A 115,343-nucleotide genomic window follows, 5' to 3' on the forward strand; every position below is an offset into this window, starting at 1 on the left:
TAAAACCAGCCCCTGCGTGAAACCCCTAAAAGCTCGTTTTAGTGATCACCATTTGCAACGCTCCCTGCACATTGGCCTGCACCTGCACATTGTCTTTGTTGATGACCAGTCCGTTGAGGCGCAGGGATCGCGTACTGCCCTGCAGCGTGACCCCATCGGAAACATTGCGGTTCAGCTGGCTGTCGATGCGGGATTTGTTTTTATTATAGAGCTCCTGCACATTCACCTTTGCCTGTTCGCGCAGGTTCTGGAGGATCTGCCTGCTGAAAAATGTTTTGCCCAAAACCAGGACAAGGCTGGATGAGTTCAGGTCATATTCAAGGTCGGGCACTGAAATGGATTGGGTCACCGGATCCAGCACGGGTGTTCCGGTAAGGAATAGTGTGCCTTTTTTGGTGCCGGTAAACACGATTTTGAATTCTACCCGGTATTGATCGAGTCCCCGTACTTCGACCTGAACGATCCTGATCTTTTCACCTTTCACTTCAAACTCCCTGTTGCGCAGGGTACGGGTAAGCAGCGTATCGATTGTCGTATAATCGTAAACAGCATTGGCGGTCAGGTTGAAATCATTGCCTGCCGGCGCGTTACCCAATGGTGGCAGGAAACGGGTTACCGAATGATTGATGCTGTCAGAACTGATCTCGGGAAAACAATGGATGCCAGCTGTAAAGCGGAGGGTGTCGGATAGGTAATTGATCGCACCCATGTTGACGGCATTGGCATTTAGCTTAAGATAACCGTAGGTGCTCAGGGGGATTTTTTTACCAGCTTTTTCAGCTATGGGCTGAAGATATTTGTCAAAGTTCAGCTGACTGACCAGGTTGTCGATGGTCGTACCGTAGGCATTAACCGAAGATGCGATACTATCCAGAACCTGCCCGGTTACATCGTTTTTAAAAATGGTGACGGTGCACTTGTCGATGGCCTGGATCTTTTCCAGCTGTGTGCTTGTCTGCAGGTGGTAGTCGGGTAAAAATCGGAGATCGCTGTACAGGCTGAAGGATACGCGCCGCATGCTTTCCGGCGGAAAACCACAACTGCCGTTGATCCAGGGAGATACAGACTGGTTAAGGATGCATACTGTCTGGCTGCCGGCAATCTGGTAACTGCCCGTCATGGCAACCACGATGTGATTGTTCACGCAGGAAAACTGGAAACCGGATCGTACAAACCGGTACTTGTACCGAAAATCACAACCACTGTTCAGGTAGGCGGGCCACCCGTCACTGCGGATCTCTTTCGGCGCCATACTTTCTGCCTGTCTGAGCAGGGGCGCAATCGCCACTTTTACAGGGATATTCAATACCGATGGCGGCAGTGCAGGCAGGGCTTTCAATGGCTGTGGGGCAGTAACACCAGTTGCAGTAACACCAGTTACTGTGGCTGGGGCGGTTGAAACAGATTTCTTTCCGCCCGAACAGGCTGCAAGGCACCATAGGGCTATGAGCAGTAATAAAGCGACAAGGGGATGTATTTCAGGTAAGGATTTCCGCAACATGCAGCTTGATATTTTCAGTGATCTTTTCTGTGGGAACGTCATTCGGGTCACCACCAAACGGATCTTCAATTTCTTCAGCGATCAGTTCAAGGCTGGCCAGTACATAAAAGATGAACATCACTACCGGAATCACCAGGTAGCCCAGGCTGAATACGTAACCAACGGGCAGGGTAAACGTGTAAACGAAGATGAATTTCTTAATGAATACACTGTAGGAATAGGGGATTGGCGTGTTCTTGATCCGCTCGCAGGCGCCACAGATATCCGTAAAACTTTGCAATTCTGTATTGAGGTTGATCAGTTGCTCGCCGGTGATTGAACCGGCTTTGTAGAGTTGCTGAACCCGCGACTGCAATAGTACAGCAACCTGGTTGGGCACATGGCGGTTGTAATCCAGTTCGGGATGATCGGCTTCGTCAAGCGCAAGACGGGTGGATTCACGGTGCAGGTGGTTGTGGAGCACTGCAGCATAGAGATGAATGCATTTGCGGAAGAAATTGCGGTTTACCGTATCATCTGCGGGCAGCATCGCTGCAAGTTTGATCGCCAGGTTTCGGGAATTGTTGGTCAGTGCACCCCATTGTTTCCGGCCTTCCCACCAGCGGTCGTAGGCGGTATTCGTACGAAAAACCAGTAACATCGAGATGGCGAAGCCAAGGAGGCTGTGCATCAGGGAGATTTGCTTCAGCACACTGTTCTGCGAAAGCTTCAGTACTTCTACTTCAAGGAACGCGATACCGAAGGAGTATGCGCCCACCAGCAGCAGCAGCGGGAAGAGTTGCCGGATCGTATCCGCCCTGTGGAAATGGAACAAGACACTATACCAGTCTTTTGTATTATAGCTGATCATAATCTTTCATAATGTGTTAGGCTGTAAATCTGTATCCACGCAGAAAATCGGCAACCGGCATTCTTTTTTTACCCTGTAACTGGATTTCGTCCAGCATGAGATAGCCATCCTGCGCCGCGAATTTCAGATAAGTTTTCTGATCTGTCAACCAGCTGCCCGGGGAGCCGGTAGGTTGCTGATACTCCTTCCTGGCAGCGAAAATGCGCAGTGTTTTACCTTCCAGGGTTGTAAACGCTGCAGGGTAAGGCGACAGTCCACGGATCAGGTTATATACCTTATCCAGGGGTTGATCCCAGTTGATCTGGCAGGTTTCGGTAAAGATCTTGGGTGCATGTTTCAGGTCACTCGCAATCATCGACTCCTGGGGCCTGGGGGTAATGTTTCCTGATGCCAGTCCTTTGATGGTCTCGACCAGTGTTTCAGCTCCCAGAACCATCATCCGGTCGTGCACTGAACCTGCATTCTCGTCTGGTGCGACAGGCATTTTTGCCTGCAGCAACACGTTGCCGGTATCAATTTCGTGTTGCAGCCTGAACGTGGTGACGCCGGTTTCTTTTTCACCGTTGATCACAGCCCAGTTAATCGGTGCAGCGCCACGGTACTGTGGAAGCAATGAGCCGTGTACATTAATAGTACCCAAAGGAGGCATATTCCAAACCGATTCAGGTAACATCCGAAAAGCCACTACTACCTGCAGGTCGGCTTTCCAGGCAGCCAGCGACTCCTGGAATTGAGGGTCCCGGAGCTTTTCCGGCTGCAGTATTGGTAACTGGTGTTCAACGGCATACTGTTTGACGGCAGAGGCCTGGAGGGTCATACCCCGCCCGGCGGGCTTGTCCGCCGCTGTAACCACGCCCACTACCTGGCAGCCTGCACGCACCAGGGCGTCCAGTGAAGCAACAGCAAAAGGGGGTGTTCCCATAAAAACAATTCTTAACGCGCGATAATCCATAGCTTCAAATATAACCGCAAGTTTACCTTAGCTTTACCGCTTAAAACCTAATTAAACAATTTTTTTATGCAAAAAGTGCAAGCCGGCGATACGGTGCGGGTTCATTATCATGGTCGTCTTACGAACGGTACCACTTTCGACAGTTCAGAGGGTCGTGATCCGCTGGAGTTTCAGGTGGGCAGTGGGATGGTCATTGCCGGATTCGACAACGGTGTACTGGGGATGGAAAAAGGCGACAAGAAAACTGTGCAGATCCCTGTAGATGATGCATATGGTCCGAAAAATCCGGAAATGATCATAGAGTTCCCTAAAGACCAGGTTCCTGCCGAAATGGTACTGGAGCCGGGAATGCAGTTGAATCTCAATAACAGCCAGGGCCAGGTAGTGCCTGTGGTGGTGAAAGAAGTGGGTGAAGCAATAATCCTGCTGGATGCCAATCACCCCCTGGCAGGTGAAGACCTCGTTTTCGATATCGAACTGGTTGAGATCGTGGGAGCACCTTCCCGCATTATCATGCCCTGATCAGATACGGTATATCTTTTTAGCAGCCGCTCCCGTTCCGGGGCGGCTGTTGTCATTCTGATAGATAATATAGAGAACGATCAGTGCAACCAGTTCAAGGATTGTTGCCAGCAGCGATCCTTCCAATCCGAACGCGCCACCGGTAAGCAGCTGGTCATGCCCCATTGATGGGGACAGGATGGATTGCTGTTCCATCCCGCTCACTGCAAATCCCAATACCGGTCCCTGGAAAAAATTCCAGGCAAAATGAAGGCCGATTCCGAACCAGCAATTTTGGGTATACAGGAAGTTTATTCCCAGTAACAATCCCGCAATAAAGATGTTTACCAGGGGCAACCATCCGGCGTTTGGATTGCCTGCATGGAACAAGGCAAACAACAAAGCGCTAACCAATAGAGCGGCCGGTGCCGGTAAAGACAACATCAGGTTGCGCAGCACATAGCCGCGGAAGGCGAGTTCTTCCGTAATGGCAACCATGATCATCAGCCCCAGCGAAAGGAAAAATGAATCACCTGTCCATTCCGCGGCCATCCACTGCAGCTGACCGTTAGCCACCAGGAACAACGTTGCCGTTCCAAGCATTGAAATCGCGATGCAGCATCCGATTACCGGCTGTGCCTCATAACCGTTCCATTGCAGCCCGGCACCGGAGAGCGGCCTGCCATCCAGCCAGCGCGTAAAGGCAAACACCAGCGCCACGCCGGCCAGGCTGCCGATAGTATACAACAGGTAGAAATTTACAGGAAGCAGGGACAATGCCAGCCAAACCATCAGGTAGACCAGGAGGAACAACAGCGCCCTTATCCAACCGTACCGGATTGCCATCAAAAGAGTAATTTGGTCGAAATTATTGCATTCATGTCCATTTCGTACCGGTACACGGTGACAGAAAGATTTTTGCGGTATGTTCAGATCGATACCCAGAGCGATCCTTTCAGCACTACCTTTCCTTCCACAGAAAAGCAAAAGGACCTGGCCCGCCTGCTGGTCAGCGAATTGCAGGAAATGGGCTTGGAAGATGCGTACATGGACGACTACGGGTATGTGATGGCAACCATTCCCTCCAACCGCGATCAGGATCTTCCCGTGATCTGCCTGTGCGCACATATGGATACGGCGCCGGACTATAGCGGGACGGGGGTAAAACCGGTTGTGCATACGGCCTACGATGGTCGCGACATCATCCTGCCCGATGACCCGGCACAGGTCATCTCCGTAAGCAACCATCCATACTTGCGGGAGAAGATTGGTGACGATATCATTACCGCTTCCGGTAAAACTTTACTGGGCGCTGACGATAAAGCCGGAGTAGCCATTATCATGGATCTGGCCAATCGCCTGGTCGGCGATCCGGGAATACCGCACGGCACTATCCGCCTGTTGTTTACTCCCGACGAAGAGGTGGGAAGGGGAGTGGATAAACTTGACCTGGCAAAGCTTGGTGCCGATTTCGGCTATACCCTGGATGCCGGTGAAGCGGGTAGCATTGAATCGGAGAATTTTTCGGCAGACGGCATGACCATTGAATTTCACGGTGTCGCGGCACATCCGGGTGCTGCGAAAGGAAAAATGGTAAATGCACTTAAACTGCTCGGGGCTTTCCTGGAAAAACTGCCGAAAGATCATTTATCCCCCGAGACGACAGATGACCGCGCCGGATTTGTTCACCCGGTTCATTGCAGTGGAAATTCAGAAAAAGCGACAGTACAATTCATCCTCCGGGATTTTGATACAGCACGCCTTGGGGAATATGCCTATATGTTACAGCTGCTTGCCGATGAAGTGACGAATGCATTTCCCGGCAGCCGGTCTGCTTACCATGTGAAAGAGCAATATCGTAATATGCGCACCGTACTCGATCAGCATCCACGCCTGGTTGAACTTGCAGAGGAAGCTATCCGGCGGGTAGGGCTCCCGGTTAGGAAACTCCCCATCAGGGGCGGCACCGATGGAGCAAGATTATCTTTCATGGGACTACCCTGTCCCAACCTCTTTACCGGCGAAATGGCATTGCACAGTCCGCAGGAATATGTGTCGGTTCAGGATATGCAGAAAAGTGTCGATATGCTGGTGGAACTGGTGCAATTGTGGACTATATTGTAACCCAAAATCAACTCCATGGGTCAATTGATTGCTTCCAGCTGGTGGATCATCGTTATTCTGGTCATTGTATTGATGGGATTGAAAACCATCAACCAGGGAACTGTGGGTGTGGTGACCATGTTCGGCAAATACCGCCGCATCCTTCATCCGGGTCTTAACCTCATTATACCTTTTGTTGAGATCATCTCCAAAAGAGTATCTGTTCAGAACCGCTCCATTGAAATGGAGTTCCAGGCCGTTACCAACGACCAGGCGAATGTGTACTTCAAAAGCATGCTCCTGTTTGCCGTTCAGAATTCCGAAGAGGAGACCATCAAGAAAGTGGCATTTAAATTCATTTCCGAAAGGGAACTGATGCAGGCACTGAGCCGTACGATTGAAGGTACTATCCGTTCTTTTGTAGCGACCAAACGGCAGGCAGAAATCCTGGCTTTACGGAAAGAGATCGTGGAATATGTAAAAGACCAGATCGACCAGTTGCTGGAAGAATGGGGTTATCATCTCCTTGACCTCCAGATCAATGACATTACTTTTGACCAGGTGATCCTGGATTCGATGAGTCGCGTGGTAGCCTCCCATAACCTGAAGGCCGCGGCTGAAAACGAAGGTCAGGCCCTGTTGATCACAAAAACCAAAGCTGCTGAAGCCGAGGGAAATGCCATCAAGATCGCTGCTGAAGCAGAGCGGGAAGCCGCACGCCTCCGGGGCCAGGGTGTTGCCCTGTTCCGCGAGGAAGTGGCGAAAGGTATGACTGAAGCGGCCGACCGGATGCGGCAGGCCAACCTGGACACGAATGTAATTTTGTTCAGTATGTGGACAGAAGCGGTGAAGAACTTTGCGGAATATGGCAAAGGCAATGTGATCTTCCTCGACGGATCAGCTGAAGGCATGGAGAAGACCATGAAGCAGATCCAGGCCATGATGATCAAGCAAAGCGGCTCCTGATGCCGGCTCTATAAAAATTGTTAATAGCTTTGCGCAAAACCGGGAATTGGCAATTATTCCCTTTATTTTCACGTTCAACAATCCTAATTAAACAACCATTGATGAATTTTTTCTTTCTCCAGGCAGCAGATACGGCGAAGCGGTTGGTGGATAGTGCACAAGCTGCGCTGACCGCCGGAGCTGCAGCCAAAAAGCTTAACCTTATTGATCTGCTGATGCAGGGCGGCGTGCTGATGATCCCCCTGCTGCTGCTGCTGGTGCTGGCAGTTTATTTCTTTTTTGAGCGCTGGATCGCCATCAAGAAGGCGAGTCGAATCGACGCCAATTTCATGAATATCATCCGCGATCATATCCTCAATGGTAATGTTTCCGCCGCAAGATCACTGGCAAAGAATACTGACAATCCCGTTGCAAGAATGATTGACAAAGGCATTCAGCGCATTGGTAAACCCATTGATGCCATTGAAAAAAGTATGGAGAATGTGGGCAAGCTCGAAATGTACAAGATGGAGAGAAACCTTTCCGTGCTGTCGCTGATCTCCGGCATCGCACCGATGTTCGGCTTCCTCGGAACGATCGTCGGCATGGTGCAGTTGTTCTACGGCATCAGTTCAACCGGTGAATATACACTGAGCACCATTGCCAGCGGCATCTACGTGAAGATGATCACTTCTGCCACCGGCCTGATCATTGGCCTGTTGTCTTATGTAGGGCACAGCTTTCTCAATGCCCAGATCGATAAGACGGTAAATAAAATGGAAGCAGCCAGCGCAGATTTCATTGATACGCTTCAGGAACCCACACGCTGATCATGGATATAAAAAGAAGAATAAGGGGACACGCGGAAGTTCATACCGGCGCACTGAACGATATCCTGTTCATACTGCTGCTGTTCTTCCTGATCGTATCCACGCTGGCGAATCCCAACGTGATCAAATTGTCGCAGCCCAAAGCGAAAAGCGATACCAAGAGCAAGCAGACGGTGGTCGTTTCCATTGATGCCAGCAACCAGTTCTATGTGGGAACCACGAAAGTGAGCCTCGACGAACTGAAAGCAAAATTACAGCCCATCCTGGCCAAAGAGACCGATCAGCCCAGCGTCGTGATCAATGCCGATAAAGCTGTTCCGGTAGAAAATGTGGTTGCGGTAATGCGGGTAGCCAGGGAACTCGGAGCAAGATCAGTATTGGCCGTTGACAAGAGCGGGGCGCAGTGATCAGCGCGAAGCTTTGACCATGCGGTCTTTACCCTGCATATCAGTTCTCACCGTAATGTGTTTAAATCCGGCTGACGCAAAACAGCCTTTTACAGCTTCTCCGCTGCCTTCATGAATTTCAAGGTAAACCAGTTCAACCGCAGCTGACTGTTGCGCATAAAGGGCGATCTCTTTGTAAAACAGTAGGGGGTCTTCGTCAGGTACAAATAATGCCAGCGATGGCTCGTGTTCCGTCACATGCGGATCCATCAGTGGTTTGCCTGACAACGGGATATAGGGTGGATTACTGACAATTACTTTTGCTGCCGGCAATAGCTTTCGGGCAGCTGCATCCAGGAAATTTACCTGCAACCAGTTCACTCCCGGTGCAAAATCCGCTCCGTTGCGTGCCGCAACTGAAAGCGCAGCAGTGCTCACGTCAACACCGTAACAGGAAAATCTATTCAACCGGCGGGCGAGGCTGATGGGGATACAACCGCTTCCCGTTCCGATATCAACAATAATTCCGCCTGACACGTCAGCTTTCAGATCGTTGATGATCCACGCCACCAATTCTTCGGTTTCGGGACGGGGGATCAGCACCGATTCATTCACGTATAAAGGCATATCCTGGAACCAGGCTTCTTCCAGTACATATTGCACTGGCCTGCCGCGGAGCAGGTCGAATTTCCATAACTCCAGCTGTTGCAGCTGAGGCGGCGTCAGCGTCCTGTTTTTTTCAGATCGCAGTTGTGACGGGATGGAACCAGTGATTTTTTCAAGGCACATCCAGGCGATCAGCCCGGCCTCGCGGTCGCCGTAACGGGGTTGGAGCTGTGCCTGCAGCGCAAGTTGAACCTGATGTAAGTCTGTTGTTATCAAGGCGGCAAAGCTAAAAAGAAATGCTAATTTGTTTTCGAGATCAAATCTATGTATACCGGTAACCATTACAATATCAGGGTATTTCTTTTCTGGACGAGGAGAGATATTTACAAACTGCTGCTCATCGGGGCTATTCCTACGGTCCTGTATAAAATTTTTAACTGGAACTGGCTGACCGTACCCTGGGTACCCATCGCCCTGGTTGGTACAGCAGCTGCGTTCATCGTGGGATTCAAAAACACCCAGACCTACAACCGTCTGTGGGAAGCACGCCAGATCTGGGGCTCCATCGTGAACAGCAGCCGTACCTGGGGAATACAGGCAAGAGACCTGGGCAATGTGCCCGCGGATGACAGGAAGTGCATGATCTACCGCCATATCGCCTGGCTCACCGCATTGCGTTATCAGCTTCGGGAACCGCGGTCCTGGGAAAATACCTACAAGCCCTATAACATGGAATTCCGGGAGAAATATTACAAGATCCCCGAATGGGAAACAGACCTTGAAACGGCACTGAAACCCTACCTGACAGATACGGAATTCAGTTATGTGATGCAACGCAAGAACCGCGCAGCGCAAATCATTGCCATTCAGTCGGGTCATCTGAAAAACTGGCGGGAAAAGGGATGGATAGGAGAATTTACCGAAATCGAAATGCAGCGGCGGCTGGCAGATCTTTATGATCAGCAGGGAAGGTGTGAACGGATCAAGAACTTCCCCTACCCGCGGCAATTCGGCAGTATCAACCTTTATTTTATCTGGATCTTCGTGGTACTGCTGCCGTTCGGATTGCTCCATGAATTCAGCAAGCTCGGCAGCAATTTCATCTGGCTGACCATTCCCTTCAGTGTGCTGGTTTCGTGGGTATTTACTTCCATGGAAAAGGTTGGGGAGTCTACAGAAAATCCCTTTGAAGGCAGCGCCAATGATATCCCGATCGCAACGCTAAGCCGCACCATTGAAATCGATCTCCGCGATATGCTGGGTGAAAAAGACCTGCCTGCGCCGATCGTCGCTACCAACAAGATATTGTTATAGAACTGTCATTTTCCGCATTTCGTAACCCGTTTTTCCTGAATCCGTAAACAGATTTTCCTGACGCAAGCCAATTTTGCGACCAGAAAATCAAGATTATGGCCCGGAATTTATACTGCAGATTATTATTATCATTTTTCATATTGTGTATAGGACTGGAGACAAGAGCGGGAGAAAATGACCCCGTCGATGGACAGGGAAATATCAAAGGAACAGTTACCACTGCCGATGGCAAACCGGCAGCTGATGTTACGGTTTCCCTTCAGCCGGTGAACAGGAATACCACCACTTCTGACGACGGAACATTTATGCTCCGGAACGTTCCCGCTGGCGAGCATGAACTCAGCATTTCACTGATAGGGTATGAAACTGTCACCCAAAAAATCACGGTGCTGGAAGGGAAGACGCAGATTGTTACGATTAAACTGGAACTTTCTGAAAAACAACTCGAAGAAGTAGTAGTGAAAGCGGGGCGACACAATTACCGTCTCTCCAATGTGTCTACCGGCCTGCGTTTGCAGACACCCATTAAAGATCTTCCCCAGAACATCCAGGTGGTATCCGGAAAAGTAATCGCCGACCAGCAAATTTTTGATATGCTGGAGGGCGTTACCCGTAACGTGAGTGGTGCTACCAAAATGGAGCACTGGGACAATTATGCTTTGATCAACATGCGCGGTTCCCAAATCGCTGCGTTCCGGAATGGCATGAACGTACAGATGCCCTGGGGGCCACTGGCAGAAGATATGAGCATGGTGGAAAAGATTGAATTCGTAAAAGGACCTGCAGGATTTATGCTGGCGAACGGCGAGCCGAGCGGCTTCTACAATGTGGTAACCAAAAAGCCGACCGGTCAGACAAAGGGCGAGGTTACCCTGAGCCTGGGCAGTTTCGATACCTATCGTGGCACGCTGGATTTCGATGGCAAGCTCAGTAAAGACGGTAAATTGTTGTATCGCCTGAACGTGATGGGACAAATGAAAGGGTCTCACCGCGACAACGAATTCAACAATCGCTGGTCAGTTGTGCCGGTTTTGCAGTACAACTTCAACAATAAAACATCACTCACACTCGAGTATACGCATCAGTTCTCAGAAATGAGTACAATTGGTTCCAATTATGCCTTTTCCAAAAACAAACTGGGAGAGCTTCCCGTAAATTTCACCACACTGGAAAAGAACCTGGAACCTACGAAAATCAATGACCGCAGCATCCTGGCGATTTTTAAACACCAGGTCAATGACCGCTGGAACCTTACTGCCCAGATGGGTTACTACAATTACAAGCAGGTAGGTCAATCCCTCTGGCCGTGGACTGTTGAAGCCAATGGCAATATGCAGCGCGGCGTTTCCATCTGGGATGCGCTTGGAACCAACAAGATCGGGCAGTTCTTCCTGACAGGTAAAGAGCGCACGGGTTCGATCACCCACAAGATCCTTGCGGGCCTGGATGTAAATGATATGGACTACTGGGCGGACTTCAACCAGGGTGGCCCGCTGGGTTCACCAGATTTCAACATCTACGACCCCAAGTATGGCGTTCCTGCAAGTTCACTTCCAGTTTATGACCGTTCGCTTCCCATCAAAACAAGGGGCGTTCAGTACGGCAATCAGAATACCAGTGTGTATGTGCAGGATGAACTGGGCTTCTTCCGTGACCGGCTGCGTTTGACAGTCGCCGGCCGTTATACTACTGCCAAATCACAAAATCCCTATGAGCTTGACCCGGAGACTTCCGGAAACCGCATTACGCCACGGGTTGGCATCAGCTACTCAATAGATGAAAATACTTCTGCTTACGCTGTGTATGATCAGTCTTATGTACCGAACTATGGCACTGATATCAATCATAAGAGTTTTGACCCGATGATTGGAACCAATGTTGAAGCAGGTATTAAGCGTGACTGGTTCAATGGCCGCTGGAATACTACCCTGGGCGTGTTTCGGATCAACAAGCAAAATGCCCTGATAGCTGATGAAGTTGACAATGGCGTTTCATATAACCGTGCCATCGAACAGCAGGTTCAGGGGGTTGAATTTGATTTGCGTGGTATGGTGGTGAACAACCTGCAACTGGTGTTCAATTATGCCTTTAATGACGCCAAAATCACTAAAGATCCAAAAGATAAATCCAACGAAGGCGAGCAGGTTCCAGGAACTTCCAAACACATCAATAACGCCTGGCTCACCTATCGTGCACCCGCTGGTGTTTTTAAAGGATTCGGCGTTTCGCTGGGCTACCAGTGGCAGGTAGATCGCTCTCCCTGGTACGTATTTGACGGAAAGTCTCAATCTTTGCCTGATTATTTCCGGGTTGATGGTGGTCTTTCATGGGTGGGCAACCAATTGTCAGTATCAGTGAATGTGAATAATGTACTGAACCAGTATTTGTACTCAGGTGCTTATTATGAATGGGGCGGCGGCTACTACTACTGGCAGGCTGAAGCATTGCGGAATTTCCGTGCAACCATCGCGTATCGTTTTTAAGTATGACGTTTAAAAAAATCATTGGAAAGCTGCACCTGTGGCTGGGATTGGGGTCAGGACTTGTCGTCGTCTTCCTCGGCGTAACAGGTTGCATGCTGGCTTTTGAAAAAGAAATAGAATCATTACAATCGTTCCGGTATGTGGAGCGGCAGGAAAAACCTTTCCTGCCGCCTTCCGCATTATATGCGGTGGCCACAAAAGCCTTACCCGGAAAGAAGGCCCATGGCGTCACTTACCTCGGGCCCACGCAGGCTGTAATTGTTTCCTACTATGACCTGGACTATTATTATCTCGCTTTCATCAATCCCTATACCGGTGAACTCCAGAAACTGAAGAACATGGATCAGGATTTTTTCCGGATCGTGATCAACGGACATTTCTATCTCTGGTTGCCACCCACCATCGGGCAGCCAATAGTGGCCAGCGCCACACTGATCTTTTTCGTCATGATGGTCACGGGTATCATTCTCTGGTGGCCACGGAACAAGGCAGCAGCAAAGCAACGCTTCAGCATCAAATGGTCGGCTTCCTTCAAACGGAAAAATTACGATCTGCACAATGTGCTGGGCTTTTACATGAGCTGGATTACCATTTTCATTGCCATCACCGGACTGGTCTGGGGCTTCCAGTGGTTCGCAAGGTCACTGTATTTCGTTAGCTCCGGTGGTAAGCAGCTGGTTGAATTTTATGAATCACCTTCCGCGCAAGGAGGCAAACCTGCTGCAGGCACTGCACCTGCAATAGACCAGTTATGGGACCGGTTCCGCGGAGAACTGAAGCCGGGGGCTTATGTGGAAGTGCATTTCCCGGGTTCCGATACATCCTCTATTGAAGTTGCGATCAATCCCGATGCGAACACTTACTGGAAAACTGACTACCGTTATTTTGACCAGTATACCCTGCAGGAGATTAAAGTAAACCATCTGTTTGGACGCTATAAAGATGCCAGTGCTGCTGACAAGATCATCCGCATGAACTACGATGTGCATGTGGGACAGATTTTAGGGTTGCCCGGTAAAATTCTCGCTTTCTGTGGCAGCATGATTGCTGCAAGTCTCCCCATAACGGGTTTCCTGATCTGGCGCGGGCGCCGCCGCAAAAAGGCTGTCTCCTTACAAGGTTCCGCCACAGCATTGTCGCGCAATGCCGATGCGGTGCTGAAGACCTTGTAACCAATCCCGGATTGCTTTCATTTTCCCAGCATGTTTTTAAGCGTCGCAAAATCGACTGCTTTTTTTATGGCCTCGTAGTTGTCTGCAAAAACGGCGTCTCCTTTTGCTATTTTATAGACCACAGTAAAAAACTGGGGAGATGATTTGGGCAATTTTTTATGATAGTAGTCGAGATTGGGCTTAACCGCGAAGAATGAGCCACGGGTACCTTCTTCAACAAATTTCTCAAATCTTTCCTCTTCATTCCACATGCAAATTGCCGGAAGGGCCAATTCAGCATCCGGCTTTTTCAAATATTCATTCACATTGCGGAGATATTGTTCTGCGTATTCCTTTTCACTGGGAACCTCCTTAATTGATTTCTCCAGCCTTTTCTTTTGGATCAGTAAATATTCTTTGCGGCTTAGATAATAGAAGGGAAGAGTATCATTGTAAGTAATCAGCCAGCGATATTCTTTTATCTCGCCAGGTGTTCCATAATCCCCCACCACCTCTTCACCCATATACCAGACACCGTCTTTTTTCTCTGGCTTTTGTTTTAGTTTCAGGTAGCTTCTCGCTTCATCCGGCGCAACAGTTGCGGCATAAAGATTATTCAGGGAGAACACCACATTAGCAGTAATATTAACCGTAGTAGTAGTCGATATGTCAACGTAGTATTTTGATTTGTCGGCGCTGTTTCTATCACACAGAAACCGGAGAATAGACATGGTATAATGATAGGGGTCTGCCACCCAGGTCTGACCATCGGCGGCGTACTTGCCATAAACAGTACTAAAATCGATCTGACATCCGGTTGGGGCATATTTGGCAGTGATCATCTTATGAATACCCGCCAATACCGCTTTTTCTTTTGCCAGATCTGCCGCAGCTACATCGTGAATGGAGCCTTGTGGCCCTGCTTTCCAGGTACCCGGTTTCTGCCGGAGGGATTCTTTGTTACAATCCTGCGCGAAGGCAGTTAATGTCAGTAAGGATAGGAAGGTTGAAAAAATGTATTTCATCTGGGTTGTTTGAAATTTTACCATTTTGAAAGGGTGATGCCGTTCAATAAACCGGTTCCGCTAACCGATCCGCAACCGCTGATAAGACTCGTCCGGCTTTCTACGCCTATTTCCACCGATGTGTCCAATGCACCTATTCCTTTATTAACCTGCCCAATGCCCTGATTGATGGTTTTGTCCACCGCGGCCTTGCCATCGGATTTCGGCGCCTCAATGCCTGCTTCCAGTTTTGCTTTTGTCACGATGCTTACGTCCTGTACGCCGCTTTGGTCTATTTCCAGCTCGATGCCGGTTCCGATTGTGGCCTCGGCTTTTACGGGGCCTGCGCTACCACCTACCCCCATTTCAACACCTGCCTTTACTACGGCATCCCAATCACTGTTTCCCTCCTTGTCTGTATTAATGGTAATATCTGCACCTGCAGACACGTTCACGTTGACGGGCCCCTCCAGTACGGGTGTTCCTATCTTCGGACTCAATATCAATGTAGATCGCAAAAACTCATTCCCTACCTCCACGCGCGTGTATTTGATCATATTGGAATTGAACATAAAGGTCGTGTGGCTGCAGTTTGTTTCCATCGAGAGTATACCGACAATGCTCGCCTTGCTTTTGTATTGGCAGGCGATGTCATCAAATTCTGCCAGTTTTGTAGCTGCCGGGGCGTTTTCTTCATTATTCGGGCAAATCGATGATTTGCTTGTAAATCGTACTACCTGGCTTTTGATGATGTTCAGCCACTCTATTTTAGCCAGAATTTTTGTTACTTCAAAGTCCTCCGGCCAATTGGTGTACTGTGCATAGTAAACCTTATCGTTGAGTATATGGCGCATATTGTCTATTAAGCCTTTTTGCGCCATCTGAAGCTGCGTATTTGCCAACAGAAGGTATTCATTACGAACTTTATTTACCGCATCGCAGTATTCCTGAAGCGGGTTGGAGCGACCTTCTCCAATGTACGGCATGTATTTTTCATCTACCGCTTTCTCCGCAGCTGTTGCGGTATTTTTCCAATCCTCATCCTTGTCCAACACTTCGGTAACTGCATTTCTTGCTTTCAGCAGCCTGAATTGCAGACCATTGTCCTTGTCCTCAATCAGGTATTGCAGCTTTCGGGCCCCAGCCGCCGCATACCAGGGTAACAGACTGCTGATTTTACCCTTTCGTTGCGCTTCAAACATTGCTTTCATTCGTTGTTGACTGGCTTCTGCTGCTATTTGTTCTAATTGTGCCGCACGGCCGTTCAGCTCATTTAATTCCGTTTCACATTTCTCAATGAATTCCGCCCATTCTTTTGTCCGGATCTCATATTCATTTACGCTCACCGGGTAATCGGGCCATTGAAATCGTTCGAGTCCCATTGGGTCCTGTGGCATGGGGAATGGGAAATCCATATCCTTGCCGGGTTGAATTTTTCGCAGCTCCTGCAGTTTGCTGTCCTTGTCTGCGCTGTAAGCTTTTTTAAGGGATTTAGTCAACGCATCGGCCGCAGCCTTTGTATTGCCCTTGCTTTTTTCTATAACAGATTTGGTGTAATTGGCCTGTGAATGATAGGCGTAAATGCGAATAGTGCTGTCCAGGTATTTTTCTGCTTTGCCTATTTCTCCCAAACCAAACCATGCCTGTCCGAGGTTGTTGAGCAGGGTGCTGTTTTTGGGGAACTTTCCATTCAGATTGTTTAAAATGGGGATGGCCAGATGTTCGGCACCCATCATGCTCAGCATAGAAGCATAATTGTTTAGATTGTCTACACCAGGAGCGATACTGCAGATCTTTCCCATAAGATATATGGCGATTTTCGGACTGCCTGAAGCCCAGAGCCCTGCAGCGATATTGCCTGCGGCTGCAATTTTTATTCCCGTGGTTGCCAGGTATTCCTCAATTTTATCACCGGCGGTTACCACATCGGGGTCAAGAACGGGTACTATTTTTTTATGAATAGCGGCAACATAGGCAGGCATGCGGGCAACGGTTACACCATTGGGGATGGCTGCAATCTTTGCTGCATCCCGAATCGGAGTAACCCTGTTCCCGGTTTTTGCTGCTGTTTTGATCTGGGTGTCATTTAAGCCGGAAACAGTTTTCTGAATGCCTTTCATATCGGGCATTTTAAAGCCCATGCTGTCCATCATCTTTTTGTCCTCCGCGCTGATTTCACCTATAGATTTCTGCATTTCCTTCATCATTTCTGCCAATTCCTTTTGGGTTGGAATAGCCTCTTTCTGCGCAGGAGCAGCTTCTTTTTGTTTTGGCTTTGACTTGGTTTGCGCTATACCGGCTACCGACACGCCCATCAGCAATAGAAGGAGTAAATGCGTTTTCATCGTATTTGAGGGTGTATTTTCTTTCCTAAATTAGTCGGGCCGCGGCGAATTTGAAATCCCCTAAAAACAGGATATTTTGTAGAAGCAGAAAAATCCTGTTTTTAGGGGATAGAGGCAGCAAGGCTGATTTGCTTATTTTGTATCTGTTTGTAATCTCCCAGATGAAGAAAATCACAGCATTTGTTCTTTCCGTCTTTTTTTGTTTGCAGGCCATGTCGCAGACAGCGGATGTAATTGATAGTCTGAAGCGCAATATTGAAAGCCACAACGCTCCCGATAGTTTCAGGGCAAAGTCAATTTATCAGTACCTGAGAGCAACGCTGTACAATTCGTCCGGCAACGAGCCTTATATTAAGGAGATGCTGGCCATTAGCCGAAATATTGGTTTTTCCTACGGCATCCGCAAGGGACTATCCATGTATGTTAAATATTACGGAGACAGGGGCGATTTTCAACGGTCATTTGCCTATGCCGACTCCCTTATCGGTTTTTTGAAGAATGACACTTCTTATGCTGCGAAAAGGGAAATGGGCATTCTCTATTGGGATCTTGCCAATAATTATAACCGGATCGGGGACTACTATAAATCCATTGAATATTATTTGCTGGCCATTGATGTATTTGAAAAGGTTAAAGACAATAATTTCCTGTCTTCACTTTATGGGAATTTGTCCAGCATTTATACCCATACTGCAGATACCGGGAAATCAATGGTGTATATACAAAAGGCACTGAATCTGGCTGAAGCATCGTCTGATGATGATCTGAAGTGCAGAACCCTTATGAATTATGCGAATGAGCTGCTGAATAAAGGGCAGTTTGCCAAAGCGGAGGAAGTGGTGAACAGGGCGGAACCGCTGGTGTTGAAACTGGAGAACGCAGCGTATTCGCAGTACTATTTCTACATGAAGGGAGAACTCGCGCGGCGGCAGAAATCATTTCAATTGGCCATCACCTACCTGCAAAAGTCTCTCCGGCTGGCAAGAGTGGACAATGATGCACACCAGGTGACTGAGGTTATGAGCCTTCTATTCGATTGTTATAACGCCCTCAACAGGCTTTCTGAATCAAAAACACTGCTCGATTCAACACTTTTGCTTGCGGAGAAGGCGGGTTTGAAAATGCGCAGAAAGGAAGTGTATGACGGTTATGCCGTCTGGTTTGAAAAGAAAGGGGATTTTAGTACGTCGAACAGCTACCTTAAAAAATCAATAGCGCTAAAGGACAGTATACTTTCCGACGAAAATAACGAACGGATCGCTGCTTTGGAAATGCAGTATCAGGTTGCCGGTAAAGAAAATGAAATCGCTAACCTGAAAACAGAAGGGGAGCTGCAGCGGCTCTCCATCCGGCAAAAAGGCGCAATAAACAATAGTTTGACTGGTGCTGCATTTATTATCCTGATCCTTGCCTTGCTTTCCTACCGCAACTACAAACAGAAGCAGAAATTACAACAGCAGCGTATTGCTGAACTTGAAACGGAAAAACAATTAACCGCTACAGAAGCCGTGCTGAAGGGCGAAGAACAGGAACGTTCCCGGCTGGCAAAAGACCTGCACGATGGATTGGGTGGCATGCTCTCCGGAATCAAATTTTCTTTTAATACCATGAAAGAAAATATGGTGATGACACCAGATAATCGCCTGGCCTTTGAGCGCAGCATGGACATGCTCGACAGCTCCATAAAAGAGATGCGCAGGGTAGCGCACAACATGATGCCCGAGTCGTTGATGATGTTCGGATTGGAAGCTGCGCTGAAAGATTTTTGCAATGATATTACCAGAAGCGGCGCGTTGAACGTCAGCTACCAGTCTGTCGGATTCGACGGGGTGTTGCTTGAACAGACGACAGCTGTAACGGTATATCGCATTGTACAGGAATTGATTAACAATACGCTGAAACACGCGGCTGCCGGAACTGCCATTGTGCAATTAACCAAGACAGACAACCGGCTTTCCGTTACGGTGGAGGATGATGGAAAAGGATTTGATGCCTCGATGGTAAAAAGTTCAACAGGCATGGGCTGGCGAAATATCCGGCATCGTATCGATTTTCTGAAAGGCAAACTGGATGTAGATTCACAGCCCGATAAGGGAACTTCTGTTCATATTGAATTGGATATCTGATGGCGATAAAAATATTTATTACGGATGACCACTATATGATTGTGGAAGGTATCCGCTCCTTGCTTCAACAAGAAAAAGACGTTGAATGGATGGGGCATGCGATGAATGCGGCATCCTGTCTTGGCTTTCTGCAACAGCAACAGCCGGATGTAATTCTGATGGATATCAATCTACCCGACAAAAGCGGTATCGACCTTTGCCAGGAAGTAAAAGGTAAGTATCCCGACATACATATCCTGGGACTAAGCTCTTTTAATCAGCAAAGTTTTATTCAAAAGATGATGGAGCATGGTGCCAGTGGATATGTGTTAAAAAATGCCACCAGGGAAGAGCTGTTGGAGGCCATTGAAGCAGTGATGAAGGGACAGAAATTCCTAAGCCCGGAAGTGTCGGCAACTAATGGCAGGAATGAAGAGATAAGGATACCCGTGATTACGCGAAGGGAGAAAGAGGTGCTGGCGCTTATAGCGGAAGGATTGACGAATAGTGAAATCGCCGAAAAGTTGTTCGTCAGCACCACAACGGTTGATTCGCACAGAAAAAGCCTGCTGGCTAAATTCGAAGCAAAGAATACTGCGACCTTAATCAGAATGGCCGCTAAGTTTTCCTTCATATGATATTGTCTTCATGAATCATGTTGGGGCCAGCAACCCCACAAAATTCAATAAATGCAGCCGGATCACCGTCACGGAATGCCGGAAATGGGTTGTTTCCCGGGCAATCCAATACCAAACCTACAGCGGTCTGACATCCGTCCCCCAGCAAACCTACCCATTCGCTGGGGGACCGCTGTAGGGCGGCTGTAGGTCGGCAGGCAGACGGAGCTCCCCGGCACAAATGGTAGAATAACAAAAAAGTGGTTGCAACACTACAACTGCCACAGTCCAAACCGGAAGAGCGTGCTCACCGGCTTATTGTCCCAGAACAATTCGAAATCCGGCAATCCTGCAGCTTCGTAATGGGCCTGTACTTCCTGGCGGGTCCAGGTACGAGGCAGGTGCACCGATAGTTGTGGCAGGATTTCCATCAGCCATTTGCCCTCTTCCGGAGAAACCCGGATGGAAGCACTTTCCTGCCGGTTGCTGAACTGTAGTTCGGCCTGTTCCCATTGCTGGCCTTTTTTGGAGCGGGTAGTAATGGTAAGCAAGGGAATCGCGCTGCCTGCCCAGATGATCTTCTGGTTAGGTTTATGGCGGTCAGGTTCTTCAGCAAGCAGTGCCTGTTCTATGTAGTCGGGCGCGACTGTCGTGCGCGGGGTTTTGAAATCAAACCATTTGTGCAGGGGATGATCGAGGCAAGCGCCGTGCATGAAATTCAGGAGCGACTTTTTCAGTCCGTAGGCGAAAGCCGGATGATCCGCACCGGTCGGGTCAATATGATCTATATCGTTGTTGGCAAAAGTGGCTACTACCGGTTGCACATATCTTACCTGGTATTTCTCCGGCTCGAGTCCGACCGGGCTGTGTGCCGTCATGGTGAACTGGTGCCAGAAAGCGGATTGTAAAATGCCGGCCTGGAACATCTGTCGTACCATTTCGAGGGAGTCGATTGTCTCCTGTGCGGTTTGGGTGGGGAATCCATACATGAGATAGGCATGCACCATGATACCGGCTTCCGTGAAATGCTTGTTTACCCGCGCAACCTGTGACACGGTAATACCTTTCTGGATGAGGCCCAACAGCCGGTCAGAAGCCACTTCCAGTCCCCCGGAAACGCCAATGCACCCGCTTGCCCGCAGCAGCAGGCAGAGGTCACGGGTGAAGCTCTTTTCGAACCGGATATTGGTCCACCAGCTCACCACGAGTTTGCGGCGCAGGATCTCGATGGCCAGGGCGCGCATCAGTGCCGGCGGAGCAGCTTCATCCACGAAATGAAAACCGGTTTGTCCCGTTTGCGCCATAAGCGTTTCCATCCGATCGCAAAGCAGGGACGCTGTGACAGGTTCGTAGAGTCTTATATAGTCGAGGCTGATATCGCAGAAGGTACATTTCCCCCAGTAGCAACCGTGTGCCATGGTAAGCTTGTTCCAGCGGCCATCGCTCCAGAGGCTGTGCATCGGATTCATGATTTCGATGGCAGAGATGTATTGGTCGAGGTAAAAGTCGCTGTAATCGGGTGTTCCCACCTGTCCCTGTTTGTAATCAGTGCAGGAAGGATTATTGATAAAGGTTACTTTGTCATCTTCCAGGAGGAAAGTTCGTTTCAGGCTGCTGACAGGCGTTGCCTGTTCAATATGTGCTACCAGTTGTTCGATAGGTGATTCACCATCATCCAGTGTGATGAAATGAAAAAAATCGAAAACCCGTGGGTCGCTGATGCCGCGGAGTTCCGTATTGGGAAATCCACCACCCATCACGATGCGGGTTTCAGGATAGTGCCTACGGATATATTGTGCGGTACGGAAGGCCGCATACAGGTTGCCGGGGAATGGAACGGAAATAGCCACAAGTTGGGGTTGCAGCTGCTCCATTTTCTCCGCTACCAGGGCATTGAGCAGATGGTCAGTGTAGGTGTAGGGACCTTGCAGTGAATCATAAAGTTCATCAAAGCTATTGGCGGATCGACCCAGTTTTTCTGCATAGCGGCTGAAACCGAAATGCTCGTCGATGGTTTCTTTGATCAGATCGGAAAGATCCTCAAGATACATGGTACTGAGGTGTTTCGCTTTATCCTGCGTGCCCATATTGCCAAATGCCCAGTGGAGATCATCGAGTTGTTCAAAACGACTTGCTTCAGGAAGGAAGCCTCGTTTTGCGATGCGGTGTGCCAGCGTTGGATTTTTCCCTTTAAGAAAATCCATGACGGCATCAATGGTTTCGAGATAGTCATGCTGAAGGGCAATGATTCTCCTGATATTGGCAGTCAGTTCATTGGTGTCGGGGCCGGCCGGCGAAACTGCAGGATATTTGTCTGCGATGGCTGCAAAGAGGCTTACCAAACCATTTTTTGAAAATAAAAGGTTGGTGACTTCAATACCCAGGTCGCTCTGATAGGCGCTGATTCCTTTCGTATTAAGGAAACCTTTCAGGTAGGCAGTAGCCGGATAGGGTGTGTTCAACTGGGTGAAAGGAGGTGTCAGCAGGTATACAGAAACGGGCAAAATGGCGAATTTTCCTCAAAAGTACCGACCTATCAGCGGATGTTCAACTATTAATGTTTTCATAGCTGCGGCATCAATTGGTCCTTGTTTCGCATAAACAATCTTTCCGCCGGGTTCTACCAGAATCGTATAGGGGAGTGCGCCCTGCCAGTTCGGATCGATGGCTTCAATCAGCTGATATTTATCGTCGGTATTGAATAAGTAATTGGCGTTGGACGATTGCTGGGTTTTCAGGAATTCCAGCACTTTTTCTTTATTCGCCGGGTCGTCTGCACTGATGCTGATGAATTCTAAATTCCGGCTTTTGTACATCCTTTTTATAGTAATGAAATCGGGATATTCTTTCACGCAGGGGCCGCACCAGGTAGCCCAGACATTGATGAGCCGTAATTTTTTGGTGTCATTTTTCAACAGGTTTCTCAGTTCGGGTTCACTGATCATAGACAGGTTCACCGGCTCTTTGGCCCATTCCTCTTTAGCTTTATCAATCCAGTTTTCTTTGGAGGCCCACTTGATGGAGCAGCCAAAAACCTTGGTGGTGGGCACGGCCACAGCCTGCTGGCTGAGCAGGCTTTCAATCGCATTACGGGCGTCGCGGATAGTGGGAGTTTTGGAAGGCTTTTCCATATTGTCAATCCTGCCCTGGAAGCGAAGCATCCGTTCTTTATCAAAGATGAAAACATGTGGTGTGGCAACGGGGCCATAGGCGCGGGCAACTGTTTGGGCAGCACCGTCGTACAGGTATGGGAAATTGAAATGTTTGGTAGCGGCACGAAGTTTCATTTCTTCAAAGCTGTCGCTGAGGTCAGTATAGTCAAGTTCGCTGAGTGAAATAGCAGCCGGGTCGTTCGGGTTGATCGCCACAACAGCAACGCCCTTTCCGGCATAGTCTGCGGTTAATTGAATGAGGCGGTCTTCATATGCCTGTGCCGTGGGGCAATGATTGCAGGTAAAAACGATCACCAGCACTTTCGCATCACTGAAGTTTGCCAGGGTCCAGGTTTTTCCGTCAATTCCCGGCAGGCTGAATTCAGGCGCTTTGGATCCGATGGCAAGCGTAACCGGATCTCCGGCAAACACAGAAACTGAAACGAAAAACAATAGGGCAAGAAGCGTTTTCATCCAATATCATTTTAACAGAAGTTAACGGTTTTTTTAGCAAGAGGGCCGGGAAATTATTTTATCCCTACCTTCAAATGATGAACCGGAGAAAGGTATTAAAGTCGATGATTTGGATGGGGGCTACCGTAGCATTTTTGCCCTCCTGTGTTTACCGCCAGGACCAGGTCCACATGCAGTTGAAGCACCTGCAGATCAATCCTGACCAGGAGAAATTACTGGCTTCCCTCGCTGACGAAATCATCCCTGCAACGCAAACCCCCGGTGCAACCGATCTGGGGCTTCATTTTTTTGCTTTGAAAATGGTAGATGATTGTTACGACAGCGTGGGCCGGGATCAGTTCATGAGTGGTTTCAAAGCATTTGCTGAGAACCGGTCGGCAGATAACGCACTAACTCTTGAGAAAGCTGCTGCAGATCAGAAAATGGCAGGCTTCGTCAATGGCTACCGGTCACTCATTGTTCGTGGCTATAAACAATCCGAATATTACATGACTAAGGTCGTACCTTATAAACTCGTACCCGGCGGCTACAAGGGATGTATTCCTGTAACAGCGGCAGCAACAACTTAACCATATGGGCTATCTGAATACGAAGGGCGTGAAGGAAAGAACTTTTGATGCGATTGTTATCGGGTCGGGAATAAGTGGCGGCTGGGCTGCAAAAGAATTTACCGAAAAGGGATTGTCGACCCTGGTGCTCGAGCGGGGAAGGGAAGTAAAACACCTCAAAGACTATCCGACTACGAATATGATGCCCTGGGAATTTGAACACCGCGGGCAATTGACAGCTGACCTTGTCAAAGAAAATCCTGTTGTAAGCAAGTGTTATGCTTTTCGTGAAGACGCCCTGCATTTTTTTGTAAAAGACAAGGAGCATCCTTATGTGCAGGACAAGCCATTTGACTGGATCCGCGGTTACCAGGTTGGGGGTAAATCGTTGTTATGGGCAAGGCAAACGCAGCGGTGGAGTGACTTCGATTTCACCGGTCCCGCGCGTGATGGCTTTGTGGTTGACTGGCCTATCCGCTACAAGGATATTGCACCCTGGTACAGCTATGTGGAAAAATTCGCCGGTATCTCCGGAAACAAGGACGGGTTACCACAACTTCCCGACGGCGAATTCCTGCCACCGATGGAACTGAACTGCGTCGAAAAATATTTCAAAGACAAAATGGCCTCGGCTTACAAAGACCGGCCGGTGATCATTGGTCGTGCAGCGCACCTGACCGCGCCGCAGCAGGTTCATTTTGATCAGGGCAGGGCGCAATGCCAGCAGCGGGATCTTTGCCAGCGGGGTTGTCCGTTCGGTGGTTACTTCAGCAGCAATGCATCCACCATTCCCTGGGCCATGAAAACCGGAAAGCTGACCCTGCAACCCAACGCTGTGGTGCATTCCATCATATACGACGAAAAGCAGCAGAAGGCTACCGGTGTACGCGTGATCGACGCCATTACCAAAAAGGCGACTGAATATTTTGCGCCGGTGATCTTTGTGAACGCCGCCGCAATCAATACGAACCTCATCCTGCTGAATTCTGTCTCTGCAAGGTTCCCCGGCGGACTGGGCAACGACAATGGACTCCTGGGGAAGTATTTTGCATTTCACAATTATCGCGGCCGCATCAATGCACGTTATGAGGGTTATATGGACAGTACCACTGAAGGCAGAAGACCCAACAGCGGCTATATTCCCCGTTTCAGAAACCTGCATAAACAGGAAACCGATTTTCTCAGGGGATATGCCGCCGGATTTGGAGCAAGACGTACCAATCTTCCTTCAACAGGGTGGGGGGAGCAACTGAAGCAGCAACTTGATAAACCTACACCGGGTCTGTGGGCGGTTGGTTCTCACATGATGGGAGAGACCATCCCAAAAGAAAAAAGTCGGTTAACGCTTGATCCCTCACAGAAAGACGAATGGGGTGTGCCATTGCTGCATGTCGATATGGCCTATGACGATAACGATGAGAAGATGCTCAAAGATTATTTTGATCAGATGAAAGCGATGTTCGAAACTGCGGGATTCACCGATATTGAGATCGAAGATTCCAAACAGGCCCCTGGTCTTGACATTCATGAAATGGGTGGTGTACGCATGGGCCGTGACCCGAAGACTTCGCTCTTGAATGAATGGAACCAGTTACATGCCTGCAGGAATGTTTTTGTTACAGATGGAGCCTGTATGACTTCCACGTCAACACAGAATCCCTCCCTTACCTATATGGCGCTTACTGCACGCGCGGTCGACTATGCCGTTAAGGAAATGAAAAAAGGAAATATCTGATCCTATGAGCCTGTATGAACAGCGTGCCCGGATCGCCCTTCAGCGCTGGCAGTACAGGATGCAGCGGGAACCAGGTTTTTTCAGTGTGTTGTCGAAGCGGCTGCAACGGAAAGTGAATGCACTGATCCCCGAAAAAGTACACCAGGTGATCACTACCACATTACGGGAGTTGGTCAAAGCGGTACTTTTCGGTTCAAGATTTACTACCGGAAACCCGATGCAGACACCATCACTGATGGTGCGAGAAGCAGCGGTCAGGGAAAAGATCAGGTTTTACCGAAATACTGCGGCATTGGAAGGTGGCCTGACGGGAGCGGGTGGGTTTGTGGCTGGCCTCGCAGATTTTCCGCTGCTCCTGTCGATCAAGATCAAGTTGCTGTTTGAAATCGCCACCCTTTATGGTTTTGACGTGAATGATTACCGTGAACGGGTGTATATCCTGCATATTTTCGAACTTGCTTTTTCCAGTCCGCAACATCGGAAAAAAGTGTACCGCCATCTGGTCGACTGGGAGGAAAAAAGCAAAACGCTGCCGGAAGATATCAAAGCGTTTGACTGGCGGAATTTTCAGCAGGAATACCGCGACTACCTTGATATTGCCAAGATGGCCCAGCTCATCCCCGTAATTGGTGCACCTGTAGGCCTGGTGGTAAACTACCAGCTGTTGAGAAAACTGGGCGAAACTGCCATGAATGCTTACCGGATGCGATTGATCTGAACATTGGAAACCAGCCCTTCTTCCAGAACCTCGGGGTCATGGCTGCAGATGAACAATCCAGCCAGCACTTTTTTACCAAATCCCTTGATCGTATGACTGCCTACCAGTTTGAGCTGTTCACCTTCACCGGCAGCCCACATGGTAAACGTATCACCCTGTCTTTCCAGCTGGATGGCGCGGACATTTTTTTCCGGGTAAAATATTTCGTCTTCGGGGTCGCGCATGGCGGCTCCTGTATTTCCCCGCCATTGTAATACCGTGAGGCCGTCACCATGAACGGTAGCGCTGATATGCACTGCATTTTCCGCTTCTGATGCGCGGATCATCCAACCGATCTTCCGGTGCGGGTTGCTGCCGGATCCCGGGAACCTGACATCCGCTTTCAATACAAAATCATCCTCCCGGCGGTTGTAGACGTAAAAGAATTCATCCCTGTTAAACCAGATATTGTACCCGCCGCCTTTAAGGGTATACTGCTTTGAAGCTGGATTGTAATTTACGCTGCCCCTGATCTTTGGATTACCAATATCAGCCTGGTAGGCAAAGATGCCGGCTGAGGTCAGTTGGAATAGTAAAGCGAGCAAGGCAGTGATCATATCAGAGTTTTTTCAGGTAACGCAGGTTGTGCGCCAGCGCATCCATAGGTGTTTTTGAATATTCTTCCTGCTCAATGAAATAATACCGCATGCCGGAAGCCGATGTTTCTTTGAACAGGTTTTTGATCGGTAGTCCGCCTTTTCCGAATTCTGTGCTCTGCCTGGTTTGCAGGTTCATGTCTTTCAGGTGCCAGAGGGGAAACCTGCCGGGGAATCTTTTGAAATAATCAAGGGGGTCGAAACCGGAAGCGAGTACCCATCCCAGATCAAGTTCCATATGGACCAATGCGGGATCGGTTTCTTTGAGCAGGACCTCATACAACGGAATTCCATCCACTTTTTCAAATTCGTAGTCGTGGTTGTGGTATCCAAACTTGATGTTACGTTGCCTGGCTTCTTCGCCTGCTTTGTTGAAAGCTTCGGCGACTTTTTTGTAGTTGTCAACTGTCTGTCCGGACGAGGGCATGCTGGAGCAGATCAGGTATTCCTGTCCGCTTTCGGCGGCCTGATCCAGTGTCTGGGTCCATTTGGTATCCAGGCCTACATGCCCGCTGCGAAGTGTCATGCCAAGATCGGTACAGATGGCTTTTATTTCTTTCGGAGCGAGGCCGTAATAGAATCCTTTCTCACTGGCGGCAGATTCGATCTGCCTGATGCCCAGTTTCGCCAGTGCCTTAAGGGTTCCCGGAGCGTCGGCCAGCATTTCCTTTCTTACCGTATACAGCTGTACACCGGGATTGTCGATAGGTTTGCTGTCAGCCAGCAGAGAAGGCAAAAGGAAGGTTCCCATGCTAAGGCAGCTCGTCTCACGAATGAATTTTCTTCGGTTATACATGGTGGTGTTATTTTAAGAAGGACAGAAGGTAAGCTACAGGCAATTTAGCATTATTCGGGCGAGGGGCGGCAATTTCTGTGTTGATGAAATCTTAACAATACCTGGTATTGTTTTGCGGGTAGAAAAAGCAATAGCGGGATGTTGGTCCGGTATGGGTAAATTGTAGGCGACCCCACAAAAGCTGCCATGAAAAATTCTGTAATTATACTTGTCCTCTGGCTTATCTCCCCGGGATTACTGACTGCCCAGGCCGGCTTCCAGCTGATCGACAAAAAAGCCACGCCGGAGACCCGGATGGCGGCCACCCGGCTTAAGCAACTGTCCAATGGCCATATTCTTTTCGGGCACCAGCACGCCACCGAGTACGGCCATGGCTGGAGTGGGGATGCCGGTCGTTCTGATGTGAAATCCGTCACCGGATCTCATCCGGCCGTGATCGGAATGGACCTGATGGGGCTTTCCGGGCTACCGGACGTCCAGGTGCAAAAGAACTTCGACGGGCTGGTTACGCATATAACGGATACCTATAACCGGGGTGGCATTACCACCCTTTCCTGGCATTTTTCCAACCCGGCATCCGCTGGTGGTTTTTACTGGAAAGACAGTGTCTCTGCCGCCTCCGTAAAACTCATCATACCCGGAGGAAGTCACCATGACCAGTATAAAGAGATCCTGCAACGTATCGGCCGCCTTGCCCACGCAGTTAAAGGGAAAGACGGCAGCCTGGCACCCCTGATCTTCCGGCCGTATCATGAATTTGACGGAGACTGGTTCTGGTGGGGACGTTCCCATTGCACCACAGAAGATTTTAAAGCATTGTGGAAATTCACTGTAGGGTACCTGCGGGACAGTCTGCAGGTGCACAATTTCATTTATGCTTTTTCCCCTGATAATATATTCCTTTCTGAGGCCGTATACCTCGAACGGTATCCCGGTGATGAATGGGTGGATATGGTAGGTACCGATAATTACGGCGATTTTGGCCGCGATGGAAAGTACAACCTCGCCGACGGGCTGAAAAAACTCCGGATCGTATCAGACTATGCCAGAAAACACAACAAACTGGCAGCCTTCACTGAGACGGGACTTGAATCAATTCCCAATACAACATGGTGGACTGATATATTGCTGAAAACACTGAAGTCGCAAGGCCTCGAACTCAGTTATGTGCTGGTATGGCGCAACGACGAGAATAGTCCCACACATTATTATGCGCCGTTTCCGGGGCAGGTCAGTGCCCCTGATTTTATCAGATTTTACAATGACCCGTTCACCTTGTTTGAGGAAGACCTCAGGCGCTCCATGCAATTGTACAAGGCGCGGTAGTGGTGATAGGTGGCCTTCCACATATGTCCCTTCAGTGCAGTTTTGATGGAGGGACTTTTATCATATCCGGCAGCATACCAGTCGCCGTAAGTGTGGTCGATCATGTAGGTGTTGATATATTCCCAGATCTGCGTAAATCGCTGGTAGTAATGCTCCGGAGCATCGGGGTAGGCGTCGGCCATAAGCAGCAGTGTGTTCATTGCTTCCGCCTGTGCCCACCAGTTTTTGGTATCGGCAATGATGGTTAGGGTATCTGCACCTTTAAAGTAATATCCCTCGTCGAACAGTCCGCCGGTGGATTTATCCCAGCAGCCGGCGATGGCCTGGTTGGTCATCTTTCTTGCCGCTTTCCAGGTAACGGAATCATTGCGGATGCCAAGTGCATGGGAGGCTTCGAGCAGGAGGTAAGCCGTTTCAATATCGTGACCGGGAGAAACGTGATCGAGGAAATGATGTTTCATGATGGTGGCACGGGAGGAATCACGGTAACTAAGTGGGGTCCAGTCAGGATAAAAGAAAAGTACAAGATTGCCTTTTTCGTTGGTGATGCGGTCACGGATCAACACAAGGAGTTCGCGAAGTCTTTTTTCAAGCAGGGGATCTTTCCATAGGTGGTAGAGGTCGGTAAAAGCTTCCAGGAGGTGAATGGAGCTGTTCTGGTCCTTATAGCCAAGTTCGGAAGTGGAAGGCGTTTCAGCGGTTCTTATCATCGGGTTACCCTCGCGGTCGAGAAACTGGAAATATCCCAGGTATTTCGGATCATGGCTGTGTTGTTCCAGCCAGGTAAAGGTTTTTTTTGCAAGATCGAGCGCTTCAGGATCCCTGGTGAGTTCATAGTAGGCGGCGAGCGCATATATGGCAAAAGCATTGCCATAGGCTTCTTTTGGGGGGCGGTCGCCACTGATCGGTTGGCCCTGGCGGTTTACAAGGGAATAGAAGCCGCCATAGGTTTTATCCCACATCACATCCCGAAGGAAACGGAAGCCATGAACTGCCCCCTGCCGGTAAACCTTTTGCTGTGGATTATGCAGCGCTGCCTTTGCGTTTGTCCACATGTGGCGGGCTTGCGTCACGATGAATTTGTCCTGGGCACCGGTTGGTTTGAAATCAAAAGTATAGGTAGACAAATAGCCACCATACACGGTATCAAAATTCCGGGGGTACCATTTGTTCAGCAATTCGGTGTTGATGGAACGCTCCATCTGGTCAGCAATCTGATTCCTTGAGAATTGTGCGGAAACCGGAAAAAACAGGAAACAGGGGATGAGCCTGGTCAACAGTATGCCGGCTTTTATGGTAAAGTTCATGGTAGCGATGTATTTGGTTAACCGTCTGTGGGTTACACAATTTGCATCTTTTTGTTTATATCAGTGCAGGCGGTTGTTAACCCGGTATTGCGTAAAATTGCAGATTAATCGAATTGTCATTGGAAATCCATCCGGAATACATGCATCGTTGTATTGAACTGGCAATGAAAGGAGCTGGTACCGTGGCGCCGAACCCAATGGTGGGGGCGGTGCTGGTTCATGGCGACCGGATCATCGGAGAAGGGTATCACCGGCAATACGGGCAGGCTCATGCTGAAGTGGAATGCCTGGCAGCAGTACGACCGGAGGATCAGCACCTTATTTCCGGCAGTACCCTGTACGTATCGCTGGAGCCATGTGCGCATTTCGGAAAAACCCCTCCCTGTGCTGATCTGATTGTAAGGCAGCACATCCCCAGGGTCGTAGTCGGATGCCGGGATCCCTTTCCACAGGTGGATGGCAGGGGGATCGAAAAATTGCAGCTGGCCGGTATAGAAACGATCGTGGGAATACTGGAGCGGGAATGCAGACAGTTAAACCGCCGGTTTTTTACTTTCCACGAACAACGCCGTCCTTACATTATTTTGAAATGGGCGGAGTCTGCTAATAGGGCAATTGCAGGGGCAGGAGGAGAACCGGTAAAGATAAGTCACCCGCTTTCTGACCGGCTGGTGCATCGGTGGCGCAGTGAAGAGGCGGCAATTGCAGTTGGCGCAAAAACAGTATTGAAAGATAACCCTTCACTTACTACCCGCTTTTGGCCAGGAAGAAATCCTGTAAGAGTGATTTTTGGCGGCAATACCGCGCTGCCCACCAGTGCCCGTATTTTCTCTGAAGAAGCAAGAACGATTGTCTTCCGGGGATCAGAAAGTAGCCTGGACCACGTTTTATCGGTGCTTTGGCAGGAAAACCTGCAGTCCTTGCTGGTGGAAGGCGGCACGTTATTGCATGAAGCATTCTTAACTGCAGGACTGTGGGATGAACTGAGAATTATTACTAATGAGCGGCTGGTGCTGCAGGACGGCTACCCCGCACCCCGCTGGCAGGGGGCATATCCTTTTTTAGAACAGCGGGCAGGTACCGACAGGATTGTATATTATCATGGAACAGAAGACATTTTACCATTGTATTGAGAAGGAAGGACAGGCGATGTTCAAGGACCGGGGTAGCCAGTTTATTGGTTTCGCATTTCCCATCAGTGCCGCTGAAAACTTTAAAAAGAAACTGGATGCGCTTAAAAAAGAGCATCCCAAAGCCAATCATCATTGCTTTGCTTACCGCATTGGCACGGACGGCAACCAGTTCAGGGTAAACGATGATGGTGAACCATCGGGTTCAGCGGGTAAACCGATTCTCGGGCAGATCGATAGCCGGGAGCTAACCAATACTGCTATAGTTGTGGTCCGTTATTTTGGGGGGACACTGTTAGGGGTACCCGGACTGATCAACGCTTACAAAACAACCGCGGCGCTGGTGCTGCAAACCATTCCGATTATTCAGAAGCCTATCGAAGTGCACTACAGGCTGCAATTCGATTACACCCTCATGAACGATGTTATGCAACTGCTGAAAGCTGGTAACTGTTCTATTGAACGCCAGGAAATTCAACTGTTTTGTATGTATGAAGTCGGCATCCCGGTTAACCGGCTGGAAGAAGTGCTTTACCGGTTAAAGGACCTTCATCAGGTACTTGTGGAGAAGGTTCACACATGATTTCCTACGGTTCATTGCTAAAAAACTACCATTTACCCATATCCTTTCGTTCATCTTAACAGGTTTTGGCAACTTTAGGATTCAAAACCTATCAGATGAATCAACAAGAAATCCAACTCGTTTGCCAAAGCTGGCAACAGGCTGCCGAGGAACCACTACGGCTGGCTATCCTTTTTTTCGACAGATTATTTGAGGAAGCACCTGAATTACGCCAGGTATTCCGGACACCAATGTCTGAAAAGACCCGTCAACTCCTTGTCTTTTTCGGATTCCACATCAACAGGCTGGCCAGCGGAAGCATCAGGCGGCCGTCGTTTGAAGCGTATGTCTGGGAAGAATTGCTCACTGATGCACAGAAAGGTTTCCTGATGGAGACACTCAGTGACACGGTTGCCGCGCTGCTGAAACCGGATTGGACTCCGGCACTTCAGGGTGCCTGGGGAAGTTTCCGGAAATCCTGCCAGCCTTACTATATCGCTGTTCACTGATCTCAGGTATAATACGCTAACTTAGGTGCCAGAACCAAAGGCATCGGCGTTGAATGCACCACTAAAACTAAACGCTGCCCTTAAGCGGGCGGCGGTTGGAGATCGTACCGCTCAGGAATTGTTGTTCCACCAGTATTATCCCTTTGCAGGAGAAATCGCTGCCCGTTATGACCGGCCCGAGCGATCAGCTTCGGTATTGGCCGTGCAGAGTTTCCGGGAGCTTTTTCGACAACTTAAAACCTTCGATCCCAATACCGGCAGCTTCAAAACCTTTTTTAAACGGATCATTGTTGATACGGCTACCAGGGGGCTGTCCATTGTCTATATCCCGACCGTGCTGCCATCGATGGCGGCCTGGTCATCGCTCCGGCCGGACCAGGTCCTGGTGCGCCTTCATGATCTTCCGCCTGCGGTTCATGCCATCCTGCTGCTCACAGCCGTTGAAGGCTTTACAGATGAGGAGATCATCGACCGGTTAAAGGTTTCCGGTGACAAGAACCGGCGTGAACTGAAACAACTAACTGCCTATATCCGGCCTTACGAAACAGTGATCCGGCAAAAAATAAGTTCTCTTCCGGGTCAGATCTCTCCTGCTGATGAACAGTGGGAGCAACTCAAATTATTTCCTCCCTTGCCCGATTCACATGCCGGCATTGGCTCAGTTGAAGCGGCAACGATACAGCCTCAACATGAAAAACCTCTTGAGGTTGAGCGGCAGTGGACCGGGTGGGCGTTTCTTATCTTCCTGATCGCAGCATCACTTCTCATGTTATTCTGGAGTGGACTGTTTGAAGGCACCCGTGTTCCTATAAAAAAACCGGCTAAAAGTTACGAGCGGCTGGAACGTTGATTTCAGTCCCCTTATATCAGCGGTATCTTTACCTGGAAAATAAGCGGTGATTCTTCAATAAGTATAGGCTGCTGGGTGAAATAGGTGTATAAAGTTTTCAATTGTTGCAGTCCCTGTCTGTTGCTTGTTTCGACGATGCCTTTTTTCTGAATATTGTTGCGCACCACCACGTATTGTCCCTCCGTAAAGATCCGGATAACAAGTGGCATGTCCTGGTCGATGCTATTGTGTTTGATGGCATTGTCGATCAGATTCTGCAGCGTTACCGGAACAATCTTCCTGTTCAGTTTTCCCGTTTCAATGTCAAGCTCCGTTTTCAGCGCGCTTTGGAAACGGGTTTCCAGCAACCGGATATAGGAAGACACAAATTTGATTTCCTCCTCCAGGGAAATAAGGTCATTGTTTCTGCTTTGCAGAATATAGCGGTAGGTTTTGCTCAGGCTTTCCAGGAATTTGCCGGCCAGCCCCTGATCGGTACGGATCAGACTGCCGAGAGAAGACAGTGAATTGAAAAGGAAATGGGGGTTGAGTTGTTGTTTGAGGGCCTCGAACATGGCCATGGCTTTTTCCTTTTCGAGCAATTGTGCACGGCTTTGCAGGAGGTAGATTTTTTTCTGTTGTCGAAGGAGATTACGGTACCACAGGTAGGAGAAGATGCAAAGCAAGGACAACATGGTTAACCAGAACCATGAGCTTTTATAATACACCGTTTCGATATGCACCCGCAGCGTTTTTTCAGGCACCACCCATTGTTCTGCATCGGCGCTCGTCTTATACCGGAAAATGTAATCTCCACCCGGAAGTTTGGTGTAGCTGGCAATGCCGCTGTTATTGACCACCCAGTCCTGGTCAACATCCTCCAGCCTATAAGCGAAAAAGCGCTGGTTTGGATTGTTGTTGTTCAGGTCAACCATCTGGAAACTGATAAAGTTCTCATTTCCTTTCAGGAAGAGTTCAGACAGCTCTTCAGTATTGATATCGGTTGTGTAGGGTTTGTCGAAAATTTTGATTGAAGCGAGATAAAGATTGCTTTCATTGAACTGCGGCTTCACCTGCAATGGATCAAACTCAATAAAGCCACCCATTGACGGAAACAGGAAATTTCCATTGCTTTTCCGGAAAGCAGGCATGTCGGTAAATTCCAGCGTAGGCAGGCCGTCGTCTGTGGTAAAAAGTGTGAACTGTCTTCTTGAATTGTCGAGCATGGCGAGGCCGGCAGTAGTGGCTATCCATAAGCGATTAGCGTCATCCACCAGTAAGCCGGAACATTTTGCGGCAGGCAGTCCCTCTTCGGTTGTGTATTGTTTGAACTGCCCGGTAAGCGTATTATAACTGGTCAGCCCATTGAATGAGGATATCCAGATCAGCCCCGATTTGTCCTGTGTAATTGCAGTAATCGTGTTTCCCAGCAGGCTTGCTTTGCCGGTTGGGCTGGCTTTCCACATCTGTACTTCATGCCGGTCAGGGTCATACATCCGCAACCCTGTTCCATCCATTCCGAGCCACAATCTTTTTTCTGAATCCTCATAGATCACCCTGACGCCAGTATCGATTACCGGCTTCAGTTCAGGGATCTCGATACTGCGGTGGATCCTGTTGTCACCGGCTGATTTAAAGTAGAGGCCGTTCCCGACACCAAACCAAATGTTCTGCCGCGAATCTTTTTTGATGCTCCAGTAAAAAACGTGCGGAAGCTGGTGGTCCGGATCATCAAAATACATGCTGTCGGTGAGGGAATTATACCGGTTTACGCCTTTAGCGGTTCCGATCCATATCGTTGAGTCGTTTTCCCAGGCCAGGGAACGGATCGAATTGTTGTGAAGCATTTTTGAATGACCGTAATTATTCCAGTGGGTGATACTGTCTGTTCCTGCCATAACTCTGGACAGGCCCGATGCCCATCCGAACCATAAATTGCCATTGGGTTCTGCTGCTGCCGCACGGCCCCAGAATGAGGATTGCGGCAGTAAGGTTCCGAAAGGTGTATGCGTGAGGAAAAGATTTCTGTCCGGGTGAAAATAACAAACGCCATATCCTTCAGTAGGTACCCAGATCACATGATTCTTGCTCTGGAAAACCGGCGATGTGATATACCTGGGCAAGGTTGGCGCATAGGGATTCCAGTTCATGTACCAGGACGTTGTCCTGGTATTATCGTCATAAGTATAGAGCCAGTTGGCATAGGTTGCCAGCCAGATCCGGTTGCGATGATCCACCAGGATGCTGTTGATACCATTGTTGCCCAATGGTTCGCCGCGCGTTTTGTCCAGATCGATCCGCTCACTTTTTTTCAGGGAGGGATCAATTTTCAATAAGGCATTCGGCGCTCCACCGCAGACTATCCAGATAACCCCATCTCTTGCAACGGCAATCTTATTCATGGAATTTTCAGAAACCAGTGGTGCTGAAAAGCGCAATATTTTCCCTGATGAAAGGTCAATCTTATACAGCAGGCTGTCGGTGATCACCAGAAGGCTGCTGTCTTTCACTTCCAGGTCGCGAACTGTGTTGACCTGTCCGGATAGCATCCAGTGGAACCTGAAAGATCCTTTTTCAACACTGACAAGTCCTTTGCTCGTTTGCAGGATCAGCTGTTGTGATACGGGGTCCTGCCTGATCTTTTTGATTTCCCAGTGTTCCGTTCCTTTCACCGGGTAAAAATTTTCAGTGCGGTGGTCAAATCTGTAAAGGCCATTATTGAATCCTATCCAGAGATCACCCTGGGTATCGGAAAAAATGCAACGGGAAACACTGGCCGGAATGCAAAATGGTTTTCCCGGCTCGCTGAAGTATCGTTTGAAACTGGTGCCATCATAGCGGTTTAAACCGCTTACAGTGCCAATCCAGATATAGCCGTATTTGTCCTGACCGATTGCGCGTACCACAGCATCCGCGAGCCCGTCGTCTGCGTCGAGGATATGCGTATTGAGGTTGTTCGGCTGTCCAAAAACAAACATGCTGAACAACATGCCAGCGAGGAGGTGGAGGAGTCGTGCCAGGCGGCGCATAATTATCGGTCTATCCATTTGCGGAACGCCGGAGCCTTTTCCCGGCTAATGTCCACTTCCAGCTTCAGGGGAGCTTTTAGTTGGATATTCAGTTTCTGGTTTTCACTGGGAATAATCCGGTGAATGGCATTGATGTTGATGATACATTGCCTGTTTGCACGAAAGAAAATCGCCGGATTCAGCATTTCTTCCAGCTCGTCAAGGCTATCCACATCAAGCGGGTATTTGTCGCCTGCCAGCGTGAAAACATAGTTGAGGTTTTCCCTTATAAAACAGGCAGCATCGGAAACATTGATCGGAACCCAATAGTTGCGTACATCAGCCAGAATCCGTTCACGGTAAACTTTACCCGGTTGCGCACCGGTCATTGATGCCAGCAGTTTGTGCCAGTCGCGATTGCTGTTCATCACCGGCTGCAGGAAGTTTTTTGTTTTCTGAATGGCAGCTTTAAGTTCTTCTTCATCCACGGGCTTCAGCAGGTAGTCGATGCCGTTGGATTTGAATGCACGAATGGCATATTCATCGTATGCGGTAGTGAAGATCACCGGGCAGGTCAGCTGAAAGGTGTCGAACAGTTCGAAACTCATGCCATCACCAAGGTGCACATCCATAAACAAAAAATCCGGTGCAGCATGCTGCATCAGCCATTTCCGGGCAGCTTTCAGGCTGCTGAGCATTTCCAGGATCTCAATCCCGGGATCGATTTTGTTAATCTTGTATTTGAGTTCTTTGGCAAGCAGGAACTCGTCTTCGATGATCAATGCGGTCATATCAACGGTATTTTTACCTGGAAGGAATCATCTGTTTCTTCAACCAGGATAGGTTGTTGCGTAAAATAGGTATACAATGATTTCATTTGTTGTAATCCCTGCTGGTTGCTGGTTTCCACATTGCTTTTTTTCTGGATATTGTTGCGCACGACCAGGTACTGGCCTTCCGTGAAGATGCGGATAATGAGGGGCATGTCCTGATCAATGCTGTTGTGTTTGATGGCATTGTCGATGAGGTTCTGAAGGGTGACCGGAACGATCTTCCTGTTCAGCTTGCCGGATTCAATATCAAGTGCTGTGATCAGTGCACTTTGAAAACGGGTTTCCAGCAGACGGATATAAGAGGAAACGAATTTTATTTCCTCCTCAAGCGGGATAAGGTCATTGTTCCTGCTTTGCAGGATATAGCGGTAGGTTTTGCTCAGGCTCTCGAGAAATTTCCCTGCGAGATGCTGATCGGTACGGATCAGGCTGCCAAGGGAGGAAAGTGAATTGAAAAGAAAATGGGGGTTGAGTTGTTGTTTGAGGGCTTCGAACATAGCCATTGCCTTTTCTTTTTCGAGCAATTGTGCGCGGCTTTGCAAAAGATAGATCTTTTTCTGCTGTTGCAGACGATTGCGGTACCATAGGTAGGAAAAGCTGACCACCACGAATGTTATCATCAGCCAGAACCAGGTGCTTTTGTAATACACCGTTTCGATATGTACCCGAAGGGACTTTTCAGGAGCCAAGATCCATTGTTCGGCATCATTGCTTGTTTTGTACCGGAAAGTGTAATTGCCTCCCGGTAGCTTGGTATAGCTGGCCATGCCTGTTGTGTTGATTACCCAGTCCCGGTCAACATCCTCCAGTTTATAAGCGAAAAAGCGCTGATTGGGAATATTGTTGTTCAGGTCGACCATTTGAAAACTGATAAAGTTTTCATTGGATTTCAACCGGATCTCGCGAAGATCTTCGATGTTGGTTTTGCCGATATATGGCTTGTCGAAAATTTTTATTGAGGCAAGGTGAAGATTGCTTTCGCTGGATTGGGGTTTTACTTCAAGCGGTTTGAACTCTACGAAACCGTTCATCGTTGGAAAAACGAAATCTCCGTTTCTTTTGCGAAGCGCAGGCATATCGGAGAATTCAAGCGTGGGCAGGCCGTCTTCGGTGGTATACAAGGTAAAATGTTTCCTGACATTATCGAGCATTGCCAACCCGGCAGTGGTTGCCACCCAGAGACGGTCTGCATCATCAACCAGCAGCCCGGAGCATTTTGCCGCAGGAAGCCCCTGTGATACGGTGAATTTTTGGAATTTCCCGGATTTCGGATCATAACCCACAAGACCATTGAACGATGAAAGCCAGATAACGCCAGCATGGTCTTCGGTTATGGCGGTGATTGTATTGCCAAGCAGGTCGCCATCGGCCAATAGGCCTGCCTGCCATTGTTTTACTGTATGCCTGACCGGATCATACATGCGCAGACCGGTTCCATCCATTCCCATCCATAGTCGCTTTTGTTTGTCTTCATAGATCACCCGGACTCCGGTATCTATCACATTGATTAATTCCGGTATTTCCGAATAGATATGAATATTCCGGTCTGAGGCTGCCTGGTAATAAAGGCTGTTACCGGTTCCGAACCAGACATTGCCCCTGGTGTCTTTTTTTACACACCAGTAAAATGATAGCGGTAAACGGTTATGAGGATCGTTGTACAGCATTTTATCAGTAACCGGATTATACCTGTTCATTCCCCTGGAGGTTCCGATCCAGATCAATGTATCATTGTCCCATGCAATAGACCTGATGGAACTGCTGTAAAGAATGGTGCTGTTGAAACTGTTGCGCCAGTTGCTGTACGTTTCGGTGGATGGGTTGAATCTTGATATACCTGACGCCCAGCCCATCCAGAGGTTCCCGTTGGGTTCTTCCATCACTGCCCGCGCCCAGGGTGAAACGATCGGGTACTTTTCATTATCAACAGGTGCATAAAGCGAAAACGGCGTTCTGTCCGGATGAAAATAGCCAACACCGTTGCCTTCTGTGCCTACCCAGATAAAGTCATTATTGCTCTGAAACAGTGGAGAGGTGACGTAGAGTGATACGGATTTATTGAAGGGGTCCCAGTCGTCATACCATCTTGATTGACCGGTTTTGTTGTCGTAGGAGAAAAGCCATTGAGACGTGGTGGCAATCCAGAGCCTGTTTTTATGGTCAGTCAGCATGCTCATGACCACATTCCCGGTTGTCGTATCGCGAAGTTTGCTGCTGATATCAAGTTCCCTGCTTGATTTCAGAGACGGGTCAATCCGGCGGATCACGACCCCCTTACCATAACATGCCACGAGAATCCGGCCATCGTGGTCGAAGGCGATACGGGTGGCATTCCGTTCGGGTAAAAGGGAATCGGCAATTCTATCAAAATGCCCGTTGTGCAGGTTTAAAACATAGGAGTAGGCACCACAGACTGCATACAGAACACCATTCCGCAGATCAAAATCGTGGATTGTCGCTACCCAGGCGGGAACCAGCCATTGTGCCTGCATTTTGTGCCGGGTGATCCGGAGCAGTCCCTTGTTGGTGAGAAACAGCAGGTCGCCGGTAACGAGGTCTTCCCTGATTTTCCGGAATTCAACTCCTTTGGTTCCATTGACCAGTATAAATTGTTCGGTGTGGTGATCAAACTGGTACAGCCCATCATTAAAGCCAATCCACAGGGTGCCCTGGCGGTCACAGAAAATAGCCCTGGGGACGCTTGCCGGTAGGGAATGGGGCTTGTTGGGGATGTTATAATACTTTTTGACGGTGGTTCCGTCATAACGGTTCAGGCCGCTGATGGTGCCGATCCACATATAACCATATTTATCCTGACCGATAGCCCTGATCACACCATCCGCCAGACCATTCGCAGCCGTAAGCACGTGAACCTTGATATCCCTGGTCTGGCCGTTCAGATACAGGACCGGCAGGATAACGGCCAGGAGTAAAGCGATACGACGGAATGGCATGGCTGTAAATTGCAAAAAAAAAGCGCCAGTTCGGCAACTGACGCAGGATAAGGTTTTAGAATAAGGCTTAAATAAATTAAGTGGTTTCGAAAGGTTTAATGGTCAACGATGCCTTAACCCGACACAAATCTGTAAAAGGTTTGGAGTACCTGCAACTCAAACTCTATGAGGCGTCAGAAAATCTGCATGAACCGTTATATTCTGGCCATGAAGGCGCTAACCCTGAGGTCTTTGCTACCCGATTCATATTTGTAAAATCCTTCACCTGTTTTGACGCCGAGTTTTCCGGCAGCAACCAGGTTTACCAGTAATGGGGAAGGTGCATACCGGGGGTTGCCAAAACCGTCATGCAATACCCGCAGGATATTGAGGCAAATGTCCAGCCCGATAAAATCTGCCAGTTGCAGCGGTCCCATCGGATGGGCCATGCCAAGTTTCATCACCGTATCAATAGATTCCACATCGCCGACGCCTTCATGCAAGGCAGAAATGGCTTCGTTAATCATAGGCATCAGGATCCTGTTGGCAATGAAACCCGGGTAGTCTTTAGAGGTGGCGGGAATTTTTTTGATCCTGGAGCAAAGTTCAGTGATCAGGCGGGTGACTTCTTCACTGGTCTGGTATCCGTTGATGATCTCAACTAGTTTCATAACAGGCACCGGGTTCATGAAATGCATGCCGATCACTTTGTCGGGCCTGGCGGTTGCTGACGCGATTGTAGTGATGGAAAGGGAAGATGTGTTGGAAGCCAGGATGCAGTCCTTCGGTGCATGGGCATCAAGGGCCTTAAAAATATTCAATTTGATCTGCAGATCTTCGGAGGCTGCTTCTATTACCAGCTGAACGTCTTTAACGCCGGATTCCAGTTGGGTGAAAGTGCTGATCCTTTCATATGCGGCATTGCTGTCTTCTTCGGAGATTGAACCCCGTGTAACCTGGCGGTCGAGGTTTTTGCGGATGGCCTGGAGGGCCTTGATGAGTTGTTCGGCATTAACGTCAATGAGGTGAACGTTAAAGCCTTCCTGGGCGAAGCAATGGGCAATTCCGTTACCCATGGTGCCGGCACCGATTACAGCAATCTTTTGAAACATAGCAGCAATTTAGGCCGTAAAAATAGCCTAGTTCTTGCTTTTGAAATCACCCCGTTTCCAGGCGCGTATAAATTCTCCCCACGCGACGGGGTTCATGAGATTGATCGGAGGTGTCTGCCCTGCATAGGTGTATTTGTAGGCATTTTTGCGAAGGGTATAATTCGCCGCTTCCTGGCCGTCGGCCGGGATGATTTTCATCATTGCCCGACGGGTCTGTTCGTCTGTATTCTTCCTGGCGATTTCCAGGTTATCATCCGGTATGGAGGTGTTGACGAAATCCCGTTCAAACTGCTCCCGGGTGGGCCTGGGGCGTATAATGGTGGCCGGTAGGTACTGGGTATCCGTCACCATCAGCTGCACCATGCTGTACTGATTACCTTCCAGGTTTCTCGGAATTTCCACCAGTTTCGGTTTATATCCGATACTGGAAAATTCGATCTTATCTCCTTTCAGCACAACAATGCTGAAAACACCCTGTTCGTTGGTTATGGTACCCCTGCTACCGCCTTTGATTGTAACGCTTACGGAAGGAATTCCCTGGAGGCTGTCTGCAGTCATCACAATACCATACAATTGCACCACAGAATCTTTGATTTGCTCAAATTGTGCGTTTGCGCGTTGACAAATGGCAAAAAAACCTATTATAAGCAGAGGTAGAATTCGCTTCATTGATTCAAATATATACCCTTCCGCAAATTCGCTTCAACAATTTACGGATGGCATTGGTTAATTTTGCTGTAAAATTAGGAAGATAAGCATGACGCAAGAGCAAGTACTGGCAGCATTAAGCAATGTGCAGGAACCGGATCTGGGCAGTGATATCGTTTCGCTGAACATGGTAAAAGATCTTGAGATCGAAGGTGATTCCGTGAAATTTACCATCGTTTTGACAACTCCGGCCTGTCCCATGAAGGATATGATGAAGAATGCATCCGTCAATGCAATTCAGCTGCTGGTGAGCAAAGAAGCGAAGGTTACCGTCAATTTTACGGCCAATACCAGTTCGGTAAGGAAGGACAGCGGCGCCGTTTTGCCACGCGTGAAAAATATCATTGCTGTGGTGAGCGGCAAGGGCGGCGTGGGTAAAAGTACCGTCGCTGCAAATCTTGCGCTGGCGCTTTCCAAAGGGGGCGCATCAGTGGGACTGATGGATGCAGATATTTACGGCCCGAGTGTTCCCATTATGTTTGGCGTACGTGGCGAGCGCCCGAAAATGATCCAGCAGGGGGAAAAGGGACTGATCCTGCCCCTGGAACGGTACGGCATCAAATTGATGAGCATCGGCCTGCTGGTTGATGAAAAAAATGCGGTGGTATGGCGCGGTCCGATGGCCAGCAGCGCAATCCGTCAGTTTGTTACGGATGTTTACTGGGATGAACTGGATTACCTCGTGATCGACATGCCTCCCGGTACCGGTGATATTCACCTTACCCTGATGCAGACAGTTCCCGTTACTGGTGTGGTGGTGGTCACCACCCCGCAGGAGGTAGCGCTGGCCGATGCCAAAAAAGGAATTGCCATGTTCGGCCAGGCCCAGATCAAGGTGCCGATCATTGGTATCGTGGAGAATATGAGTTATTTCACTCCCGAAGAATTGCCTGATAATAAGTACTATATATTTGGAAAGGAGGGGGGGAAACGCCTTGCAGAGGAGTATGATATACCCTTCCTTGGACAGATTCCCCTGGTTCAGGGCATCCGCGAAGGCGGTGACAAGGGAATTCCAGTAATGGAATCTGATGATGCCATTACAAAGGCGGCATTTGAACATTTCGCCGGAGTGACAGCCAGGAGCATTGCCATGCGTAATGCGAATCTTGGCGCAACCCGGGTTATTGAAGTTGTGGCCTGACGCTGTACCCCGATTCGTTTGCCGCTTTCCGTTATCTTGCCGGTTAAGAATAAATTCCGACAAAGCAGCAATTCATGAAAAAAGCCGGGTGGCTGGGTATATTCTTGCTTTCACTGGGGTGTCTGCAGCCACCAGCCAGAAAGGCTATCCCGCTGCCAGCCGTTGATAACGAAGGCCATCGCGGCTGCAGGGGGCTGTTGCCGGAAAACTCCATTGCGGCAATGCTGTATGCCCTGGACCTGGGCGTCACTACGCTGGAAATGGATGTGGTGATCAGCGCCGACGGACAGGTCCTTCTTTCACACGAACCATTTTTTAATGCCCAGATCAGCAGCCATCCCGATGGCCGGTTCGTAGATACGGCCGAAGCGCGCACACTGAATATTTACCAGATGAACTATGCCGATATCAGGCAATATGATGTCGGTAACCGCCAGCATCCCGCATTTCCACAGCAGCGTGTACAACCGGCGATCAAACCACTTCTTGCTGATGTGATCGACAGTGTGGAGCAATATGCTTTGGCAACGGGAAGACCGCTTCCCTTTTACAATATCGAAACAAAAACCAGCCCGGCTACCGACGATGTTTTTCATCCCCGTCCCGCACCATTTGTAAAGCAACTGCTGGATGTAGTCAACGACAAAAAGGTTGGTCCGCGGACCATCATACAATCCTTTGATTTCCGGACACTCCGGGAAGTTCACCGGCATTACCCCAAAGTAAGAACATCAGTGCTGATTGACGCCCATGATCACCGTTCAATGAAACGGCAAATCCGTGATCTGGGTTTTGTTCCGGATATTTACAGTCCGAATTTCCAGCTGGTAACAACCGAACTCGTGGAAACCTGTCACGCACGCGGCATGAAAGTGGTAGCCTGGACAGCCAACAACCGGGCGATCATTAACCGGCTCAAACAGATGGGTGTAGACGGAATCATCTCAGACTATCCTGATTTATTGACCAGAAAAAAATAAGCATGAATATTTCCCTTGAAGGCAAACACGCGCTTATTGGTGGCAGTTCAAAAGGAATCGGACTCGCTGTGGCCCGTGAACTTGCTGCGCTGGGCGCTTCCTGCACATTGCTTGCACGCAATCAAGACGCACTGGCAAAAGCAGTGGCTGAATTACCGGTAACTGCCGGCGGAAAGCATCAGTACCTGGTTGCAGACTACGATCAGCCGGAAAAGGTTTCGCAAACGGTTACCAGGCTGCTTGACGGCGGACCGGTGCATATCCTGATCAACAATACCGGAGGACCCAAACCCGGAAAGATAATAGATGCGTTGACAGATGAATTTGAAGCGGCTTACCGCCAGCATGTGCTGATGAACCAGTTGATGTGCCAGCTTGTAGTACCGGCAATGAAGACCGAAAAATTTGGTCGCATCGTCAATATTATTTCGACATCGGTCAAAGTTCCCCTACCCAACCTGGGGGTCAGCAATACCGTCCGTGCTGCTGTTGCAGGCTGGGCAAAGACACTCAGCAATGAATTGGCAGCGTTCGGTATCACTGTCAATAATGTGTTGCCGGGTTTTATCAGCACGGAAAGGCTTGATGCACTTACGGCTGTCAATGCTGCTGCGAAAGGGATCAGTGTGGGGGAAGAAATGGGAAAGATGGCAGATTCTGTGCCGGCTGGCAGGATCGGAACTGCAGAAGAGATTGCTGCTGTCGCCGCGTTTCTTTGCACTCCTGCTGCTGCCTATGTTACCGGTGAGTCCATCCGTGTGGACGGTGGAAGAACAGGAAGTATTTAAAGCTGACCTATGGAAACATCCTACGATTATGCATTGTCACTTGACGCGGCCGATCCGCTCCGGGAGTTTCGTGATCAGTTTGTGATTCCGCTCCGCGAAGGTCGCGAACAAATCTATTTCCTCGGTAATTCGCTTGGTTTGCAGCCCAGGAAGACGCACGGGAAAATAAAGGAAGTATTGCAGCAGTGGTCGGACTGGGGGGTGGAAGCTTTTTTCATGGGGGAACACCCATGGCTGGATTTTCATGAAAAGCTCGCGGATCCGATGTCCATGGTAGTTGGTGCGCTGCCTCATGAAGTGGTTGTTATGAACCAGCTGACGGTGAATCTTCACCTGATGCTGGCAAGTTTTTACCGCCCTACCGGAAAAAGGTTTAGGATCATCTGCGAAGCCAAAGCATTTCCGAGTGACCAGTATATGTTGGAAACCCATCTGAAATTTCTTGGATTTGATCCGGATGAAACGATCATCGAAGTATCCCCCCGCCGGGGTGAACATACGATCCGGACAGAAGATATTCTGCAGGCGATCAAAACACATGAGTCGTCGCTTGCATTGATATTGTGGGGTGGTGTACAATACTATACCGGCCAGGTTTTCGACATGGAAACGATTACCAAAGCCGGCCATGCGGCGGGGGCGGTTGTCGGTTTTGACCTTGCGCATGCTGCAGGAAACGTTCCGCTTAGGCTTCATGACTGGCAGGTGGACTTCGCTGCGTGGTGCAATTATAAGTACATGAATGGCGGTCCGGGTGCAATTGGCGGTGCGTTTATTCATGAACGTTACCATGGTGACCCCTCCCTTCCCAGGCTTGCCGGGTGGTGGGGTTATGATGCTTCCAGGCGGTTCAAAATGGAAAAGGGCTTTGTGCCGGACAGGGGTGCAGCTGGCTGGCAGTTAAGTACGCCATCGCCATTGCAATATGCCTGCCTGCAGGCTTCGCTGGAGATTTTTACCGCAGCGGGAATGCCGGCCCTGCACGAGAAAGGGCGGGCGCTGAATGATTACCTGATCAGGTTGCTGGAAAGCATTGTGCGGGAAGCCGGAGAAAGGGCGATCGAAATTATTACGCCGATAAAAAACCCGGAAAAAGGCTGCCAGGTATCACTGTTGATGCACCGCAAGGGAAAAGAGACCTTTAGCGCACTGCAACAGGCGGGGATATTCGCAGACTGGCGGGAACCGAATGTGATCAGGGTCGCTCCCGTACCCCTTTATAACCGGTTCACAGAAGTATGGCAATTTGCCGACTGCTTGCGAAGGATGCTGTAATTTCGCGGCATGAACAGACAAGCCCTCGTCGGGGAAATCCGCCGGAAACAATCATTTCTTTGTGTCGGACTCGATACTGATCCCGGTAAGTTACCGGCTCACCTGAAAGGCAAAAAAGATGGTGTGCTGGAGTTTAACCGGTGCATCATTGACGCTACCAAAGCGTATTGTGTTGCCTATAAGATCAATACAGCGTTTTATGAAGCCATGGGTTCAAAAGGTTGGGAGATCATGGAGGCGACACTGGATCATATTCCCGATGAACATTTTGCCATTGCTGATGCGAAACGTGGCGATATCGGCAACACCAGTCATCAGTATGCCCGTGCTTTTTTTAAAACGCTTTCATTTGACGCAATCACGGTGGCTCCTTATATGGGGGCCGACAGCGTGATGCCTTTCCTCGAATACGAAAATAAATGGACAATCGTGCTTGGATTGACCTCAAATCCCGGTGCACACGATTTCGAGTTGCAACGGGCCGGAGAGGAGCTTTTGTACGAGAAAGTTTTGCGGACGGTATCAGGCTGGGGGAACCCTGGTAACCTGATGTTCGTTATCGGTGCCACAAGAGGAGAAGAATTTGAGAATGTCCGCAAACTTATACCGGAACATTTTCTGCTGGTGCCCGGAGTGGGAGCGCAGGGGGGAAGTTTGCAGGAAATTGCCTCACGGGCGATGAACAGTGATGCAGGGTTGCTGGTAAATGCCAGCCGGGCAATCCTGTTCGCTGACAGCGGCGAGAACTTCGCCAAAGCTGCAGAGACCGTTGCACAGCAATACCAGTCGGAGATGGCCGCCTTTTTATTACATTAGTACTTCTAACCCGATTACATGCCTACAGATAATTTTCAACATCCCGATTATTTGCTGCTGGATGAACTCTTCAGTGAAGAACAACTCATGGTGAGAGATGCAGTGCGCAATTATGTAAAGCAGGAGATCTCACCGATTATTGAAGTCTATGCCCAGAAAGCCGAGTTCCCGGAACAGATCGTCGGACAACTGGGGAAAATGGGCTGTTTCGGACCGACGATTCCGGCTGAATATGGTGGTGGTGGCCTGGATTATATTGCTTATGGCCTCATGATGCAGGAGCTGGAAAGGGGAGACAGTGGTGTACGAAGCACGGCAAGTGTGCAGGGGTCGCTGGTAATGTATCCGATTTACGCATTTGGCAGTGAAGAACAGCGACGGAAATATCTTCCTAAACTGGGCAGTGGAGAATGGCTGGGTTGTTTTGGACTGACAGAACCTGATCATGGCAGTAATCCTGCGGGTATGCTCACCCATTTTCGCGATGCCGGTGATCACGTGATCCTTAACGGTTCAAAAATGTGGATCAGCAATGCTCCTTTTTCGCAAGTGGCCGTAGTTTGGGCAAAGGATGAATCCGGTGAGATTCGGGGATTGATCGTTGAGCGGGGTATGGAAGGATTTTCCACCCCCACTACGCATGGCAAATGGAGCCTGCGTGCGAGCGCCACAGGAGAGCTGGTGTTTGACAATGTCAAAGTACCCAAAGAAAATATTCTGCCCGGTGTAAAGGGACTGAAAGGCCCGTTGAGTTGCCTGACCAAGGCACGTTTTGGCATCGCGTGGGGAACGGTTGGCGCAGCGATGGATTGTTATCATGTTGCACTACAGTATTCCAAAGAGCGTGTTCAGTTCGACAGGCCAATCGGCGGGTTTCAGCTGCAGCAGAAAAAACTGGCTGAAATGGTAACCGAAATCACCAAGGCCCAGTTGCTGAACTGGCGGGTAGGCGTTTTGATGAATGAAGGAAGGGCAACGCCCGCACAGGTAAGTATGGCAAAGCGTACAGGCTGCGAAGTTGCACATTTTGCCTGCCGGGAAGCCCGACAGATACTGGGTGGCATGGGTATAACAGGAGAGTATCCTGTTATGCGGCATATGATGAATATCGAAAGTGTGATTACCTATGAAGGTACCCACGATATCCACCTGCTGATTACCGGCATGGATGTTACCGGTCTGAATGCCTTCAAATGAAATTGTGATGATGCGGATTTATTTTATTGGATTTATGGGTAGTGGAAAGTCCCATTGGGGCAGGCTCCTGAGTGCTAACCTTGGATTGCCTTTTTTTGACCTTGACCAGGTAATTGTTGAAAGAGACGGCCGGACTATTGCTGAAATTTTTGCAGACAACGGCGAAGAATATTTTCGTCTGCTTGAAAAGGAAATACTGACCGAACTGACTACGACACATCCCGAAATGATACTCAGTTGCGGAGGTGGCACACCATGTTTTTTCAACAATATCGATTATATGAAAGAGCACGGCAGGGTGATCTGGCTCAACACTTCAACAACAGTCCTGGTGCAGCGGCTGCTGAAGGAGAAAAACCACAGACCCCTTCTGAAAGATATTCCTGATGATGAGATGAAAGCGTTTATCGTAAAAAAACTACACGACAGGAAGCTGTATTATGAGCAGGCGCATCTGCGGCTTCCGGAAGAAACACTTTCGCTGGAGGACATGAAAAACGCATTGACAGCATAATGGACAAGAATGTAATGACGAAGAAAATCCTGCGTACAGCAGCGATCCTCGGTGCACTGGCGGTAGGGCTTGGCGCATTCGGGGCACATGGATTAAAAAAACAGCTCACGGCAGAAGAACTATCTGTGTTTGAGACCGGCGTCCGATATCACTTCTACCATGTTTTTGCACTGCTGTTTACCGGGTTGTTTTATATCCAGCATCCGTCAAAGCAGGTGTCTGTTGCTGCACTGTGCTTTGAGATCGGCATCGTGCTTTTCAGCGGTTCGCTTTATTTAATGACGGCACTCAAAGCTGGCGGAAGTGTTGGTATTTCGGGGATTGGCCTGATCACGCCGATTGGAGGCCTGTTTTTTGTGGCTGGTTGGTTACTCCTGGCTTTTGCTGTTCACAAGACGTTGTCCTGATGTCTTATCCGTTTACAGGAAAATAGATACGAAAAACTGAGCCTTCCCTGTTGCCTCCATGGGCGGTAATAAATGCTCCATGGTTTTCGAGAATTTTTTTGCAGATGGCAAGGCCTACACCGGAACCTGTAAAGGCATCTCTTCCATTCAGGCGGGTGAATACCTGGAATATATTTTCTTCCTGATCTTCAGGTATTCCTATACCGTTGTCGATCACTTCAATCAGGTGGTATTTTTTGTCAGGCTGCTCAACCGGAAAAGGGGCATTTACTTTTTTTTCATTGAACCGGATGCGAATCTCCGGCCGGATGTCTTTTCTGCTGAATTTGATGGCGTTGCTGAGCAGGTTCACGAACACCTGGGTAAGCAGAAACGGAATGCCCCGTACTTCCGGCAATTTATCGGTGTTGAGTGTGGCGCGTTTTTCATGTATTACTTCTTCCAGTTCTTCCATTGCCTGTTGAACTGACTGGTCCAGCGGGAAGGTCTCAAATGCGTCACTGATCTTTGCCAGGCGGGAATAGGAGAGTATGTCATTGATGAGCATCTGCATTCTTTGTGCCGCATCTTTCATACGGACCACACTGTTATAAATCCGGTTCGGATCGGCTTCACTGTGGTCGAGAATGCGGGAAGCAAAGACCTGTATTTTCCGAAGCGGTTCTTTAAGGTCATGTGCACTTATCCAGTTAATATTCTCCAATTCGGCATTTGCTTCTTTTAACTGGTAACTCAGCGCGCGGTATTTGGATTCTTCTTCGGCCACCATCAACAAATGCACCTGTCTTTGCAGCGCGTGCGCGAAATGGCCGGCTGCCTGTAATTCCGGTTTCGTCCAGGGCAGACTTCTTCCTTTGACGGTCTCTTTCCATGTTTCGAAGGATTTTCTCGGGTGCAATCCGGTCTCGTCTTTGAGAATAGCCTTTTCGGGATCGCCACCCCAATGGACCTCCAGCCTGTTCTCCTTGCGGAACCATAAAATGGCTTCGCCATCTTTGCCGATCGGATGATACAATAATCCTGCAGCAGTCACTTCAGATTCCCATCCGGGATACAGGGCAGCAAGATGATCGGTTTGTAAAAATTTACCCTGGCAGTCTTTGGCCAGTGATTGTGAGAGTAACGCTATCTGGTGATCATCTGGTCGCGTTCCGGAAGCCAGAATTTTGCCGTCGAATACCAGCGCCACTCCGGTTGCGTGACAAAGGTCCAGCAATTCAGGACGGCAGACCAGTTGTTCCAGTGAGCCACGGTTCTCTACGATGTTTTTTTCCAGCAACTGGTTAAGTGTAACATCCAGTTCTTTTGCGATAGCATATTCTTCACCAGTTTCGCGAACCTTGATCTGTGACGTGAGAAAATGTCCCTGTAATTTGGCAAGCATTCTCACCTGGTAGTTAACATACTTTGGCTCATAGTGATGACAGGCGATCAGCCCCCACAGTTTTCCTTCATGCAGCAGGGAGATTGTCAGCGTTGCACCTACTCCCATATTCTGCAGGTATTGCAGGTGAATGGGCGATACACTGCGCAGCATCGCAAAGCTCAGGTCAAGCTGCCGTACTTCTCCGTCAGCTAACGTGAAGATCGGGGATGGGGTATAGGTAACATCAGTGATAAGTCTCAACTGGTTGCGGATATAAAGCTGTCTGGCCTGAACGGGAATATCGGTATGGGGGTAATGAAGACCAAGAAATGGCTCAATACCGTCTCTTTTACTTTCTGCATAAACTTCTCCATTGTATTGTTCATCAAACCGGTAGATCATCACGCGGTCATATCCTGAAATTTGCCGGATATCTGAAGCGACCATCTGACAAAGTGCCCGAAGTGAGCCGGCACCTTCAATATTCCGGATAAATTGCCTTGTCTGAATGAATACCTGGTCGGGGTTCATCGGTTCTGTCTGTGCAGGTTCGAATTCAAGTATTGTTGGTCCCAGATGTGCATGGAACTGGCATTCATAATTACAGCCGTTGATAGTGACGATCACAGGGTATTCGGATTCCCTGGATTTCCCTTTTAGTGCCTCCAGCAATGGCGCTAATGAAGCACCGGGAAATACGCGTTCGGGTGTCTTGCCGAGTACCTGTTCAGGGTGAAGGCCGGCAAAGTCTGCCAGGTTCGCGCTGCAGTAAACGATTCTGTCTGTTACCGGTTCCAGTGCCAGCAGAAAACCATGAGGCTGTATACTGCCGGGAATATGAATAGGCTCGCTTTCGCAATTGTCAAGGTTCACCAGGCCCCTGTTCACTATATCTTTAATGGACATGACGGGCCGTATTAAGGTCAAAGTGTTCGAAGATTGCAGCGAACGTTGAATTGGCGCCCGCAATGATCCTTTCCTGGTTGCCCGGCTGATCAGCAAACGCCAGCAAAGCATCCAGAAACGCCTTCCAGCGTGGACCGGTTTCGGCTCCGTAGCCGGTAAAGAAGGTCATTGCATCACCGATGCCTGATTCGCGGAGAAGGGGTTCAATCTGCCGGATGATCACCCGGCCACCAAGTGTTGACCCCTCGATTACATATGCCGCGCCCCAGGTTATGGCCAGGTCTGTAAGATCTGCCTGTAAGTGGAATGGCAATACAGGCGGGAGGTCGATCCCCGCGGTGTTCAGCTGATGCAGATCGCTCGAAATAGCAGTCTTCCTGCTGACCGGGGAGTATTGACTTTTATATTGTAAACGGGGAAGAATTTCCATTTCATAATTATCCATTACGCCATACATCGCAGACAGGTATAATGCATAAGCATGCGGCGAAAGCCTGTTGCGGGTAAGTTCGCGCGACAGCGGATGATTTTCAAGCGTCTCGTGAGCTGCGGATGTAGCTGCCCTCAGTTTTTGCAGAAAGGGGTGGTTGGTCATCAGTTCAGTTTAAATACAAAGTCTTCCTCACCAGCCCGGAAATTGTTCCAGTCCACCGCCATGCAATGGCGGATCATCTTAACGATATCATTAAATGCATTGGGTTTGGTGACATACAGGTTTGCACCCAGTTCACGGGAATGTTCAATATTGCCACGGTCGTCGGAAGTCGAAAAGATCACCACGGGAATTTCCCGTGTGCGTTCATTCATCCGGATCCTTTTAAGCGTCTCCGCACCATTGATTCCCGGCATATTCCAATCCAGGAAAATCACTGCCGGTTCGGGTGGCGGGTTATCAAGCAGATAGAGTAACGACCCCCCGTCGAAGGTGGTAAATACATTTAACGACCTGCTTGCTTCTTTTACAGCTTCTTCAAAAAAGAATACATCGTCCTGATCGTCATCGGTATAGAATATGTTTATCTTCTTTTCCATCAGGGAATTTTCTGCTCAAATATAAAGGAACTGCCCTGTTATGCATTTCACGTGCCAGCTTTCGGAACTGGTCAGGCCAGGGGTACACTCAGCGTTACCACGGTACCACTTTCGGAGCGAATGCCAAAATGGCCATCCACAGTTTCCATGCGTTTGCGCATATTGGATAGCCCATTGCTGAAAGCACGTATTTTGTCTGGCTGCATGCCCACGCCGTTGTCTTTGATGAGGATAACGAGGTGGGGACCAAGCTTAAACTGGATGAGTACTTCGCTGGCCCTGGCGTGCTTGGCGATATTATTCAGTGCTTCCTTGATGCAAAGAAAGATGTTTCGCCTTTTTTCTCCGGTGAGTTCAATCCCTGCCACATTTTCGGGATACTCAATTCGCCACCGGATGTCAGTATTTTCCAGAAATTCCGCTGCATAGCTTCTTACATAGGCGATCATGTTGTCAACCGTGTCGTTGGTGCTTTTCATCGTCCAGATGATCGTGTTCATCTTACTGATAAGGTCATTGGCTGACACCGAAATTTTTTCAATCTCGGGCAATGCATGTTCTTTCAGCTTGGTTTTGGCAAGTTCACTCATCAGGCGTATTGCCGTTACGCCTGACCCCAGTTCATCATGCATGTCGGCTGAAATGCGGTTTCTTTCGTCCTGCTTTGCTGCGAGAATAGCCATTCTTCTTTCATAGGCTTCTTTCTCATAGTCCATGAGCAGCCTTTCTTTTTCCCTGGCCCTGTCACTGATATCTTTCTTATTCTTAAAAGAGAGGGCAACCAGGAAAAATACCAGCTCAAACAATATCCCCATTTCATACCAGAACAGGGAGTCATTGGAAAGCGCCGTCAGCTGGTCGTTAAACCGGCGGGCTGTATTGATCAGGAATAATGAAAGGAAGCCACCCAGGAACAGGAAGGTATGTCCGATAGCGAGGTATCGCAGGATATAACTCCGGTTGACAACGGCGTAGATGATGAAAAAGATCGTACTGAACGACCAGGCGTATTTGATCAGGTTTTCAACAAGGTTTTGCAACGGGAAGTTGTTGGTGAAAAAATTGAGATAGGTAAAAAGGATAAGTCCCGAAACCGTAATCACCTGCTGGGCATAGAGAATAATATTAAGGAGGGGGAATTCGGTTTTTGAACCGATAAAGGTGCGCAGGAAGATAAAATAGAAGAGTGTTCCCGTGCCCTGTAATACAAAGTCAAAATAGGATTCGAAAAAAAAATTGCTGTCGGTTGGTGTTTTGTACAGGTAGGCTTTAAAGAAGAACATCAGGCCAAGCATAAAAGCATAGGCTGCATAATAAATGAATTCTATGCTTCGGTTCATATAAAAACCAGCAAGGGAGTAGAATATCATCATGAGCATGATGCCACACACCAGGTAGGTGATAATGGCATTGAGCTTTTTTTCGTTCTGGAACTGGCTGAGCAGGGTAGGGAGATAGAATCCGTAGGTGAGGCAGGGCGTGATGGTGTTTACGGTGGTTTTGATAAAGCCCAGTTCCGCGATGTAATTTCCTGTTTCACCCGGCCGGAGGGAAAGCTTTCTTACCGTATGACTATTGAAAGTCTTTTGGGTAATGGCGGAAGTTACCGGTTCATATTTTCCGGTTTCAGGGTGCCGCCGGAAAAGGTTAATGGTGTTGAAATAAAATCCGGGCAGGAAATCGACCTCTGTTTGACGGTCAAGGTCATTTTTGACAACAAATTGGAGGTAGCAGGCTTTGCTGACGTAACGCGCTGCCACTTTGCGGTCAGCTGACGAAGGCAGGGGTTGACTGCCTGGTAAGGCGTACAGGGAATCTGTTTTTACAAGGTTCGCGGTATCGAAATAAATCCGGGCTTCCCTGCCTATAGGAAGATAGAGCTGAAACCGGCTGAGGCAAATGGTGTCGGCAGGGGAGCCATGGGGCTGGGAGATGCCGGATAAAACCATTAGGATCAGGCAGCTAGTAATGGCAAAAATCCGCATACAGCAAAATACAATTTCTTTAGGTGTAAATGTATATTTGTGGCTATGGCAAATAAGCTGAAATCCAAGAAAAAGCCACTACCCGACCCCGTTGATCTGAGGCCCGAGAAGGAGGAAAAGGTCGAAGTGCGTTCTGTTCTCAGGGACGAACGCACGCATAAAATTTCCGGAGCGCTGCTTTTGCTGCTTTCTGTATTCCTGTTTATTGCCTTTACATCATACCTCTTTACCTGGCAGGAGGACCAGGATAAAGTGTTTCAGGGTACTTCCCGGTTCTTATTCGGAGACGATATAAGGGTTGCCAATCTGTTGGGACGGCTCGGTGCATGGGTGTCACATTTTTTCTTTTTCAAGGGATTCGGGCTGGCCAGCTTTTTTCTTTGCAGCATCTTTTTTATGGCAGGGGCGAACCTGCTTTTTGGCAAAAAAGTCTTTCGTCTCTGGCGGAACCTGAGGTATGTGCTCGTGGGATTATTGTATTTCAGTGTTGCTTTTGCCTTTTTTTCCGGTAAGAGCGCGTTTCCCTGGGGCGGTGCGGTGGGGAATATGATCAGTGAATGGATGTCCAGTTTCCTGGGAAAGATCGGAACGGGTGCCTTGTTGTTGTTGGGAGGAGTAGCATATTTTATCTGGCGGTTCAACCCGGTATTTGAAGTACCCAAAATGCCAGCGCTGCCTGTTCGCAACAAGGAAAGAAACCCTGAGCCGGTTCCTGATCCGACTGTTGACGACGCTGATGAGCCTAAACTTTTTATTGAAGAAACGCCCAGAAACAAGCGAAACAACCTCAAGAAAGAAACGGGGCCTGTGGTTCCTCCGCCGGAAATAATTAGCCCGGAATCTATTCCCCTGCAAATGATTGAGCGGGAGGACTTTCAGGAGCCGGAAAATACCATACCGCCTTTTGCCGAGCCTGAGGTACCGGTAATTGTCCCGGTGCAGGAAGTCCCCCTGCCGCCACTGAAACCGGCCATTCCGCAAGCTGACCTTGAGCTGGAAATCAAAGAGGTGACTCCCGAGGAAACGCCTGATGGGGAAGTGCATGAAGATCTTCCGCCATATGAACCTACGCTTGATCTCCGCGATTACAGGTTTCCATCCATGGATCTCCTGGAGACCCACGGAAGCGAAAAGATTGTTCAGGATCCGGCGGAGCTGGAAGCGAACAAGAACCAGATTATCAATACGCTGAAGAATTACGACATCCAGATTCAGAAGATATTCGCTACGGTTGGTCCAACAGTAACCCTGTATGAGATCGTTCCGGCAGCCGGTGTCAGGATCTCCAGGATCAAGAATCTTGAGGACGATATTGCACTGAGTCTTGCCGCTCTCGGGATCCGGATCATAGCCCCGATTCCGGGAAAAGGCACTATTGGTATAGAAGTGCCGAACGTCAAGAAAACCGTGGTGAGCATGAAGACGTTACTGACGGCAGACAAATTCCAGCACAGCAATTTCAGTTTACCGATCGCCATTGGAAAAAAGATTGACAATGAAAATTTCATTGTGGACCTTGCTGCGATGCCACACCTCCTGATGGCTGGTGCTACTGGCCAGGGTAAATCCGTCGGCCTGAATGCTATCCTGGTATCACTGTTGTATAAGAAGCACCCGTCACAGCTGAAATTTGTACTGGTAGACCCCAAGAAAGTTGAACTGAGTATTTACCGGACCATCGAAAAACACTTCCTCGCAAAGTTACCAGGGGAGGAAGAAGCGATTATTACGGATACGAAAAAAGTAGTCCATACACTGAATGCCCTGTGTATTGAAATGGATAACCGGTATGACCTTCTTAAAGAAGCCGGTACCCGGAACATCCGCGAATACAATGAGAAATTTGTCAAACGCAGGTTGAATCCTCAGAAAGGACATCAGTTTCTGCCATTCATGGTATTGGTGATCGATGAGTTTGCCGATCTGATCATGACGGCGGGCAAAGAGGTTGAAATGCCTATTGCGCGTCTGGCGCAGTTGGCCAGGGCAGTAGGAATCCACCTGATCATCGCTACACAGCGCCCTTCGGTGAATATTATAACGGGTACCATCAAGGCAAACTTTCCGGCAAGGATTGCCTTTAAAGTGTCTTCCAAAATTGATAGCCGCACCATTCTTGATGCCGGTGGCGCAGAACAGCTGATCGGTAAGGGTGATATGCTTATTTCCTATAACGGTGAACTCACCCGGTTGCAATGTGCATTTGTTGATACGCCCGAAGTAGAGAGTGTAACGGATTTTATCGGCCGTCAGCGCGGCTATCCGCAGGCGTTTCTGTTGCCGGAATACGTGGATGAGAAAGAAATGGAAGGAAAGGATTTTGACCTGAATGACAAGGATCCGTTATTCGGGGATGCAGCGAGACTGATCGTTCAGAACCAGATCGGATCGACTTCATTGCTGCAGCGGCGAATGAAGCTCGGATACAACCGGGCAGGCAGGCTGATGGATCAATTGGAGCAGGCAGGTGTTGTTGGCCCGAACCTCGGCAGTAAAGCCCGGGAAGTGATCATTAAAACAGAGGCTGAACTGGATGAATATCTTACACAAATTCCCTGATTAAACCCCCGGCAGTTTGATTGGTCTGATGATTGCATCTAAACAGTATATCTTTGACCCCTATTTTAAAATACCTGTATGACTAAATCGTTTGCCGCACTGGCACTGGTTTTTGGCCTTCTGATCAACAATATTGCCAGCGCACAGAATGACCCTGCCGCAAAGCAGATCCTGGATGCTGTCAGCGCTAAGTTCAAAACATTCAAGGCAGTACAATCTAATTTTACCCTTCAGGTGGAAGACGGTAATGGTAAAGTACAGGGCGCCAAGAAAGGTATTGTGTACATGAAAGAGGGTAAATATAAAGTGGATATTACTGGCCAGGAGATCTTTTGTGATGGTAAGAATATCTGGACTTATGATAAGGCTGCCAATGAAGTGACGATCACCAAATTTGATGGCGGACAGAACACGATTACTCCTCAAAAGCTTTTCACAAACTTTTATGATAAGGACTTCCTCTACAAACTGAACGGCGAAAAAAAGACCGGCAATAAGGTTTTGCAGGAGATTGAACTGACACCTACCGATAAATCAAAGCCCTTTCACAAGGTTTACGTTTATGTAGATAAGGCCACAAAAGCGATCACGCAAACCAAAGTGCTGGAGAAGAACGGTAACAAATACACGTATTCTGTTGTAAGCATGAACGGGAAGGCAACGATCAGCGACGATTTCTTCGTGTTTAATAAGGCAAAATATCCCGGAGTAGAAGAAGTGGATCTCCGGTAATTCATGCCCTGATTTCGCTGGGCAGGATGTTGAATTCTTTCCGGAAAGCGGCTGCAAAATTGCTCAGGTTGGAATATCCCACCTGGAGACCTACTTCCTTAACAGTAAAATCTCCGCTGAGCAGCATATCCCTGGCAACGTTCATGCGCTGTTTCTGGTAATAGGCATATATGCTGGTACCGTAAACCTCTTTAAACAGTTTCTTCAGCTTTGCTGAGCTCATGGCTGCTTCCTGTGCCAGCTGGTCGATGGTAGGAGGGCGGTTGTGTACATTCTGGGTAAGTAAAGCCTCCACATGCATGAGTTGATGCACGTCGTGTTTCGAGATCCGCGGGGGTGTGAGTAAGGTTCTGCTTTTTTCATACAGCCTGCTGAAAAATCGTTCGATCAGAAGCGTAATGCGGTTCTGTACTGTTGCTGTATGCAGGGGACTGTCAATATCTGATGTAATGATCTCATTAAAATACCTGCGGTATTCATTGTCGATCGGTTCGATGGTATAACTGCCCGTTTTCAGGTTGAGGTAGGTTGCCATCACTTCGTCAGGATCAGTGATGTGCAGGTGTTGGGCGAGCCACTCCTTGCTGAAAATAATATTGATCCCTTTGATCACTGATCCTTTTCTGCCGAGATAGGAAATGTCGAATAACGTGCTGGTGAGGTAAACGCCTGCATGATGTTCATTGGTGGTGGTCAGTACTTCTCCGTCGATCTTGAGGGTCATCTCATCTTCGATCTTCAGGTCTTCATACCGCAATACATAAAACTCCCTGGGTATCCGTTGCCTTTTCAGATAGAGCTGATCATTGAGGCGATAATCGGAAATGATCGCCTGTAGACCATTCGGCATTTCTACAAATTCGATATGGCCCGAAGCCACTGATTCCGGGAAGATCAGTTTCCCGTCTTTTACAGTCGTTCCAAGGGCAGCGGCCATATCGGTTATAACCTGCCGGTAGTTGTAGGAATTATATTCAAAGCTGAACAAATGATCCTTTTTTGTACTATTAAGATAGTGAACTTTTATTGGCTACCCCACCTGAAGGTGTCGATCTTCAGCCCCGCGAGGTCTAAAACCCTGTCTACTACTGTAGCTGCAACGGCTTCTATGGTGTCCGGTTTACTGTAAAATGAAGGGGACGCAGGACAGATAATGCCGCCTGCGAGGGTAACAGTTTCCATATTCCGGATATGGATCAGGTTATAGGGGGTGTCCCGGACAACACAAATGAGCTTTCTTCTTTCCTTGAGAATAACATCTGCCGCCCTGGTGATCAGATCATTGCTGATGCCGGTAGCAATCCTTCCCAGGGTACCCATTGAGCAGGGAATGACGATCATTGTCTGAAATTGTCCGGATCCGGACGCGAAAGGCGCGTGAAAATCGTTCTTATCATAGAAACGGACAGCAGGGTAGGCATTATATGCGTCATGACCGAGTTCTGTATGCCAGACAGTTTTCGCATTTTCCGTCATCACCACGGCCAGTTCAGCATACTGCCCGGTGATCCTGGTCAGCTTGTCCAGCAGGATTTTGGGATAGATTGCCCCACTGGCTCCGGTAACGGCTATAACAATTTTTTGCATGGGCAGTTGTTATATTGCAATCAACGAAACAAAGGTAATATGGTTAAGCACATAATTTTCATGTTATTCCTGTGTACCGGAATAACAGCTTATGGCCAGGAAACAACGGAAAAGGGTATGCGCTGGATGACCCTGGCGGAAGCAGAGGAAGCTGCAAAAAAGGAGCCTCGTCCTATCCTGATTGATCTGTACACAGACTGGTGCGGCTGGTGCAAGGTTATGGACAAACGCACATACCGCAACGAAAAAGTGATCAAATACCTGCACAGCAGGTTTTACCCTGTAAAGCTGGATGCCGAAACAAAGTCGACCTTATCTTATAAAGGCAAAGCCTTTTCCTATAATACCCAGTATAAGACCAATGAAATAGCATTGTACCTTACGGGTGGACAACTTTCATACCCTACAACGGTGATTATTCCCACCACGGGCGAAGACCCCCAACCCATACCTGGCTACCTGGCTCCCGGTGAGCTGGAACTGATCGTGAAATTCTTCGGAGAAGGAGCTTACAGAAAGCAGGAATTCACGGCTTACCAAAAAGTGTTTAAGGGTGAATGGTGACTTCCTTAAGATATTTTAACAAGCTTGCAACGTTTCTTTAGCAATTGACATCTAACCTATGGTTTTTCATAGGATATTGGATATAATACGGACGGGATTTCTATCCCGTCCGGCTTTTAGCCAAAGGCTTATGTATAAAACCAGCCTACGGGATGCCCAAATCGGACAGGGAACTACTTAGACCGGCTTGATTACGGTCAAAATCACCCTTTTGCCCTAAAAAAAAGTTCCCGCTTGCAACCAATGTTTCCTCATTAACATCTTATATTTGAATTTTCATAGGATAAGGTTTAATGGTTAATGGTATTTGATTAGTGCATCCCGCCGCAAGGCGGGATTTTTTTGTCCCTTTTGCCTGATCGGGCCAACCGGGCAAAAAAAAGCCCGCCGAAGCGGGCCTGTTGGAAAAAGATCGTTCAGTTACATTGCTTCCGCCATATCCGGGATCTCAGCAGCCCTGTAATCGCCGGCATCCAGTTTCATTTTGGTTTCCGTGAATGCTTTCAGCGTTAGCTCAATATCCTCCATGGAGTGAGCAGCAGTCGGGATCAGGCGGTAGATGATCTGTCCCTTCGGAATAACCGGATATACTACGATGGAACAGAAAATATTGTAATTCTCCCGAAGGTCCAGCACCATGGCTGTTGCTTCCGGTACATCTCCTTTCATATAGATCGGCGTCACCATGGTATTAGTCTTACCAAGATCAAATCCGCGGTCACGAAGTCCCTTTTGTAATGTGTTGGTAACTGTCCAGAGTTTTTCGCGAAGCTCCGGCATGCTTTTCAGCATTTCCATTCTTTTGAGCATTCCTTCCACAATCAGCATCGGAAGGCTTTTGGCGAAGATCTGGGAGCGGGTATTGTAGCGGAGGTAGGCAAGCACATCCTTTCTGCCCGAAATGAACGCTCCGATACTTCCCATGGATTTAACAAAAGTTGAAAAATAGAGATCAATACCATCCTGGCAGCCTTGTGCTTCATCAGTACCGGCGCCGGTTGGGCCCATCGCACCAAAACCGTGTGCATCGTCAATCAGGATGCGGAACTCATATTTTTCCTTCAGCGCTACAATCTCTTTTAGTTTACCCTGGTCACCACTCATGCCGTAAACACCTTCAGTGATCAGCAGAATTCCGCCTCCGTTCTTCTCTGCCATTTTAACGGCGCGCTGCAACTGCTTTTCACAGTCTTCCACATCATTGTGTTTGTAGGTATAGCTATGACCCATGTGCATGCGGATACCGTCAACAATACAGGCATGACATTCTGCATCATAAACGATTACATCCCTTCTGTTCACGATGGCATCGATACAGCTCATAATCCCCTGGTAACCGAAATTCAGCAACATGGCATCCTCACGGCTGGTGAAATCAGCCAGCACCTTTTCCAGCGCTTCATGCTGAACCGAATTGCCACTCATCATCCTGGCACCCATCGGATAACCCATTCCCCATTTGGCAGCTGCTTCTGCATCAGCTTTCCTGGTTTCAGGATGGTTGGCTAATCCGAGGTAGTTGTTCAGGCTCCAGACGATACGTTCCTTACCACGGAAAATCATGCGGCTTCCAAGTTCACCTTCCAGTTTGGGAAAGGCAAAGTAACCATGCGCCCTTTTCATGTGCTGACCGATTGGTCCGCCATCTTTAACCAGCTTTTCGAAAATATCCGCCATATTGATCGTTAATGATTGGTTTAAAATTGTCGCAAAGGTAACAGATTTGGAAGGTGCTCCGGCTATCTTTGCCAAAAACCGCTCCCAGATGAAAAGAATTTTTGCACTTTTTGTATGTTCTTTTTTTGTAATGAATGTATTTGGCCAGGCAGGCACGACCCCGGCAAAACCAAAGCTGGTGGTTGGAATGGTGGTAGACCAGATGCGTTGGGATTATCTCTACCGGTACAAAGACAGGTACCAGGCGAATGGTGGATTCAAACGGCTGCTGACCCAGGGATTTTCCAATGAGAACACCCTCATTCCCTATACGCCCACGATCACCGCTTGCGGCCATACCTGCATATATACTGGATCCGTTCCGGCCGTACATGGCATCACCGGAAATGCCTGGTTCGATCGTACCCGCAATAAATCGGTGTATTGCACAGAAGATCCATCTGTGAAAACTGTTGGCAGTACAACAGCTGCAGGGGAAATGAGCCCCGCAAACCTTTATACGACCACCATTACCGACGAACTAAAGCTGGCCTCCAACTTCCGTTCTAAGGTGATCGGCATCGCTGTTAAAGACAGAGGCGCTATCCTTCCAGCCGGGCATGCCGCAGATGCAGCCTATTGGTATGACAATAAAACCGGAAACTGGATAACTTCCACATTTTACAGGTCTGAGCTGCCCGACTGGCTGCAGCAATACAACGCTGCCAAACATGTGGATCAGTATTACGCATTGGGCTGGAACACACTTTACCCCATCGCAACCTATACCATGAGCACCAGGGATGAAAATGCCTTTGAAGGCAAACCCTTCGGTTCTGATGCCAAAGGTTTTCCCTACTCGCTCAAAAATTTCACCGGCAAAAATTTCGGCGCCATTTCCTCAACGCCTTACGGCAATACCATGACGCTTGAAGTAGCCAAGGCAGCAGTTAAAGCCGAAGGCATGGGTAAGGGGGCTTTTACTGACTTCCTCGCGGTGAGCTTATCCTCCACTGACTATGTAGGGCATGCTTTCGGTCCCAATTCAATCGAAGCAGAAGATACCTATCTCCGGCTCGACAAAGACCTTGGTGAGTTTTTTAATTTTCTCGACCAGACGATCGGTAAGGGACAGTGGCTGTTCTTTATTTCTGCCGATCACGGCGTGGCGCATGTGCCAGGTTTTATGACGGAACATAAGATTCCGGCCGGACTTTTCGATGACGGTGCGGCGATGAAAGCATTGAATGCTTCCCTTGAACAATCTTTCGGAGCACCCAACCTGGTCAACAGTATGTATAATTACCAGGTACACCTGAACCTGCCGGTAGTGGATAGCCTTAAACTTGACCGGGACAAGCTGGCCAATGCCGCAGCAGCATTTATGAAAAAGCAGCCGGGAGTAGCACGTGCTTTTGTTCTCGAGAACCTGGCCGAAACGACTCTGCCTTCAAAGATTAAGGAAATGGTTGCGAACGGGTATATGCCGAACAGAAGCGGAGATGTGCAATTCCTGCTGGAACCTCAATATCTCGATGGCGGACCAACCGGTACTACGCACGGATTATGGAATCCCTATGATGCGCATATTCCGCTTGTCTGGATGGGCTGGAAAATAAAACCAGGCAAATCTAATGTGGAAGTCTATATGACCGATATTGCACCGACTGTAGCCGCCCTGCTTCAGATTCAGATGCCGAACGGCTGTATAGGCAAACCTATCGAAGCAATAACCCGTTAAAACACGGTTTTTTATCGCAAAATTTGCCCTGATCTTCACCCTTTGACGACGATTTTGTTTTCTTATCGTAAAGTATTCAATCATGAACATCAGACCAGGGAAGTTATTTTCCTATGTGTTTCCGCTTTTGATGCTTGCTGTCATCAACGGTAACGCTCAAACGCAGGTTGCGCAGGATTTATCCGTTGATCCTGCTGTAACCATCGGCAAGCTCGACAACGGACTAACCTATTATATCCGGCAAAATAAAAAACCGGAGCAGAAAGTTGAATTGCGACTGGCCCTTAAGGCAGGATCAATTCTTGAAGATGATAACCAGCAGGGGCTTGCCCATATGGCCGAGCATATGGCATTTAACGGTACGAAAAATTTCAAAAAAAACGATATCGTTTCTTTTTTGCAGGACATCGGAGTTGGGTTCGGCAGTGACCTGAACGCCTATACTTCTTTTGATGAGACAGTATATATTCTGCCCATTCCGACAGACAAAGCCGGTAACCTCGAAAAAGGTTTCCAGGTGCTGGAAGACTGGGCTCACCAGGTTACCTACCTGAATGAAGACATTGAATCTGAACGCGCCATCATTCTTGAAGAAAGCCGCCTGGGAAAGGGCGCCTATGACAGGATGATGCGCCAGATTTATCCCAAGCTGTTTGCAGGCTCCCGCTATGCGAATCGTATTCCCATTGGTGTGGACAGCATTATCCGGACGTTCAATCCGGACCTGATCCGGAAATTCTACAAAGACTGGTACCGTCCAGACCTGATGGCTGTTATGGTGGTAGGTGATGTAGAACCCTCACAGGCGCTCGCGTTGATCCGCAAACATTTTTCGGGGATGAAAAATCCAACACCGGAAAAACCAAGGGAACGTGCTGCTATCGGGGCCTACCCAACCACCGAAGCCATGGTGGTGACGGACAGGGAGGCAACCAGTTATTCTGTCAATATCGTGTACCCGTTGCAGCCCATGGGGCCACAAAACAATGCAGCTGCCTATCGAAAAAGCCTGGTTGATCGCATGTTTACCAGCATGTTAAACCAGCGCTTGCAGGAGATCGCTCAGCAACCCAATCCTCCATTCGTTGGCGCAGGTAGCGGACTGGGAGAGTATATCGGCGGATATGAGAATTTCCGGATCGCCGCCGGTGTAGGATCGGGAGATGTAAAAAAAGGCACAGAAGCCATTGTGACGGAGCTGGAAAGAGTACAGCGATATGGATTTACAGAGGCAGAGCTGGCAAGGGCGAAAAAAACAATTCTGAATGGAATACAGAATGCTTACAACAATCGCGATAAGACGGAATCAGAACTGTATGTGGAGGAATATGTGAGAAATTTCCTGACAGGTGAGTCCATTCCTGGTATCGCGAAAGAATTTGAAATGACCAACGAACAGGTACCCGGGATCACATTGGATGAGGTAAATGCAACTGCGCGACGTGCAGTAGCAGACGCCAACCGCCTGGTATATGTACTTGGTCCGGAACCGTCCGATGGGAAAACGCTTCCCGGCTCGGCAGAGCTGCTTGCCGTACTGACTGCTGCTGAGAAAGCTGATATCAAGCCCTATGAAGAAAAAACTGTTGCTGCAGAGTTGCTTTCTGAAAAACCCAAAGCCGGGAAAATCACTGGTCGTACAGAGAATAAGGCGCTGGGAACAACAACCATTACCCTTTCCAATGGCGTAAAAGTAACGCTCAAACCCACCAGCTTCAAAGACGATCAGATATTGTTGAGTGCGAGCCGACCGGGCGGAAAGAACAATTACGGCGTTGCTGACCGGTATAATGCTGAATATGCAACGGCAGTGGTGAGTGCCATGGGCGTTGGTAATTTTAGTCCTGCCGATCTTCGCAAGTCACTTGCAGGCAAAACAGTTTCCGTAAACCCGGTTATGGGTGAAGTGACTGATGGCTTCCGGGGTAGTTCCAGCAACCGCGACGTGGAAGTGATGTTTCAGTTATTGCACCTGTATGCCACCAGTCCGCGGATAGATACGGGACTGTTTCAGTCATTTGTTCAGCGAAACAAAGCCCAGGTAGCAGGACTTGCTTCCAATCCGCAAACGGCATTTGTCGATACGATGTTCAGGGTAATGTATAAAGGGAATCCGCTTGCTCCGATCGCGGTTCCGAAAGCTACCTATTTTGACCAGATTGATGTTAACAGGGCTGTCGCCATTTACAGGGAACAATTGAATGATGTAACAGGAATGCAGTTTGTACTGGCAGGAAGTTTCAAGACAGACAGTATCCTTCCTTTACTGGAAACCTATATTGGCAGTCTGCCTGCTTCAGGCAGAAAGTTTGAGCGTAAGGATAATGGTGTAAGACCAGTCGGCGGTGTACAACAACTGGTGGTTAATAAGGGAAAGGAAGCCAAGAGCCTGATCCTGAAATTCTTTACCGGTGAAGTGCCGTATAGTGAAGATCTTGATCTGAAAGCCCAGGCGATCAGCGAGATCCTGAACATCAGGATCATAGAAGAATTGAGGGAGAAGATCCAGGGCATTTATGGAGGAGGTATCTACGCACAGATCGAGCGGTATCCCTATCAGCATTATTCATTTGTGCTTCAGCTTCCCTGTGGCCCGGAAAAGGTCGACACTTTGCTGAAAGCTGCGCAGCATGAAATCAATTTGCTGGTTCAGAAAGGTCCGGAACAGAAATACCTGGATAAGGTGAAAAAATCCTGGCTGGAACAGTATAAGGTCAGTGTGAAGGAGAATGGATTCTGGCTGGAATCACTGCAGGATATTCAATCGGAACAGGCTGATCCAAAGTTTGTGCTGCAATATGAGCAATTGGTACAGAAACTGACCGTGCAGGATATTCAGGCAGCCGCGAAAAAACTATTTGATGGAAAGAATCAGTTTTCTGCGGTGCTGATGCCGGAAGGGGTGTCGATCAAAAAAGGATTCTGACAAAATCAGAAGATGATAAGCATTAAAAAAGGGCTGCAACCGCAGCCCTTTTTTAATTGGAAATATATTAAGCGTTCCGGTTGATACAGTTAAGATCCTGGAATGCCTCTTCGAGACGGGAAACAAATACATCCTGACCTTTGCGCAGCCAAACGCGTGGATCATAGTATTTCTTGTTGGGTTTTTCAGCTCCTTCGGGGTTGCCCAGCTGGCCTTGCAGATAGGCTTCGTTCTTTTTGTAATAACCGAGAACACCTTCCCAGAAAGCCCATTGCATATCGGTGTCGATATTCATCTTGATTACGCCGTAACCCAGCGCTTCACGGATCTGTTCCTTTGGACTTCCGCTGCCACCATGGAATACAAAATACACAGGTTTGTCTCCGGTTTTAAAGTGATCCTGGATATAAACCTGGCTGTTGTGCAGGATTTCCGGACGAAGTTCCACGTTGCCCGGGCTGTATACGCCGTGCACATTACCAAAAGCAGCAGCGACAGTAAACAGGTTGCCTATTTTGCCAAGTTCTTCATAGGCATAGGCGACGTGTTGAGGCTGAGTATACAATTTATCGTTTTCAACACCACTGTTGTCCACGCCATCTTCCTCACCACCGGTTACGCCGAGCTCAATCTCAATGCTCATGCCCAGCGGTTGCATGCGTTTATAAAACTCAACAGAGGTATGGATGTTTTCTTCGAGACTTTCTTCTGACAGGTCAAGCATGTGAGAACTGAACAACGGCTGACCCTTTTCTTTTTTGAAAGTTTCACCTGCATCGATCAGTGCACTGATCCAGGGGAGCCATTTTTTGGCAGCGTGGTCGGTATGGAGCACAACGGGTACGCCATAGTATTTTGCCACGTTATGGATATGGAGCGCGCCGGAAATAGCGCCAGAAATATTTGCCTGCAATTTGTCGTTCGGCATGCCTTTTCCCGCAATGAACTGGGCGCCTCCGTTGGAAAACTGGATAATAACGGGAGAGTTCACTTTTGCTGCAGTTTCCAGGGTTGCGTTGATCGAGTCTGTGCCTACGACATTTACCGCTGGCATTGCAAACTGGTTCGATTTGGCATCATTGTACAGGGCCTCTAATTCTTCTCCAAAAAGCACCCCGGAACGGTATTTTTTCATCTTTGTTTGGTTGGTTGATCTTAAAAATGAGCGCTAATATACCAACTAATCTTCAAAACGACCCTTGAAGCGGGGGATGAGGAAGAGGTTTTTGCGGAGGCAGACCTTCAGGTGTTCCTTCACCAGTTTGCCCATATTATGGCATTTCAGAAGGTGCTGGTTATGATGGTGGAAGCTGCTCAGTTCCTCAGACAACTGGCGCATTTTTTCCGGGGTCGAAATGCGGTCTTTCCCCATGATATCCAATAGCTCCTTAATTCTGTAACGGGCAGAAACCAGCCGGAAGGTCATCATGGTACGCTCTTCCGTCTGGTATTGTTCAATGGATTCTTTGTTGAGGTATTTCAAGGCGGTTTCCACCAGGGGGAAATTTTGCCTGAAGAACTGCGGCAGATACAGGTTTTTCCGCCCTTCGTAGGACTGCTGATCAAAATCAATAGCCCGGATGCGGTATTGAAAGTCCTCAATATCAGGGGTAATATCTACCACGAAATTGTAGCTCCGCATGTCGCCCAGCAACCTTACAAAACAGCGTTCATTGAATTTGACAAACTCTTTCGCGAGCCTGATCTTGTTCGTTTCCGGTCTGTCCAGGTGCTGGTTGATAAAAACGTCTCCGGGTATTCCGGGAATGTGTTCTTCCACCAAAGTCTGATTGTGCGTGAAGAACGTTATCCTGTTTGGAGACAGCATGTGTTCCAGTTCAAGGCCGTAAATACGGGATGCATCTGCTACCTTGATGTAGTAGTGGTCGTAATTGTCGTTGAACTTATTCACGATCCTGACACGGAAAGGCTGGGAGTTGCCGAAAGCACAATAGTCCACCCTGGCTACATCAAGGTGTTTACTGTAACTCATATCCCCTTCTGTTTTCAGAATGGCGTAGATCCGTACTAATCCCTCCCGGAGATAATCCCATTCACGCTTATCATATACTACTGATTCCCACATAGTTGGCTTGCCTTCCTTATCAGTCAGGGGAAGGGTGTAGGTAAATCGCTGAAGATCCCGGTAGGCAACCGGAAGTTTTACTTCCCGTCCATGTTGTTTCAGAAACGCGTGCAGGCGTTCATTTACAGGAAACATGGGTTTTTTCCTGGAAGGCTTTCCGGTGAAATTTTCGTCAATAGGCAGTTTACTAAACAAGGTCCAGATGTCGGTGAAAGTGTAAAATACGTATTCAGCCCGAATGCCCGGCTGCTATCGTCGTAAGCAACTCGGTAAAGTAACCCGGACTCAGCAATAAACGGCTGCCGTACCAGCTGAAGAATTCCCCGTTAACCAGTATGGTTTTGGCTGTGGGCAGGAGCTTGCTCCATTCTGCAAGATCTTTCTGACCGAACCGGTAGGGCTCCGACGATAGCATGATCAGGTCAGGGGCTTTCTCAATCAGCTCGTCCACACTGGTTTTGGGATACCTGGTCTTACTGCCGAATACGTTTGTCATGCCCATACGGTTCAGCATATCATGAATGAAAGTGTCGTTGCCAATGGTCATGTACGGGTTCTTCCAGATCAGGTAGGCCACCCGCAAGGATGGTGTGCAGGGCCTGATCGCAGCAAACCGGCTGGCTATGGTCAGCGCAAGGGCATCAGCCGCAGTGCCGGTACCGGTTAGCTTTCCAAGAACGGCAATCATGTTGAGTGCCGAAGGAAGATCAGTCACATCAGTTACCCACACACGAAATTGTTTGCTGAGTGCCAGCACCTGCTCCCTGGAATTTTCTTCCTTATTGGCAATGATAAGATCTGGTTGAAGCGCTTGTACCCGTTCAATCCTGACATCTTTTGTACCGCCGACACGAGACCTGGAATGATACCATTCTGAAGGATAGATACAGAATTTGGTGATTCCGATAACGCGGTCACCAAGGCCGAGCGTATATAACAATTCAGTTTGGGATGGAACAAGCGAAACTATGCGCTGAGGAAGCATGCGTGCACCTTTTGTGCAAAGAAAATGAAAGCAGGGAACTTTATTGGAGGAAGGAGAGACCACTTTCGGCCTCCTGCCTTACATGCTTGGACGAGCTGCAGGGCAGGAGGGTGCCGGATTCGTTAAGTGGTTTTAAGGATTTGGTGGTTTTCACCTGACATTGGATTCATGAAACCTAACTAAACTTACTAAAAACAGATTTTGGACGATTGGTTACTGGACTTGGACTGGTTTGGGTTTTGGTTTCACGGGATTCTCTGGTCTTTCTAAGGATTTTGATGCTGATTTCTGGTCTGGTTTTTTTTAGGATTTAGGAAATAAAAGGAAGTTGACTGATACTGGATTTCTTAGGTTTTGGTCTTAGGAATTGGATTTGGTTCTCGGTTTTTGGATCTTGGCTTTTAAGGGTCCTGGTTTCTCTGGATAATTGGATACGATCAAATGATCAATCAACTTCTGATACAAATGTAGTCGGCATAATTGTGGTAGCCTAGAGCGCATTTGCTTAATTTTAACACTTCAGTATTTCCCACATTACTCGTAACTATTCAGCGGCGGGCCTGTGAACTGTACGTGGCAACAGATCGTAGAATTACGATATTTGCCCCTTCCGGGATCTGTTGAAATCTAATGAAACTCTTTACGGTGGCCGATTTGCAACGATTTCCAAGAATCATGCACCGAGGGCTTGCAAAACATCGTATTTCGTAAGGATCTGGTAGTTCCCCGCATCGTCCCTGCTTAAAACTGCGCCATTTTCGCGATTTATCAGGGTACTCAGTTTCTCAACCGGAGTAAGGAATTCTACAACCGGAAACGCTGACTCCATCACTGTTTCAACCTTTGCCTGCCGGATTTCCGGGTCAGAAAAGATCTTCTGAAACAGCCCGCTTTCGCTGATAGAACCGACGAGACTTTCCTTTTCCATTACCGGGATATGTTCGATATCGTATTTCCGCATAAGGTCAACGGCTTCGGCAACGGTCTGGCCTGGTTGCAGGGTAATCAGTTTCTGCTTGTTTCCTCTTCCCGCTACGATATCCCTGAATGTTTTTACATCCAGAAAGCCCCTTTCCATCATCCACTGATCATTATAAATCTTGGCCACATACCGGCTTCCGTGGTCATGAAAAATACAAACCACCACGTCATCATCTTTCAGGCGGTCTTTGAGCTGCAATAGTCCCTGCAGGCAACTTCCGGCGCTATAACCGCAAAAAATACCTTCCTCCCTTGCCAGTTTCCGCGCCATGATCGCCCCGTCTCTGTCTGTCACCTGTTCAAAATGGTCGATTACCGACATGTCATAATTCTGCGGCACGAAGTCTTCGCCAAATCCCTCAGAGATATAGGGGTGTACTTCATTCATGTCAACCTCTCCTGTGCGGAAGAACTTGGTCAGGAGCGATCCATACACATCTATTGCCCACACCTGGATACCTGGATTCTGTTCTTTCAGGAATTGAGCTGTACCGGTAACCGTTCCCCCTGTACCAGCTGTACACACGAGATGCGTTATCCTTCCGTCGGTTTGACGCCATATTTCTGGGCCGGTCGTTTCATAGTGTGCCAGCCGGTTGGCCAGGTTGTCATATTGATTGCAGTGAAAGGAATTGGGAGTTTCCCGTGCAAGCCGCCTCGCAACAGAATAGTAGGACCTTGGATCGTCAGGTTCAACATTTGTTGGGCAAACAATTACTTCTGCCCCAACTGCTTTCAGAATGTCCATCTTTTCCTTACTCTGCTTGTCGGTTGTGGTAAAGATGCATTTGTAACCTTTCACCACCGCTGCGAGCGCCAGCCCCATTCCCGTATTACCGCTGGTGCATTCGATGATGGTTCCACCGGGTTTAAGTTTGCCTTCTTTTTCTGCAACCTCTATCATTTTCAGTGCCATCCGGTCTTTGATGGAATTGCCGGGGTTGAAATAGTCCACCTTTGCCAGGATCGTCCCCGGGACGCTTCTGGTAATTTTGTTAAGCCTTATCAGTGGTGTATTTCCAATCGTTTCGAGAATATTATTTTTGATGTCCATGGCATGCTTTTGCCATGCAAAGGTAATATTTCTAAAAAGGGCACTATGAAACTGTATTTCATTCCTGGATTGGGAGCAGATAAAAGGGTGTTCCGGCATATTCATCTCCCGGAACCCTTTGAGATAGTGCATGTGGAATGGCTGAAGCCTGAAAAAAATGAAAGTCTGAAGCATTATGCGATCAGGATGGCAGAGCAGTTTGACCGTTCACAGAAATGGGGAGTAGTGGGGCTGTCATTCGGGGGGATGCTGGCGACAGAAATACAGCAGGCCTTTCATCCCGATCGTACCGTACTCATCTCCAGTTCCGCGGGTAGCTCACAGATCCCACCATATTTCCGGTCGCTGGGCGCTCTCAAACTTCATCGTTACCTGCCGATCGGGATATTTAAACAGGCCTCGCTGGCAAAAAGAATCTTTACAACTGAAACAGATGAAGACAAGCGGCTGCTGCGTGCGATAATCCAGGAATCAGATCCTGCTTTTATCCGGTGGGCAATTGGTGCCATCATCGGGTGGAAATCTGAAAATACACCGCCGGACCTGTTCCATATACATGGTACACGAGACAATCTGTTGCCGATCAGGTACCTGCACCCCACCCATGTTGTTGCGGGCGGGGGACACCTGATGATCATGAACCGGGCAATGGAAGTAAATCAAATGCTGATTGAAATTTTTGCTGCCTGACCGCGACCCGTTACATTTGCCCTCCTGAAAAACAGTGATTATGGATCCGAAGTATCTCCCCGTCATTGCACAAAAACTTTCGCTTTCCCTGAAGCAGGTGAATAACGTAAGCGATCTGCGTGCTGAAGGTGCAACCATTCCTTTTATGGCCCGTTACCGGAAAGAAGCCACCGGCAATCTCGATGAAGTGATTATAAATTCAATTGTTGAAGAGCTGCAGTATTTCGGTGACCTTCACAAAAGAAAAGATACAGTACTGAAAACGATCGACAGCCAGGGAAAACTGACTGAAGAACTGCGGAACAGGATTGAATCCTGTGTAGACGCCACTGTGCTTGAAGATATTTACCTGCCCTACAAACCCAAACGGAAAACAAGGGCCAGCCAGGCAGTTGAAAAAGGCCTGCAGCCACTTGCTGACCTTTTGTGGGAGCAGGGATCTGTACAGCCTGAAACTGCAGCCACCGGCTATCTGACAGACGATGTAAAAACAGTGAAAGATGCCCTGCAGGGTGCAAGAGACATAATAGCAGAAAAAATAAGTGAGCAGGAGGATGCCCGTAATGCGGTAAGAAAAATATTTACGGAGCATGCAATTCTGGTGTCCCGCGTGCTGGGTTCAAAAAAGGAAGAAGCTGAGGCACAAAAGTACCGTGACTATTTCGAGTTCAGTGAGTCATTGTCGAAATGTCCGTCTCATCGCATGCTGGCCATCCGGCGTGGTGAAAAGGAGGGTTTCCTGCTGATGGATATTAATATCGACAAGGCGATAGCAGTTGATGCATTGGAGAAACTTTTTCTGAAATATAATGGCAGTGAAGCCGGAGCAGAGATAAAATCTGCCATTGATGATGGCTTCGATCGCCTGCTGAAACCCAGCATTGAGAACGAGTATCGTATGAGCAGCAAACAATCTGCTGATGATGAAGCCATCAGCGTGTTTGCCGAAAACCTGCGGCAATTGTTGCTGGCCTCGCCCCTGGGAAACAAAAGGGTGCTGGCCCTGGATCCTGGTTTCCGGACTGGTTGCAAATTGGTTTGCCTTGACGCACAGGGCAACCTCATCCACAATTCAACCATTTATCCTCACCCGCCACAAAATGAATCAGTTAAAGCAAGTGAAACCCTGCGGCATCTGGTAGCGAAATATGATATCGAAGCCATTGGTATTGGCAACGGTACCGCAGGTCGGGAAACGGAAAGCCTGGTACGCGGCATTGATTTCGGAAAATCAGTCAGTGTATTCCAGGTAAACGAAAGCGGTGCTTCCATTTACTCGGCTTCCGAAGTGGCACGCGAAGAATTTCCTGAACAGGATATCACCGTGCGTGGTGCGGTCAGCATCGGCAGGCGCTTGCTGGATCCGTTGAGCGAACTGGTGAAAATTGATGCCAAGTCAATCGGTGTCGGCCAGTACCAGCACGACGTTAATCAGACCCGCCTGAAAGACAGCCTGGATAAAGTGGTAGAGAGCTGTGTTAACCACGTAGGGGTTGACCTCAATACTGCCAGCAAGCACCTGTTGATGTACGTATCCGGACTCAGTGCGACACTGGCAAAGAACATTGTTGAGTTCAGGGCAAAGAACGGCGCTTTCGGTAACCGGGAAGAATTGAAAAAAGTTCCCCTGATGGGTCCCAAAACATTTGAACAATGCGCTGGATTCCTGCGGATCCGGGATGCGAAACATCCCTTGGATAACAGTTCCGTGCACCCGGAATCCTATCATGTGGTGGAGCAGATGGCTAAAGACCTGGGTTGTTCGGTAAGTGACCTTATACAGGATGCTCTTCTCCGTAAAAAGATCAATCGTCGCCAGTATATTTCAGAAACCATTGGTGAATTTACAATCAGCGATATCCTGCAGGAACTGGAAAAACCCGGCCGCGATCCACGTCCGCCGATTGAAGTATTCCAGTATGACGAGCATATCAAATCAATTGAGGATGTAAAGGTGGGCATGAAGGTTCCGGGCCTGGTAACGAACATTACCAAATTCGGCGTATTTGTTGATATCGGCGTCAAGCAGGACGGCCTGATTCATATTTCCCAGCTGAGCAACACTTATGTAAGTGATCCTTCCACAGTGGTAAAATTGCAGCAGGCCGTTATGGTCACCGTTACGGAAGTGGATGTTGCCCGGAAGCGCATCGGGTTATCGATGAAAGATGCAGCCCGGTCAGCTCCCCACCAGAAAGCCGCTAAGGGCCTTCAGCCGAAACCTTCCCGTGAAGCCGAACCAGCAGATAATTTTGCGGCTAAACTGGATGCCTTACGCAAGAAGTTCAAATAAATATACCCTAAAGTGGTACCGGGAATAATACCGGTCGGAGCGGGTGATTTCCGGGGGCGTCCGGGTGTCTGGCTTTGAATAGCTTTGATAGTTCTAAACAGACGCTGATGAAAGAGCTTACCACTGCACAAACTTTCTGGCACGATGTGGAAATGATAGTGTTGCCCTTTTTACTGGGTTGCCTGATGACTACTGTCATTGCTGTAGTGCTGTATATCCGGCGCAGGCAGTCTGGTTTTTAGTTATTTTAGCTGCGCTATGTCGCATCTGTTGTTTCATGACGGACAGTTTTATCGTGACGATAAAGTTATTGCTGGTGCCAATAGCCGCGCTTTGCGGTATGGCGATGGCCTTTTTGAAACAATGGTCTGGCGCTTCGGTACAATTCCCCTGTTCCAATTTCATGTTGAGCGATTGTTTCATGGCATGCAGTTATTGGGGTTTGAAAAACCCGTTGATTGGAATGATGCCTGGATAGCAGAACGGATCCGCCAGCTGGTACACCGCAACGGACATGAGCCTTTGGCCCGGATCAGGCTGATGATTTTGCGTGGCGATGGTAGCCCTTTTGATCACCGCAACAATTATCCTCACCTGATCATGCAGTCCTGGTCCCTGCCACAGCACACCCGCGAATGGCAGCAGGAGGGCCTGAAAACAGGTCTGCATGAAACCGCCCGCAAGGCAATCGACGGTATTGCCAATTGCAAAACCAATAATTACCTGCCCTCACTGCTGGCTGCCCGCGAAGCTGCTTCCCGGCACTGGGATGATGCGTTGTTGCTCAATACCGCCGGCCGCATTTGTGAGTCGTCCATTGCCAACTGCTTTGTGTTCATGGAAAATAAGTGGCTGACACCACCCCTTGGTGAAGGTCCGGTTGCCGGCACTGTTCGCCGGCACATTCTTGAAACTGCTGAAACGAATGGTGTTCCTGTTGAAGAAAAACCATTGAATGCGGGGGATTTGTTTAACGCCGATGCCATGGTACTCACCAATGCGGTGCAAGGCCTGCGGTGGGTGAGTAGTTTTGGCAAAAAACATTTCAGCAATGAACCTTCAAAAATCCTGTTTGATGCGTTAGTGCGACCTTTGATGGTATGACAAAACAGGATGGTATTGCGGTGATGTGGTTCAGGCGTGACCTGAGACTGGATGATAATACGGCACTTTACCATGCATTGCGCTCCGGCATGCAGGTACTTCCGCTCTTTATTTTTGATACGAACATCCTCGATGACCTGGGCGACAGACATGACAGGCGGGTGGAATTTATACAGCTGCAGCTGCACCGGCTGAACAGTCAACTAAACGGGCTGAACAGCAATTTGCAGGTAAGAACAGGAAAACCCGAAGAGGTATTTTCGGCACTACTTAAGGAGTATCCCATAAAAGCGGTTTTCACCAACAGGGATTATGAGCCTTATGCTATTCTGCGTGATGCCCGGATAAAAGCCATGCTGGAAGCAGCAGAAGCTGTCCTGCTTACTTACAAGGATCATGTCATTTTCGAGAACAGGGAGGTTGTTAAGGATGACGGCAATCCTTACACGGTATTTACGCCATACAGCAGAAAATGGAAAAAGCAGCTTGAGCCGGCCATGCTCAGGGGGTGGCCGGTAGAAAAATATACCGGGAACTTTTTGTCACTAAAGGCTGACGCCGTTCCGACACTTGAATCCATCGGATTCAGGGCATCAGCGATGCCATTTCCTGGTAAAGAACCTGACAGGGTGCTGATCCGGCATTACAGCGATCAGCGCGATTACCCCGGTATTGCCGGCACTTCAAGGCTTGGGATTCATCTGCGGTTTGGCACCATCAGTATCAGACGACTTGTCACTTTAGCACAACAAGTCAACGATACCTATCTGAATGAATTGATCTGGCGTGATTTTTACCAGATGATCCTGGCCAATTACCCGGCAGTCGGAAACGGAAAAGCATTCAAGCGTGAGTACGACAATATCCGGTGGCGGAATAACCAGCACGAATTTGATGCATGGTGTGCTGGACTTACGGGATATCCGTTGGTAGATGCCGGAATGCGGGAGTTGAATGCAACAGGTTTTATGCATAACCGGGTAAGGATGGTTACGGCTTCTTTCCTTTGCAAACACCTGCTGATCGACTGGCGGTGGGGTGAGGCTTATTTCGCGAAAAAGCTGCTTGATTATGATTTTGCTTCAAATAATGGTGGCTGGCAGTGGGCTGCCGGAAGCGGGTGTGATGCTGCACCATATTTCAGGATCTTCAACCCGGCTTTACAGGCAAAAAAATTTGACCCTGATGGTGTTTACATCAGGCATTGGTTGCCTGAACTGGAGGGGTTTGGTTACCCTGAACCGATAGTGAATCACGAATTTGCCCGCGAGCGGTGCCTTGAAGCATATAAAGCAGCCATCAACCAGCGTTGAGCTGATGCCAGGTTTCCTGTAGCTGGTTAATTGCTTTTTTGCCCTTCTCGCCCCAGTACAGGGAGTAGTCGTTTACATACAACTGAATATGTTGCCGCATTACGGAAAGTGCCATTTCCTGGGAATGCTGTTGCACGAATTCCGTAAGATCCGGATAATTATGCCAGGCATAGCGGATACTTTCCCGGATCTTTTCTTCCAGTAAATGCGCCAGCCTGTCGTCCATATTTTTTCTGACTACAATGCCACCTAACGGAATCGGACAGTGCAGGTGCGATTCCCAGTATTCGCCAAGGTCTACCACTTTGTGCAGTCCTTTATCAGCATAGGTAAAGCGGTTTTCATGAATGATAACGCCAGCATCAACCTGTCCGCTGAGCACAGCATCTTCAATTTCATGAAACACGAGGAAGGTTTTGTTTTTAGCATCCGGAAAAGCCAGGGAAAACAGCAGGTGAGCGGTAGTGTTCCTGCCTGGTATGCCAATTCTAAGGCCGGAGATATTGTCTGTGGAAACCGGCTCGCGGGAAATCAGCAGCGGCCCAACGCCTGCTCCCAATGCACCGCCTGGTTCCAGCAGGCGGTAGCGGTCTTCCAGCAAGGGCCAGACGCCGTAACTGATCTTGGTAGCGTCGAGTTTTCCGGAAAGCGCCCATTCATTCAGTGTCTGAACGTCTTCCAGGTGAAGATGGAACCTGAATGGACCCGGATCGATCCGCCCGTTCACCAGGGCATCAAAAATGAAAGTGTCATTCGGGCAGGGCGAAAACCCCAGGGATATTTCCATGATTACACTTAAAGGGATTCTAACAAACGGATCAGTTCTTTGTTCAGGTTGCCGATAGCAAGCGGCATGTTCCAGTTTTTCTTGTTCCGGTCACCGATATAATTGGAAACGGCACGCAATTGCAGGAAAGTTACATGTTCCATCAGGCAGGTATAATGCAGTGCCGCGCCTTCCATGGATTCCAGCTGCGCCTGATATTTTTCCGCATGGGCGGCAATTCTTTTTTTACTCGTGGAAATTTCGTTTACGGTAATCCCGATAGCCTTTTTAAGGCGTGTTCTCCTGATCAGGTTCGTGTACGGATTAGGCAATACTCCCTTGCGGTAAGGCAGCTCCCCCGGAGACGCGAGGGAAAGATCAAACACATCCCAGAACCCGTCTTTTTCCTGAACGCCCTGGTCGGCCACTACGTCCTGTTTAACGGCAAATACCGATCCTATGGCAATTTCCGGGTCAAAAGCACCCGCAACTCCGGCCTGAATGACCAGGTCGGGCTTGCGATGCTGCAGGTACCGCGACAGGGCATAGGTAGCGGCCATATTGCCCACACCGGTCACCAGTATGTCAATTTCCATATCGATGTGATCCAGTTTCTCTGTTAGTCCCAGGTGATCGGTAAAAGGGGCGATTTCAAATGGAGTGGCAGCTACCAATAAGCAATGCATGAAGGGCGTTTATGAACAAATGTCGCATTTCCTTGTAATTTCGCCTTATGGGAAATAAAGTCGCTGTTTACCGGAAGGAGCATTTTAACGCTGCCCATCGCCTGCACCGCAGCGACTGGGACGATGCACAGAACTATGAAGTATTTGGGAAATGCAGCTACCCCAATTATCACGGACACAATTATGAACTGGTGGTCAAAGTAGTTGGGGAAATCAACCCGGCAACCGGTTTTGTGATCGATATGAAAACCTTATCCGATATTATTCAGCAGGAAATACTGAATCGTTTTGACCATCGGAACCTTAACCTTGACACGGCAGAATTTGCTGACCGCAACCCGACTGCTGAAAACATCGTCATGGTGATTTATAACCTGCTCCGGCCGCATATCGATCCGGAACATGATCTGTTTGTCCGGTTGTACGAAACGGAAAGGAATTTTGTGGAATACCCGATATAAATCAACAGCAATGGCCTATAAGAAAGTTGAACAATTTGAAGACAGGATTACCTCAGGACTGATAGATCATTATCGCGATGCATTGGAGTTGCTGGGAGAAAATCCAGCCAGGGAAGGTCTCCTGAAAACACCGGAACGGATGGCCAAAGCCATGCAGTACCTGACGCAGGGATACCAGATGGATGCCAGAGCAATTCTTGATTCTGCCAAGTTTCATGAAGAAGTAAGCGAAATGATCATTGTAAAAGACATTGAGCTGTACAGCATGTGCGAACACCACATGCTCCCGTTTTTCGGGAAAGCGCATATAGCCTATATACCCAATGGTTATATCACGGGTCTCAGTAAGATCGCCCGGGTAGTGGACGTATTCAGTCGCCGTTTGCAGGTGCAGGAAAGACTCACCACCCAGATACTGGGTGCAATTAAGGAATCCCTCCAGCCAATGGGCGTTGCCGTTGTAATCGAAGCCAGCCACCTGTGCATGATGATGCGCGGCGTTCAGAAACAAAATAGTGTGACGACCACCTCGGCCTTCTGGGGGGAATTTGAAAAGGCTGAAACGCGAAGCGAATTCACGAAACTGATTTCATCGAAACTGAGTTGATTGTTGTTATTTTTGCGCTTCAACAGATCACCGTTTTATGAAACATGCTTATGTGTTCCCGGGTCAGGGGTCTCAGTTTTCCGGGATGGGAAAAGAACACTACGACAACAGCGCCTTTGCCAGGAAACTTTTTGAACAGGCAAACGATGCCCTGGGTTTCAGAATTTCAGATATCATGTTTTCAGGAACGGACGAAGATCTGCGTCAGACCAAAGTAACCCAGCCGGCAGTTTTCCTCCATTCCGTTATTGCCTTCAAAAGCATTGAACAGGCTCGCCCGGAAATGGTGGCAGGCCACTCACTGGGTGAATTTTCAGCCCTGGTAGCGAATGGCGTTCTTTCATTCGAAGACGCACTGCAGCTGGTCTCTGTCAGGGCACTGGCGATGCAGAAGGCCTGTGAATTGCAGCCCTCTACAATGGCCGCTGTGCTCGCGCTGGACGATAAAAAAGTAGAAGAAATCTGTGCAGCCGTACAACAGGAAACCGGTGAAGTGGTTGTTGCTGCCAATTATAACTGTCCCGGTCAGCTTGTGATCAGCGGATCAATAAAAGGAATTGATATCGCCTGTGAAAGGATGAAGGCGGCTGGCGCCAAAAGAGCCCTTGTACTGCCAGTCGGTGGTGCCTTTCATTCACCGTTGATGGCTCCGGCCCGTGAGGAACTGAAAGCCGCTATCGAAACAACCAGGTTCCAGCAGCCCGGCTGCCCGGTTTACCAGAATGTTGTTGCCCGTGCCGTGCTGGACAGGGACGAGATCAAGCAAAACCTAATTGATCAGCTGACCGGCCCCGTTCGCTGGACACAGTCAGTTCAGGCAATGGCCGCTGATGGAGCGTCCCGCTTTACTGAAGTAGGCCCGGGCAAGGTATTACAGGGATTGATCGGTAAAATCGATAAATCCCTGCAAACCGAACACTTCGCCTGAGCGAAATGGTTTATTGGAAAGTCAGGGAGCAATTGATCCATTCCGGATCCAGGTCGGCATTGTATTTTTTGTAGAACCTGATGGCTGGTTCATTCCATTCCAGCACCTGCCACACCATTCCGTTAAGCCCGGTTTCCCTGGCTTCTTCCAGCAATCGCTCAAACAGCAGTTTGCCCAGTCCTTTACCCCGCATGGGTTCAGTAACCAGGATGTCTTCCAGGTACATTCTTTGCCCCTTCCAGGTGCTGTAACGGATGTAGTAAAGGGCGAAACCCTGCACGATGCCGTCGCATTCTGCAACAAATGCCCACCAGACCGGATGTTGACCAAAGCCACTTAAAATAAAATGTTCCAGGCTCACGGTAACCTGTTCCGGTGCCTTTTCAAATAACGCCAGTTCCCTGATCAGTTCCATCAGGCGGGGACAGTCAGTAGCTGTAGCGCGGCGGATAACGATAGTCGGCTGATTGTTGTGCATCTCCTTTACCGGATTTATTTTCGGGTAACGTCAAAAATAAACCAAAATCAAATGAAGCAGTTGCTGCAGCCTTATGCTGACTATCATCTTGCTGTGAATCAGCTCATAGGCAACCGGATACTGGAACTGCCTGCAGAACAGTGGACAACCCCGGTGCCGGGTAGCTTCCCATCCCTGCACAAGACCCTGCAGCATATGTGGGATGCAGATACCCTCTGGTACCAGCGGGTACATGGACAATATCCGCCTGATCCGCCCTCCGGATGGTTTACGGGAGACACCCCGGAGCTGGTCCGGCAATTGCTGGAACAGGATCAGGCCTGGATTACATGGTTGGATGATTTGCCATCCGAACAGTTGCCGGCATCATTCTCCTATTATAACCTGAAAGGAGAACAATTCAGCCAGCCGCTTTTCGAAGTATTGCTTCACCTGTTCAACCACGGTACCTATCATCGCGGTCAGTTGGTGACCATGTTGCGTTCCCTCGGTGTGAACAATATTCCATCTACCGATTTTGTTCACTGGGCCAGGGTGCGCCGCATCCATTAATGGTGGTTGGGTAATCGGAAAGAAATTCTGGAAAATGGTGTAACTTTCAAGTACAGCTTCCTGGTATGCGATTTCGCGCAAACGATAGGATTTTTTTCGTGCTGTTCTTATTGACAGGATTTTTCTTCCTGCCCGGGAAGGCAGTAACTCAATCGATCGACTGGAGATCGAGAATAGATAACCTGGTGCAGATAGCCGACAGCCTTTCCATGCGATCCCAGAATACTTTTCATCTCAACAAGTTTATCGACAATGACCGCCCCATCCGGGAGACCTGGCACTATACCCTGAGTAAAGGCAAAGTGGTGATTTTCGAAGTACATTATTTTCTGGACAGCCTCGAATTCCAGGAGGTTTATTACCTCGACCGCGATCAGATAATCTGCATGGAACGATATGAAATCTTATATCCTGCACATGCTGATGACCGTATCCTGTCCGGTACTGTCGGGTTCTTTGAGAACCAGTCTCTCCGGCAGTATATTACGATGGGTAAAGTAGAAGATTATGATCTGCTGCCGGAATATGACGCCATTGCCCGGTTCCGTGTCCGGTACAGGGAGCTCGCAGAGACACGGCCCCTACTGGAAAAAGACAATAAAGGGTCTATCTTCGTGCCATGACCGGACTTGACGCTGTAACCCTTGAAAAGGCAATTGTACATAAAATCGGAAACCCTTCCCGCGGCGAAGCAATCCGCCTTTCTCCCAATACACTGACACTGAATGATGAGCTGGTTAATTCCCTGCTTGTCAAATATCTTTTGTCTCCCTTTAACGAGAATGATTGTTACCAGTTTACCCATCTCAGTGATCTTTCAATGAACGAGGTGTACAGTTATGTGACACGGATTTTTGAGGATCCGTCCTCCTTTCTTCAACAGTCTGTTCTGCTGGCGCAATTGCTCTACGCCAAATCCACTCATGTTCGGGTGAAGGAAGGAGAGTTGTATGTTGTGCTTTTTGATAAAGTTTTTTTTGAAGGCAGCGAACGGAAAGCAGTGGGGATTTTCAAGTCTGAAACAAAGGAAACATTCCTGAAAGTATTTGCACACGGTCAGGGGTGGGAGCTTGGAGCAGAAGATGGCATCAATATCAATAAGCTTGATAAGGGATGTCTTGTATTCAGGACCAACGAAGCGGAAGGCTATAAAGTTTGCGTAGTAGACAATACCAATAAACAACAGGATGCGCAATACTGGGTAAAGGAGTTTTTGCAGGTAGCACCCTTAAGCGACAGTTATCATCATACGGATCAGACCCTGGGACTTTGCAAGTTGTTTATTGAAAAGGAATATGCGGAAAAATTTGAAGTATCCAAGTCTGATCAGATCGATTTACTGAACCGATCAATGGATTACTTCAAAACAAAAGAGCAGTTCAATCTGGATGAATTCACATCCGAAGTGATGCACCATCCGGAGGTGGTGGACAGTTTTATGAATTATAAGCGGAACTTCGAGGGTAACAGAAATTTTGATATCGATGAAGCTTTTGATATCAATCTTGCTGCGGTAAAAAAACAGTCGAAGGTGTTCAAATCAGTATTGAAACTTGACGGGAATTTTTCTGTATACCTTCATGGCCGTCGCGACCTCATCGAAAGAGGTTTCGATGAGGTCAGCGGCAAGAATTATTATAAACTGTATTTTGACGAGGAGCGTTAGTAGGCCCATTTGATCCAGGTGGCGCCCCAGGTGAACCCGCCACCGAAAGCTGCGAGGATCAGGTTGTCACCTTTCTTCAGCTGTTTTTCCCAATCCCACAGGCAGAGCGGAATTGTTGCGGCTGTGGTATTGCCATATCGCTGGATATTGATCATAACCTTGTCGTGCGGCAGACCCATTCTTTCAGCGGTAGCATCGATGATGCGCAGGTTGGCCTGGTGAGGAACGAGCCAGGCAATATCGTTCCCTGTGAGATTGTTGCGCTCGAGTAATTCAGCGCTGACGTCAGCCATCCCTTTAACAGCAAACTTGAATACCGTTTTACCTTCCTGGTAGGCGAAGTGCTCTCTTCCGGCAACAGTATCCATAGAAGCGGGGAAGGCGGATCCTCCGGCTTTCATTTTCAGGTAGTGGCGGCCACTCCCGTCGCTCTTCAGAAGGCTGTCCATAATTCCCAGACCTTCTTCGTTGGGTTCGAGGAGTACACCACCGGCACCATCCCCGAAAATCACACAGGTATTCCGGTCTGTATAGTCGACAATGGCGCTCATTTTGTCTGCACCAACAACGATCACTTTTTTGAACCGGCCACTCTCAACATAGGCGGCGCCGGTAGTAAGGGCAAAGAGGAAACCTGAGCAGGCGGCGCTCATATCGTATCCCCAGGCGTTTTTGGCACCAACCTTGTCACATACCACATTGGCAGTGGCTGGAAAAACCATATCCGGGGTCACCGTGGCGACGACCAGGCAGTCGATGTCAAGGGGATCAATTCCTCTTTTGCGGCAAATCTCTTCCACCACGGGAACAACCATGTCTGAGGTTGCCTTGCCTTCACCGCGGAGAATCCTTCTTTCGGATATCCCGGTTCTGGTGCGGATCCACTCGTCATTGGTGTCCACCATTTTTTCGAGGTCAAAATTGGTAAGCTTGTGTTCAGGAACGTATCCTCCTACTGCAGTAATTGCGGCCGTAATTTTTTGGGTCATGCGTTAATATTCAAAAGCGCACCAAAATTAAGGCAATTTGATGGTAACCGCTTAAGGATTAGCCCGGTAGTTGGAGGCAATGACTGAATAGTTTATTTTGCAGCCTATGATCGCTTATCTGAAGGGCCGTTACTCCTTATTAACACCTACCTATGTTCACCTGGAAACACAAGGGATCGGTTATGAAGTGTTTATATCCCTCAATACATTCGAAAGTATCCGCGATAAAAGTGAGGGGCAATTGTTTACGTACCTTCATATCAGAGAAGATGCGCATATACTTTATGGTTTCGCCACTGTAGCCGAAAAGGAAATGTTCCTGCAGCTGATTGGTGTAAACGGCGTGGGCGCCTCCACTGCCAGAATGATGTTGTCATCCCTGAAACCGGAAGAAATCAGCCGGGCCATCCTCCAGGGCAATTCCCGCCAGCTGGAGTCAGTAAAAGGCATCGGCAGGAAAACTGCTGAGCGGATAGTATTGGAGTTGAGAGATAAGCTTGGTCAGAAAGCGACAGATATTAATTTTTCAAATGCAATAAACAATACAGTAGAGCAGGATGCGTTAAATGCTCTGCTGGCTTTGGGAATCGCCCGTCCCGCTGCAGAGCAGGCACTCCGTAAGGCGATCAACCAGTCACCAGGTTCCGATAAAGTAGAGGACTTAATTAAATCAGCACTTAAAAACATGTAAGCCTATAGATCTGATCTATACTCAACTAATTATTTGGGAAAAAAGACTGTGGGCAATTTTTTTTATCGGAACGTCAGGACGGTAATCCTTGTGTTACTGGCCTGGTTTTCGGGTTTGCAGCTGGCGATGGCTAAAGCCTGGCAGCAGGATACTACCCGTAAACCAGGAAAGGATACATTGGTATTTCCCCTGAAAGACCGCCGTTCCGACCCCATCCAGGAACCTTCCCGCAACCCGTTCGACCTCTCCGATCCCGCTAACCTCAAGAGGACGGTGGAATATGACCCTGTTACCCGTCAGTATTATATCGTTGAAAAAATCGGGAACAAGTTTTACAGGGCACCTACCTACATGACTTTCGAGGAATACCTCCGCTTTAAGGCGAGGGAGCAGGAAGCGGAATATTTCCGGCAGCGGGCCGACGTACTCAGCAACCTGAACCGTAAGAATATCCGCCCCAAGCTGTCTGTCTCCGAGAATTTCTTCAACAGGATCTTCGGTACCGGAAAAGTGGATATCCGGCCACAGGGCAATGTCGATATCATTGCCGGCTACCAGGGCCAAAACATCAAAAACCCAACGTTACCGGAACGGGCCCGTAAAAGCGGTGGCTTCGATTTCGATATGAACGCCAACCTGAGTGTACTGGGAAACGTCGGCAGTAAACTGAAACTGCCCATTTCCTATAATACCCAGGCCAGTTTTGACTTTGAAAACCAACTGAAACTGGATTATACCGGTACTTCAGACGAGATCATTAAGCGGATAGAGGCTGGTAACGTCAGTTTTTCTACCAAGGGCTCACTGATTCCCGGAGCACAATCCCTTTTCGGTATCAAAACACAACTCCAGTTTGGCAAACTTTTCCTGACTGGTGTTTTGGCGAACCAGCGGGCGCAGCGGCAATCCATGGGACTGATCGGCGGGGCAGCCACCACGTCGTTTGAGTTCAAGGCGAACGACTATGAGGAAAACCGCCACTTCCTGCTGGCCCAGTACTTTCGCCAGGGGTACAATAAGGCCATGGGCAACCTCCCCGCAGTAAACTCACTTACGAATATTCTCCGCATCGAGGTTTGGGTGACTAACCGTAACGGATCCACCACCGATACCCGTGACATCGTCGCCTTGTCTGACCTGGGTGAAAAACATCCTTACAATTATCCCACGACGCCTGGCCCCGACAGCCTGCCATCCAATACCGTGAACGGGTTATACCAGGCTATTACCAGCGATCCCGCAAGCCGCTTTTCCAGTACCGTTACGACCAAGCTGAACAGTATGGGCCTGAAATCTGTACAGGACTTTGAAAAGACTTTCGCCCGCAAACTGAGCCCTTCCGAGTATTATTTCAACCCCCAGGTGGGGTTCATTTCGCTTAGCCAGCCGCTTCAGAGTGATGAAGTACTTGGCGTCGCTTTTCAGTATTCCTACAACGGCCGGGTGTTGCAGGTAGGGGAATTCTCCCAGGATGTTCCGCCGGATACTACCGCCATCATTGCCGGTAACCCCAAAGTGCTGTTCCTGAAACTGCTGAAAGCCACTTCCCAGCGTACCCAGTTGCCCATATGGGACCTGATGATGAAAAACGTATATGCCCTGCGGACCCGCGAAGGGGGGTATATCGCCAGCGTTCAACCTACAGACTTCAAGTTGAATGTGCTGTATGAAGAGCCAAGTCTGGGTACTAAACGATACCTGCCTGAAGGTCCGAAAAGCGGGTTGCCGCTGATTTCCATCCTTAATCTCGACCGGTTGAACAACAACCGCGACCCTCAGCCCGACGGCGTATTTGACTTTATTGAAGGATTCACCATGATCTCCAACCAGGCAAGGGTCATCTTTCCCCTGCTGGAGCCATTTGGCCGGGACCTGGACAGCATCGCTTTCCAGGGGGCCACGCAGGAGTTGAAAGACAAATACATTTTCAAACCATTGTACGATACGATCAAGGAGATCGCCAAAACCTACGCCAACCTCGACCGGTTTATTATCCAGGGATCGGCCAAAGGACAATCGTCCTCTGAGATCTCACTCGGTGCATTCAACGTGCCACAGGGATCTGTATCCGTTTCTGCAGGGGGCAGTACTCTCCGGGAAGGACTCGACTATATCGTCGACTACAACCTGGGAACGGTAAAGATCATCAACCAGGCGATCCTTAATAGTGGCATTCCCGTAAACGTGCAATATGAAAACAATGCCACTTTCGGGATCCAGCAAAGAAATTATCTCGGCCTGCGATGGGACTATATGGCCATCAGCAACGCACACCAGACGTTTACGTTCGGCGGACAGTTGGTGCGCCTCGGGGAAAGACCCTATTTCACAAAAATGAACTACAACGAAGATCCGATCCGGAACACGATGTACGGACTGGATTTTACGTATACCTCGGAAGTGCCGAAACTGACGCGATGGCTGGACAGACTGCCCTTCTATACCACAAACGAAATGAGTACCATTTCCGCCTATGGTGAAGGTGCTGTGTTGAAACCGGGCCACCCGCCGCAGATCGGTAAAGGCAGCGAAGGCCTGATCTATATTGACGACTTCGAAGGAACGCGGAACAGTATTGACCTGCGGTTCCCCATCATCAACTGGACGCTGGCTTCCACACCCCAGAACAACGGGCTTTTTCCTGAGGGCTCTTTAAAAGACTCTCTCGCCTACGGGTACAACCGCGCGAAATTCTCATGGTACAATATCGAACCCAACCTGCAGGATAAAAATGCACCGAATAACCCGGTGTCGGGATACCAGGACTTCAGTGACCCCCGGATCAAGGCAATCCTGCAGCAACAGTTGTTCCCGGCTAAAACACCCGATTATGGTTCTGCCCAGCTGATCACCTTCGACATGGCGTATTATCCGACAGAAAGGGGACCATACAACTTTGATACACGACCGGGCAGTATCTCCAATGCAGGCAAGCTGCTGAATCCCGGTTCGCGCTGGGGCGGTATCATGCGGGGGCTCGACCAGGTCGATTTCGAAACGGGTAACGTGGAGTTCATCGAATTCTGGATGCAGGATCCTTTCCTTCGCCAGCCAGGCAGTACCGGCGGACAGCTTTATTTCAACCTCGGTAACATTTCTGAGGACGTATTGCGGGACGGCCGTCGGTTCTTCGAGAACGGTCTGCCCACCCCGAATATCCAGGCAGGAGTGGATTCCAGTACGAAATGGGGCCGGGTGCCCAGTAACCCCATACAGGTAACCACCGCATTCAGTAATGATCCTGCCGACCGCCCTTACCAGGATGTCGGATTTGACGGCCTGGATGATGACGCCGAAAGAAGAAAGTTCAACAGCTACCTGGGCCAGCTCGCCTCCATTGTGGGTACGGGTTCTGCCGCCTACCAGGCTGCCCTGAACGACCCGGCCAACGATAACTTCAAGAACTACCGTGACGAAAACTACGATAACGAAAAAGCGCCTATTCTTGAGCGTTATAAGGCCATCAATAACCCGCACGGAAACTCACCTATAGCCGACAATAATTCTTCTGTCACAACGGCCTTTACCCTGTATCCTGACCAGGAAGACCTGAACAAGGACAATACACTGAATGAACTGGAAGAATATTTTCAATATAAAGTCAACCTGCGGCCGCAGGACCTGGTAGTAGGGCAGAACTACATTACCGACATCCGGGAGTTTACGGCGGATACAGTTCACCAGCGTTGGTTCCTGTTCCGCATTCCGGTGGATGAATATGAAAGGAAAGTCGGTGATATCCCGGATTTTAAATCCATCCGGTTTATCAGGATGTTTATGACCGGATTTCAGGATAGTATCGTAACAAGGTTTGCAAAACTTGAACTGGTGCGGAACCAGTGGCGCCGCTTTTCTTTTGAGCTGGATACCACCGGCAATTATAAAACCATACCTGATAATTCCGGCACTGCGTTTAATGTTCTTGCCGTGAATGTGGAAGAGAACGCAAACCGGTCACCGGTTAACTATGTGGTGCCGCCAGGGATCCTGCGCGTTCAGCAGCTGAGCAACAACAACGTGAACATCCTGCAGAATGAACAGGCGATCAGCCTGCAAATCTGTAACCTGCGTCCGAACGAAGGCCGGGGTGTATTCAAAACATTGAATCTCGACCTTAGGCAATACGGAAAACTGAAGATGTTCACCCACATTGAAAGTGTCATCGGGTCCGCCAACCTGAATAATGGCGACGTCAGTGCAGTAATCCGCATCGGGAATGATTTTGCCGGTAACTACTATGAGATCCGGATCCCGTTGAAGGTAACACCGCCCGGAAAATACAGTGATGCCAACCCGGAAATGGTATGGCCCACGGAGAACGACCTCGACCTTGACCTGCAACGCCTGATCGATCTGAAGCTGAGCCGGAACGCCAATTCTCAACCGAATCTGTATTACAAGGAAACCGATGCCGACGGTAAAAGTTATGCCATCATCGGGAATCCGAACCTGGGCGAAGTGCGGGGGATGTTCATTGGCATCAACAACAATACTTCCACCAACGTCTGTGCGGAAACCTGGTTCAACGAATTGCGGTTGTCGCAGATCGATGAGAAAGGGGGATGGGCTGCTACCGGCCGCGTGGATATGAAGCTGGCAGATCTCGGTACCATCTCCCTGTCCGGTGCCTATCGCAGCATAGGATTCGGCAACCTGGAGCAGCGTGTAAACGAAAGGAGCCGGGAAAACTTCAGCCAGTTTGATGCTGCTACCAGCCTGGAACTCGGAAAGCTGCTCCCGGCAAAGGCAGGTGTATCCATCCCGGTTTATGCAGGCTATTCGCAAACGGTCCTGACACCGGAATATGATCCCTATGACCTCGACGTTAAACTGAAAGACAAACTTGAAGCCAACAGCGGTGCCACCAGGGACTCCATCAGGAAAGACGCGATCGATATGGTGTCGACGAAAACCATCAATTTCACCAACGTAAGAAAACTGAATACCAACGGGAAAAAGCAGAAAATCTACAGCCTTGAAAACTTTGATGTCAGTTATTCCTATACCAAAACAGAACATTTCAGTCCGCTGATCGAAGCAGAAGAACTGGTTCGGCACCGGGCCGGATTGGGGTATAATTATGTATCTACGCCCAAATACTGGGAGCCCTTTAAAAAGATGGTGAAGAGCCGGTCCAAATGGCTGGATATTATCCGTGATTTCAATCTTAACTATTCACCGGCATTGCTGAGCTTCCGGGCCGATGTCAATCGCCAGTTCGGTGCCATCCGGCCCAAAAACGTCGGCGGGCCCAAGGGCGTAATCCCGGAAACATACGATAAGTATTTCACGTTCGACCGGTATTACAACCTGCGCTGGGATATTTCCAAATCGCTGAACTTCGACTTCACTGCGGTCAACCGGGCACGCGTGGATGAAGATTCCGGGCGCCTCGATAAAGCGGAAAGGAAAAAGATGTGGCAGCTGTTCTGGCGCGGCGGAAGAAATGTAACCTACGAACAGACGGCGAATCTGACCTATACCTTGCCAACCCAGAAGATCCCGGCACTGGACTGGACAACCATGCGGGTGGGCTACCTGGCCCGTTACAACTGGCTGGCAGCGTCACTGGATACTTTTGCCAGGAGTCTCGGTAACTTCCTGGGTAACGCACAGGAAAAAAATGCAACCGCAGAATTTGACATGACGCGGTTGTACAACAAATCGCGGTTCCTGCGTTCACTGGATTGGGATAATGCACCCGCCGCTGCACCCCGGGCACCCAACGACAGTACCGCTAAAAACGCCCCGGCTGCAAAACCGGCGAAAGACCCCAATGCCCCGATGGAGCTGAACACTTTTGTAAAAGTGATCGGCCGGATTATTACCTCTGTCAAACGGGTCACCATTCAATATTCCGACGTGGGTACCACTAACCTGGTGGGTTATACCGACTCGGTCAAATGGCTGGGCATGAATCCGAAGTCAAATGCTCCGGGCTGGGGGTTTGTATTTGGTAAACAACCAGACACCAGCTTCGTTAACGATTTCGCCCAGCGTGGGTTGATCACGAACAGTCCATTGCTGAACAACCTGAACCGGCAGGACTATAACCAGCACATCAGCATCACTGCCCAACTCATACCCGTTCGCGATCTCACCATCGATATCAATATTGAAAAGACATTCGGTAAAGCATATTCGGAACTGTACAAGGATACCATCGGGAATGGCAGCTTTGGACACCTGAGTCCTTATGTGACCGGTACCTTCAATGTTACCTATATTTCCTTCCAGACCCTGTTTGGAAAATTCAAACCCAACGAGGTAACGGAAACGTTTAAACGTTTTGAAGCGAACCGTATCATTCTTTCTGAGCGACTCGCAAAGAGCAATCCTTACTGGGGCAAGCTGGATCCGGCTGATCAATTCCTGCCGGATGGCTATTATACCGGGTACAGCCGTTACTCGCAGGATGTACTGATACCAGCCTTTATCGCGGCCTACACCAACAAGGATCCAAATTCTGTAGGCCTTATCAAGCAGGATAATGGCAACATTAAATCCAACCCGTTCAGGAGTATAATTCCCAAACCGAACTGGCGGGTAACCTATAGTGGCCTGACAAGACTGAAAGGCCTGGAGAAAACATTTACCAGCTTTACGCTTACCCACGCTTATACCAGTAACGTATCCATGAACAGCTTCAACAATAACCTGCTGTTCGAAGATCCGCTGAATTACAACTGGCCCGGCTTTATCGATACGGCAACGGGCAACTTCTATCCCTATTTCCTGGTGCCGAACGTCACCATTTCAGAAGCATTTGCGCCCTTCCTGGATATCGACATGCAGCTGACCAACCAGTTTTCTGCCCGGTTCGAGTACAAAAAAAGCAGGACGCTCAGCCTTAGCCTGGTTGACTTCCAGCTCAGTGAAGCGAGGACCAATGAATATACACTTGCAGTGGGCTACCGGAAACGTGGTCTGAAAATGCCGTTCAAATTCAAATTGCCAGGCATGAAGCAGTCTGCCAGCGAATTGTCGAATGACCTGAACTTCCGGTTGGAACTGGGGCTAAGGGATGATGCAACGGCCAACAGCCGGCTCGACCAGGAGGCGGCCTTGCCAACAGCCGGGCAGAAAGTGATCACAATCGTACCATCGATTGATTATGTGCTGAACAACCGGATCAACCTCCGATTATTCTTTGACCAGCGACGGACGGAACCAAAGGTGTCCACGTCAGCACCCATCACGACCACCAGGGCAGGCCTGCAGATCAGGGTGAGCCTGGCGCAATAATTTTGTCAACCTTTCTTTACCAGGAATGAATTTGCCTGCGCCGTACAGGTAATCACCAGGTCATTGATGCATACGTGCGGTGGGAGGGTAGCGCAGTAAAAAACCGTGTCGGCAATGTCTTCCGCGCTGAGCGGTTCATACCCTTTATATACATCATCCGCGGTCTTTTCGTCTCCTTTAAAACGGACAATGGAGAACTCTGTTTCTGCAGCACCAGGATGAATGGCGGTTACTTTCACACCATGGCGGAGAAGATCGATGCGCATGGCTTTGGAGATAGCATCCACGGCATGCTTGCTGGCGCAATACACATTCCCTTTCTCATACACTTCCTTCCCTGCTATAGATCCGATATTGATGATATGCGGGCTGCCGGAAGCCAGCAGTTTGGGCAGAAGTGCTCTTGTCATGAAAAGTATGCCCTTAAGGTTCGTATCGATCATGGTTTCCCAATCGTCAATATTTGCTTCATCAAAATAATCACGGCCCAGTGCAAGCCCGGCATTGTTCACCAGCAAGGTGACCGGTCCGATGCCTTCAGGAAGATTGGCAACAGCTGCTTCAGCCGCCTGGCGGTTGCGAACATCAAATACGGCGGTGTGACAATTGATGCCATGCGCTGTTTCCAGTTCCTCCCTTAGTGTTTCCAGTTTATCCTGCCTTCTTCCTGTAATGACCAGGTTGTATTTTGCCGAGGCAAATTTTCTGGCGATCGCCATACCAAAGCCTGAGCTGGCCCCGGTTATCCATACTGTATTGTTCATGTTTTATCGGATGAGGACCACAGTCCCTTTTTTAAACACAGATTTTCCTGTATAGTCAGTGCCTTTCACTACCCACACGAAGGTGCCGGTTGCCTGATACTGTCCGTTGATCCGGCCATCCCAGCCACGGCCGGCTTCACTTGTGCTGAAAACCATCTGTCCGTAACGGTTATAGACCTGGAAATATTCCAGCCGGGAAATACCGACAGGTATCGGTCTGAATACACTGTTGGTCGCACTGCCCGGTGTAAAGGCATTGGGAACAAAAATATCGGGATTGGTTTTGAAAACCTTGATCCTGATCGTGTCAAAGGCAAAACAGTTTTCGAGCGTCGCCACTCTTACAGCATAAGTCTGGTTGCTGGACAAAATCGCAGTAGGGTCGGGAATGTCTGTGGCGTTTAACCCGGTTGAAGGCGACCATTGATATACATCTCCGCCGGTGGCGTTCAGGTGCAACGGTTGGTTTACGACTATTGATGTGTCGTTGCCGGCAAAAGCCTGCACGGGCGGGCGTACCGTAACGACTACAGTATCCCTGCCGGGTTTCGGACAGCCAATATTGTCCACAACCGTGAGAATATATGCTGTTGTGCGTAAGGGGAAGGCGAATGGTGTGAGGGTGCGGGGCATCAGCAGGGTGCTGGTAGGCGTCCACGTAAAGCTGGCTCCGGCGATGGTAGCACTGAGCTGTGTGGTGTCATCGTAACAGATGACCTGGTCCGGGCCCGCGAATGCACCCGGATAGGGTACTGTTTTTACGGAAACACTTCCCGTTGCGCTGCAGCCTCCGATCCTTGAGATCACACTGTAGGTCGTAGTGGCAGTAGGTACGGCAATCGGGTTGGCAACAAACGGATCGAGCAGTGAAGCAGCAGGGCTCCATTCGAATTTCAGGCCGTCGCCCATAGTCCTCAGCTGAGCCGGATCAGTAAGGCAAATGGTGGTATCAGGCATCATGCGAAGCGTGACCCGGTCAACTACCCGTACAGTAACAGAACCGGAATTGACACAGCCATTGTCATTCAGGTTGACGAAATAAGTGGTGGTTTGTTTGGGGTGTACACGTGGCGTCGGGGTTGCCGGATTAATGATATTATAGGAAGGCGTCCAGCTGAAAACAGGGTTGAGTGTACCGGGCGCTTCTGCGATCAGTTGCAAGGTGTCGATGCTGCAGATCAGCGTATCCGTAAACGGAAACTCCAGGTTCGGCTTATCGCGCACTTCTATGTCGTGGCTGATGGTGCCAATACAGCCGAAGCTGCTTTCTACAGTAAGTTTGACCGTCTTGATGCCGAGTGAATGATACTGGTACACGGGGTTGCGTACAGTGGAGATATCGGTATCAACAGTTTCATCACCAAACTCCCACGACCATTTACTCACCGTTCCGTATCGGGCAAAAGTTTTGTCTGTAAACCGGAATGGCGTCAGCAGGCAGGAGCCCAGCGATGAGAAATCGGGAAGGAAACCCGGATAAACCTTTGCCAGCGTTTCCGTTTCATCTGTACAGGCGCCATTGGCCAGGTAGATGTAAAGTTTAACACGGTAGGTGCCGGTATCTTTATACTGGTGACGGACCATCCCCAGTGCTGTAGTAACCGTATCTTTTTTGGAGCCGTCACCATACTCCCAAACATAGGTTGAACCGGCGGGGTTCGCCTGCCCATTCTGAAAGGTGACATTGAAGTCGTCGCAGAAATGATAATCCGGTGAAAGTACCGCAGACAACGGCTGGCAGTTGGACACCGTCAGGTGAATGTCTTTACGGTGCACATTGATCAGTTTGTTGTGCCGGTATTCACTGATGCAGACGGTTACCACATACTGCCCCGTAGTTTGCGGGGCAATACCCGTTATTATACCCGTTGATGAATTGATGCTGACCTGGTTGCCCATTGGATTCGGTCCATTATAGGGTATGCGGTAAGGAACACTATTGTAGGGTGGAGGTGCCGCGGGATTGGGGGTGGGGCAGGTATAACAACTCTGATCCTGCGTGCGGCCACCCCCGGTATAGGCATTACACAGTTCGTACACGAGTTCATCCTTGTCATCGTCTTTAGCGGAAAAGTCAAACGTAAATGCTGATCCGGCACAGATAGCCACAGCGTCAAACCCGGTGATCAGGGGACTGTTGTTGTGTTCGGCTGCCGGCAGTGTTTTGGTGCCCGGAATCTCACACATGTACGTGGCGCCATAATCGTCACTGCTTCCTGAAATGTTGTTGATGTTGGCAATGCGGCAGCAACGCTGGAAGGAAATGATATATCCATCCGGATCATCAGGGAGCGTAATTTCCTGCGTGTAATAACGGAGATTATAACAGATGTCGGTTGGCGGATTGAGAATGCAGGGATTTGAATTCGGATCGTACGCAACTCTTTCCTGGTTCCTGAAGGGGGCAATGGCCGGTGAGCCAATTTGCCGGTTGTCGCTTTTTCTGAAGACCGTAAAGGGAACTGTCTGATCGAACTGTCCCTGGTTGTTCTGAAAACAGTCAATAAATAGTTTAAGTGAAATCAGGTACCGGGAAGTACCCGCAGTTGATCCGGCTCCCAGGTATTTATAGGAGAGTTCTCCCCCCCGGATATGATTGGCCAGAAGGGATTGACCAGAAAGAACAAACACCATGAAAATTGGGACTATATATTTCATGCGTACGGTGATTGATCAAATATCTTTTCAAACCTGTTCAGCGAAGTCCTTCAGATATTGGTTGGCTTTCCTAGTCTCTTCCAGCATCCCCATATGCCCGGATGCTTCAAGTATATGAATATACGTTATTTCAGGAAGATGTACCAGCTTCAGCGTGTCTTCAAAAGAAATAGCCTGATCATACCGTCCCAATATGAAAAGTACCGGTACAGCACTGTTTTTCAGCACCGCGGTACGATCTGGCCTGGCGATCATTGCCTCATAAAATGCGACCAGTGTGTCGTCGGAAATATACGAATTGTCGCGGGCGATGGCCTTAATGGAAGCGGCCATTGTTTCGCGGTTCTTTTCGGCGAAAAGGTTTTGGGTGGTTGACTGGAGAAATGCTTCAGCGCCATGCTGGCGGATAAAAGCTATTCCCTTACGGCGGGTTTCTTTTTTCTGCTCATTGTCCGCAAGTGCCGTGCTGTGAAAAAGCCCCAGGGCCCTCAGGTGCTGCGGGTATTTTTCTGCAAATGCGAGACTGATATATCCGCCCATGGAGTGACCGACCAATATGATGCGGGGGATCTTTTCATGATCGAGTATTTCTTTCAGGCCGTCAGCCATGGATTCCATGGTAGGAGAGGACTCGGCCGGAGTATTGCCGGTTCCCGGTAACTGGGGAGTGATGACCCGGAATTTCTCCGCGAGTACAGGCACCTGCTCATCCCAGATGCGGTAATCTTCCCCGAAGCCATGAACCAGCATCAGCGGCTGGCCGTCACCGATAGCGTTGTATTGCATCATAAATCACCATTTTACTGCTTCCTGACAGCTGCAAGGTAGCGGAAACCGGAATATCCGAGGATGGCGATACAAAGCACAACCATCAGCTTTGAAAGAAGGTCTCCGTTCCGGGCGTAAAAGGTCATTTCGGTACGGGTAGGAATGTTAACTTTTATGTAGCCACGTTCATCCCACCCCTTTCTTTCCGTGATGCGTCCCATTGGATCAATTACGGCACTGATACCTGTATTGGCACTTCTGACTACCCAACGCCTGCTCTCGATTGCCCGCAAACGGGCATAGGCAAGATGTTGTCTGTGGCCGGCAGTATTGCCCCACCATCCGTCGTTGGTTATAACGCAAATCAGGTTCGCACCGTTGCGCAGGAAACCTGTCATGAATTCACCATAGATGCTTTCATAACAGATGGCAGGGGCTGCCTTCAGGCCGCTGGCGGAATCAACCAATACTGTTCTTTCGTCCTGCCGGGCATATCCGCCGGTGGTGCCACCGAATTTCTCAAAAATGGGCGCCATGAATTTCAGGAAAGATGGCAGGCTTTCGACGCCCGGTACCAGCTTGGATTTATGGTAACGCAATACAATTCCTGTTGAATCCAGCAGTGCTGCCGTATTAAAGCTTTCATACCAGTAGTTGGGGCTGCCCGGGAACTGGAAAGCATAGGGGGAGTGGGGATCTTCGGTATATCTCCTGTATCCCTCGATCCCGCTGAGCAGTTTCAGGCGGGGGTGCCTTGCCAGGAAATCCCACACCGGCCGGACGATGAAGTTGTTCCTGATGCTGTCTTCTTCAATCCCTCTCGGCAGGTTAATGGCAGTTTCGGGCCACACAACGAGCCGGGTGTTGCTGTCCAGCCCGGATTCACTCAGGTGAACGAGGAGGTTGAGCTGTGCATCCTGCGTACCTGTTTCAAATTTGCTGTAGGGGTCAATGTTCGGTTGAATGATCAGTATTTCCCGATGTGATTTATTGATCGTTGCTTCAAATGACTCCTCCCTGAAAACCAGGTAGGAGCATAACAGTGGCAACACCAGTGCCGTCAATAGTAAAACGACCAGTTGCCTGTTCTTTCCATTTCGGTTGTGCTGTGCCGATAGCCATAACCTGAAAACCAGCACATTGACCAATAATATCCAGAGTGTTCCCCCGCTGGTTCCCGTGAATTGGTACCATTGCACCATATCCGGCACCGACGCAAAGCCATTACCGAGGGTGAGCCACGGCCAGCTGAGCTCCCAGTTAAGGTGAATGTATTCAAAGGTCATCCAGGAGGTTACCAATGCAAATAGCGCGGTATTCACGCCCAGCCGCTTTCTCACATTATAATAGGCGAGCCAGGGCAGGCTCATGAACAGGCAGTTGGCGACGATTGCGGACATGGCACCTTCTGCAGTGGAATTCCACATCCACCAGGTAGTGATGATGTTCCAGATCAGCAGGGTCAAAAAACAGCCCGCCAGGAATTTAATTCTCGACAAAGGTTGCTCACCCAGCAGGAAAAGTGGAACGAATGCGATGAACAATAAAAATGGCATCGGCAGCGGGGGCCAGCCGGCAGACAGCAGGATACCCGAGGCCAATGCCAGGCAGAGAGGATAATACCTTTTCAAATTATTTGCGGGAATAGTTGGGTGCTTCCTTGGTAATGTCGATGTCGTGCGCGTGGCTTTCTTTCATGCCGGCGTTCGTGATCTTGATGAATTGTGAAGTCGACCTCAGTGTTTCGAGATCTTTTGCACCGCAATAGCCCATACCCGCCCGCAGACCACCAACAAATTGTGCTACAACTTCCCGGAGGTACCCTTTATAGGCAACCCGGCCCTCAATACCTTCCGGTACCAGTTTCTTGATATCGTCTTCCACATCCTGGAAGTAACGGTCACTGGATCCCTGTGCCATGGCACCGATAGAACCCATGCCACGGTACTCCTTGAATTTACGGCCTTCATAGATAATGGTCTCGCCCGGGCTTTCCTCCACTCCTGCGAACACACTTCCCATCATAACGCTGTCGGCTCCGGCAGCCAGTGCTTTTACCATGTCACCGGTATAACGGATACCGCCGTCAGCAATAAGCGGAATTCCGAGCGGTTGCAGGGCGCTGTATGCTTCCATGATCGCAGTAAGTTGCGGCACACCGGCACCCGCTACGATCCGCGTAGTACAGATGGAACCCGGACCGATACCGATCTTAACGCCATCTGCGCCGGCTTCAGCAAGTGCCCTGGCTCCTGCGGCAGTACCGACGTTACCGGCAATCACCTGCATTTTTTTGAAATTTTTCTTGACGTTCTTCAGAGCATCCATAACCCCTTTCGAATGACCATGTGCACTATCCAGGCCCACCACATCAACCCCTACCTGCTGCAGCGCTGCAACACGGTCCAGCATATCGCGTGTGATGCCGATGGCAGCGCCGACCAGCAAGCGCCCGTAGCCGTCTTTGTTGGCATCGGGAAAGCTTTGCAGCTGGATGATATCCCGATAGGTGATCAATCCCGCGAGCGTACCGTCCTTCTTGATGACCGGAAGTTTTTCGATTTTATGCTGTTGAAGAATCTTTTCGGCCTTCTGCATATTGGTGCCTTCCGGAGCTGTGACCAGATTGGTTTTGGTCATCACCTCGCTCACTTTTTTCGATTTGGTCGTTTCGAAACGGAGGTCACGGTTGGTCAGTATGCCAACGAGTTTATTCTTTTTGTCGATGATGGGAATGCCACCGATCTTGTTTTCTTTCATCAGCTTCAGCGCATCGCCGATCGTGGCATCTTCCGGAAGCGTTACGGGATCAATGATCATTCCGCTTTCGCTTCGTTTCACTTTCCGCACCAGCTCGGCCTGCTTTTCAATAGTCATGTTCTTGTGCAGGAAGCCGATACCGCCTTCCCTGGCAAGTGCTATCGCCAGACTCGATTCGGTAACAGTATCCATTGCTGCGGAGAGCATAGGGATATTCAGACTAATCTCGCGGGTAAGCCTGGTTTTTGTGCTTACTTCACGGGGAAGTACCTGTGAAAATGCAGGAACCAGCAGTACATCGTCGAATGTGAGGCCGTCACCGAAAAATTTGTGGGAGAGATCTAAACCAGGGGAGGAATGTTTTCTTGTTGCCATGTGCAAAGATAGTGCAGCGGCCAAATTCGTCCCAAATGATTTTTGTTAATGTCTGAAATCCGCTACAGCAAAGGGTTTGCCGGCATCGTTCACAAACATAGCTGATATCTCTTACCGGGAAGTACCCTGATGATATTACGGATTTCAAGCGAAAGTAATGCACTGGCAGCAACTCCGGCAGATAAGCCGGATAGTGGGTAAAGCGCATCAATCGAAAGCACCTGGGATTTCCCTAAAAGGTTCACCAGGATCGTTTCTGCCGGATCAAGGTCAAATGGAATAGTGGCTTGTGGAGGCTGCGTGTACATGGAACCGGCCACCTGCCAGTTCATGTCTGACAAGAACCCGGAGGTTTCAAAAAAAGGCGATGCAATCCTTTGCTGCAATAGCAGGTTACAGCCGCTGCTGCGCTGATCCGTTATCCTGCCCGGTACGGCGAATATATATTTGTTATAGCCATTGGCCAGCCCGGCAGTGATCATACTGCCACCCTGTTTACCGGTTTCAATCACCAGCAACGCCTCGGCAATACCGGCGACAATACGATTCCGCACAGGAAAATTATGCCGGTCCGGCTTAACCCCGGGTGGAAATTCACTGATCAGCATGCCTCCATGCTGCAGCATTTCCGTTGCCAGAAGCCTGTGTTCGGCCGGATACACCGTATGCAGCCCATGCGCCAGTATGCCGATGGTAGGTAAACCCAGCTTCAGTGCCGTGCGGTGCGCCAGGCCATCAATGCCATATGCCATACCGCTGATGATCAGCGGTGCGGCAGGCACAAGTTGCCGTAATATCGATTCCGTTTGGAGCCTGCCATATTCTGAATGGTGCCGCGTGCCGATAACGGCGAGCTTTCGGGGGCGGTTAAGATCAATACTTCCCCTGCAGTACAGCAGTGTGGGAGGATCGTTAACATTGTAGAGAGAAGCCGGATATGCCGGGCTGCCCAGGAATAATGTTTCACAGCCAAGGTCAGCCGACCGTTGGAGCACCAGTTCACACTCCCTGAAGTCATTAAACTGCGTGATGGACTTTGCACGGATCAGCCCGATGCCGTTCATTTTTTCCAGTACAGATTCAGATGCGGCGAAAATTGCACTGGCGGTGCGAAACTTCTCTATTAACGCTTTGGCATGTACCGGCCCGATATACGGTAACCGGGTAAGCGCCACCTGCAGCACTGTTTCCGTGGAAGCCATTTTTGATCCACAAGATATTTTGCGCGCGATTCTCCCGGCAGCGTTCTTTCACCCTTATCAGCGGGCGATGACCTTCAACTCGGTGCGGCGGTTTTTCGAACGTCCTTCTTCCGTGTTATTGTCCGCAACAGGAACTGTTGCACCGAAGCCCTGGAAACGAAGGCGCTTGGCATCAATGCCGTTTTTGATCAGGTAATCCACAACAGCCTGTGCCCTGCCATTGGAGAGCTTCAGGTTATCGGCTGCCTTACCCACATTATCGGTATGACCATTGATCTGGATCTGCAGCGTGGAATTTTCTTTCAGCAACTGAATCAGTTTACCCAATTCCACCACGGAAGCATCACCCAAGGCCGTGCTGTTGGTTTCAAAGAAGATATTCTTCAGCACCATTGTCGCGTTGGCAACAATCGGCTGCAGGTAGATGTCAATATTGTAGGTGGAATCAGGATCCTTTTTGGAAAGCGAAAAGTTTTCCGAATAAAAAAGATAGCCCCTGCGATTGACATTGAAAGCATAGTCGCGTCCAACCGGAAGTGTGATCAGGTAATTGCCGGTTTCGTCGGTCTGTACGCGGCTGATCACCTGTCGTGTGCTGATGTCCGTTAGTTCCATGGAAGTGGGTAAACCTTTTTTCGTCTGGGCATCCATCACCCTGCCTTTGATCCACAAGGTCTTGATGGGACGAATATCGTTCCGGAGAGAAAAAGTATACAGGTCAAGGCCTCCCTTGCTGTCTGCCCTGTCACTGGCATAGTAGGCTGCAGCGCCATCAGCAGAAACAACCAGGCTGCCTTCGTTCTCGATGGTATTGATGGGATAGCCCAGGTTACGCGGCAGGCTGAAACTTCCCTTTGGTCCTTTCCGTGCCATAAAAAGATCATCTCCGCCATAACCCTGAAGCCCGTTGGAAGTAAAATATAATGTCTGGTTGTCGGCATGAATAAACGGACAGGATTCATCACCGGAAGTATTGATCTCGGGGCCAAGGTTTTCCGGCTCGCTCCATTTTCCATTGGCTTGCAGGTGGCTTACCCAGAGGTCACTTCCTCCAAAGCCGCCCAGTCTCCTGCTGGCGAAATAGAGATCTTTTTTATCGGGGGAAAGACTGGGGGCTGATTCCCAGAATTCTGTATTGATCACATCACCGAGGTTTTCAGGTTCACTCCAGCCTTCGTCGGTTAAATAGGAGATATATAAATCACAGCTGCCCAAACCGTCGGGGAAGTTACAACCGGTAAAGATCAGCCAATGGCCATCCTGCGAAAGCGTCTGTGCACCCTCATTCAGGTTGGAGTTAATGGCGCCGGTCAACCCCTTGGCCTTGCTCCATCCGGCGGCGGATTGACGGGTTTCAAAAAAGTCCTCGTTGAAATTGTCCACCCGTCGGGTGAAGATCAGTTGTCCGTTGTCTATGGTAAGTGACGGAAAATATTCCGATACAGCGCTGTTTACACTGTCACCCAGGTTCTGTGGCTGGAACTGATAATTGGACACGGCGGGTAAAGCGGCCATCTCAAGTGCAAACTTGTAGGAGCGGATGCGGTAGGCTGCAGCTTTCCGGCTCGACTCATTCAGGTCATTGATCATGGTGAACCGGTTTACAGCTACCAGCGCTTCCTGGAATCTGCCTTTTCCGGCGAGGTTGATGCTGTAGGGGAGATTGTAGTCGCCAAAATACACGGTGTCAATCGCCCGGGCCTTTTCATAGTTCCCGATGGCATTATCATAGTCTTTCAATTCACCGTACATACCGGCGATGGACAACCAGGCGTCCATGTAACCGGGACTAATCTGCACAGATTGCTTCAGCAGGTCAATTCCCTGTTTGAAATCCCCTCCCTGGGCTGCTTCGATGGCTTTTTCATATAGCTTAACCGCCTTTGGGCTCAGTTTATCCGGTTGATAACCCTGGGTCCGGCCTTGAAAGAAGAAAAGGAGCGCTGCTATGGCGAGAAGGAATTGTTTCATCATAGGTGTTTGAAAGCCAGTATATAACGAAAATTAGGAAACTTTATGGTACGCCGATATATTTATGGCTTTGGATACTCAGTTCCCACTGCGGGTTATCCAGGATATACTGGATAATGAGCGGCATCATTTTTTCCCTTTTTTCCCATTCCGGCTGCAGGTAGAGTTTGCAACCCGGTTTAACCTGGGCGGCCCATTGTTCCGCCCATTTGAAATCGGAAGGGTGAAAGATGACCACTTTCAGTTCGTCTGCTTTTTCCACTACTTCCGGCAGGGGCGCCTTGAATTTTTTGGGGGAAAGGCAGATCCAGTCCCATTGGCCGCTGAGGGGGCTGGAACCCGAAGTTTCGATGTTGGTTTCGAATCCTGCGGCTTTCAGGGCGTCCGTTAACTCGTCCAGCTGGTGGAGGAGGGGTTCGCCACCGGTGATCACGGCAAGGCGGCCAGGATAGGTTGCTGCACCATGCACCATATCATTGATGGCAGTCAGGGGGTGTTTATCGGCGTCCCAGCTGTCTTTCACATCACACCAAACGCAGCCGACATCGCATCCGCCAAGGCGGATGAAATAGGCCGCCCTTCCCTGGTGGCGCCCTTCACCCTGGAGGGTATAAAAGGCTTCCATGAGCGGAAGGCGTGTACTTATGGTTGAAGCCAGGTTCATCCGGTTACCATTTTGCCTGGCAGGCTTTAAAAGTGTTTTTCATCAACGCCGCGATGGTCATAGGCCCCACGCCGCCGGGAACGGGAGTAATGAAGCTGCAACGCGGAGCAACTTCACCGTAGGCAACATCGCCTTTCAGGGCGAAGCCTGACTTTTTGGAGGTATCCGGTACACGGGTAATGCCCACGTCGATCACCACAGCGCCTTCTTTTACCATATCAGCGGTCAGGAATTCCGGTTTGCCCAGTGCGGCGACGATGATGTCGGCCTGCTGGCAAAGTTCCTTAAGATTCCGCGTATGGGAATGAGTAATAGTCACCGTGCAGTTACCGGGGTTGCCTGGTTGGCTCAGGAGGATGCTCATGGGGCGGCCAACGATATTGCTGCGGCCGATCACGACGGCGTTTTTCCCTTTTGTATCTATCTTATAATGTTCCAGCAAAAGCATGATACCATGCGGGGTGGCAGCTACAAAGCTGTCAAGTCCCTGGACCATTTTGCCCACGTTTACCGGGTGGAACCCGTCTACGTCTTTCGCCGGGAGTATGGTATTGATCACTTTTTCGTCTGAAATATGGGCGGGAAGAGGCAGTTGAACCAGGATCCCATCAACATCGGGATCGCTGTTTAAACCTTCAATTACTTCAAGTAGTTTGTTTTCACTGATGTCTGCTTCCAGGCGGACGAGGGTGGATTTGAATCCGATTTCGTTGCAGGCTTTCACTTTTGCCCCCACATAAGTTTCACTGGCCCCGTTGTTACCAACGAGAACAGCTGCGAGGTGGGGTGTTTTTTTGCCTTCGGCCACCACCTGGGCGACCTGGATCCGGAGTTCGTCTTTTGTGGCTTTGGAGACCAGCTGACCATCTAGAATTTGCATGGCGCAAAGTTAAGTCGCGGACAAGAGCATTTAGAGTATTTTTTGGATCAGCTCAACCCCGAATCAGCAAAAAAGTCGCGTATTTATACGCATGGTAAATTTGTAATATTTCAAAAAGAATGCATAAACTGTAAAATTTATATTAAATACCTGTATTACGATTTCTTTAACAATATTCTTATCAAGTAATTTCACTTTTCAGTCTTTCAAAAAATACATCACATGAGAAAATTGCTAACACTAGCGATGGCGCTAATGCTATGTGCGCTGTCGTTCGGGCAAACCAAAACAGTAACCGGAAAGGTTACGGACGACAAGGGGCAGCCCATTCCTTTCGCAACAATCAAACTAAAAGGGGGAAAAGTAGTCGGTACAGCCGATGCTCAGGGCGTATTCAAAGTGAACGTAACCACTGAGAAAGCCCTTGAAGTGTCCTCCGCGGGCTTTGGTACAAAAGAAGTTTCCATTAACGGTGTTTCTGACGTGAACGTGAGTCTCCAGGGTTCCGTGATGGAAGAAGTAATCGTAACTGCGGGTGGTATCAAGACACAGCGCCGTGAGATCGGTACTGCAGCTACAGTAGTGAAGGGCGATGCCATCACTGCAGGCAAATCAGTGAACGTTGCAGGCGGTCTGCAAGGTAAAGTCGCAGGCCTCCAGATCAACAACACGAGTGGTGGTGTAAACCCCAATTTCCGTCTTGTACTGCGTGGCCAGCGTTCTATCACTGGTAACAACCAGGCGCTGGTTGTACTGGACAACATTATTGTTCCTACATCAGTGCTGGGTAACCTTAACCCTGAAGATGTGGATGATGTAACAGTACTGAATGGTGCAGGAGCTGCGGCACTTTATGGATCAGCTGCATCTAATGGCGCGGTGATTATCACCACCAAAAAAGGAAAGCGTGGTGCTGCTACCATCCGGATCTCCAACACGACTACAATGGAACAGGTCGCTTTCTACCCCAAGGTGCAAAAATCTTTCGGTAGCGGTGGTAGTGCTTACGGTTATGACGTAAATGGTAACCCTGCATTTTCTTCTATTGAAAACCAGTCCTATGGTCCGCGTTATGATGGTTCCATGCGTGAACTGGGTTATCCTTTGGAAGACGGTAGCCAGGATTCTGCAATCTACCAGTATACAGACGAGCGCAAAAAATTCTGGGAAAAGGGTCTGACCAATCAGACAGATTTTTCTGTAAGCTCTGGTGATGATGTGTCTACCCTGTATTTTTCCGGTCAGTATGCAACTGCAACCGGTACCACTCCCGGTGATAAGTACAATCGTACCAACCTTCGCCTGAACGGTACCCGCAAAATAGGTAAGTTAGTAAACCTGACTTATGCCACTTCGTATACACAGAACCGTTACGATATCACTACCCAGACATCCAGCATGTACAACAACCTGTTGAACATTCCTTCATGGATTCCCATTACCAAATTCAAAAACTGGGAGACGGATAAATACGCTAACCCCAATGGTTATTACAACCCCTGGTATCAGAACCCATATTTCTCTGCTGACAATTATCGCAACAACAAGAGAGAAGATTACCTGACTGCAAACGTGGAATTGCGTTTCACACCGATCGATGGTCTTGACCTGGTTGCCCGTCAGGGTATTGCTACCCGCAACAATTCCAACAAGTCTACTGTAGGCGCATTTGACTATACGCACTACGCAGAGGAAGTGAGCGGATCCAAATCTGATATACCGGCTTCTGTAACAGATGGAAGTTCATACTCAACCCAATTGATCACTGACCTCTTCGGCCAATGGCGCAAGAAGCTGGGTGGTGATTTCTCCCTGAATCTTATCGGTGGTTTTCAATACCGCCAGGACCAGGCTAAGTATGTGGGTGTTGGTGCAAACGGTCTCGTTATTCCTGACCTGTTCAACGTGAGCACTGGAATTGGTACTCCGACAGCAACTGAATCAAACTACCTGGCCCGCCAATCTGGTTTATATGGCGATATTCGCCTGGGTTACAAAGGATACCTCTACCTGCATGCAACAGGACGGAATGACTGGGTTTCAATCCTGGCTCCCGAAAACCGCTCATTCTTCTATCCTTCAGTTGACCTCTCTTTCGTAGCTTCTGAAGCGATCGAGCCCATCAAGAACAGCAATGTGATCAGCTATCTGAAACTGCGTGCGGGATGGTCTAAAGTAGGACAGGTGAACCTGGGTACTTCTACTGACTACGGTGCTTATCAACTTAATCCGATCTACGTTCAGGCTGCAGGCTACCCTTATGGTAGCCAGGCTGGTTATACAGCCGGCAATGGTCTTGTATCGGATAACCTGCGTCCTGAGATCACCAAAGGATATGAATTTGGTTTTGACCTGAACTTGTTCAATGATCGCGTGACTTCAAGTGTTACCTACTATAACACTAAAACTGACGATCAGACAGTTAATACTTATATCTCCAACACTACCGGTTATTCCCGTCTCCTGATGAACACAGGCCAGACGCAAAGCCGTGGCCTGGAACTGACTGTGCATGGCACGCCTGTTCGTACACGCGATTTCGAAGCAATCATCGGTGGTAACTTTACTCTCCTGGACAACACTGTTAACAATATTAGTGCAAGTCTCCCCAACCTGCCCATCGCGCAGTATTCTGATGGTGCCGGTTCTTATGCCGTGGAAGGCCAGGCATTCCCCGTTATTATGGGTTATGACTACCTCCGCGATCCGGAAGGACGTGTAATCGTTGACCGTGTGACAGGTGCTCCCCAGAAAGATCCTAACGTGAAGATCCTTGGTACAGCTGTTCCGAAATATCGCCTGGGTCTTGACGGAAACTTCAAATACAAGAACTGGTCTCTGTCTTTCCTGTTTGAATACCGTGGTGGATACAAAGTGTACAACGCTGGTGGTTCTACATATGACTGGGCAGGTGTAAGCTACCGCACCGGTGTGTTTGACCGCAACCGTTTTGTATTCCCGAATTCTTCTTATGAGGATCCCAACAAACCAGGTACTTATATCAAGAATACTACTGTTACTGTACAGGATGGAAATGGTAACGCCGGTTTCTGGTCAGATGCTGATCTGAACATGGACATTTCTTCCAACTATGTAACATCCGGTGATTTCTGGAAATTAAGAGAGGTTGCGATTTCCTATACTTTGCCTGCTTCACTGCTGAAGAAAACGAAGTTTATCAAATCTGCTACAGTTAGTGCCCAGGGAAGAAACCTGTTCGTATGGTTGTCTAAATACAACTACTACACCGATCCTGAATACAGTGATGCTGGTAATGACAGCAACGGTATCGGTTTGACAGGTCTCGGACAAACACCGCCTTCAAGGTTCATGGGTGGAACTATAACAGTTACCTTCTAAACTTTCCACAAATTGATATTCCACAGGCTGAAGCTGTCAGAATGTGATGGTGCTGAAAACCTGAATGGAATAGAACAAAAAAAAGAACATGAAAAGAATAGCATTTGGCATTATGGCAGGAGCGATAGTCGTTGCTTCCTCCTGTACCAAAAAAATGGATATCAACGCCAATCCGAATAACGCGACTTCCGCCACGCCGCAGGTATTGTTACCCCAGGCAATTACACAGACTGCCAACGTACTGAACAGTTACAATACTTACGGTGCCCAGGTAGGCGGATATATGGCAAACGCCGGTGGATATGGCGGTTTTGGTTCTAACGTAACCTATAACTGGTCCAGCAGTGACTACCAGGGTCTCTGGTCATCCACCTACGATAACCTGAATGACTTTCAGCTGGTTATCCGATATGCTGATTCCATTGGCGTTGAACTCGGTTATTTTGCAGGTGCCGCCCGCATCATGAAATCCTATGATTTCCAAATGCTGGTGGATACTTACAATGACCTTCCTTACAATGATGCCTTCAAAGGTACCCAGAACCTGACACCAGCATATGATGCTGCTACAGACGTTTATAAGGCGCTGGCAGACAATATTGATGAGGCACTTGCCATTATCAATGAAACTGAAGCCAGCACCGGTGAGGTTAAGAGTCTGGGTACTTCTGATCCGCTCTTCAACGGCGATATGACCAAGTGGAAACAACTGGCCAATACCGTCAAGTTGCGCCTGATCATTCGTGCGAACGGAAAAGTTAACTTCAGCAATACTGATTTTGACGATGCGGGGTTCCTGTCTACAGATGCGCTGATCAATCCCGGTTTTACCAGGGATAACGGAAAGCAAAATCCTATCTGGAATACCTGGGTATATACTTATACCGGCGCTACCACCAACCGTGCCTGGATGCCAACCAAATGGGCGCTTAGTTTCTACAATGCAACCAAACTGGATGACCCGCGTGGCTACGTGCTCTACAATGGATTCCCCAGCACAGGTGCAAACCAACTCGGCTTCGAGGGTAACAACGTACCTTCCAGTCCTGCAGGAAGCAACTGGTTCTCTCATATCAACGAGGAAGCGGTTACTGATGCCGGTTCTTCCGGAAACAGTATAGGTGCTCTGAAAGGACCAAATGCAGGTTTCCCTGCACTTACTGCTGCAGAAAGCTATTTCCTGCAGGCAGAAGCCGTAGTCAGGGGGATCATTGATGGTGATGCAGATGCCTTGTTTAACTCAGGCCTGCTGGCATCCTATCAATACCTGTACACACTTCCCAATGGCCAGCTTTCTGCAGATCCGGCCTGGGTGAGTCCTTCAGGTGACCTCGAAGCTTATAAAGAATGGAACCCTGATACTTACCTTGTTCACTTCGAACTGGCAGAAACTGATGAAGAAAAACTGGAAGCTATCCTGACACAGAAATATATCGCCCTGAACATGGTTAATTCCCAGGAAGGTTATTTCGAATACCTGCGTACTGGCTATCCGAAAATCGTTGCGGGATCTGATAGCCCAACGGAGTCTTTTGCTTCTCTTCAGTCTGTAAGTACAAGACCCGACAAACTGCCTGCAAGGATCCTGTATCCCACAGCAGAGACCAACTATAACGGCGGCAATGTTCCCAAGTCAATTGATCCGTTCACATCTAAAATTTTCTGGGCTAAGTAATTGGCCTATAAAACAAATCACAAGCACATGAAATCTTTTATTAAAATACTTGGCGTTGCGGTTACGGCCCTGAGCCTGGCATCCTGCCTGAAAGAGGATCCCTATTTTGATCCCGCCAAGAGCAATAACATTGTAGAATTTGCCAACTCCGGAACGCCGGCGCTGGACACATTCCCCCGTTTCACGGCGGATCTGGGTACACTGAACCCAGGGGAGTCTGAAGAGTTTAATGTTCTTGTCAGCTACTCCGGACCGGAAACCTCCGCGCCGAATGACATTACCGTTAACCTTACGATAGATCCGGTAACCCTTGAGCTGTACAATGACGCAGAAGGGAAGAATTATGAAGTTCCCAATACTTCTGTATTTGAAGCGCCTACAAGCATCGTGATCAAGAAAGGTGAAAATCGTGCAACTGCCAAGGTAATCGTTCACATTTCTCCGGATTTTGATTACAATGCCAACTATGCCCTGCCTCTTGTAATCACCAGTGTAAGCGACAATACACCCATCAGCAGTAACTTCGGCAAAGCGATCTTTACATTCGCGGCGCGGAACAAATATGATGGTGTGTACAATGTTACCGGTACTTACAGCGATAATGTAATCGGTAGTGCAGCCACATCTAGCTATCCGAAGACGATCAACCTGGTGACCCAGGGTGCCACAGGCGGAGGTTATTTCGATCCGAACTTAAACGGCGGTATCTACGGCTATTCGTTCAAAAATGCCGGCTCTGGTAGCTACTACGGTAACTTTGCGCCAATCTTCTACTTTGATGACGCTGGCAATGTTAGCAAAGTAGAAAACTACTATGGCCAGGGAACAAACCCGCAGCTTCGTTCTGCTGAACTGAACCCCGATGGCATTAACAAGATCACCTTCAACGGAGCAGTTCCCGAGAAGATTGAAGTAAGTTATTGGATGGTTCAGGGCACCAATAAAAGAGTGGCCATCACTGAAACATTTACCTATACTGGTGCACGCTAATGCAAAACCAGCTTTGATATTAACTATTGCCCCTGGATTTCCAGGGGCAATTCTTTGTAAAAAACCACCAATGAAAAAGTTATTCCAATTCTGCCTGCTGGCAACTTTTTGCCTTATTCAAACACTACACGCACAGAACGGAGGTGATCCATCCACCAAAGGTTACCTGTTCTCCCGTTTCGTTCCTGGATTCGTTAAAATGAAAAACGGTGCTACGCAAACAGTTAGCCTGAACTACAACATGCTGGAACAATCCCTGATTTATCTGCAGGATGACCAGCAGATGACGATCACCAATCCTGATGAGGTTGAATTTGTGATGATCAATGATGCGAAATTTATCGCCATCAAGGGTAAATTCTATCACCAGATTACAGAAACCCCTGTGGCGCTGCTGGTCACTTATACGGCGAAAGTCGACCGGATGGTGCCTACAGCCGACAAGGCTGCTACAGAAAAAAGAGATCAGGACGTTGTGTCTAATACAGTTTCCGATACTTATGTTACCAAACGCTATAAACAGGACTTCAACTATACTCCCGGCAAAACTTATTGGTTGAAGAACGGCCAGGTACTTACCAAGGCCAATACGGAGAAGCAGGTTGCCGCAGCTTTCCCCAAAAAATCCGATGAAATCAGAACGTATATGAAAGAGAACAAAACTGATTTCAGTGATGTCGGATCAGTGGAAAAGGTCATACTTTTTGCAAACGAATAGATCTTCCGGCATCGCGAAAAAGAAGCGCAGTGGTCATTGATCACTGCGCTTCTTTTTTACTTGTGGGATAACAACTACTATGATTCCATTGTGTCATTGATGACGATTACAGTACCGTTCTGCAGCGTGATGCTTCCGATAGTTTGATAAACCCCGAGAGAAGGATTGGTATAGTTGATACTGAAACTTGCGACAGTTTGTGTAACGCCGGAACTCGTCACCAGTACTGAAGTGACCGGACCACTGCTGCTGCCGCTGGGCGCATAACAGGTAACCCTATAAGCTCCATGAAAAGCTACCCCCACAACTTTGGTGGATGATGTGCTGCTGGAAGGAACATACTTTTCACTGATAACCGACATTTTTGTCGGTGAAAGATGATCTCGTATCAGCTGACCAGTAACCGTTTTTATGCCGCCTCCTCCTGTGACTGTGGCAGTGACCTGGGGGTATTGAAGCGCCGCGACCTGATTGCTCTTCCACGTATTGTCTGCGGGAAAGGTCACACCATTTACAACATAGGTCGTTGTGTTGTGTATCGCTTTGATCTGATCAAAATAACTGTCATATGCCTGCAATGTTTGTTCTGTGTTGGAAATTACTGAAGACGGGAAAGTTGGTTCCAGGATGGTAAAGAACTGGCCGTTTACAGTGGTCGGGCAGGGCGCAGGATTTATTGTCCAGTTTACATAGTCAATTGTCGGAATCGGGTAACCATCATAAATGCCACTGGGATCGTCAGTCGGGTGAGGCAATGTTGCGCCAAAAGTAATGCCCCCCTGGAAAGAAGAGATGTATTGTCCGCCGCTGTAGGTGACAAATACCTTTTCGCCTAACTGGACGGAGTTTGAACGAACCAATGCCGGATCGGATTGGCTGGTCGGCAACGAGGCTGCTGGCGAACCACTTGTAGCGGGATCTTTTGCATTTTCTTTAGAACAGGAGAGAAGGATAGTGGATAGGCATACGCCAAGCACGAGGGCTTTCATTTTTTTCATTGAATCGGTTTTAGTTAACCGCAATTAACAGTGTTGCATGAAATCTAAAAACAGTAGAACTACTCGCAATTTTGCTAAAAACCGAAAAAAAACTTCGTGTTAACATTACTGTTAGATAAATTTATGCAAAAAATTATCATGATGAAATCCTTTACAGGTCTGCATTTAGCCCATTCAGGTTTGTATTTACGCAAAAAAGTATAAGTTAAATGGCTATATGTGTTGTGTACCGGAAACACTTCCTTATCCACCATGAATTGAGATTTCTTCAAAATTTAACAATGATATCTTGGGCGGATTAAACACACATGTACATGAGAAGATCCTCAATGGTGCTCTCGTTGCTGTTTCTCGGAACAGTAGCGTTCGGGCAAGTCCGGCCAATCACCGGGCAGGTGAAGGACGCCAACGGCAAACCCGTTCCCTTCGCTTCTGTGAAAGTCAAGGGCAGCTCCAAAGGAGTTGCTGCTGACGCTGATGGTAAGTTTACCATCGAAGCTGCACCTGGTGCAGTGCTGGAAGTAACTGCCGCCAGCTATGAAAAAACCGCCGTTCCTGTTGGCGAATCAGCAGAGATCGGTATCTCCCTCAAATCGAACGAAAACCTCAGCGAGGTGGTGGTGACCGCCCTCGGTGTAAAGCGGAGCAAAAACACCCTGCCTTATGCTGCCCAGCAGGTGAAAGGCGATGACCTTACCAAAGCCCGTGGTACCAACGTTGCCAGCGCACTCTCCGGCCGTATCTCCGGCCTGGAAATCCGCCAGGGTAACTCTATCGGTGGTTCTACCAACGTCATAATCCGTGGTAACAAATCACTCACCGGCAACAACCAGGCACTATTTGTAGTGGACGGTGTTCCAATTGAAAACGCTATCAATAACTCTGCCAACCAGAAAACTGGTCGTGGCGGATTCGACTACGGTAACGCTGCTGCCGATATCAACCCTGATGATATCGAGAACGTTAACGTGCTGAAAGGTGCTGCTGCAACTGCACTCTATGGCTCCCGCGCTTCCAATGGTGTGGTGATGATCACTACCAAAAAAGGTAAAAGAGGTCTTGGTATTACCATCAACAGCGGTCTGACTGTCGGATCAATGGACAAAAGCACTTTCGCCAAGTATCAGAAACAATATGGCGCTGGTTATGGTACCAGTGGCTACTCCAAGGCTTCTGAAGGTTCACCCAACGGCGCTTTCTGGTATTTTGATGCTGATGGTGACGGTGTAAAGGACCTCGTGGTGCCTACCACGGAAGATGCTTCTTACGGTGCTGCTTTCGACCCCAGCCTCAATGTATTCCAGTGGGATTCCTGGGACCGCACTTCACCCAATTATGGCAAAGCCCATCCCTGGGTCGCTGCTAAGTCGGATCCCCGTGATTTCTACGAAGACGCTGTTTCCAACAACAACAGTATTTACCTGGATGGCGGAAATGAGAATGGTTCATTCAAACTTGGGTATACAAGGAACGACGAGCATGGCATTCTGCCAAACAGTAATATCCTCCGGAACACTGTAAATTTCGGTGCTACTTACAATGTAACCAGCAAGCTGACCGCTGCCGCTTCAGTTAACTATTCTCAAATTGATGGCAAAGGACGTTATGGTACCGGTTATGACGATTACAACGTAAACCAGAATTTCCGCCAGTGGTATGAGACCAATATGGACATCGCTGACCAGAAACGTGCATATTTTGAAAGCCCCAAGTACTACGGCGGTGTGTATAACAACACTACCTGGAACTGGGCTGATCCAAGTTCTCCTGACGGACTCGTTCCCATCTATACTGACAACCCTTATTGGACCCGTTATCAGAACTATGAAACCGATTCCCGCCGTCGCGTTTTCGGAAACGTAAGTCTGAATTACAAAGTGACTGACTGGTTGAATATCCTCGGTCGCGTGTCTATGGACACCTACAACGAAACCCAGGAAGAAAGGGTAGCAGTAGGAAGCCTTTCCGTTTCCTCTTATTCCCTGTTCCAGCGGAATTTTTCTGAGATGAACTATGACCTGATGGCCAATGTTGACAAGAATATCACTGATGATATCAACTTCAAGGGACTTCTTGGTGTGAACATGCGCAGGAACAAAATAACCTCTTCCTTCAATGCGACAAACGGTGGTTTGTTTGTTCCCGGATTGTATGCGATTTCCAACTCTGTCAATACGCCTTCTGCAACGCTTGAAACAAGCGAGCCAAGGGCTGTTGATGGCTATTTTGGTGGTGTAACTTTTGGATGGCGTGAAACAGTATCACTTGATGCGACTTTCCGTCGCGACCGCTCTTCTACACTTCCTGTAGATAACAACGCCTACAACTACTATTCAGTAAGCGGAAGCTATCTTTTCTCCAAACAACTCCGTGATATCGAATGGCTGTCTTCCGGTAAAGTTCGTGTGAACTATGCTGAAGTAGGTGGTGATGCTCCGTTTGGCGCAATTAAAGATGCATATGACCGCCCTGATCAGTTCGGTCAAACCATCCTTTATTCTGTTCCCGGAACAAAGAACAACGCAGAACTGAAACCTGAAAGAACCAAGAGCCGTGAAATCGGTCTGGAAATGGCATTCCTGAAAAACCGTATCGGTTTCGATGTAAGCTACTACAGCACCAACACGGTTGATCAGATCATGCCCGTTTCTGTAACCACAGCAACTGGTTACAGCAGCAAATATTACAACGCCGGTGACGTACAAAACAAGGGTATAGAAATGTCATTGTTCGCTACCCCGATCAAGACCCGCGATTTCAGCTGGGATGTGAACGTGAACTGGACAAAAAACAACAGCAAGGTCCTGAGCCTGTACGAAGACGCGAAGAACCTTCAGCTGGCTTCCTTCCAGGGTGGTGTTAGCGTGAACGCTACAGTAGGTCAGCCTTTCGGTACCATCCAGGGCAAGACCTGGGTTTACCAGGATGGTCAGAAAGTGGTGTATGACGCTGGCGACAATGCCGGTCGTTACAAACAAACTTCCAGCACCAGCAATGTTATCGGTAATGTTAACCCCGACTGGACCGGTGGTATCTACAACAACTTCCGCTACAAAAACTTCGCACTCGGCTTCCTGATCGATGTTCGCCAGGGTGGTGACGTATTCTCCCTGGATATGTACTACGGTCTTGCAACCGGCATTTATGCTGAAAGTGCAGGCCTGAACGACCTCGGCAACCCGAGCCGCAATACCATCGCCAACGGTGGTGGTGTGATCATGCCTGGTGTTACACCAGACGGCAAACCCAACACCATCCGTGTTGAAAATGAATACGGCACTTACGGTTATGCCTATAATCCTGCTGCCGCTTTCGTTTATGATGCCAGCTACGTGAAACTGCGTGAAATGAACCTGACTTATTCCCTGCCGCAAAGCATTATGCAGAAAATCCGTCCTTTCAAGGGAATTGATGTTTCCCTGATCGGTCGTAACCTGTGGATTATCCACAAAAACCTGCCATACGCTGATCCGGAAGAGAACCTGTCTGCCGGTAATGCCCAGGGTTACCAGAGCGGTGCGTATCCAACCACCCGTTCCCTTGGGTTCAACGTAAAAGTTAAATTCTAAAAAGAGGAGAATCGATCATGAAGAAATACATGTTAATACCAGCTTCCCTGTTTGTACTGGCAAGCTGTACAAAAGATATCTCACGGTTCAACGAACAAACCAAGAAGCCTGAAGTTGTTCCTGCTGAGCCGCTGTTTTCCAACGCTGTCAGGAATCTTTCTGACGGACTGGTAAGCTCCAGCGTGAACACCAACGTTTTCCGTTTCACCGTGCAGCACTGGGCGGCTACTACC

General features: G+C 48.9%; 92 protein-coding genes (1 of these 92 running past the window's edge). 50 read left to right on the top strand and 42 right to left on the bottom strand.

Annotated elements, in window-relative coordinates; all coding sequences use genetic code 11:
• Window positions 1–25 precede the first annotated feature (25 nt).
• The 3 genes from FPE01S_RS23250 to fmt are packed head-to-tail and all read right to left on the bottom strand — an operon-like array spanning window position 26 to window position 3,303.
• Window positions 26–1,501, bottom strand: a complete 1,476-nt coding sequence (locus FPE01S_RS23250) for a DUF4403 family protein (protein WP_169749218.1) — start codon at window positions 1,499–1,501, stop codon at window positions 26–28.
• Window positions 1,479–2,351: a bestrophin family protein gene (locus tag FPE01S_RS23255; RefSeq protein ID WP_046371534.1), complete on the bottom strand. Its 873-nt coding sequence runs from the start codon at window positions 2,349–2,351 to the stop codon at window positions 1,479–1,481. The genes FPE01S_RS23250 and FPE01S_RS23255 overlap by 23 nt, the downstream gene beginning before the upstream one ends.
• A gap of 16 nt (window positions 2,352–2,367) precedes the next feature.
• Window positions 2,368–3,303, bottom strand: a complete 936-nt coding sequence (gene fmt / locus FPE01S_RS23260) for a methionyl-tRNA formyltransferase (protein ID WP_281176224.1) — start codon at window positions 3,301–3,303, stop codon at window positions 2,368–2,370.
• 66 nt (window positions 3,304–3,369) lie between these two features.
• Between fmt and FPE01S_RS23265 the strand changes: the two genes are divergently transcribed.
• Window positions 3,370–3,825: an FKBP-type peptidyl-prolyl cis-trans isomerase gene (locus tag FPE01S_RS23265; protein ID WP_046371535.1), complete on the top strand. Its 456-nt coding sequence runs from the start codon at window positions 3,370–3,372 to the stop codon at window positions 3,823–3,825.
• Here FPE01S_RS23265 and FPE01S_RS25265 read toward each other — a convergent pair whose 3' ends face one another.
• Window positions 3,826–4,650, bottom strand: coding sequence for a CPBP family intramembrane glutamic endopeptidase (locus FPE01S_RS25265; RefSeq protein ID WP_052956131.1), 825 nt, complete (start codon window positions 4,648–4,650; stop codon window positions 3,826–3,828).
• Between the two features lie 33 nt (window positions 4,651–4,683).
• On the opposite strand from FPE01S_RS25265, the gene pepT reads away from it, so the two are divergent.
• The 4 genes from pepT to FPE01S_RS23290 all read left to right on the top strand — a co-directional run bounded on the left by pepT (window position 4,684) and on the right by FPE01S_RS23290 (window position 8,089).
• Window positions 4,684–5,928, top strand: coding sequence for a peptidase T (gene pepT, locus FPE01S_RS23275; RefSeq protein WP_046371536.1), 1,245 nt, complete (start codon window positions 4,684–4,686; stop codon window positions 5,926–5,928).
• Between the two features lie 15 nt (window positions 5,929–5,943).
• Window positions 5,944–6,873, top strand: coding sequence for an SPFH domain-containing protein (locus FPE01S_RS23280; protein WP_046371537.1), 930 nt, complete (start codon window positions 5,944–5,946; stop codon window positions 6,871–6,873).
• A gap of 101 nt (window positions 6,874–6,974) precedes the next feature.
• Window positions 6,975–7,682: a MotA/TolQ/ExbB proton channel family protein gene (locus tag FPE01S_RS23285; protein ID WP_046371538.1), complete on the top strand. Its 708-nt coding sequence runs from the start codon at window positions 6,975–6,977 to the stop codon at window positions 7,680–7,682.
• Between the two features lie 2 nt (window positions 7,683–7,684).
• On the top strand, window positions 7,685–8,089 hold the full coding sequence (locus FPE01S_RS23290; RefSeq protein ID WP_046371539.1) for an ExbD/TolR family protein: 405 nt from the start codon (window positions 7,685–7,687) through the stop codon (window positions 8,087–8,089).
• Here FPE01S_RS23290 and prmC read toward each other — a convergent pair whose 3' ends face one another.
• Entirely contained in the window at window positions 8,090–8,950 is an 861-nt protein-coding gene (gene prmC, locus FPE01S_RS23295) for a peptide chain release factor N(5)-glutamine methyltransferase (protein ID WP_052956132.1), read from the bottom strand. It abuts the gene before it with no gap.
• Between the two features lie 48 nt (window positions 8,951–8,998).
• On the opposite strand from prmC, the gene FPE01S_RS23300 reads away from it, so the two are divergent.
• The 3 genes from FPE01S_RS23300 (at window position 8,999) to FPE01S_RS23310 (ending at window position 13,643) form a co-directional block, all read left to right on the top strand.
• The gene (locus tag FPE01S_RS23300; RefSeq protein WP_046371540.1) at window positions 8,999–9,988 is read left to right on the top strand and encodes a bestrophin family protein; all 990 of its coding nucleotides are present in this window, start codon (window positions 8,999–9,001) and stop codon (window positions 9,986–9,988) included.
• Between the two features lie 95 nt (window positions 9,989–10,083).
• Window positions 10,084–12,471 (top strand): TonB-dependent receptor, encoded by a 2,388-nt coding sequence (locus FPE01S_RS23305; RefSeq protein WP_052956133.1) that lies wholly within the window; start codon window positions 10,084–10,086, stop codon window positions 12,469–12,471.
• 2 nt (window positions 12,472–12,473) lie between these two features.
• Window positions 12,474–13,643, top strand: a complete 1,170-nt coding sequence (locus tag FPE01S_RS23310) for a PepSY-associated TM helix domain-containing protein (RefSeq protein ID WP_046371541.1) — start codon at window positions 12,474–12,476, stop codon at window positions 13,641–13,643.
• A gap of 17 nt (window positions 13,644–13,660) precedes the next feature.
• Here the strand turns inward: FPE01S_RS23310 and FPE01S_RS23315 are convergent, their stop codons facing one another.
• Together FPE01S_RS23315 and FPE01S_RS23320 are read right to left on the bottom strand one after the other, a co-directional pair.
• Window positions 13,661–14,647 (bottom strand): hypothetical protein, encoded by a 987-nt coding sequence (locus FPE01S_RS23315; RefSeq protein ID WP_157474147.1) that lies wholly within the window; start codon window positions 14,645–14,647, stop codon window positions 13,661–13,663.
• 17 nt (window positions 14,648–14,664) lie between these two features.
• On the bottom strand, window positions 14,665–16,971 hold the full coding sequence (locus FPE01S_RS23320; protein WP_046371543.1) for a tetratricopeptide repeat protein: 2,307 nt from the start codon (window positions 16,969–16,971) through the stop codon (window positions 14,665–14,667).
• Between the two features lie 161 nt (window positions 16,972–17,132).
• Here FPE01S_RS23320 and FPE01S_RS23325 point away from each other — a divergent pair, with 161 nt between their 5' ends.
• Both FPE01S_RS23325 and FPE01S_RS23330 read left to right on the top strand, forming a co-directional pair.
• Window positions 17,133–19,097, top strand: a complete 1,965-nt coding sequence (locus tag FPE01S_RS23325; RefSeq protein WP_046371544.1) for a tetratricopeptide repeat-containing sensor histidine kinase — start codon at window positions 17,133–17,135, stop codon at window positions 19,095–19,097.
• Window positions 19,097–19,714 carry a response regulator gene (locus FPE01S_RS23330; RefSeq protein WP_046371545.1) on the top strand — a complete coding sequence of 206 codons (618 nt, stop codon included), beginning with the start codon at window positions 19,097–19,099 and terminating at the stop codon, window positions 19,712–19,714. Before FPE01S_RS23325 ends, FPE01S_RS23330 begins: the two co-directional genes overlap by 1 nt.
• A 251-nt stretch (window positions 19,715–19,965) precedes the next feature.
• Here FPE01S_RS23330 and FPE01S_RS23335 read toward each other — a convergent pair whose 3' ends face one another.
• On the bottom strand, window positions 19,966–22,197 hold the full coding sequence (locus FPE01S_RS23335; protein WP_046371546.1) for a B12-binding domain-containing radical SAM protein: 2,232 nt from the start codon (window positions 22,195–22,197) through the stop codon (window positions 19,966–19,968).
• 15 nt (window positions 22,198–22,212) lie between these two features.
• Window positions 22,213–23,319: a redoxin domain-containing protein gene (locus FPE01S_RS23340; RefSeq protein WP_046371547.1), complete on the bottom strand. Its 1,107-nt coding sequence runs from the start codon at window positions 23,317–23,319 to the stop codon at window positions 22,213–22,215.
• Window positions 23,320–23,393: 74 nt separating this feature from the next.
• Between FPE01S_RS23340 and FPE01S_RS23345 the strand changes: the two genes are divergently transcribed.
• From FPE01S_RS23345 to FPE01S_RS23355, 3 genes are read left to right on the top strand one after another with little or no spacing between them, the layout of a single operon-like run.
• The gene (locus tag FPE01S_RS23345) at window positions 23,394–23,888 is read left to right on the top strand and encodes a gluconate 2-dehydrogenase subunit 3 family protein (RefSeq protein ID WP_046371548.1); all 495 of its coding nucleotides are present in this window, start codon (window positions 23,394–23,396) and stop codon (window positions 23,886–23,888) included.
• A 4-nt stretch (window positions 23,889–23,892) separates the two neighbouring features.
• Window positions 23,893–25,602: a GMC oxidoreductase gene (locus tag FPE01S_RS23350; protein ID WP_046371549.1), complete on the top strand. Its 1,710-nt coding sequence runs from the start codon at window positions 23,893–23,895 to the stop codon at window positions 25,600–25,602.
• A 4-nt stretch (window positions 25,603–25,606) separates the two neighbouring features.
• Window positions 25,607–26,320: an EcsC family protein gene (locus tag FPE01S_RS23355; RefSeq protein ID WP_046371550.1), complete on the top strand. Its 714-nt coding sequence runs from the start codon at window positions 25,607–25,609 to the stop codon at window positions 26,318–26,320.
• Here the strand turns inward: FPE01S_RS23355 and FPE01S_RS23360 are convergent.
• Complete coding sequence (locus FPE01S_RS23360; protein WP_046371551.1) at window positions 26,299–26,916, bottom strand: hypothetical protein; 618 nt, start codon at window positions 26,914–26,916, stop codon at window positions 26,299–26,301. The genes FPE01S_RS23355 and FPE01S_RS23360 overlap by 22 nt on opposite strands.
• Window position 26,917: 1 nt before the next feature.
• Window positions 26,918–27,751: a sugar phosphate isomerase/epimerase family protein gene (locus FPE01S_RS23365; protein ID WP_046371552.1), complete on the bottom strand. Its 834-nt coding sequence runs from the start codon at window positions 27,749–27,751 to the stop codon at window positions 26,918–26,920.
• 186 nt (window positions 27,752–27,937) lie between these two features.
• Here FPE01S_RS23365 and FPE01S_RS23370 point away from each other — a divergent pair, with 186 nt between their 5' ends.
• A complete protein-coding gene (locus FPE01S_RS23370; protein ID WP_046371553.1) occupies window positions 27,938–29,077 on the top strand; it encodes a glycoside hydrolase family 26 protein in 1,140 nt (379 codons plus the stop codon).
• Here FPE01S_RS23370 and FPE01S_RS23375 read toward each other — a convergent pair.
• Window positions 29,008–30,384, bottom strand: coding sequence for an AGE family epimerase/isomerase (locus FPE01S_RS23375; protein ID WP_052956134.1), 1,377 nt, complete (start codon window positions 30,382–30,384; stop codon window positions 29,008–29,010). The genes FPE01S_RS23370 and FPE01S_RS23375 overlap by 70 nt on opposite strands.
• Before the next feature lie 140 nt (window positions 30,385–30,524).
• Here FPE01S_RS23375 and ribD point away from each other — a divergent pair, with 140 nt between their 5' ends.
• The 4 genes from ribD (at window position 30,525) to FPE01S_RS23395 (ending at window position 33,435) form a co-directional block, all read left to right on the top strand.
• Window positions 30,525–31,517 carry a bifunctional diaminohydroxyphosphoribosylaminopyrimidine deaminase/5-amino-6-(5-phosphoribosylamino)uracil reductase RibD gene (gene ribD / locus FPE01S_RS23380; protein ID WP_046371621.1) on the top strand — a complete coding sequence of 331 codons (993 nt, stop codon included), beginning with the start codon at window positions 30,525–30,527 and terminating at the stop codon, window positions 31,515–31,517.
• Window positions 31,486–32,097, top strand: coding sequence for an IMPACT family protein (locus FPE01S_RS23385; RefSeq protein WP_046371554.1), 612 nt, complete (start codon window positions 31,486–31,488; stop codon window positions 32,095–32,097). The genes ribD and FPE01S_RS23385 overlap by 32 nt, the downstream gene beginning before the upstream one ends.
• 95 nt (window positions 32,098–32,192) lie before the next feature.
• Entirely contained in the window at window positions 32,193–32,585 is a 393-nt protein-coding gene (locus FPE01S_RS23390; RefSeq protein WP_046371555.1) for a globin family protein, read from the top strand.
• A 25-nt stretch (window positions 32,586–32,610) separates the two neighbouring features.
• Window positions 32,611–33,435 carry an RNA polymerase sigma factor gene (locus tag FPE01S_RS23395; protein WP_157474148.1) on the top strand — a complete coding sequence of 275 codons (825 nt, stop codon included), beginning with the start codon at window positions 32,611–32,613 and terminating at the stop codon, window positions 33,433–33,435.
• Window positions 33,436–33,446: 11 nt separating this feature from the next.
• Here the strand turns inward: FPE01S_RS23395 and FPE01S_RS23400 are convergent, their stop codons facing one another.
• The 5 genes from FPE01S_RS23400 to FPE01S_RS23420 all read right to left on the bottom strand — a co-directional run bounded on the left by FPE01S_RS23400 (window position 33,447) and on the right by FPE01S_RS23420 (window position 41,882).
• Window positions 33,447–36,443 (bottom strand): ligand-binding sensor domain-containing protein, encoded by a 2,997-nt coding sequence (locus tag FPE01S_RS23400; protein WP_046371557.1) that lies wholly within the window; start codon window positions 36,441–36,443, stop codon window positions 33,447–33,449.
• Window positions 36,444–36,445: 2 nt separating this feature from the next.
• Window positions 36,446–37,213, bottom strand: coding sequence for a LytR/AlgR family response regulator transcription factor (locus tag FPE01S_RS23405; RefSeq protein WP_046371558.1), 768 nt, complete (start codon window positions 37,211–37,213; stop codon window positions 36,446–36,448).
• Complete coding sequence (locus FPE01S_RS23410; protein ID WP_046371559.1) at window positions 37,210–40,209, bottom strand: ligand-binding sensor domain-containing protein; 3,000 nt, start codon at window positions 40,207–40,209, stop codon at window positions 37,210–37,212. Before FPE01S_RS23410 ends, FPE01S_RS23405 begins: the two co-directional genes overlap by 4 nt.
• Window positions 40,210–40,403: 194 nt before the next feature.
• Window positions 40,404–41,300 (bottom strand): 3-hydroxyacyl-CoA dehydrogenase family protein, encoded by an 897-nt coding sequence (locus tag FPE01S_RS23415; protein ID WP_046371560.1) that lies wholly within the window; start codon window positions 41,298–41,300, stop codon window positions 40,404–40,406.
• Between the two features lie 27 nt (window positions 41,301–41,327).
• Window positions 41,328–41,882: a carboxypeptidase-like regulatory domain-containing protein gene (locus FPE01S_RS23420; protein ID WP_245624055.1), complete on the bottom strand. Its 555-nt coding sequence runs from the start codon at window positions 41,880–41,882 to the stop codon at window positions 41,328–41,330.
• Window positions 41,883–42,057: 175 nt separating this feature from the next.
• Between FPE01S_RS23420 and FPE01S_RS23425 the strand changes: the two genes are divergently transcribed.
• The 8 genes from FPE01S_RS23425 to FPE01S_RS23460 all read left to right on the top strand — a co-directional run bounded on the left by FPE01S_RS23425 (window position 42,058) and on the right by FPE01S_RS23460 (window position 49,129).
• Entirely contained in the window at window positions 42,058–43,152 is a 1,095-nt protein-coding gene (locus tag FPE01S_RS23425) for an Mrp/NBP35 family ATP-binding protein (RefSeq protein WP_174446991.1), read from the top strand.
• Between the two features lie 74 nt (window positions 43,153–43,226).
• Window positions 43,227–44,132, top strand: coding sequence for a glycerophosphodiester phosphodiesterase family protein (locus FPE01S_RS23430; RefSeq protein ID WP_072054043.1), 906 nt, complete (start codon window positions 43,227–43,229; stop codon window positions 44,130–44,132).
• 2 nt (window positions 44,133–44,134) lie between these two features.
• A complete protein-coding gene (locus FPE01S_RS23435) occupies window positions 44,135–44,920 on the top strand; it encodes an SDR family oxidoreductase (RefSeq protein ID WP_046371563.1) in 786 nt (261 codons plus the stop codon).
• Between the two features lie 9 nt (window positions 44,921–44,929).
• On the top strand, window positions 44,930–46,195 hold the full coding sequence (gene kynU / locus FPE01S_RS23440) for a kynureninase (protein WP_046371564.1): 1,266 nt from the start codon (window positions 44,930–44,932) through the stop codon (window positions 46,193–46,195).
• 9 nt (window positions 46,196–46,204) lie between these two features.
• Complete coding sequence (pyrF, locus tag FPE01S_RS23445) at window positions 46,205–47,011, top strand: orotidine-5'-phosphate decarboxylase (protein WP_046371565.1); 807 nt, start codon at window positions 46,205–46,207, stop codon at window positions 47,009–47,011.
• Between the two features lie 18 nt (window positions 47,012–47,029).
• Window positions 47,030–48,208: an acyl-CoA dehydrogenase family protein gene (locus FPE01S_RS23450; RefSeq protein WP_046371566.1), complete on the top strand. Its 1,179-nt coding sequence runs from the start codon at window positions 47,030–47,032 to the stop codon at window positions 48,206–48,208.
• A gap of 7 nt (window positions 48,209–48,215) precedes the next feature.
• On the top strand, window positions 48,216–48,722 hold the full coding sequence (locus FPE01S_RS23455) for a shikimate kinase (RefSeq protein WP_046371623.1): 507 nt from the start codon (window positions 48,216–48,218) through the stop codon (window positions 48,720–48,722).
• On the top strand, window positions 48,722–49,129 hold the full coding sequence (locus FPE01S_RS23460) for a DUF423 domain-containing protein (RefSeq protein WP_245624056.1): 408 nt from the start codon (window positions 48,722–48,724) through the stop codon (window positions 49,127–49,129). Before FPE01S_RS23455 ends, FPE01S_RS23460 begins: the two co-directional genes overlap by 1 nt.
• A gap of 4 nt (window positions 49,130–49,133) precedes the next feature.
• Here FPE01S_RS23460 and FPE01S_RS23465 read toward each other — a convergent pair whose 3' ends face one another.
• The 4 genes from FPE01S_RS23465 to FPE01S_RS23480 form a co-directional block, all read right to left on the bottom strand.
• Window positions 49,134–51,401 (bottom strand): ATP-binding protein, encoded by a 2,268-nt coding sequence (locus FPE01S_RS23465; RefSeq protein ID WP_046371567.1) that lies wholly within the window; start codon window positions 51,399–51,401, stop codon window positions 49,134–49,136.
• The gene (locus FPE01S_RS25270; RefSeq protein ID WP_052956135.1) at window positions 51,391–51,996 is read right to left on the bottom strand and encodes a biliverdin-producing heme oxygenase; all 606 of its coding nucleotides are present in this window, start codon (window positions 51,994–51,996) and stop codon (window positions 51,391–51,393) included. The genes FPE01S_RS23465 and FPE01S_RS25270 overlap by 11 nt, the downstream gene beginning before the upstream one ends.
• Entirely contained in the window at window positions 51,996–52,433 is a 438-nt protein-coding gene (locus tag FPE01S_RS23475) for a response regulator (RefSeq protein WP_046371568.1), read from the bottom strand. Before FPE01S_RS23475 ends, FPE01S_RS25270 begins: the two co-directional genes overlap by 1 nt.
• Before the next feature lie 71 nt (window positions 52,434–52,504).
• Window positions 52,505–54,418: a sensor histidine kinase gene (locus FPE01S_RS23480; protein ID WP_046371569.1), complete on the bottom strand. Its 1,914-nt coding sequence runs from the start codon at window positions 54,416–54,418 to the stop codon at window positions 52,505–52,507.
• A gap of 45 nt (window positions 54,419–54,463) precedes the next feature.
• Here FPE01S_RS23480 and FPE01S_RS23485 point away from each other — a divergent pair, with 45 nt between their 5' ends.
• The gene (locus tag FPE01S_RS23485) at window positions 54,464–56,977 is read left to right on the top strand and encodes a DNA translocase FtsK 4TM domain-containing protein (protein WP_046371570.1); all 2,514 of its coding nucleotides are present in this window, start codon (window positions 54,464–54,466) and stop codon (window positions 56,975–56,977) included.
• A 78-nt stretch (window positions 56,978–57,055) separates the two neighbouring features.
• Entirely contained in the window at window positions 57,056–57,709 is a 654-nt protein-coding gene (gene lolA1 / locus FPE01S_RS23490) for an outer membrane lipoprotein periplasmic chaperone LolA1 (RefSeq protein WP_046371571.1), read from the top strand.
• A gap of 1 nt (window position 57,710) precedes the next feature.
• Here the strand turns inward: lolA1 and FPE01S_RS23495 are convergent, their stop codons facing one another.
• A complete protein-coding gene (locus tag FPE01S_RS23495) occupies window positions 57,711–58,697 on the bottom strand; it encodes a helix-turn-helix transcriptional regulator (RefSeq protein ID WP_046371572.1) in 987 nt (328 codons plus the stop codon).
• A 35-nt stretch (window positions 58,698–58,732) separates the two neighbouring features.
• Complete coding sequence (locus FPE01S_RS23500) at window positions 58,733–59,296, bottom strand: UbiX family flavin prenyltransferase (protein ID WP_046371573.1); 564 nt, start codon at window positions 59,294–59,296, stop codon at window positions 58,733–58,735.
• Between the two features lie 39 nt (window positions 59,297–59,335).
• On the opposite strand from FPE01S_RS23500, the gene FPE01S_RS23505 reads away from it, so the two are divergent.
• Complete coding sequence (locus FPE01S_RS23505) at window positions 59,336–59,860, top strand: thioredoxin family protein (RefSeq protein WP_052956136.1); 525 nt, start codon at window positions 59,336–59,338, stop codon at window positions 59,858–59,860.
• Window positions 59,861–60,280: 420 nt separating this feature from the next.
• On the opposite strand, the gene FPE01S_RS23510 is transcribed toward FPE01S_RS23505, so the two are convergent.
• Window positions 60,281–61,537 carry an aminotransferase class I/II-fold pyridoxal phosphate-dependent enzyme gene (locus FPE01S_RS23510; protein WP_046371574.1) on the bottom strand — a complete coding sequence of 419 codons (1,257 nt, stop codon included), beginning with the start codon at window positions 61,535–61,537 and terminating at the stop codon, window positions 60,281–60,283.
• 88 nt (window positions 61,538–61,625) lie between these two features.
• On the opposite strand from FPE01S_RS23510, the gene pafA reads away from it, so the two are divergent.
• Both pafA and FPE01S_RS23520 read left to right on the top strand, forming a co-directional pair.
• On the top strand, window positions 61,626–63,257 hold the full coding sequence (gene pafA, locus FPE01S_RS23515; RefSeq protein WP_046371627.1) for an alkaline phosphatase PafA: 1,632 nt from the start codon (window positions 61,626–61,628) through the stop codon (window positions 63,255–63,257).
• 82 nt (window positions 63,258–63,339) lie between these two features.
• Window positions 63,340–66,183: a M16 family metallopeptidase gene (locus FPE01S_RS23520; protein WP_052956137.1), complete on the top strand. Its 2,844-nt coding sequence runs from the start codon at window positions 63,340–63,342 to the stop codon at window positions 66,181–66,183.
• A 67-nt stretch (window positions 66,184–66,250) separates the two neighbouring features.
• On the opposite strand, the gene fbaA is transcribed toward FPE01S_RS23520, so the two are convergent.
• The 4 genes from fbaA to FPE01S_RS23540 form a co-directional block, all read right to left on the bottom strand.
• Complete coding sequence (gene fbaA / locus FPE01S_RS23525; protein ID WP_046371575.1) at window positions 66,251–67,318, bottom strand: class II fructose-bisphosphate aldolase; 1,068 nt, start codon at window positions 67,316–67,318, stop codon at window positions 66,251–66,253.
• A gap of 45 nt (window positions 67,319–67,363) precedes the next feature.
• Window positions 67,364–68,404: a hypothetical protein gene (locus FPE01S_RS23530; RefSeq protein WP_046371629.1), complete on the bottom strand. Its 1,041-nt coding sequence runs from the start codon at window positions 68,402–68,404 to the stop codon at window positions 67,364–67,366.
• 94 nt (window positions 68,405–68,498) lie between these two features.
• Window positions 68,499–69,254 carry a helical backbone metal receptor gene (locus FPE01S_RS23535; protein WP_046371576.1) on the bottom strand — a complete coding sequence of 252 codons (756 nt, stop codon included), beginning with the start codon at window positions 69,252–69,254 and terminating at the stop codon, window positions 68,499–68,501.
• Window positions 69,255–69,927: 673 nt separating this feature from the next.
• Window positions 69,928–71,289: a pyridoxal-phosphate dependent enzyme gene (locus FPE01S_RS23540; RefSeq protein ID WP_046371577.1), complete on the bottom strand. Its 1,362-nt coding sequence runs from the start codon at window positions 71,287–71,289 to the stop codon at window positions 69,928–69,930.
• A gap of 45 nt (window positions 71,290–71,334) precedes the next feature.
• On the opposite strand from FPE01S_RS23540, the gene FPE01S_RS23545 reads away from it, so the two are divergent.
• The 5 genes from FPE01S_RS23545 to FPE01S_RS23560 all read left to right on the top strand — a co-directional run bounded on the left by FPE01S_RS23545 (window position 71,335) and on the right by FPE01S_RS23560 (window position 76,689).
• On the top strand, window positions 71,335–71,979 hold the full coding sequence (locus FPE01S_RS23545; RefSeq protein WP_046371630.1) for an alpha/beta fold hydrolase: 645 nt from the start codon (window positions 71,335–71,337) through the stop codon (window positions 71,977–71,979).
• Between the two features lie 40 nt (window positions 71,980–72,019).
• Window positions 72,020–74,272 (top strand): Tex family protein, encoded by a 2,253-nt coding sequence (locus FPE01S_RS23550; RefSeq protein WP_046371578.1) that lies wholly within the window; start codon window positions 72,020–72,022, stop codon window positions 74,270–74,272.
• A gap of 107 nt (window positions 74,273–74,379) precedes the next feature.
• Window positions 74,380–74,514 carry a hypothetical protein gene (locus FPE01S_RS26385; RefSeq protein ID WP_281176226.1) on the top strand — a complete coding sequence of 45 codons (135 nt, stop codon included), beginning with the start codon at window positions 74,380–74,382 and terminating at the stop codon, window positions 74,512–74,514.
• A gap of 16 nt (window positions 74,515–74,530) precedes the next feature.
• Window positions 74,531–75,376 (top strand): aminotransferase class IV, encoded by an 846-nt coding sequence (locus tag FPE01S_RS23555; protein WP_046371579.1) that lies wholly within the window; start codon window positions 74,531–74,533, stop codon window positions 75,374–75,376.
• Entirely contained in the window at window positions 75,373–76,689 is a 1,317-nt protein-coding gene (locus tag FPE01S_RS23560; RefSeq protein WP_046371580.1) for a cryptochrome/photolyase family protein, read from the top strand. The genes FPE01S_RS23555 and FPE01S_RS23560 overlap by 4 nt, the downstream gene beginning before the upstream one ends.
• Here FPE01S_RS23560 and FPE01S_RS23565 read toward each other — a convergent pair.
• Both FPE01S_RS23565 and mqnB read right to left on the bottom strand, forming a co-directional pair.
• Window positions 76,676–77,476, bottom strand: coding sequence for a 1,4-dihydroxy-6-naphtoate synthase (locus FPE01S_RS23565; protein WP_046371581.1), 801 nt, complete (start codon window positions 77,474–77,476; stop codon window positions 76,676–76,678). The two genes, FPE01S_RS23560 and FPE01S_RS23565, sit on opposite strands and share 14 nt — an antisense overlap.
• Before the next feature lie 8 nt (window positions 77,477–77,484).
• Entirely contained in the window at window positions 77,485–78,141 is a 657-nt protein-coding gene (mqnB, locus tag FPE01S_RS23570) for a futalosine hydrolase (protein WP_072054044.1), read from the bottom strand.
• Window positions 78,142–78,188: 47 nt separating this feature from the next.
• Here mqnB and FPE01S_RS23575 point away from each other — a divergent pair, with 47 nt between their 5' ends.
• From FPE01S_RS23575 to fabD, 3 genes are read left to right on the top strand one after another with little or no spacing between them, the layout of a single operon-like run.
• The gene (locus FPE01S_RS23575; protein ID WP_046371582.1) at window positions 78,189–78,602 is read left to right on the top strand and encodes a 6-pyruvoyl trahydropterin synthase family protein; all 414 of its coding nucleotides are present in this window, start codon (window positions 78,189–78,191) and stop codon (window positions 78,600–78,602) included.
• A gap of 10 nt (window positions 78,603–78,612) precedes the next feature.
• Complete coding sequence (gene folE / locus FPE01S_RS23580) at window positions 78,613–79,209, top strand: GTP cyclohydrolase I FolE (RefSeq protein WP_046371583.1); 597 nt, start codon at window positions 78,613–78,615, stop codon at window positions 79,207–79,209.
• Between the two features lie 37 nt (window positions 79,210–79,246).
• Complete coding sequence (gene fabD, locus FPE01S_RS23585; RefSeq protein WP_046371584.1) at window positions 79,247–80,137, top strand: ACP S-malonyltransferase; 891 nt, start codon at window positions 79,247–79,249, stop codon at window positions 80,135–80,137.
• Between the two features lie 10 nt (window positions 80,138–80,147).
• Here the strand turns inward: fabD and FPE01S_RS23590 are convergent, their stop codons facing one another.
• Window positions 80,148–80,615: a GNAT family N-acetyltransferase gene (locus FPE01S_RS23590; RefSeq protein WP_046371585.1), complete on the bottom strand. Its 468-nt coding sequence runs from the start codon at window positions 80,613–80,615 to the stop codon at window positions 80,148–80,150.
• Window positions 80,616–80,666: 51 nt separating this feature from the next.
• On the opposite strand from FPE01S_RS23590, the gene FPE01S_RS23595 reads away from it, so the two are divergent.
• From FPE01S_RS23595 to FPE01S_RS23605, 3 genes are all read left to right on the top strand, one after another.
• Window positions 80,667–81,167: a DinB family protein gene (locus tag FPE01S_RS23595; protein ID WP_046371586.1), complete on the top strand. Its 501-nt coding sequence runs from the start codon at window positions 80,667–80,669 to the stop codon at window positions 81,165–81,167.
• 98 nt (window positions 81,168–81,265) lie between these two features.
• Window positions 81,266–81,790: a hypothetical protein gene (locus FPE01S_RS23600; RefSeq protein ID WP_157474150.1), complete on the top strand. Its 525-nt coding sequence runs from the start codon at window positions 81,266–81,268 to the stop codon at window positions 81,788–81,790.
• On the top strand, window positions 81,787–82,833 hold the full coding sequence (locus FPE01S_RS23605; RefSeq protein ID WP_046371588.1) for a nucleoid-associated protein: 1,047 nt from the start codon (window positions 81,787–81,789) through the stop codon (window positions 82,831–82,833). Before FPE01S_RS23600 ends, FPE01S_RS23605 begins: the two co-directional genes overlap by 4 nt.
• Here FPE01S_RS23605 and FPE01S_RS23610 read toward each other — a convergent pair.
• Window positions 82,830–83,822, bottom strand: a complete 993-nt coding sequence (locus FPE01S_RS23610; protein WP_046371589.1) for a beta-ketoacyl-ACP synthase III — start codon at window positions 83,820–83,822, stop codon at window positions 82,830–82,832. The genes FPE01S_RS23605 and FPE01S_RS23610 overlap by 4 nt on opposite strands.
• Before the next feature lie 106 nt (window positions 83,823–83,928).
• Here FPE01S_RS23610 and ruvA point away from each other — a divergent pair, with 106 nt between their 5' ends.
• Window positions 83,929–84,513, top strand: a complete 585-nt coding sequence (gene ruvA / locus FPE01S_RS23615) for a Holliday junction branch migration protein RuvA (protein WP_046371590.1) — start codon at window positions 83,929–83,931, stop codon at window positions 84,511–84,513.
• Between the two features lie 33 nt (window positions 84,514–84,546).
• On the top strand, window positions 84,547–91,758 hold the full coding sequence (gene sov / locus FPE01S_RS23620; RefSeq protein ID WP_245624057.1) for a T9SS outer membrane translocon Sov/SprA: 7,212 nt from the start codon (window positions 84,547–84,549) through the stop codon (window positions 91,756–91,758).
• A 5-nt stretch (window positions 91,759–91,763) separates the two neighbouring features.
• Here the strand turns inward: sov and FPE01S_RS23625 are convergent, their stop codons facing one another.
• The 9 genes from FPE01S_RS23625 to FPE01S_RS23665 all read right to left on the bottom strand — a co-directional run bounded on the left by FPE01S_RS23625 (window position 91,764) and on the right by FPE01S_RS23665 (window position 103,800).
• Window positions 91,764–92,522, bottom strand: coding sequence for an SDR family NAD(P)-dependent oxidoreductase (locus FPE01S_RS23625; RefSeq protein ID WP_046371591.1), 759 nt, complete (start codon window positions 92,520–92,522; stop codon window positions 91,764–91,766).
• A gap of 3 nt (window positions 92,523–92,525) precedes the next feature.
• Complete coding sequence (locus FPE01S_RS23630) at window positions 92,526–95,180, bottom strand: PKD domain-containing protein (protein ID WP_157474151.1); 2,655 nt, start codon at window positions 95,178–95,180, stop codon at window positions 92,526–92,528.
• 27 nt (window positions 95,181–95,207) lie between these two features.
• Window positions 95,208–95,969 carry an alpha/beta fold hydrolase gene (locus FPE01S_RS23635; protein WP_052956140.1) on the bottom strand — a complete coding sequence of 254 codons (762 nt, stop codon included), beginning with the start codon at window positions 95,967–95,969 and terminating at the stop codon, window positions 95,208–95,210.
• A gap of 11 nt (window positions 95,970–95,980) precedes the next feature.
• On the bottom strand, window positions 95,981–97,579 hold the full coding sequence (gene lnt / locus FPE01S_RS23640) for an apolipoprotein N-acyltransferase (protein ID WP_157474152.1): 1,599 nt from the start codon (window positions 97,577–97,579) through the stop codon (window positions 95,981–95,983).
• A 1-nt stretch (window position 97,580) separates the two neighbouring features.
• Window positions 97,581–99,083 carry an IMP dehydrogenase gene (gene guaB, locus FPE01S_RS23645; protein ID WP_046371594.1) on the bottom strand — a complete coding sequence of 501 codons (1,503 nt, stop codon included), beginning with the start codon at window positions 99,081–99,083 and terminating at the stop codon, window positions 97,581–97,583.
• An 89-nt stretch (window positions 99,084–99,172) separates the two neighbouring features.
• Entirely contained in the window at window positions 99,173–100,285 is a 1,113-nt protein-coding gene (gene dprA, locus FPE01S_RS23650; RefSeq protein WP_046371595.1) for a DNA-processing protein DprA, read from the bottom strand.
• Window positions 100,286–100,342: 57 nt separating this feature from the next.
• Window positions 100,343–102,256: an OmpA family protein gene (locus tag FPE01S_RS23655; protein WP_046371634.1), complete on the bottom strand. Its 1,914-nt coding sequence runs from the start codon at window positions 102,254–102,256 to the stop codon at window positions 100,343–100,345.
• 43 nt (window positions 102,257–102,299) lie between these two features.
• Window positions 102,300–102,920 carry a 7-carboxy-7-deazaguanine synthase QueE gene (locus FPE01S_RS23660; protein ID WP_046371596.1) on the bottom strand — a complete coding sequence of 207 codons (621 nt, stop codon included), beginning with the start codon at window positions 102,918–102,920 and terminating at the stop codon, window positions 102,300–102,302.
• A gap of 4 nt (window positions 102,921–102,924) precedes the next feature.
• Window positions 102,925–103,800: a bifunctional 5,10-methylenetetrahydrofolate dehydrogenase/5,10-methenyltetrahydrofolate cyclohydrolase gene (locus FPE01S_RS23665; RefSeq protein WP_046371597.1), complete on the bottom strand. Its 876-nt coding sequence runs from the start codon at window positions 103,798–103,800 to the stop codon at window positions 102,925–102,927.
• A gap of 222 nt (window positions 103,801–104,022) precedes the next feature.
• Between FPE01S_RS23665 and FPE01S_RS23670 the strand changes: the two genes are divergently transcribed.
• From FPE01S_RS23670 to FPE01S_RS23685, 4 genes are all read left to right on the top strand, one after another.
• Complete coding sequence (locus tag FPE01S_RS23670) at window positions 104,023–107,160, top strand: SusC/RagA family TonB-linked outer membrane protein (RefSeq protein ID WP_046371598.1); 3,138 nt, start codon at window positions 104,023–104,025, stop codon at window positions 107,158–107,160.
• Window positions 107,161–107,248: 88 nt separating this feature from the next.
• A complete protein-coding gene (locus FPE01S_RS23675; protein ID WP_046371599.1) occupies window positions 107,249–108,835 on the top strand; it encodes a SusD/RagB family nutrient-binding outer membrane lipoprotein in 1,587 nt (528 codons plus the stop codon).
• A gap of 27 nt (window positions 108,836–108,862) precedes the next feature.
• Window positions 108,863–109,825: a DUF1735 domain-containing protein gene (locus FPE01S_RS23680; protein WP_157474153.1), complete on the top strand. Its 963-nt coding sequence runs from the start codon at window positions 108,863–108,865 to the stop codon at window positions 109,823–109,825.
• 70 nt (window positions 109,826–109,895) lie between these two features.
• Window positions 109,896–110,543 (top strand): hypothetical protein, encoded by a 648-nt coding sequence (locus FPE01S_RS23685; RefSeq protein ID WP_046371601.1) that lies wholly within the window; start codon window positions 109,896–109,898, stop codon window positions 110,541–110,543.
• Window positions 110,544–110,620: 77 nt separating this feature from the next.
• Here FPE01S_RS23685 and FPE01S_RS23690 read toward each other — a convergent pair whose 3' ends face one another.
• Window positions 110,621–111,541, bottom strand: coding sequence for a hypothetical protein (locus FPE01S_RS23690; RefSeq protein ID WP_046371602.1), 921 nt, complete (start codon window positions 111,539–111,541; stop codon window positions 110,621–110,623).
• A gap of 314 nt (window positions 111,542–111,855) precedes the next feature.
• Between FPE01S_RS23690 and FPE01S_RS23695 the strand changes: the two genes are divergently transcribed.
• Complete coding sequence (locus FPE01S_RS23695) at window positions 111,856–115,110, top strand: SusC/RagA family TonB-linked outer membrane protein (protein WP_046371603.1); 3,255 nt, start codon at window positions 111,856–111,858, stop codon at window positions 115,108–115,110.
• Between the two features lie 17 nt (window positions 115,111–115,127).
• Window positions 115,128–115,343, top strand: the 5' portion of a protein-coding gene (locus FPE01S_RS23700) for a SusD/RagB family nutrient-binding outer membrane lipoprotein (protein ID WP_046371604.1). The gene runs 1,221 nt beyond the window's last position; the window shows 216 of its 1,437 coding nt (coding positions 1–216); it begins with the start codon at window positions 115,128–115,130; its stop codon lies beyond the right edge, outside the window.

Source organism: Flavihumibacter petaseus NBRC 106054 (genome assembly GCF_000974785.1).
Taxonomy (GTDB): domain Bacteria; phylum Bacteroidota; class Bacteroidia; order Chitinophagales; family Chitinophagaceae; genus Flavihumibacter; species Flavihumibacter petaseus.

Bases quoted from the DNA above. Each gene is read 5' to 3' on its own strand.
- pepT (WP_046371536.1), top strand. From the start codon at position 4,684: ATGTCCATTTCGTACCGGTACACGGTGACAGAAAGATTTTTGCGGTAT.
- FPE01S_RS23345 (WP_046371548.1), top strand. From the start codon at position 23,394: ATGATGAACCGGAGAAAGGTATTAAAGTCGATGATTTGGATGGGGGCT.
- FPE01S_RS23475 (WP_046371568.1), bottom strand. From the start codon at position 52,433: ATGGAAAAGAAGATAAACATATTCTATACCGATGACGATCAGGACGAT.
- FPE01S_RS23625 (WP_046371591.1), bottom strand. From the start codon at position 92,522: ATGAACAATACAGTATGGATAACCGGGGCCAGCTCAGGCTTTGGTATG.
- fmt (WP_281176224.1), bottom strand. From the start codon at position 3,303: ATGGATTATCGCGCGTTAAGAATTGTTTTTATGGGAACACCCCCTTTT.
- FPE01S_RS23350 (WP_046371549.1), top strand. From the start codon at position 23,893: ATGGGCTATCTGAATACGAAGGGCGTGAAGGAAAGAACTTTTGATGCG.
- FPE01S_RS23520 (WP_052956137.1), top strand. From the start codon at position 63,340: ATGAACATCAGACCAGGGAAGTTATTTTCCTATGTGTTTCCGCTTTTG.
- FPE01S_RS23675 (WP_046371599.1), top strand. From the start codon at position 107,249: ATGAAAAGAATAGCATTTGGCATTATGGCAGGAGCGATAGTCGTTGCT.
- FPE01S_RS23265 (WP_046371535.1), top strand. From the start codon at position 3,370: ATGCAAAAAGTGCAAGCCGGCGATACGGTGCGGGTTCATTATCATGGT.
- FPE01S_RS23455 (WP_046371623.1), top strand. From the start codon at position 48,216: ATGATGCGGATTTATTTTATTGGATTTATGGGTAGTGGAAAGTCCCAT.
- fabD (WP_046371584.1), top strand. From the start codon at position 79,247: ATGAAACATGCTTATGTGTTCCCGGGTCAGGGGTCTCAGTTTTCCGGG.
- FPE01S_RS23595 (WP_046371586.1), top strand. From the start codon at position 80,667: ATGAAGCAGTTGCTGCAGCCTTATGCTGACTATCATCTTGCTGTGAAT.
- FPE01S_RS23410 (WP_046371559.1), bottom strand. From the start codon at position 40,209: ATGCCATTCCGTCGTATCGCTTTACTCCTGGCCGTTATCCTGCCGGTC.
- FPE01S_RS25265 (WP_052956131.1), bottom strand. From the start codon at position 4,650: ATGGCAATCCGGTACGGTTGGATAAGGGCGCTGTTGTTCCTCCTGGTC.
- FPE01S_RS23535 (WP_046371576.1), bottom strand. From the start codon at position 69,254: ATGCTTCCTCAGCGCATAGTTTCGCTTGTTCCATCCCAAACTGAATTG.
- FPE01S_RS26385 (WP_281176226.1), top strand. From the start codon at position 74,380: ATGAAAGAGCTTACCACTGCACAAACTTTCTGGCACGATGTGGAAATG.
- FPE01S_RS23375 (WP_052956134.1), bottom strand. From the start codon at position 30,384: ATGAACTTTACCATAAAAGCCGGCATACTGTTGACCAGGCTCATCCCC.
- FPE01S_RS23565 (WP_046371581.1), bottom strand. From the start codon at position 77,476: ATGGAAATATCCCTGGGGTTTTCGCCCTGCCCGAATGACACTTTCATT.
- FPE01S_RS23405 (WP_046371558.1), bottom strand. From the start codon at position 37,213: ATGACCGCATTGATCATCGAAGACGAGTTCCTGCTTGCCAAAGAACTC.
- lolA1 (WP_046371571.1), top strand. From the start codon at position 57,056: ATGACTAAATCGTTTGCCGCACTGGCACTGGTTTTTGGCCTTCTGATC.
- FPE01S_RS23605 (WP_046371588.1), top strand. From the start codon at position 81,787: ATGACCGGACTTGACGCTGTAACCCTTGAAAAGGCAATTGTACATAAA.
- ruvA (WP_046371590.1), top strand. From the start codon at position 83,929: ATGATCGCTTATCTGAAGGGCCGTTACTCCTTATTAACACCTACCTAT.
- FPE01S_RS23540 (WP_046371577.1), bottom strand. From the start codon at position 71,289: ATGGACATCAAAAATAATATTCTCGAAACGATTGGAAATACACCACTG.
- FPE01S_RS23285 (WP_046371538.1), top strand. From the start codon at position 6,975: ATGAATTTTTTCTTTCTCCAGGCAGCAGATACGGCGAAGCGGTTGGTG.
- FPE01S_RS23485 (WP_046371570.1), top strand. From the start codon at position 54,464: ATGGCAAATAAGCTGAAATCCAAGAAAAAGCCACTACCCGACCCCGTT.
- FPE01S_RS23695 (WP_046371603.1), top strand. From the start codon at position 111,856: ATGAGAAGATCCTCAATGGTGCTCTCGTTGCTGTTTCTCGGAACAGTA.
- pafA (WP_046371627.1), top strand. From the start codon at position 61,626: ATGAAAAGAATTTTTGCACTTTTTGTATGTTCTTTTTTTGTAATGAAT.
- FPE01S_RS23330 (WP_046371545.1), top strand. From the start codon at position 19,097: ATGGCGATAAAAATATTTATTACGGATGACCACTATATGATTGTGGAA.
- FPE01S_RS23385 (WP_046371554.1), top strand. From the start codon at position 31,486: ATGGAACAGAAGACATTTTACCATTGTATTGAGAAGGAAGGACAGGCG.
- FPE01S_RS23530 (WP_046371629.1), bottom strand. From the start codon at position 68,404: ATGTTTCCTGTAAATGAACGCCTGCACGCGTTTCTGAAACAACATGGA.
- FPE01S_RS23255 (WP_046371534.1), bottom strand. From the start codon at position 2,351: ATGATCAGCTATAATACAAAAGACTGGTATAGTGTCTTGTTCCATTTC.
- FPE01S_RS23310 (WP_046371541.1), top strand. From the start codon at position 12,474: ATGACGTTTAAAAAAATCATTGGAAAGCTGCACCTGTGGCTGGGATTG.
- mqnB (WP_072054044.1), bottom strand. From the start codon at position 78,141: ATGCATTGCTTATTGGTAGCTGCCACTCCATTTGAAATCGCCCCTTTT.
- FPE01S_RS23390 (WP_046371555.1), top strand. From the start codon at position 32,193: ATGAATCAACAAGAAATCCAACTCGTTTGCCAAAGCTGGCAACAGGCT.
- FPE01S_RS23665 (WP_046371597.1), bottom strand. From the start codon at position 103,800: ATGCAAATTCTAGATGGTCAGCTGGTCTCCAAAGCCACAAAAGACGAA.
- FPE01S_RS23555 (WP_046371579.1), top strand. From the start codon at position 74,531: ATGTCGCATCTGTTGTTTCATGACGGACAGTTTTATCGTGACGATAAA.
- FPE01S_RS23435 (WP_046371563.1), top strand. From the start codon at position 44,135: ATGAATATTTCCCTTGAAGGCAAACACGCGCTTATTGGTGGCAGTTCA.
- FPE01S_RS23300 (WP_046371540.1), top strand. From the start codon at position 8,999: ATGTATACCGGTAACCATTACAATATCAGGGTATTTCTTTTCTGGACG.
- FPE01S_RS23400 (WP_046371557.1), bottom strand. From the start codon at position 36,443: ATGCGCCGCCTGGCACGACTCCTCCACCTCCTCGCTGGCATGTTGTTC.
- FPE01S_RS23450 (WP_046371566.1), top strand. From the start codon at position 47,030: ATGCCTACAGATAATTTTCAACATCCCGATTATTTGCTGCTGGATGAA.
- fbaA (WP_046371575.1), bottom strand. From the start codon at position 67,318: ATGAAAAAATACCGTTCCGGGGTGCTTTTTGGAGAAGAATTAGAGGCC.
- FPE01S_RS23250 (WP_169749218.1), bottom strand. From the start codon at position 1,501: ATGTTGCGGAAATCCTTACCTGAAATACATCCCCTTGTCGCTTTATTA.
- FPE01S_RS23425 (WP_174446991.1), top strand. From the start codon at position 42,058: ATGACGCAAGAGCAAGTACTGGCAGCATTAAGCAATGTGCAGGAACCG.
- FPE01S_RS23370 (WP_046371553.1), top strand. From the start codon at position 27,938: ATGAAAAATTCTGTAATTATACTTGTCCTCTGGCTTATCTCCCCGGGA.
- FPE01S_RS23480 (WP_046371569.1), bottom strand. From the start codon at position 54,418: ATGCGGATTTTTGCCATTACTAGCTGCCTGATCCTAATGGTTTTATCC.
- FPE01S_RS23355 (WP_046371550.1), top strand. From the start codon at position 25,607: ATGAGCCTGTATGAACAGCGTGCCCGGATCGCCCTTCAGCGCTGGCAG.
- FPE01S_RS23320 (WP_046371543.1), bottom strand. From the start codon at position 16,971: ATGAAAACGCATTTACTCCTTCTATTGCTGATGGGCGTGTCGGTAGCC.
- FPE01S_RS23315 (WP_157474147.1), bottom strand. From the start codon at position 14,647: ATGAAATACATTTTTTCAACCTTCCTATCCTTACTGACATTAACTGCC.
- FPE01S_RS23325 (WP_046371544.1), top strand. From the start codon at position 17,133: ATGAAGAAAATCACAGCATTTGTTCTTTCCGTCTTTTTTTGTTTGCAG.
- FPE01S_RS23505 (WP_052956136.1), top strand. From the start codon at position 59,336: ATGGTTAAGCACATAATTTTCATGTTATTCCTGTGTACCGGAATAACA.
- FPE01S_RS23550 (WP_046371578.1), top strand. From the start codon at position 72,020: ATGGATCCGAAGTATCTCCCCGTCATTGCACAAAAACTTTCGCTTTCC.
- FPE01S_RS23590 (WP_046371585.1), bottom strand. From the start codon at position 80,615: ATGCACAACAATCAGCCGACTATCGTTATCCGCCGCGCTACAGCTACT.
- kynU (WP_046371564.1), top strand. From the start codon at position 44,930: ATGGAAACATCCTACGATTATGCATTGTCACTTGACGCGGCCGATCCG.
- FPE01S_RS25270 (WP_052956135.1), bottom strand. From the start codon at position 51,996: ATGACCAACCACCCCTTTCTGCAAAAACTGAGGGCAGCTACATCCGCA.
- pyrF (WP_046371565.1), top strand. From the start codon at position 46,205: ATGAACAGACAAGCCCTCGTCGGGGAAATCCGCCGGAAACAATCATTT.
- FPE01S_RS23415 (WP_046371560.1), bottom strand. From the start codon at position 41,300: ATGTTTCAAAAGATTGCTGTAATCGGTGCCGGCACCATGGGTAACGGA.
- FPE01S_RS23340 (WP_046371547.1), bottom strand. From the start codon at position 23,319: ATGAAAACGCTTCTTGCCCTATTGTTTTTCGTTTCAGTTTCTGTGTTT.
- FPE01S_RS23575 (WP_046371582.1), top strand. From the start codon at position 78,189: ATGGGAAATAAAGTCGCTGTTTACCGGAAGGAGCATTTTAACGCTGCC.
- FPE01S_RS23305 (WP_052956133.1), top strand. From the start codon at position 10,084: ATGGCCCGGAATTTATACTGCAGATTATTATTATCATTTTTCATATTG.
- FPE01S_RS23460 (WP_245624056.1), top strand. From the start codon at position 48,722: ATGGACAAGAATGTAATGACGAAGAAAATCCTGCGTACAGCAGCGATC.
- FPE01S_RS23655 (WP_046371634.1), bottom strand. From the start codon at position 102,256: ATGAAACAATTCCTTCTCGCCATAGCAGCGCTCCTTTTCTTCTTTCAA.
- dprA (WP_046371595.1), bottom strand. From the start codon at position 100,285: ATGGCTTCCACGGAAACAGTGCTGCAGGTGGCGCTTACCCGGTTACCG.
- FPE01S_RS23635 (WP_052956140.1), bottom strand. From the start codon at position 95,969: ATGATGCAATACAACGCTATCGGTGACGGCCAGCCGCTGATGCTGGTT.
- folE (WP_046371583.1), top strand. From the start codon at position 78,613: ATGGCCTATAAGAAAGTTGAACAATTTGAAGACAGGATTACCTCAGGA.
- ribD (WP_046371621.1), top strand. From the start codon at position 30,525: ATGCATCGTTGTATTGAACTGGCAATGAAAGGAGCTGGTACCGTGGCG.
- FPE01S_RS23360 (WP_046371551.1), bottom strand. From the start codon at position 26,916: ATGATCACTGCCTTGCTCGCTTTACTATTCCAACTGACCTCAGCCGGC.
- FPE01S_RS23290 (WP_046371539.1), top strand. From the start codon at position 7,685: ATGGATATAAAAAGAAGAATAAGGGGACACGCGGAAGTTCATACCGGC.
- FPE01S_RS23545 (WP_046371630.1), top strand. From the start codon at position 71,335: ATGAAACTGTATTTCATTCCTGGATTGGGAGCAGATAAAAGGGTGTTC.
- guaB (WP_046371594.1), bottom strand. From the start codon at position 99,083: ATGGCAACAAGAAAACATTCCTCCCCTGGTTTAGATCTCTCCCACAAA.
- FPE01S_RS23365 (WP_046371552.1), bottom strand. From the start codon at position 27,751: ATGTATAACCGAAGAAAATTCATTCGTGAGACGAGCTGCCTTAGCATG.
- FPE01S_RS23690 (WP_046371602.1), bottom strand. From the start codon at position 111,541: ATGAAAAAAATGAAAGCCCTCGTGCTTGGCGTATGCCTATCCACTATC.
- FPE01S_RS23670 (WP_046371598.1), top strand. From the start codon at position 104,023: ATGAGAAAATTGCTAACACTAGCGATGGCGCTAATGCTATGTGCGCTG.
- FPE01S_RS23430 (WP_072054043.1), top strand. From the start codon at position 43,227: ATGAAAAAAGCCGGGTGGCTGGGTATATTCTTGCTTTCACTGGGGTGT.
- FPE01S_RS23630 (WP_157474151.1), bottom strand. From the start codon at position 95,180: ATGAAATATATAGTCCCAATTTTCATGGTGTTTGTTCTTTCTGGTCAA.
- FPE01S_RS23465 (WP_046371567.1), bottom strand. From the start codon at position 51,401: ATGTCCATTAAAGATATAGTGAACAGGGGCCTGGTGAACCTTGACAAT.
- FPE01S_RS23500 (WP_046371573.1), bottom strand. From the start codon at position 59,296: ATGCAAAAAATTGTTATAGCCGTTACCGGAGCCAGTGGGGCAATCTAT.
- FPE01S_RS23680 (WP_157474153.1), top strand. From the start codon at position 108,863: ATGAAATCTTTTATTAAAATACTTGGCGTTGCGGTTACGGCCCTGAGC.
- FPE01S_RS23280 (WP_046371537.1), top strand. From the start codon at position 5,944: ATGGGTCAATTGATTGCTTCCAGCTGGTGGATCATCGTTATTCTGGTC.
- FPE01S_RS23560 (WP_046371580.1), top strand. From the start codon at position 75,373: ATGACAAAACAGGATGGTATTGCGGTGATGTGGTTCAGGCGTGACCTG.
- FPE01S_RS23660 (WP_046371596.1), bottom strand. From the start codon at position 102,920: ATGAACCTGGCTTCAACCATAAGTACACGCCTTCCGCTCATGGAAGCC.
- FPE01S_RS23610 (WP_046371589.1), bottom strand. From the start codon at position 83,822: ATGACCCAAAAAATTACGGCCGCAATTACTGCAGTAGGAGGATACGTT.
- FPE01S_RS23510 (WP_046371574.1), bottom strand. From the start codon at position 61,537: ATGGCGGATATTTTCGAAAAGCTGGTTAAAGATGGCGGACCAATCGGT.
- FPE01S_RS23685 (WP_046371601.1), top strand. From the start codon at position 109,896: ATGAAAAAGTTATTCCAATTCTGCCTGCTGGCAACTTTTTGCCTTATT.